Annotated in this window: 110 protein-coding genes and 3 rRNA genes (2 of these 113 cut by a window edge); 68 read left to right on the top strand and 45 right to left on the bottom strand. The window is 65.5% G+C overall.

Going from position 1 to position 112,348, the window contains the following annotated elements; all coding sequences use genetic code 11:
* Together NJQ44_RS04000 and NJQ44_RS03995 are read left to right on the top strand one after the other, a co-directional pair.
* Positions 1–1,118 carry the 3' portion of a PINc/VapC family ATPase gene (locus tag NJQ44_RS04000; RefSeq protein WP_254273392.1) on the top strand. 760 nt of this gene lie to the left of the window's left edge, so 1,118 of the gene's 1,878 nt are visible here — the last part of the coding sequence; its start codon lies beyond the left edge, outside the window; its stop codon occupies positions 1,116–1,118.
* Positions 1,119–1,396: 278 nt separating this feature from the next.
* Positions 1,397–1,672, top strand: a complete 276-nt coding sequence (locus tag NJQ44_RS03995; protein ID WP_254273391.1) for a ubiquitin-like small modifier protein 1 — start codon at positions 1,397–1,399, stop codon at positions 1,670–1,672.
* Here NJQ44_RS03995 and NJQ44_RS03990 read toward each other — a convergent pair.
* Positions 1,669–2,064, bottom strand: coding sequence for a pterin cluster protein (locus NJQ44_RS03990; protein ID WP_254273390.1), 396 nt, complete (start codon positions 2,062–2,064; stop codon positions 1,669–1,671). The genes NJQ44_RS03995 and NJQ44_RS03990 overlap by 4 nt on opposite strands.
* A gap of 91 nt (positions 2,065–2,155) precedes the next feature.
* Here NJQ44_RS03990 and NJQ44_RS03985 point away from each other — a divergent pair, with 91 nt between their 5' ends.
* From NJQ44_RS03985 to NJQ44_RS03975, 3 genes are read left to right on the top strand one after another with little or no spacing between them, the layout of a single operon-like run.
* Complete coding sequence (locus NJQ44_RS03985) at positions 2,156–2,524, top strand: DUF7971 family protein (RefSeq protein WP_254273389.1); 369 nt, start codon at positions 2,156–2,158, stop codon at positions 2,522–2,524.
* Positions 2,521–2,778, top strand: a complete 258-nt coding sequence (locus tag NJQ44_RS03980; protein WP_254273388.1) for a MoaD-like domain-containing protein — start codon at positions 2,521–2,523, stop codon at positions 2,776–2,778. The genes NJQ44_RS03985 and NJQ44_RS03980 overlap by 4 nt, the downstream gene beginning before the upstream one ends.
* 2 nt (positions 2,779–2,780) lie before the next feature.
* The gene (locus NJQ44_RS03975; protein ID WP_254273387.1) at positions 2,781–3,143 is read left to right on the top strand and encodes a DUF8048 family protein; all 363 of its coding nucleotides are present in this window, start codon (positions 2,781–2,783) and stop codon (positions 3,141–3,143) included.
* Here the strand turns inward: NJQ44_RS03975 and NJQ44_RS03970 are convergent.
* From NJQ44_RS03970 to NJQ44_RS03950, 5 genes are all read right to left on the bottom strand, one after another.
* The gene (locus tag NJQ44_RS03970; protein WP_254273386.1) at positions 3,133–3,495 is read right to left on the bottom strand and encodes a DUF8159 domain-containing protein; all 363 of its coding nucleotides are present in this window, start codon (positions 3,493–3,495) and stop codon (positions 3,133–3,135) included. The genes NJQ44_RS03975 and NJQ44_RS03970 overlap by 11 nt on opposite strands.
* Before the next feature lie 23 nt (positions 3,496–3,518).
* Positions 3,519–5,462, bottom strand: a complete 1,944-nt coding sequence (locus NJQ44_RS03965; protein ID WP_254273385.1) for an aldehyde ferredoxin oxidoreductase family protein — start codon at positions 5,460–5,462, stop codon at positions 3,519–3,521.
* A 110-nt stretch (positions 5,463–5,572) separates the two neighbouring features.
* A complete protein-coding gene (locus NJQ44_RS03960; RefSeq protein WP_254273384.1) occupies positions 5,573–6,550 on the bottom strand; it encodes an ABC transporter ATP-binding protein in 978 nt (325 codons plus the stop codon).
* Positions 6,550–7,527 (bottom strand): ABC transporter permease, encoded by a 978-nt coding sequence (locus NJQ44_RS03955; protein WP_254273383.1) that lies wholly within the window; start codon positions 7,525–7,527, stop codon positions 6,550–6,552. Before NJQ44_RS03955 ends, NJQ44_RS03960 begins: the two co-directional genes overlap by 1 nt.
* A 45-nt stretch (positions 7,528–7,572) precedes the next feature.
* The gene (locus NJQ44_RS03950) at positions 7,573–8,649 is read right to left on the bottom strand and encodes an extracellular solute-binding protein (protein ID WP_254273382.1); all 1,077 of its coding nucleotides are present in this window, start codon (positions 8,647–8,649) and stop codon (positions 7,573–7,575) included.
* A gap of 65 nt (positions 8,650–8,714) precedes the next feature.
* Here NJQ44_RS03950 and NJQ44_RS03945 point away from each other — a divergent pair, with 65 nt between their 5' ends.
* Together NJQ44_RS03945 and moaA are read left to right on the top strand one after the other, a co-directional pair.
* Complete coding sequence (locus tag NJQ44_RS03945; protein ID WP_254273381.1) at positions 8,715–9,422, top strand: TOBE domain-containing protein; 708 nt, start codon at positions 8,715–8,717, stop codon at positions 9,420–9,422.
* Positions 9,423–9,580: 158 nt separating this feature from the next.
* A complete protein-coding gene (gene moaA / locus NJQ44_RS03940) occupies positions 9,581–10,642 on the top strand; it encodes a GTP 3',8-cyclase MoaA (RefSeq protein ID WP_254273380.1) in 1,062 nt (353 codons plus the stop codon).
* On the opposite strand, the gene NJQ44_RS03935 is transcribed toward moaA, so the two are convergent.
* Together NJQ44_RS03935 and NJQ44_RS03930 are read right to left on the bottom strand one after the other, a co-directional pair.
* Positions 10,643–12,490 (bottom strand): molybdopterin biosynthesis protein, encoded by a 1,848-nt coding sequence (locus NJQ44_RS03935; protein ID WP_254273379.1) that lies wholly within the window; start codon positions 12,488–12,490, stop codon positions 10,643–10,645.
* The gene (locus NJQ44_RS03930) at positions 12,487–13,704 is read right to left on the bottom strand and encodes a molybdopterin molybdotransferase MoeA (RefSeq protein WP_254273378.1); all 1,218 of its coding nucleotides are present in this window, start codon (positions 13,702–13,704) and stop codon (positions 12,487–12,489) included. Before NJQ44_RS03930 ends, NJQ44_RS03935 begins: the two co-directional genes overlap by 4 nt.
* A gap of 265 nt (positions 13,705–13,969) precedes the next feature.
* On the opposite strand from NJQ44_RS03930, the gene NJQ44_RS03925 reads away from it, so the two are divergent.
* The gene (locus NJQ44_RS03925) at positions 13,970–14,131 is read left to right on the top strand and encodes a hypothetical protein (protein WP_254273377.1); all 162 of its coding nucleotides are present in this window, start codon (positions 13,970–13,972) and stop codon (positions 14,129–14,131) included.
* A 157-nt stretch (positions 14,132–14,288) separates the two neighbouring features.
* On the opposite strand, the gene NJQ44_RS03920 is transcribed toward NJQ44_RS03925, so the two are convergent.
* Positions 14,289–14,555, bottom strand: coding sequence for a winged helix-turn-helix domain-containing protein (locus NJQ44_RS03920; protein ID WP_254273376.1), 267 nt, complete (start codon positions 14,553–14,555; stop codon positions 14,289–14,291).
* Positions 14,556–14,731: 176 nt separating this feature from the next.
* Between NJQ44_RS03920 and NJQ44_RS03915 the strand changes: the two genes are divergently transcribed.
* The 3 genes from NJQ44_RS03915 to NJQ44_RS03905 all read left to right on the top strand — a co-directional run bounded on the left by NJQ44_RS03915 (position 14,732) and on the right by NJQ44_RS03905 (position 17,162).
* Positions 14,732–15,028, top strand: a complete 297-nt coding sequence (locus NJQ44_RS03915; protein WP_254273375.1) for an EMC6-like membrane protein — start codon at positions 14,732–14,734, stop codon at positions 15,026–15,028.
* A 2-nt stretch (positions 15,029–15,030) separates the two neighbouring features.
* A complete protein-coding gene (locus NJQ44_RS03910) occupies positions 15,031–16,866 on the top strand; it encodes a ribosome biogenesis/translation initiation ATPase RLI (protein WP_254273374.1) in 1,836 nt (611 codons plus the stop codon).
* Positions 16,867–16,937: 71 nt separating this feature from the next.
* On the top strand, positions 16,938–17,162 hold the full coding sequence (locus tag NJQ44_RS03905) for a hypothetical protein (protein WP_254273373.1): 225 nt from the start codon (positions 16,938–16,940) through the stop codon (positions 17,160–17,162).
* Positions 17,163–17,231: 69 nt separating this feature from the next.
* Here NJQ44_RS03905 and NJQ44_RS03900 read toward each other — a convergent pair whose 3' ends face one another.
* Positions 17,232–17,447 carry a hypothetical protein gene (locus NJQ44_RS03900; RefSeq protein ID WP_254273372.1) on the bottom strand — a complete coding sequence of 72 codons (216 nt, stop codon included), beginning with the start codon at positions 17,445–17,447 and terminating at the stop codon, positions 17,232–17,234.
* 81 nt (positions 17,448–17,528) lie between these two features.
* Entirely contained in the window at positions 17,529–18,050 is a 522-nt protein-coding gene (locus NJQ44_RS03895; protein ID WP_254273371.1) for an archaemetzincin family Zn-dependent metalloprotease, read from the bottom strand.
* A gap of 39 nt (positions 18,051–18,089) precedes the next feature.
* On the opposite strand from NJQ44_RS03895, the gene NJQ44_RS03890 reads away from it, so the two are divergent.
* Genes NJQ44_RS03890 through fer form a run of 5 tightly spaced genes read left to right on the top strand, consistent with a single transcriptional unit; the run spans position 18,090 to position 21,297 of the window.
* The gene (locus NJQ44_RS03890) at positions 18,090–18,488 is read left to right on the top strand and encodes a UPF0146 family protein (RefSeq protein WP_254273370.1); all 399 of its coding nucleotides are present in this window, start codon (positions 18,090–18,092) and stop codon (positions 18,486–18,488) included.
* Between the two features lie 45 nt (positions 18,489–18,533).
* Complete coding sequence (locus NJQ44_RS03885; RefSeq protein ID WP_254273369.1) at positions 18,534–19,400, top strand: TIGR01548 family HAD-type hydrolase; 867 nt, start codon at positions 18,534–18,536, stop codon at positions 19,398–19,400.
* 48 nt (positions 19,401–19,448) lie between these two features.
* Complete coding sequence (locus NJQ44_RS03880; protein ID WP_254273368.1) at positions 19,449–19,838, top strand: hypothetical protein; 390 nt, start codon at positions 19,449–19,451, stop codon at positions 19,836–19,838.
* A gap of 54 nt (positions 19,839–19,892) precedes the next feature.
* On the top strand, positions 19,893–20,558 hold the full coding sequence (gene npdG / locus NJQ44_RS03875; RefSeq protein ID WP_254273367.1) for an NADPH-dependent F420 reductase: 666 nt from the start codon (positions 19,893–19,895) through the stop codon (positions 20,556–20,558).
* A 46-nt stretch (positions 20,559–20,604) separates the two neighbouring features.
* Positions 20,605–21,297, top strand: coding sequence for a ferredoxin Fer (gene fer, locus NJQ44_RS03870; protein WP_254273366.1), 693 nt, complete (start codon positions 20,605–20,607; stop codon positions 21,295–21,297).
* A gap of 277 nt (positions 21,298–21,574) precedes the next feature.
* Here the strand turns inward: fer and NJQ44_RS03865 are convergent, their stop codons facing one another.
* Complete coding sequence (locus tag NJQ44_RS03865) at positions 21,575–21,841, bottom strand: thioredoxin family protein (protein ID WP_254273365.1); 267 nt, start codon at positions 21,839–21,841, stop codon at positions 21,575–21,577.
* Positions 21,842–21,958: 117 nt separating this feature from the next.
* Between NJQ44_RS03865 and NJQ44_RS03860 the strand changes: the two genes are divergently transcribed.
* Genes NJQ44_RS03860 through NJQ44_RS03850 form a run of 3 tightly spaced genes read left to right on the top strand, consistent with a single transcriptional unit; the run spans position 21,959 to position 23,926 of the window.
* Positions 21,959–22,114, top strand: coding sequence for a preprotein translocase subunit Sec61beta (locus NJQ44_RS03860; protein ID WP_254273364.1), 156 nt, complete (start codon positions 21,959–21,961; stop codon positions 22,112–22,114).
* Between the two features lie 43 nt (positions 22,115–22,157).
* Entirely contained in the window at positions 22,158–22,532 is a 375-nt protein-coding gene (locus NJQ44_RS03855; protein WP_254273363.1) for a DUF7532 family protein, read from the top strand.
* A complete protein-coding gene (locus NJQ44_RS03850; RefSeq protein ID WP_254273362.1) occupies positions 22,529–23,926 on the top strand; it encodes a ribonuclease FAU-1 family protein in 1,398 nt (465 codons plus the stop codon). The genes NJQ44_RS03855 and NJQ44_RS03850 overlap by 4 nt, the downstream gene beginning before the upstream one ends.
* Here NJQ44_RS03850 and NJQ44_RS03845 read toward each other — a convergent pair.
* A complete protein-coding gene (locus NJQ44_RS03845) occupies positions 23,923–25,308 on the bottom strand; it encodes an LVIVD repeat-containing protein (RefSeq protein ID WP_254273361.1) in 1,386 nt (461 codons plus the stop codon). The genes NJQ44_RS03850 and NJQ44_RS03845 overlap by 4 nt on opposite strands.
* Before the next feature lie 43 nt (positions 25,309–25,351).
* Positions 25,352–25,933 (bottom strand): LURP-one-related/scramblase family protein, encoded by a 582-nt coding sequence (locus NJQ44_RS03840; RefSeq protein WP_254273360.1) that lies wholly within the window; start codon positions 25,931–25,933, stop codon positions 25,352–25,354.
* 113 nt (positions 25,934–26,046) lie between these two features.
* Between NJQ44_RS03840 and uvrA the strand changes: the two genes are divergently transcribed.
* The 4 genes from uvrA to NJQ44_RS03820 all read left to right on the top strand — a co-directional run bounded on the left by uvrA (position 26,047) and on the right by NJQ44_RS03820 (position 33,147).
* Positions 26,047–29,010, top strand: coding sequence for an excinuclease ABC subunit UvrA (uvrA, locus tag NJQ44_RS03835; protein ID WP_254273359.1), 2,964 nt, complete (start codon positions 26,047–26,049; stop codon positions 29,008–29,010).
* A 51-nt stretch (positions 29,011–29,061) separates the two neighbouring features.
* Positions 29,062–30,954, top strand: a complete 1,893-nt coding sequence (locus NJQ44_RS03830) for a S9 family peptidase (protein ID WP_254273358.1) — start codon at positions 29,062–29,064, stop codon at positions 30,952–30,954.
* A gap of 43 nt (positions 30,955–30,997) precedes the next feature.
* Positions 30,998–31,966 (top strand): WD40/YVTN/BNR-like repeat-containing protein, encoded by a 969-nt coding sequence (locus NJQ44_RS03825; protein WP_254273357.1) that lies wholly within the window; start codon positions 30,998–31,000, stop codon positions 31,964–31,966.
* 131 nt (positions 31,967–32,097) lie between these two features.
* Entirely contained in the window at positions 32,098–33,147 is a 1,050-nt protein-coding gene (locus NJQ44_RS03820; protein ID WP_254273356.1) for a zinc-binding dehydrogenase, read from the top strand.
* Between the two features lie 81 nt (positions 33,148–33,228).
* Here the strand turns inward: NJQ44_RS03820 and NJQ44_RS03815 are convergent, their stop codons facing one another.
* On the bottom strand, positions 33,229–33,615 hold the full coding sequence (locus NJQ44_RS03815) for a hypothetical protein (RefSeq protein WP_254273355.1): 387 nt from the start codon (positions 33,613–33,615) through the stop codon (positions 33,229–33,231).
* 114 nt (positions 33,616–33,729) lie between these two features.
* On the opposite strand from NJQ44_RS03815, the gene NJQ44_RS03810 reads away from it, so the two are divergent.
* Together NJQ44_RS03810 and NJQ44_RS03805 are read left to right on the top strand one after the other, a co-directional pair.
* Entirely contained in the window at positions 33,730–34,182 is a 453-nt protein-coding gene (locus NJQ44_RS03810) for a DUF5518 domain-containing protein (protein WP_254273354.1), read from the top strand.
* Positions 34,183–34,231: 49 nt separating this feature from the next.
* Positions 34,232–35,314, top strand: coding sequence for a geranylgeranyl reductase family protein (locus NJQ44_RS03805; RefSeq protein WP_254273353.1), 1,083 nt, complete (start codon positions 34,232–34,234; stop codon positions 35,312–35,314).
* A 1-nt stretch (position 35,315) separates the two neighbouring features.
* On the opposite strand, the gene NJQ44_RS03800 is transcribed toward NJQ44_RS03805, so the two are convergent.
* On the bottom strand, positions 35,316–35,567 hold the full coding sequence (locus NJQ44_RS03800) for a DUF8151 family protein (RefSeq protein WP_254273352.1): 252 nt from the start codon (positions 35,565–35,567) through the stop codon (positions 35,316–35,318).
* Between the two features lie 83 nt (positions 35,568–35,650).
* Here NJQ44_RS03800 and NJQ44_RS03795 point away from each other — a divergent pair, with 83 nt between their 5' ends.
* Positions 35,651–35,878, top strand: a complete 228-nt coding sequence (locus tag NJQ44_RS03795; protein ID WP_254273351.1) for a DUF7860 family protein — start codon at positions 35,651–35,653, stop codon at positions 35,876–35,878.
* A 72-nt stretch (positions 35,879–35,950) separates the two neighbouring features.
* Positions 35,951–37,612: a histidine kinase N-terminal 7TM domain-containing protein gene (locus NJQ44_RS03790; RefSeq protein ID WP_254273350.1), complete on the top strand. Its 1,662-nt coding sequence runs from the start codon at positions 35,951–35,953 to the stop codon at positions 37,610–37,612.
* 33 nt (positions 37,613–37,645) lie between these two features.
* Here the strand turns inward: NJQ44_RS03790 and NJQ44_RS03785 are convergent, their stop codons facing one another.
* From NJQ44_RS03785 to mutL, 5 genes are all read right to left on the bottom strand, one after another.
* The gene (locus NJQ44_RS03785; protein WP_254273349.1) at positions 37,646–38,680 is read right to left on the bottom strand and encodes a sensor histidine kinase; all 1,035 of its coding nucleotides are present in this window, start codon (positions 38,678–38,680) and stop codon (positions 37,646–37,648) included.
* A gap of 55 nt (positions 38,681–38,735) precedes the next feature.
* Positions 38,736–39,818 (bottom strand): CAF17-like 4Fe-4S cluster assembly/insertion protein YgfZ, encoded by a 1,083-nt coding sequence (gene ygfZ, locus NJQ44_RS03780; protein ID WP_254273348.1) that lies wholly within the window; start codon positions 39,816–39,818, stop codon positions 38,736–38,738.
* A gap of 38 nt (positions 39,819–39,856) precedes the next feature.
* On the bottom strand, positions 39,857–41,113 hold the full coding sequence (locus NJQ44_RS03775; protein ID WP_254273347.1) for a carboxypeptidase-like regulatory domain-containing protein: 1,257 nt from the start codon (positions 41,111–41,113) through the stop codon (positions 39,857–39,859).
* 72 nt (positions 41,114–41,185) lie between these two features.
* Complete coding sequence (locus tag NJQ44_RS03770; protein ID WP_254273346.1) at positions 41,186–42,133, bottom strand: PfkB family carbohydrate kinase; 948 nt, start codon at positions 42,131–42,133, stop codon at positions 41,186–41,188.
* A 60-nt stretch (positions 42,134–42,193) separates the two neighbouring features.
* A complete protein-coding gene (gene mutL / locus NJQ44_RS03765) occupies positions 42,194–44,290 on the bottom strand; it encodes a DNA mismatch repair endonuclease MutL (RefSeq protein ID WP_254273345.1) in 2,097 nt (698 codons plus the stop codon).
* Between the two features lie 112 nt (positions 44,291–44,402).
* On the opposite strand from mutL, the gene NJQ44_RS03760 reads away from it, so the two are divergent.
* Together NJQ44_RS03760 and NJQ44_RS03755 are read left to right on the top strand one after the other, a co-directional pair.
* Positions 44,403–44,585 carry a hypothetical protein gene (locus NJQ44_RS03760; RefSeq protein WP_254273344.1) on the top strand — a complete coding sequence of 61 codons (183 nt, stop codon included), beginning with the start codon at positions 44,403–44,405 and terminating at the stop codon, positions 44,583–44,585.
* Positions 44,586–44,670: 85 nt separating this feature from the next.
* Positions 44,671–45,927, top strand: a complete 1,257-nt coding sequence (locus NJQ44_RS03755; protein WP_254273343.1) for an HAD family hydrolase — start codon at positions 44,671–44,673, stop codon at positions 45,925–45,927.
* 15 nt (positions 45,928–45,942) lie between these two features.
* Here the strand turns inward: NJQ44_RS03755 and NJQ44_RS03750 are convergent, their stop codons facing one another.
* Positions 45,943–46,548 (bottom strand): DUF4397 domain-containing protein, encoded by a 606-nt coding sequence (locus NJQ44_RS03750; RefSeq protein ID WP_254273342.1) that lies wholly within the window; start codon positions 46,546–46,548, stop codon positions 45,943–45,945.
* A 139-nt stretch (positions 46,549–46,687) separates the two neighbouring features.
* Here NJQ44_RS03750 and NJQ44_RS03745 point away from each other — a divergent pair, with 139 nt between their 5' ends.
* The 7 genes from NJQ44_RS03745 to NJQ44_RS03715 all read left to right on the top strand — a co-directional run bounded on the left by NJQ44_RS03745 (position 46,688) and on the right by NJQ44_RS03715 (position 49,686).
* A complete protein-coding gene (locus NJQ44_RS03745) occupies positions 46,688–47,194 on the top strand; it encodes a hypothetical protein (RefSeq protein WP_254273341.1) in 507 nt (168 codons plus the stop codon).
* Positions 47,195–47,271: 77 nt separating this feature from the next.
* Positions 47,272–47,868, top strand: a complete 597-nt coding sequence (locus tag NJQ44_RS03740) for a class I SAM-dependent methyltransferase (protein ID WP_254273340.1) — start codon at positions 47,272–47,274, stop codon at positions 47,866–47,868.
* Positions 47,869–47,909: 41 nt separating this feature from the next.
* Positions 47,910–48,098, top strand: a complete 189-nt coding sequence (locus NJQ44_RS03735; protein ID WP_254273339.1) for a hypothetical protein — start codon at positions 47,910–47,912, stop codon at positions 48,096–48,098.
* Between the two features lie 42 nt (positions 48,099–48,140).
* The gene (locus NJQ44_RS03730; RefSeq protein WP_254273338.1) at positions 48,141–48,311 is read left to right on the top strand and encodes a hypothetical protein; all 171 of its coding nucleotides are present in this window, start codon (positions 48,141–48,143) and stop codon (positions 48,309–48,311) included.
* An 89-nt stretch (positions 48,312–48,400) separates the two neighbouring features.
* Positions 48,401–48,874 (top strand): DUF7992 family protein, encoded by a 474-nt coding sequence (locus NJQ44_RS03725; RefSeq protein ID WP_254273337.1) that lies wholly within the window; start codon positions 48,401–48,403, stop codon positions 48,872–48,874.
* 39 nt (positions 48,875–48,913) lie between these two features.
* Entirely contained in the window at positions 48,914–49,333 is a 420-nt protein-coding gene (locus NJQ44_RS03720; protein ID WP_254273336.1) for a hypothetical protein, read from the top strand.
* Between the two features lie 56 nt (positions 49,334–49,389).
* Positions 49,390–49,686 carry an SUI1 family translation initiation factor gene (locus NJQ44_RS03715; protein WP_431357782.1) on the top strand — a complete coding sequence of 99 codons (297 nt, stop codon included), beginning with the start codon at positions 49,390–49,392 and terminating at the stop codon, positions 49,684–49,686.
* Between the two features lie 4 nt (positions 49,687–49,690).
* On the opposite strand, the gene mutS (NJQ44_RS03710) is transcribed toward NJQ44_RS03715, so the two are convergent.
* The gene (gene mutS, locus NJQ44_RS03710; RefSeq protein WP_254273335.1) at positions 49,691–52,375 is read right to left on the bottom strand and encodes a DNA mismatch repair protein MutS; all 2,685 of its coding nucleotides are present in this window, start codon (positions 52,373–52,375) and stop codon (positions 49,691–49,693) included.
* A 204-nt stretch (positions 52,376–52,579) separates the two neighbouring features.
* On the opposite strand from mutS (NJQ44_RS03710), the gene NJQ44_RS03705 reads away from it, so the two are divergent.
* From NJQ44_RS03705 to NJQ44_RS03695, 3 genes are all read left to right on the top strand, one after another.
* The gene (locus NJQ44_RS03705; RefSeq protein ID WP_254273334.1) at positions 52,580–53,008 is read left to right on the top strand and encodes an arsenate-mycothiol transferase ArsC; all 429 of its coding nucleotides are present in this window, start codon (positions 52,580–52,582) and stop codon (positions 53,006–53,008) included.
* Between the two features lie 40 nt (positions 53,009–53,048).
* Positions 53,049–55,250, top strand: a complete 2,202-nt coding sequence (locus NJQ44_RS03700; RefSeq protein WP_254273333.1) for a hypothetical protein — start codon at positions 53,049–53,051, stop codon at positions 55,248–55,250.
* Between the two features lie 64 nt (positions 55,251–55,314).
* Entirely contained in the window at positions 55,315–56,337 is a 1,023-nt protein-coding gene (locus NJQ44_RS03695) for an AIR synthase family protein (RefSeq protein ID WP_254273332.1), read from the top strand.
* A 1-nt stretch (position 56,338) separates the two neighbouring features.
* Here the strand turns inward: NJQ44_RS03695 and NJQ44_RS03690 are convergent, their stop codons facing one another.
* Positions 56,339–56,503: a DUF7331 family protein gene (locus tag NJQ44_RS03690; RefSeq protein ID WP_254273331.1), complete on the bottom strand. Its 165-nt coding sequence runs from the start codon at positions 56,501–56,503 to the stop codon at positions 56,339–56,341.
* 204 nt (positions 56,504–56,707) lie between these two features.
* On the opposite strand from NJQ44_RS03690, the gene thiD reads away from it, so the two are divergent.
* A complete protein-coding gene (gene thiD, locus NJQ44_RS03685) occupies positions 56,708–58,057 on the top strand; it encodes a bifunctional hydroxymethylpyrimidine kinase/phosphomethylpyrimidine kinase (protein ID WP_254273330.1) in 1,350 nt (449 codons plus the stop codon).
* Here thiD and NJQ44_RS03680 read toward each other — a convergent pair whose 3' ends face one another.
* The 3 genes from NJQ44_RS03680 to NJQ44_RS03670 all read right to left on the bottom strand — a co-directional run bounded on the left by NJQ44_RS03680 (position 58,058) and on the right by NJQ44_RS03670 (position 61,077).
* On the bottom strand, positions 58,058–59,986 hold the full coding sequence (locus NJQ44_RS03680) for an ABC transporter ATP-binding protein (protein WP_254273329.1): 1,929 nt from the start codon (positions 59,984–59,986) through the stop codon (positions 58,058–58,060).
* 217 nt (positions 59,987–60,203) lie between these two features.
* On the bottom strand, positions 60,204–60,449 hold the full coding sequence (locus NJQ44_RS03675; protein ID WP_254273328.1) for a DUF8593 domain-containing protein: 246 nt from the start codon (positions 60,447–60,449) through the stop codon (positions 60,204–60,206).
* Positions 60,450–60,621: 172 nt separating this feature from the next.
* Positions 60,622–61,077: a ferritin-like domain-containing protein gene (locus NJQ44_RS03670; protein ID WP_254273327.1), complete on the bottom strand. Its 456-nt coding sequence runs from the start codon at positions 61,075–61,077 to the stop codon at positions 60,622–60,624.
* Positions 61,078–61,230: 153 nt separating this feature from the next.
* Between NJQ44_RS03670 and NJQ44_RS03665 the strand changes: the two genes are divergently transcribed.
* Together NJQ44_RS03665 and NJQ44_RS03660 are read left to right on the top strand one after the other, a co-directional pair.
* Positions 61,231–61,962, top strand: coding sequence for a TraB/GumN family protein (locus tag NJQ44_RS03665; protein WP_254273326.1), 732 nt, complete (start codon positions 61,231–61,233; stop codon positions 61,960–61,962).
* A 76-nt stretch (positions 61,963–62,038) separates the two neighbouring features.
* Entirely contained in the window at positions 62,039–62,674 is a 636-nt protein-coding gene (locus NJQ44_RS03660) for a DsbA family oxidoreductase (RefSeq protein WP_254273325.1), read from the top strand.
* Position 62,675: 1 nt separating this feature from the next.
* Here the strand turns inward: NJQ44_RS03660 and ddh are convergent, their stop codons facing one another.
* On the bottom strand, positions 62,676–63,602 hold the full coding sequence (gene ddh / locus NJQ44_RS03655) for a D-2-hydroxyacid dehydrogenase (RefSeq protein WP_254273324.1): 927 nt from the start codon (positions 63,600–63,602) through the stop codon (positions 62,676–62,678).
* A gap of 96 nt (positions 63,603–63,698) precedes the next feature.
* A complete protein-coding gene (locus NJQ44_RS03650) occupies positions 63,699–63,884 on the bottom strand; it encodes a hypothetical protein (protein ID WP_254273323.1) in 186 nt (61 codons plus the stop codon).
* A gap of 184 nt (positions 63,885–64,068) precedes the next feature.
* Here NJQ44_RS03650 and NJQ44_RS03645 point away from each other — a divergent pair, with 184 nt between their 5' ends.
* Both NJQ44_RS03645 and NJQ44_RS03640 read left to right on the top strand, forming a co-directional pair.
* Positions 64,069–65,169, top strand: coding sequence for a sulfite exporter TauE/SafE family protein (locus NJQ44_RS03645; protein WP_254273322.1), 1,101 nt, complete (start codon positions 64,069–64,071; stop codon positions 65,167–65,169).
* Positions 65,170–65,193: 24 nt separating this feature from the next.
* Positions 65,194–65,628, top strand: a complete 435-nt coding sequence (locus NJQ44_RS03640; RefSeq protein ID WP_254273321.1) for a universal stress protein — start codon at positions 65,194–65,196, stop codon at positions 65,626–65,628.
* A gap of 96 nt (positions 65,629–65,724) precedes the next feature.
* On the opposite strand, the gene NJQ44_RS03635 is transcribed toward NJQ44_RS03640, so the two are convergent.
* Together NJQ44_RS03635 and NJQ44_RS03630 are read right to left on the bottom strand one after the other, a co-directional pair.
* On the bottom strand, positions 65,725–66,492 hold the full coding sequence (locus NJQ44_RS03635) for a DUF7847 domain-containing protein (RefSeq protein ID WP_254273320.1): 768 nt from the start codon (positions 66,490–66,492) through the stop codon (positions 65,725–65,727).
* A 56-nt stretch (positions 66,493–66,548) separates the two neighbouring features.
* The gene (locus NJQ44_RS03630) at positions 66,549–66,887 is read right to left on the bottom strand and encodes a thioredoxin family protein (RefSeq protein ID WP_254273319.1); all 339 of its coding nucleotides are present in this window, start codon (positions 66,885–66,887) and stop codon (positions 66,549–66,551) included.
* A gap of 99 nt (positions 66,888–66,986) precedes the next feature.
* On the opposite strand from NJQ44_RS03630, the gene mutS (NJQ44_RS03625) reads away from it, so the two are divergent.
* Both mutS (NJQ44_RS03625) and NJQ44_RS03620 read left to right on the top strand, forming a co-directional pair.
* Positions 66,987–69,692: a DNA mismatch repair protein MutS gene (gene mutS / locus NJQ44_RS03625; protein ID WP_254273318.1), complete on the top strand. Its 2,706-nt coding sequence runs from the start codon at positions 66,987–66,989 to the stop codon at positions 69,690–69,692.
* A gap of 89 nt (positions 69,693–69,781) precedes the next feature.
* The gene (locus NJQ44_RS03620) at positions 69,782–70,057 is read left to right on the top strand and encodes a HalOD1 output domain-containing protein (protein WP_254273317.1); all 276 of its coding nucleotides are present in this window, start codon (positions 69,782–69,784) and stop codon (positions 70,055–70,057) included.
* A gap of 16 nt (positions 70,058–70,073) precedes the next feature.
* Here NJQ44_RS03620 and nucS read toward each other — a convergent pair whose 3' ends face one another.
* The gene (gene nucS, locus NJQ44_RS03615; RefSeq protein WP_254273316.1) at positions 70,074–70,802 is read right to left on the bottom strand and encodes an endonuclease NucS; all 729 of its coding nucleotides are present in this window, start codon (positions 70,800–70,802) and stop codon (positions 70,074–70,076) included.
* Positions 70,803–70,811: 9 nt separating this feature from the next.
* The gene (locus NJQ44_RS03610) at positions 70,812–71,246 is read right to left on the bottom strand and encodes an immunoglobulin domain-containing protein (RefSeq protein WP_254273315.1); all 435 of its coding nucleotides are present in this window, start codon (positions 71,244–71,246) and stop codon (positions 70,812–70,814) included.
* A gap of 147 nt (positions 71,247–71,393) precedes the next feature.
* Here NJQ44_RS03610 and NJQ44_RS03605 point away from each other — a divergent pair, with 147 nt between their 5' ends.
* From NJQ44_RS03605 to NJQ44_RS03585, 5 genes are all read left to right on the top strand, one after another.
* Positions 71,394–71,696 carry a DUF7577 domain-containing protein gene (locus NJQ44_RS03605; RefSeq protein WP_254273314.1) on the top strand — a complete coding sequence of 101 codons (303 nt, stop codon included), beginning with the start codon at positions 71,394–71,396 and terminating at the stop codon, positions 71,694–71,696.
* Between the two features lie 62 nt (positions 71,697–71,758).
* On the top strand, positions 71,759–72,742 hold the full coding sequence (locus NJQ44_RS03600) for a Gfo/Idh/MocA family protein (protein ID WP_254273313.1): 984 nt from the start codon (positions 71,759–71,761) through the stop codon (positions 72,740–72,742).
* A gap of 67 nt (positions 72,743–72,809) precedes the next feature.
* On the top strand, positions 72,810–73,649 hold the full coding sequence (locus tag NJQ44_RS03595; RefSeq protein ID WP_254273312.1) for an aldo/keto reductase: 840 nt from the start codon (positions 72,810–72,812) through the stop codon (positions 73,647–73,649).
* A gap of 9 nt (positions 73,650–73,658) precedes the next feature.
* The gene (locus NJQ44_RS03590; protein ID WP_254273311.1) at positions 73,659–73,841 is read left to right on the top strand and encodes a hypothetical protein; all 183 of its coding nucleotides are present in this window, start codon (positions 73,659–73,661) and stop codon (positions 73,839–73,841) included.
* Between the two features lie 98 nt (positions 73,842–73,939).
* Positions 73,940–74,077: a hypothetical protein gene (locus NJQ44_RS03585; protein ID WP_254273310.1), complete on the top strand. Its 138-nt coding sequence runs from the start codon at positions 73,940–73,942 to the stop codon at positions 74,075–74,077.
* Between the two features lie 122 nt (positions 74,078–74,199).
* On the opposite strand, the gene NJQ44_RS03580 is transcribed toward NJQ44_RS03585, so the two are convergent.
* The 5 genes from NJQ44_RS03580 to NJQ44_RS03560 all read right to left on the bottom strand — a co-directional run bounded on the left by NJQ44_RS03580 (position 74,200) and on the right by NJQ44_RS03560 (position 79,871).
* Positions 74,200–74,364, bottom strand: a complete 165-nt coding sequence (locus NJQ44_RS03580; protein WP_254273309.1) for a DUF1059 domain-containing protein — start codon at positions 74,362–74,364, stop codon at positions 74,200–74,202.
* 117 nt (positions 74,365–74,481) lie between these two features.
* A complete protein-coding gene (locus NJQ44_RS03575; protein WP_254273308.1) occupies positions 74,482–74,709 on the bottom strand; it encodes a DUF1059 domain-containing protein in 228 nt (75 codons plus the stop codon).
* Positions 74,710–74,881: 172 nt separating this feature from the next.
* Positions 74,882–75,004 (bottom strand): 5S ribosomal RNA (gene rrf / locus NJQ44_RS03570).
* Between the two features lie 129 nt (positions 75,005–75,133).
* Positions 75,134–78,060: ribosomal RNA gene (locus tag NJQ44_RS03565) — 23S ribosomal RNA — on the bottom strand.
* Between the two features lie 340 nt (positions 78,061–78,400).
* Positions 78,401–79,871: ribosomal RNA gene (locus NJQ44_RS03560) — 16S ribosomal RNA — on the bottom strand.
* The 16S, 23S and 5S rRNA genes sit together here, the layout of an rRNA operon.
* Before the next feature lie 599 nt (positions 79,872–80,470).
* On the opposite strand from NJQ44_RS03560, the gene NJQ44_RS03555 reads away from it, so the two are divergent.
* Genes NJQ44_RS03555 through NJQ44_RS03545 form a run of 3 tightly spaced genes read left to right on the top strand, consistent with a single transcriptional unit; the run spans position 80,471 to position 82,189 of the window.
* On the top strand, positions 80,471–81,460 hold the full coding sequence (locus NJQ44_RS03555; RefSeq protein ID WP_254273307.1) for a ring-cleaving dioxygenase: 990 nt from the start codon (positions 80,471–80,473) through the stop codon (positions 81,458–81,460).
* A gap of 55 nt (positions 81,461–81,515) precedes the next feature.
* On the top strand, positions 81,516–81,719 hold the full coding sequence (locus NJQ44_RS03550; RefSeq protein ID WP_254273306.1) for a hypothetical protein: 204 nt from the start codon (positions 81,516–81,518) through the stop codon (positions 81,717–81,719).
* Entirely contained in the window at positions 81,698–82,189 is a 492-nt protein-coding gene (locus NJQ44_RS03545) for a hypothetical protein (RefSeq protein ID WP_254273305.1), read from the top strand. Before NJQ44_RS03550 ends, NJQ44_RS03545 begins: the two co-directional genes overlap by 22 nt.
* 176 nt (positions 82,190–82,365) lie before the next feature.
* Here NJQ44_RS03545 and NJQ44_RS03540 read toward each other — a convergent pair whose 3' ends face one another.
* The 3 genes from NJQ44_RS03540 to NJQ44_RS03530 all read right to left on the bottom strand — a co-directional run bounded on the left by NJQ44_RS03540 (position 82,366) and on the right by NJQ44_RS03530 (position 92,962).
* Positions 82,366–84,843, bottom strand: coding sequence for an efflux RND transporter permease subunit (locus tag NJQ44_RS03540; RefSeq protein ID WP_254273304.1), 2,478 nt, complete (start codon positions 84,841–84,843; stop codon positions 82,366–82,368).
* Between the two features lie 3 nt (positions 84,844–84,846).
* On the bottom strand, positions 84,847–88,857 hold the full coding sequence (locus tag NJQ44_RS03535; protein ID WP_254273303.1) for a COG1361 S-layer family protein: 4,011 nt from the start codon (positions 88,855–88,857) through the stop codon (positions 84,847–84,849).
* Between the two features lie 283 nt (positions 88,858–89,140).
* Positions 89,141–92,962: a PAS domain S-box protein gene (locus NJQ44_RS03530; protein WP_254273302.1), complete on the bottom strand. Its 3,822-nt coding sequence runs from the start codon at positions 92,960–92,962 to the stop codon at positions 89,141–89,143.
* A 239-nt stretch (positions 92,963–93,201) separates the two neighbouring features.
* Here NJQ44_RS03530 and NJQ44_RS03525 point away from each other — a divergent pair, with 239 nt between their 5' ends.
* Positions 93,202–93,546, top strand: a complete 345-nt coding sequence (locus NJQ44_RS03525) for a DUF7344 domain-containing protein (RefSeq protein ID WP_254273301.1) — start codon at positions 93,202–93,204, stop codon at positions 93,544–93,546.
* 632 nt (positions 93,547–94,178) lie between these two features.
* Here the strand turns inward: NJQ44_RS03525 and NJQ44_RS03520 are convergent.
* Together NJQ44_RS03520 and NJQ44_RS03515 are read right to left on the bottom strand one after the other, a co-directional pair.
* Positions 94,179–94,994, bottom strand: a complete 816-nt coding sequence (locus NJQ44_RS03520; RefSeq protein WP_254273300.1) for an IclR family transcriptional regulator — start codon at positions 94,992–94,994, stop codon at positions 94,179–94,181.
* Between the two features lie 275 nt (positions 94,995–95,269).
* Positions 95,270–96,517 (bottom strand): Zn-dependent hydrolase, encoded by a 1,248-nt coding sequence (locus NJQ44_RS03515; protein ID WP_254273299.1) that lies wholly within the window; start codon positions 96,515–96,517, stop codon positions 95,270–95,272.
* A gap of 127 nt (positions 96,518–96,644) precedes the next feature.
* On the opposite strand from NJQ44_RS03515, the gene NJQ44_RS03510 reads away from it, so the two are divergent.
* Genes NJQ44_RS03510 through NJQ44_RS03495 form a run of 4 tightly spaced genes read left to right on the top strand, consistent with a single transcriptional unit; the run spans position 96,645 to position 102,321 of the window.
* Entirely contained in the window at positions 96,645–98,309 is a 1,665-nt protein-coding gene (locus NJQ44_RS03510; RefSeq protein WP_254273298.1) for an ABC transporter substrate-binding protein, read from the top strand.
* A 9-nt stretch (positions 98,310–98,318) separates the two neighbouring features.
* Positions 98,319–99,278, top strand: a complete 960-nt coding sequence (locus NJQ44_RS03505; RefSeq protein ID WP_348533095.1) for an ABC transporter permease — start codon at positions 98,319–98,321, stop codon at positions 99,276–99,278.
* Positions 99,278–100,186, top strand: a complete 909-nt coding sequence (locus tag NJQ44_RS03500; protein WP_254273296.1) for an ABC transporter permease — start codon at positions 99,278–99,280, stop codon at positions 100,184–100,186. Before NJQ44_RS03505 ends, NJQ44_RS03500 begins: the two co-directional genes overlap by 1 nt.
* A complete protein-coding gene (locus NJQ44_RS03495; RefSeq protein WP_254273295.1) occupies positions 100,183–102,321 on the top strand; it encodes an ABC transporter ATP-binding protein in 2,139 nt (712 codons plus the stop codon). Before NJQ44_RS03500 ends, NJQ44_RS03495 begins: the two co-directional genes overlap by 4 nt.
* A gap of 38 nt (positions 102,322–102,359) precedes the next feature.
* Here NJQ44_RS03495 and NJQ44_RS03490 read toward each other — a convergent pair whose 3' ends face one another.
* Complete coding sequence (locus NJQ44_RS03490) at positions 102,360–103,049, bottom strand: DUF1028 domain-containing protein (protein ID WP_254273294.1); 690 nt, start codon at positions 103,047–103,049, stop codon at positions 102,360–102,362.
* 510 nt (positions 103,050–103,559) lie between these two features.
* Here NJQ44_RS03490 and NJQ44_RS03485 point away from each other — a divergent pair.
* Together NJQ44_RS03485 and NJQ44_RS03480 are read left to right on the top strand one after the other, a co-directional pair.
* A complete protein-coding gene (locus NJQ44_RS03485; RefSeq protein WP_254273293.1) occupies positions 103,560–103,802 on the top strand; it encodes a hypothetical protein in 243 nt (80 codons plus the stop codon).
* 316 nt (positions 103,803–104,118) lie between these two features.
* Positions 104,119–105,102 carry a tyrosine-type recombinase/integrase gene (locus NJQ44_RS03480; RefSeq protein WP_254273292.1) on the top strand — a complete coding sequence of 328 codons (984 nt, stop codon included), beginning with the start codon at positions 104,119–104,121 and terminating at the stop codon, positions 105,100–105,102.
* 10 nt (positions 105,103–105,112) lie between these two features.
* Here the strand turns inward: NJQ44_RS03480 and NJQ44_RS03475 are convergent, their stop codons facing one another.
* Positions 105,113–105,613 carry a hypothetical protein gene (locus tag NJQ44_RS03475; RefSeq protein WP_254273291.1) on the bottom strand — a complete coding sequence of 167 codons (501 nt, stop codon included), beginning with the start codon at positions 105,611–105,613 and terminating at the stop codon, positions 105,113–105,115.
* Positions 105,614–105,707: 94 nt separating this feature from the next.
* Here NJQ44_RS03475 and NJQ44_RS03470 point away from each other — a divergent pair, with 94 nt between their 5' ends.
* The 7 genes from NJQ44_RS03470 to NJQ44_RS03440 form a co-directional block, all read left to right on the top strand.
* Positions 105,708–105,971, top strand: coding sequence for a PadR family transcriptional regulator (locus tag NJQ44_RS03470; RefSeq protein WP_254273290.1), 264 nt, complete (start codon positions 105,708–105,710; stop codon positions 105,969–105,971).
* A 121-nt stretch (positions 105,972–106,092) separates the two neighbouring features.
* A complete protein-coding gene (locus NJQ44_RS03465) occupies positions 106,093–106,899 on the top strand; it encodes a hypothetical protein (RefSeq protein WP_254273289.1) in 807 nt (268 codons plus the stop codon).
* Between the two features lie 653 nt (positions 106,900–107,552).
* A complete protein-coding gene (locus NJQ44_RS03460) occupies positions 107,553–107,693 on the top strand; it encodes a hypothetical protein (protein ID WP_254273288.1) in 141 nt (46 codons plus the stop codon).
* 237 nt (positions 107,694–107,930) lie between these two features.
* Positions 107,931–109,445, top strand: a complete 1,515-nt coding sequence (locus tag NJQ44_RS03455; RefSeq protein WP_254273287.1) for a hypothetical protein — start codon at positions 107,931–107,933, stop codon at positions 109,443–109,445.
* Between the two features lie 545 nt (positions 109,446–109,990).
* Positions 109,991–111,382, top strand: a complete 1,392-nt coding sequence (locus tag NJQ44_RS03450; RefSeq protein WP_254273286.1) for a DNA-methyltransferase — start codon at positions 109,991–109,993, stop codon at positions 111,380–111,382.
* 86 nt (positions 111,383–111,468) lie between these two features.
* Positions 111,469–112,191, top strand: coding sequence for a hypothetical protein (locus tag NJQ44_RS03445; RefSeq protein WP_254273285.1), 723 nt, complete (start codon positions 111,469–111,471; stop codon positions 112,189–112,191).
* A protein-coding gene (locus tag NJQ44_RS03440; RefSeq protein WP_254273284.1) for an McrB family protein crosses the window boundary here: on the top strand, positions 112,188–112,348 show its beginning. 766 nt of this gene lie beyond the right edge of the window; the window shows 161 of its 927 coding nt (coding positions 1–161); the start codon lies at positions 112,188–112,190; the stop codon falls past the right edge of the window. Before NJQ44_RS03445 ends, NJQ44_RS03440 begins: the two co-directional genes overlap by 4 nt.

The following is a 112,348-nucleotide window of genomic DNA, read 5'->3' as shown; positions in this document are numbered from 1 at the left end:
ACGACTACGACCACGCCGACGAACTCCGCGAGCGATTCACCGAACACCAGCGCGGCGTCCTCATCTCCGGGTCGCCCGGGGCCGGGAAGTCGACGTTCGCACAGGCCGTCGGGGAGTTCCTCGTCGACGCCGACTACTCGGTGAAGACGATGGAGAAACCGCGGGACCTGCAGGTCGGCCCGAACATCACCCAGTACACCGCGCTGGGCGGGTCGATGGAGAAGACGGCCGACTCGCTGCTGATGGTCCGGCCGGACTACACCATCTACGACGAGGTTCGCAAGACCGACGACTTCGAGGTGTTCGCCGACATGCGGATGGCGGGCGTCGGAATGGTCGGCGTCGTCCACGCAACGCGGGCCGTCGACGCCCTCCAGCGACTCATCGGCCGCGTCGAGTTGGGCCTCATCCCGCAAATCGTCGACACCGTCGTCTACATCGAGGCCGGTGAGGTCCACACGGTGTACGACGTTTCGACGGAGGTGAAGGTCCCGCAGGGCCTCATGGAGGAGGACCTCGCGCGCCCGGTCATCGTCGTCAAGGACTTCGAGACCGGCCGCCCCGAGTACGAAATCTACACGTTCAACCGGCAGGTCGTCACCGTCCCGCTGAACGAGGACGAGGACGAACCGGATTCGGGCGTCGACCGCCTCGCGAAACAGGAGGTCGAACGCGAGATTCGCTCCATCGCCCGCGGCCACGTCGAAGTCGAACTCCGCGGCCCCAACACCGCCGTCGTGTGGGTCGATGACGACGATATCTCGCAGGTTATCGGGAAGGGCGGCGGCCGTATCTCCGACGTGGAGAACCGCCTCGGTATCGACATCGACGTGCGGACCTTCGCCGACCGACCGACCGGCCCCTCCGGCGGCCCGGAGACCGACAGCGGCGGCAAGCCGGGCGAAATCGTCACGCCCGAAGTGACCTCGCGGCACGTCATCGTCCCGCTCGACGGCCATGCGGGCGACACCGTCGAGGTGCAGGCCGACGGCGAGTACCTCTTTACCGCCACCGTCTCCCGCGGCGGCGAGATTCAGGTCTCCCGCGGGTCGGGCATCGCCGAGGAACTGGAGCGAGCAATCGACCGCGGAATGACGATTACCGTCGTCCCGTCGTAGACCGTACGGTTCGGTTAGCGGAAACCGAGGTCCTACCGAACTCGCGGCCGCGCCGCGAGTTCGGTCTTTTTCGCCCACGTTGTTGCCGTGAGCGGTGGCCGTAGGCCACCCGAGCGGGAAAAAGGTGGAGGGGCTGGAGCGAGCAATCGACCGCGGAATGACGATTACCGTCGTTCCGTCGTAGGTTGAACCGGGACTTCCCTCGTCGGCCCTCGAGTGACGGCTCCACCGCCAGTCCGCCACAAACGTCTATACGCCGCTGGCCCTAGGCTCCCGGTATGGAAATCGAGTTGCGCTTCTTCGCGAACTTCCGTGCGGCCGTCGGGCAGAAGATTCTCCACCGGGAGTTCGACGACGACGCGCGGGCGGGCGACATCCTGCGGTCGCTGCCCGAGGAATTCCCCGAGATGGACCTCTTCGAGTCCGACGACGAACTACGGCAGTACCTGACCATCCTGCGCAACGGGCAGGACATCGAGCATCTGGACGGACTGGAGACGACGCTCGAAGACGGCGACGAACTCAGCGTGTTCCCGCCCGTCGCTGGCGGCTAACAGCAGAAGATGAACGGGTACAGGAGGCCGATTCGCTCGCCGCCGTCGAGTTCGGTGTCGAGGCCGGCCAGACACTCGTTGAACTGCCCGTCGACGGTGACGCGGGCGTAACAGCGGGTCTGGTCACCCTCGGGGTTCTTCTCCCACGTCCCGGGTAGCGACTCCAGTTCCGGGGCCCACCCCGTCGTCGCGGCGTCGGACTCAGTCTCGGCGATGAGGAGGTCGGCGACGTCGTAGCGCGCACAGAACGCGTCGAGGAACGCTCTGAGCGTCGTGCCTTCGAAGGTGAATTCGACGTACGGTTCTCCGACCACGCCCCTGACGTGGCCCGTGCAGTGCACCTCGACGGTCGTCTGCGTTCGCTCGGCGGCCGTTTGAGTCGTCCCACTCATGCGGAGGACTACGGCAAGCGTGGCTAAGACGGTGGGTGCGAACACGTTCGGGCGGGACCGATTTTAATTGCCCGCGGCCCCAGTAGCGGGTATGGAAGACATCGAACTGGGCATTCCGTCGGCCATCGTCGACGCTCTGCCCGCCGACGGCGAGGACGCGAAACAGGACATCCAACGGGCCGTCGCCGGGTGGGAGACCGACGTGAACGCGGCGCTCGACAGTGACGACCCCGCGAGCGCCGTCGTGGACCTCGTCGAGTACTTCGAACAGCGCTGGGAGGCATACGACGAATACGTCGTCGAACTGCGCGCGTGGGGCCAATCGCCCATCTACGCGATGGCGTGGCGGGACCTGCTGGCGTCGATTATCCAGCAGATATACGACCACGCCGACCTCGCCGACCGCATCGGCCGCGAGCGAAACGCCCGCATCGTCGACGACGGCATCCGCCCGGGATGAGCCGACGCGAGCGGCGCTTTCGTGGCATCTCGATGCGACTGGCCCGTCACTACCTGACGGGCCTGGGTGGCGAGGAACGCGACGAAACCACCGTCGTCGCCGACGACTGGCGGGCGGACCTCTCCGCCGAGAAGGTCGGCATCGGCCCGACCATCGAACTGACCGAGGTGACTGTCGTCTTCGAGGGCGAGGCGGAGACGCTGGACTCGGTGGTCGAGCGGTTCGCCCAGAAGGCGATGCGTGCCGGCGGGTAGCGATGGGCGACCATCCCATCGAGGCCCAACTCGTTCTGCTGGCCGGGACGCAGGCCAGCGTCCCGCTGGACCGCCTCCCCGACCTACTGGAGCGCGCTCAGACACATATCGAGACCCGCCGCGAAGAGTTCGAGCGCCGCTACGAGCGCATCTCGGGGGCGCGAGACGCCGACTACTACTGCGTCGGCCCGGAGTACTGGGAAGCGGCGGGCGAGACGCTGGGCTTCAACCGCCGGGAGTGGGAGGCGGTTCGCCGCGCCCACGAGGCGCAGTTCAGCAGAGACGGCCGCCGCCTCGACCGCGAGGGGGAGTTCGAATCGACCCTCGAAATCCGCTCGGTGGTCGCCGTCGGCGCTACACGCTGAGCGTCTCCAGCACCTTCTGCGAGAAGTCGGTCTCCGAGAGGTCGCCGTTGTGGAGGCGGTCGAACCACTCGGCGTCGACGTACCAGTAGCCGCGGACCTCCTCCTCTAAGTCGAGGACCGTCGCCTCCACGTCCGCGCCCGACCAGTCGTCGGCGTGGAGGTCACGCAGAACGTTGATGACCCGTCCGATTTCGCGGTGCGGGACCGACCCCGGTTCCGCGGCGATAGACTCGTAGGTGACCGCGTAGGTGTTCTCCTCGGTGCGCTCTTCGAACGTCTGTACGTAGACGCCGTGACTCGTCAGCCGCGACTCGACCTGGAACTCGAAGTCCTCGAACTCGTCTCTGTGCATCAGTCAGTGAAAACGTGTCTCGCTCAGTCGTCGCTCGGTGCGGCCGCGCCGCCGGAACTGACGCCCGTCCCGGGGCCGATGTCGATGTCCAGTTCCGCGAGTTTCTCGTCGGGGACGACGCCGTCCTCCCAGCCACGGACCTCGTAGTACTCCGCCTTCAGTTTGTCCAGTTCCGCCAGTTCGCCCTCCGAACCGCCCTGTGCGGGGATGGCGTCCTCGTGGCCCTCGACGAAGCGGTCCGGGAGGCTGTCGTCGTCGCCGTCGAAGCCCGCGAGGTTGTTGTAGTACCGTTCGAGGTTGTAGACGCGCTCGCCAGCCTCCATCAGTTCCTCCTCGCTCACGTCCAGTCCGGTCATACCGTTGTACTGGAGCACGTACTCCTCGATGCCCTCCGCGAAGGCGTTGAACTTGCAGATGTCGAACGAGTCGCTGATGGCGTGGAGGTCCTGGAAGAGCGCGCACAGTTCGCCTTTCCCCTCCCACTCGCGGGGGTCGACCTTCTCCGGGACGCCGAGAATCTCGGCGGCCGGGGTGTACCCGCGCAGGTGGCAGGCCCCGCGGTTGGAGGTCGCGTAGCCGATAGCCATCCCCTTCATGCAGCGCGGGTCGTAGGCGGCCATCGTCTGGCCCTTCACGGCCAGCGAATTCCCGGCGGCGTCGAACTCCGCGGCGAGGTGGGACGGCCCCTCGGCGAGGTGGTCCGCGAGTTCCGTCTCGCGGTCGCCGATGGCGTCTATCATGTCTATCATGGTGTCGGCGTCCCCCCAGTCGATGCCGTCGCCGAGTCCGTCCAGTTTGCCCTGTTCGGTCATCTCCATCGTCATCGCCATCGTGTTGCCCGCGTCGATGGTGTCGATGCCCACGTCGTTACACCGTTCGAGCATCACCGCTATCTTGTCGCGTTCGACGTGGCCGGAGTTCGGGCCGAGCGCCCACGCCGACTCGTACTCGTAGGACTCGGTGCGGACGTTCATCTCCTCGCCCTTGTGCATCGCCTGCACCTCGACTTCCTTCTTGCAGGCGACCGGACAGGAGTGACACGTCGGTTCGTCGACGAGGATGTTCTCTCGGACGTTCTCTCCGGAGACGTCCTCGGAGTCGAGGATTCGCTCGCCGTCGCCCTCGGCGTCGGACATCGACCGGGTCGAAGAGTACTTCGCGTTCTTCGTCGGCAGGCCGTCCATCTCCTCCGTGAGATTCATCAGGACGTTGGTGCCGTACAGCGAGAGGCCGCCTTCGTTCGGCCCGGTGATGTCTGACTCCTGAATGACCTGCATCGCCTGCTTGTGTCCCTTCTGGAACGTCTCCTTGTCTTCTGGCTTCGGCATCCGAGTGGACGACTTGACCACGACGGCCTTCAGGTTCTTGTTGCCCATCACACAGCCGGTACCGCCCCGCCCCGAGGCCCGGTCGTCCTCGTTCATGATACAGGCGTACTTCACCTCGTTCTCGCCACCCGGGCCGATAGCCATCGTCGAGAGGTTCTTCCCGTAGGACCCCTCTACCTCGTCTTCGAGTTCCTCGACGGTGTCGTGGACGCCCCAGCCCCAGAGATGCGAGGCGTCGCGGAGTTCGACCTCGCCGTCTTCGACGACGGCGTACACCGGGTGGTCGGCCTGCCCCTCGAAGAGGAGGCCGTCGAATCCGGCCCACTTGAGGCGCGCGCCCGACCAGCCACCGTGGTGGGAATCTGTCACTGTCCCGGTCAGCGGCGACTTCGTGCAGACGGCGATACGGCCGCTCATCGTCACTTGCGTCCCCGTCAGCGGACCGGTCATGAACGCCAGCAGGTTGTCCGGGCCGAGCGGGTCGACGTCCGGACCTTGCTCGAAGACGTACTTCACCCCGAGTCCGCGCGCACCGATGTACTTCCTCGCGTCCGCGTCGTTGATACCCTCGTAGGATACATCACCCTCGCCGAGGTCGATTCTCGCCACGTGATCTTGGAAGCCGCCGAGTTCAGTCATGAATATCTGTGTAAAATAGAGGAGCGTACTCACTTAACGATTTGTGCTAGCGTCCCCCAGAGTCACCACTGATTCCCCGTTTTCATCCGTCTCGCGGGGTTTTACCCGCTTCAGTCCGCTGTGGTCCCCGCCGAGCAGGGATGGACTCTGTCGCTGTCGACGGCCACCCCCACGTCGGTTCCGACGGCGGGCGGGTCGTCGGTGAAAGCGTCGAGGCGGTGGCCCGCCAGCGAGAGGACGACGCGGGTGGCGGCGTCCTCACGGACGACGCGTTCGACCGTCGCCTCGAACGCCCCGCCCGTCTCGACCAGTCGGACCGCGTCGGGACGGAACGAGACGTACTCCGGCGAACCGTCCACGGCGTCTCGCAGGGACGGAACCGCCGAGAGCGGGAGGGCGTTCGCACCGGTGAACGACGCGACGACGGGCGTGGCCGGGCGCTCGAACACCGCCTCGGGCGTGCCTGACTGAATCACCTGCCCGTCTCGCATCACCGCGATACGGTCCGCGACGGCGCGAGCGGTCGTGCGGTTGTGCGTGACGTAGACGGCCGTCACGTCCGCGAGCACGTCCGCCAAGTCGTCCCGAAGCGCCTGCCGCGTCGGCACGTCGAGCGCCGCGAGCGGTTCGTCGAGCAACAGCACCGACGGCTTCACCGCGAGCGCCCGGGCGAGGGCGACTCGCTGTTTCTCTCCGCCGGACAGCGTCGGCGGGTAGCGCTCGGCCAGTTCTTCGACGCCGAGTTCTTCGAGGAGCGAATCGGCCTCGCGCGTCTCCTCGTGGTAGCGCACACCGTACTCGACGTTCTCCCGCACCGAGAGGTGCGGAAACAGCGCGTAGTCCTGAAAGACGAACCCGAAATCGCGTTCCTCAGGAGGGACGCCGTCGAGTCGGCGGCCGTCGAAGCGCACGTGCCCGTCGTGAGGGTGAAAGCCCGCCACGCTCTCCAGCAAGAGCGTCTTGCCGCTCCCGCTGGGACCGAGGACGACGAGCGTCTCGCCCGCCGCCACGTCGAGGGTCGCCTCGACGGTGAACGCGTCCGCGCCCTCGGCGGTGAACGTCGCGCTCACGTCCGCGTCGAGCGTCATCAGGGCATCCCTCCCACGCCGCCGTCGTCGGTCAGGTACCGGACGGCGAGGAAGATGACCGCCGAGACGGCCAGCAGGAGGAAGGCCACGGCCCCGCTCTCGTCCAGTCCGCCCTGCAGGTACGTGTTGTAGACGAACACCGGCGCGTGCTGTGCGGTCACGCGCTGCCCGGCGGGCGGATAGAAGAACTGGACGCTGTAGGCGACGACGGCGACGGCCCCGAACTCCGAGACGGCCCGCGCCCAGGCGAGGACGCCGCCGGTAATCATCCCCCGGACCGCCAGCGGTCCGGTGACCCGGCGGAACGTCTCCCACCGGTTCGCGCCGTGGATGCGCGAGGCGTACGAGAGCCTGTCGTCGATTGTCTCGAACGACTCGCGGGTGGTGTTGACGGCGTAGGGCGCGGCGACGAACGTCATCGCCAGCACCATCCCGACCATCGACCCGAGGACGGAGACGCTCGGGAACGCCCCGCCCCGCCCGAAGCCGAAGAGGACGATGATGCCCGCCACGGAGTGGGGAACCACCAGCGGCAGGTCCACGAGACTCTCGACGAACTGCTGTCCCGGAAAGCCCTCCGCGAGCAGGTGCGCGAGGGGGACTCCCAGCACGAGACTCACCACCGCGGCCAGCAGCGGCCCGTAGACGCCCAGATACAGCACCCGATGGACCTCCGAGGAAAGCGCCTTCTCGACGATTAGCGAGGGCGACTGCCGGGCGACGAACATGAACAGCGGCAGGCCCAGTGCGACCACGAGGAGACTCCCGACGGTGGCCGTCGCCACGGTGAACGGCGACCCGTCGAGCGCGTAGGCGGTGACGGCGACGCTCCCAACGAGGAAGTAGGCGTACCACGTCGGCCGGTCCAGCGAGTACGCGGCGACGAACGCCGTCGCCTGCAGGAGGCCGAACGTCGCCACGAGCGAGCGACGGCTGACCGCCGCCAGCGTGAGTCGCGTGTCAGTACCTGTCGCCATGTGTGGAGAAGTGGCCGCCGTCGGTGACCGCGGACGCGTCGAACACTACAACTCCAGCGGCCCGAGGGAAGACTGGGCACTGGCGACGTTCATGACGTTGTCGGGGACCGCGTCGGACCCGCTGTCGGGGACGACGACGGGGTCGACCGGCACCAGCCCCTGTTCTTCGAGGATGGTCCGACCGGGGTCGGTGGCGAAGTACTCGACCCACTGCGCGCCCCCGCCGGACGCCTGTGCCACGTCCGGGACGGTGATACCGTAGGCGATGGGCGCGCCGGTGAACGTCCCGCTGTTCGTCTCCACCTCGGCCTTCGCGTAGTGTTGGGCGTACTCGCTGGTGGCCTGCGAGAGGTCGACTTCGGGTTGCAGGTCGATGAAGGGCTTGCCCGAGGTGCTGGAGATGGACTGGTAGTACATCACGTAGTCCAGTTCGCCGCTCTCCAGTTGGCCCTCCAGATTCGTCTCCGTGCCCGTCGGGGCCACGGAGTTGTCACGGAGCGCCTGATAGGTCGACTCGTCGTACAGTCGCTCGCCGTCGAACGTCTCTTTGCCGAGTTGCTGGGTCATCACCGCTCGGTAGCCGCCCGGGTCGACCGCCGGGTCCGAGTGCCCGATGGTGACGCCGTCGCGGGTCAACACCTCCCACCAGTTGTCCGCCGAGATATCGTCGGCCCCCGGCGAGTCCTCGCGGTACTGGATGGACATCGAGTTGGTCGTGAAGATGGCGTACCAACCGCCGAAGTCGGGGAGAATCCGGTTCCGGATGAGTCGGAAGTCCGAGACGCCCAGCACGTCGGCCCGGCGACCCTGCTGGGTTATCTTCTGCGTGGAGGCGACCGACCCCTTCGCCTCGCGGGTCACGTCGACGCCGTACTCCGCCTCGAACCCCGGTTCGGCCTCGCTGAACGGTGGGGCCAGCGACCCGGCGTGGAAGATGGTCATCGAATCACCGAGTTGCCCCCCCGACGTAGTGTCGGTTGTCCCGCCACTGTCGCCGTCGTCACTCCCGCCGCTACCGGTCCCGCCGCCACCGCCGCCGCCGCGACAGCCAGCGAGTCCGAGCGCGGCCGTCGCACCGACGCTCCCGAGGAACGCGCGTCGTCTGAGCCGGTGTTCCGACATGGATACATCGCTGTTGGGCCCCGGTAGTTCATAACGATTTTCCCTTCAGGACCGGCAGTGGTCGTATGGACGCCAGCGTCACGGTGCAGTTACAGGCCGACGGCGTCGCCTTCACCGCGGCGGACGCCGACCTCCTCCGTGCGGTCCGTGCCGAGGGGTCTGTCAGCGGCGCGACGGCGGCCCTCGGTCGGTCCAGAGCGCGCGCACTCGACCGCATCGAGACGCTCGACGGCGCGTTCGGACCGCTCGTCGACCGACAGCGCGGCGGCGCGAGCGGCGGCGGGAGCGAACTCACCCCGGCGGCCGAGGACCTGCTACGCCGCTTCGCGCGGTTGCAGGCGACCGTCGCCAGCACCGCCAGCGTCGAGGAGTGCGTGCTGTCCGGCCGCGTGACCGGCCGGGACGGCGAACTCGGGGTGGTGGCGACCGACGCCGGTGACGTGCGGGCGCGACTGGTGGCCGGGCCCTCGGGTGAGACGCCGACCGTCGGGACGGCCGTGCAAGTGAGCGTCCGGTCGGACGCGGTGACGCTACACGCGCCCACGGACGCGCCAGCGGGAGAGAGCACGAGCGCCCGGAACCGCTTCGAGGGGGAGGTGCTGGCCGTCGACGAGGGGGCGACCATCGTCGTCGCACGCATCGACATCGGCACTTCGGACCCGCTGTCGGCGCTGCTCACTCGGGACAGCCTCGACCGACTGGGCCTGCGCCCGGGGAGTCGCGTCGTCGCCTCGTTCAAGGCGACCGCGACCCGAGCGATTCCGACCGAGTGAGCCGCGGCGACCGACACGAGGTCCGCTGTCGTTCCCATGTCGGTATCGAGTCCGCGAGAATATTCGCACCGAGACGGGGCCACACGACGGCGAAGCGCTCCGTGAGTTCGTACAAAACGACCCTTTAAATTCGCGGAGTGTGAACACCCGGCAAGCAAATGCTGGAGGACGAGTTCGGTCGAGAAGTGTCCGGGGTCCGCGTCTCGCTGACCGACCGGTGTAACTTCGACTGCGTCTACTGCCACAACGAGGGACTGGGGGATACGCGCGGCCCAATGGACCCGCAGGACGACGAACTCTCGACCGACACCGTCGTTCGATTTCTGGAGGTCGCTCGGGAGTACGGCGTCGAGGCCGTGAAGTTCACGGGCGGCGAACCGATGCTCCGCGACGACCTCGAAGAAATCGTCCGGCGCGCGCCCGATGACATGGCGGTGTCGATGACGACCAACGGGACCTTTCTGCCCGGTCGCGCCGAGGCCCTCGTCGACGCGGGCCTCGAACGCGTCAACGTCTCCCAGGACGCCCTCGACGCCGACGCCTTCGCCGAACTGACCCAGAGCGGCGCGTACGAGCGAGTGCTGGAGGGCGTCGAGGCGGCGCTGGACGCCGGTCTCGCCCCGGTGAAACTGAACATGGTCGTCTTCGAACCGACGGCGGGGTACGTACCGGGGATGGTCGACCACGTCGCCGCGAACGACGGCCTCCAACTGCAACTCATCGAGTACATGCCGGAACTGGCGGGCCATCCCGAGTGGGCCATCGACATCCAGCGGGTCCACGACTGGCTGGAGGACCGCGCGGACCACGTCGAGACGCGCGAGATGCACGACCGCAAGCGCTACTTCGTCAGCAGCGACGCCGAGACGGCCGAAGCGGCACAGACCGCGGCGACCGACGGCGGCGTCCGCGCGGGGGACGGCCTCGGCATGGTCGAAATCGTCGACCCCGTCGGCAACGCCGAGTTCTGCGCGAACTGCCACCGGGTTCGGCTAGCTCACGACGGCTACCTGAAGGGGTGTCTCAACCGCAACGACGACCTCGTCGCCATCGGCGAGACGAAGGCAGCGATGCGCGATGCCTTCGAGAAGACCGTCGCCGAGCGAGTGCCCTACTACGGCGAGTATCTGGTCGAAGACGACGAGGGCGGCTGGACGATGAACGAGGCGTATCTCGACAGCAAGGGGGACCGAACCCCCTACGAGTACGCCGACGAGTAACTACAGGCCGTCCAGCGCGCGCTCGAACGCCCGGACGCCCGGCTTTTCCGTTCGGTCCGGGTTGGCGAGTACGCGGACGCGTTGGCTCCCGAGCGAGACGTACTCCAGCCCGAGTTTCTCGGCGGTCGACCGGAGGGCGAGTCCGGCGTCGGCCCGCCCACCGAGGACCTTGCGCGCGGGACTCTCGTGGGCCTTCGTCGTCAGGTCGTAGCCGTCGACGGCGTCCGAGAGCGCCGTTCGGTCGGTGTCGCGTTCGGTCGCGAGAGCGTCGAGGGCGTCGTCGAAACTCCGTCGCAGGCCCGACCCGGTGTCGCGGTTGACGAACCGGTAGTCCCCGTCCACGAGAGCCGCCAGCGAATCCACGTCGGCGTCGGGCGCGACGACGAGGCCCCAGTCGCGGTCCCACCCACCGAGTTCGACGGCGTTCTCGGGCGGGTCCGACGGTCCGGCGACGACGGCGAGGTCCGGCGTTCCGGCCGCCAGTCGTCGGACTCCTTCGACGGTCCCGAGGGGGAGGTAGCGCGGACGGTCGACGGTATCGAGCAGTTCCGAGAGCGTCGGGTCGTCCTCACCCACACCAAGGAGTGTCGGCGGGCGCACGTCGGGCGAGAACAGGTCCACTTCGACCGCCTCGCCCTCGGCGATGTAGTCAGTGTCTGCGGGGACGGTGACCGTGCCGTCGGCGTCGACGAGCGTGGTGGTCGCGCCGCTCCCCTTGTCCACCGGATAGACGAGCAGCGCGCCGTCGCCGTCTTCCACGAGACCGACCGGCATGAACCGCTGGCGACCCTCCGCGTAGCGTTCGGTGACGGCCATCTCCCCGGTGACCGTCGCCGTCGACGGTTCCTCGCGCCCAGCGGCCTCGCGGACGAGGGGCGCGACGAACACGCGGAAGATAGTCAGCGCCGAGATGGGGTAGCCCGGGAGGCCGACGTACGCCGATTCGCCGACGGTCCCGACGAGCATCGGCTTGCCCGGTTTGACGGCGACGCCGTGGAGCAGGAGTTCGCCGCGGTCCTCGATGACCCGATAGATGACGTCGACGGCGCTGGCGCTCGTGGACCCGGAGGAGAGGACGAGGTCACACTCGTCGGCGGCCTCGTGGAGCAACCGCTCCATCTCCGCGTAGTCGTCGCCCGCGTGCGGGTACAGGACCGGGTCGCCACCGGCCTCCGCGACGGCGGCCGCGAGCGTGTAGCTGTTCACGTCGTATATCTCGCCCGCGCCGCTGTCGAGGGAGTCGCCCGGTCTGACCAGTTCGTCGCCCGTCGAGACGATACCGACCGTCGGCGTCCCGCGGACGGGCACCTCGTCGACGCCGAGCGCCGAGAGGAGACCGATTTCGCGGGCGGTGAGCGGCGTCCCGGGGCCGAGCGCCCGCGCGCCAGCGGCGATGTCCGCCCCCGCGAGCATCACGCTGTCGCCGGGCGCGACGGCGGTGCGAACCTCGACGGCGTCGCCGCCGTCGACCTCTGTCGTGCGTTCGACGACGACGACGGCGTCCGCACCTTCCGGCATGACCGCGCCCGTCGAGACTTCGACGGCCGTGCCCGATTCGACTGCCACCGCGGGTTCCTCGCCAGCGTGGACTGCCCCGGCGAGCGACAGCGTCGTCGGGTCGGCCTCGTCCGCGCCGAAGGTGTCGGCGGCCCGCACCGCGTAGCCGTCCATGCTCGCCCGGTCGAACCCCGGCACGTCGAGTTCGGCGTCGATTCGCTCGGCGAGGACGCGGTCGCGGGCCTCGGCCAACGGGACCCGTTCGGGGTCGGGCGCGAGGTCCAATCCCGCCAGAATCTCGCGGGCCTCGGCGGGCGAGGCGAGGTCGCGGAACTCCCGGCGGTCGCTCATCGGGACCACTCCCAGTTCTCGACGGCCACCGTCTCGCCCGCGTCGTACCCCTCCAGTCCCTCGGGAACGACGACCCACCCATCGGCGAGGGCGACGCTGGAGAGGACCCCCGAACCGCTGGCGCGGGTCGGGGTCGCCGCGGGCCCCTCGTCGTCCGCGTCGAGTCGGACCCGGGCGAACGTCCGCGTACCGGGGTCGCTCGCTATCTTGCGGGTCAGTCGGGCCTCGGTCGTCGGCGGCGTCGTCCGTGGAAGGTGGCCCGCGCGTTCGAGCGCCGGGCGGAGGAACTGGACCGCGTTGACGATACAGGCGACGGGATAGCCCGGCAGCATCACCACCGGCGTCTCGGCGACCCGACCGAGTGCGACCGGATGCCCGGGTTTCAGCGCGACGCCGTGGACCAACACCTCGCCCAACTCCTCGACGACTTCGGGAATCAGGTCGCGCTCCCCGACCGACGACCCGCCCGTGGTGACCACGATGTCGTGGTCCAGGTCGCGCTCGACGGCCGCTCGGAGGGCGTCCTCGTCGTCGGTGACCACGTCGCGGTAAGTAGCCTCGCCGCCCCACCGCTCGACGTACTGCGTGACGGTCTGCCCGTTCGTCTCGACGACTTCGCCCGGGTCGGGGTCGTCTTGGACGAGTTCCTCGCCGGTCGGAACGACGGCGACGCGCGGCCGTTCGTACACGGAGACGGCGTCCAACCCGACGGCTTTCAGCAGGCCGAGGTCCGACGGCCTGAGTCGGTGACCGGCCTCGTACAGCGTCTGTCCCGCCTCCACATCCTCGCCGATGGGAGCGACGTTCTCGCCGCCCGCCACCGCGTCGAAGACGCTCAGGGCGTCACCGCGCCGGTCGGCGTCCTCGACCATCACGACGGCGTCTGCGCCGCTCGGGAGTTCGCTCCCGGTGTGGACGCGAACCGCCGTGCCCGGTCCCACGTCCTCGCCGACTCGCAACTGCTCGGGCGAGCGACCGGTCGCGCCGAACGTGTCCTCGGCGCGGACCGCGTAGCCGTCCATCGCCGCCCGGCGGTAGTGCGGAACCGGGCGGTCGGCCGCGACGGGCGAGGCGACGACGCGTTCGTCGGCCGCCCGGAGCGGGACCCGTTCCGTTCGGTCGTGGGGCGTCACCGCGTCCAACAGCGTCTCGCGGGCCTCGTCGAGCCGCGTTCGCCGTTTGAATCCCTCGGTCCGGCGTGCCTCGTCACTCATACCCAGACCTACTCGTCGCCCCACAAAAACATCTGTGTGGTCGGCCGGAGAACTGTCTCGGCGGAGCGTGCTTTCGCCCGGCGTCGGCCGGAGTGGACAGCGCAGACGGGAGACCGATTTCGAAGTTCGCATCTCCCACAATTCCGAGATTCGTGCTACGTTTCTACGATAGTACCACACAGAGTGCTCCAAATGGTGCAGTGTATAAGGTATATCCAGACGTATGCGCAGAATCCTTTAGTACGAGTCCGTGCTGGTAGTTGACATGGCGACGAACTCACGCGTCACCGTCTCGTCCGTCGACGCCGACGCCCACCCCCTACACAGCACCGACGACCGCTACTGCAAGCACTGCCACGAAATCGCGCTGGCGTTCGACCCCGGGGCCGAACGACCCCGCTGTCGGACCTGCGGCGAACTCGCCTGAGCGATGCGCCTCCAGCAACAACTCAGAGACCGGTTCCGGGACCGGTTCGACCGAGGAACAGTCTACGAGTGTGCGCTCTGCGGTCTGCGGTTCGACGACGAACGGCAGGACTGTCCGGCCTGCGGGTATATCGTGAGAGAAGCGAAGTAGCCCCGGGTCAGTCGGAGACGGGGGCGTCGGCCTGTTCGGCCGGTTGTTCGGTTATCTCGTAGAGGTTCTGTCGCGCGTCGGCGAAGTACACGTCTTCTTCGATGACACCGACCTCGTCGAGTCGTTCGAGCGCGTAGCGGACGGTACGTGCAGAGAGCATCGACTCCTCCACGATACCTTTCTGGGTCAGCGGACCGTCGTACTCCAACACCTTGTAAACGAGCTTCGCGCTCGGTGGAAGGTCTGCGATTGCCTCCCCGTCGGATTCCGTCATTACTCCCACCGAGTGTCGCCGGATGCATAAAGATTGAGGAGTTGGGTCGACAGACGGGCGCTCGCGGCGGCACACGGGGGCTGTCGGGTGGGTTTCGGCGCCTGCAGACGATGGCCAGTCCCCGAGGGACGTACTGAACCGCGCCCCTTTTGGTGGAGGGTGGACGAACACAGGGTATGGCTACGGATACGGCGGACGGCATGAGCTCTCACATGCGGGGGCTCACTGTCACGACCATCACGGCTGTCGCGGGCATCGCGGCGGCGTTCGTGTCGAATGCCGTCGCATCGGGTGCGGCGGACGTCACGGGCGTCCTCGTCGTGGCGGCCGCCGTCCTCGCACAGTTCCCGATTCTTCGCGTCATCGGCATCGGGCCCGACGACCTCTCCACGAAAGACGTGCTCTACATCGCGTTCATGACCTTCGCGCTCTGGTTCGTCTCGTGGGGCATCCTCCTGACGGCAGGGGTCTAATCATGGCCGAGGACAGTATCGCAGTCGTCGACTTAGAGCGGTGCCAACCCGACCGCTGTAACTACGAGTGTATGAACTACTGCCCGCCCAACCGGAGCGGGAAAGAGTGCATCGTCAAGCGCGGCGACGCCTACGAGGAAGACGAGGAGTTCGAGGGGAAACCCGACCAGGTCCGCATCTCCGAGGAGATATGTCTGGGCGAGTCCTGCGGCATCTGCGTCAACAAGTGCCCCTTCGACGCCATCGAAATCATCAACCTCCCACAGGAGTTGACCGAGGAACCGGTCCACCGCTACGGGGAGAACGCCTTCGCGCTGTACGGCCTCCCCACCCCCCAAGAGGGGCAGGTCACGGGGATTCTCGGGCCGAACGGCATCGGGAAGACCACCGCCGTCCGCATCCTCGCCGACGAGATGGCCCCGAACCTCGGCCGGTACGGCGAGCAACCGGGCTGGGACGAGATTCTCGACGAGTACCGCGGGACCGCCCTGCAGGACTACCTCGAACAGATGCGCGACGGCGACGTGACCGTCGCCCGCAAGCCGCAGTACGTCGACCGCATCCCCGACCAGTTCGACGGGAAGGCCCGCGAACTGCTCGAACGGACCGACGAGCGCGGCGAACTCGACTACCTCATCGAGCGGACGGGCATCCGCCCGGTCGTCGACAATCACATCGACGACCTCTCGGGCGGCGAACTCCAGCGTGTCGCGCTGGTGGCGACGCTGGCACGGGACGCGGACTTCTACTTCCTCGACGAGATTACGCCGTATCTGGACATCGGTCAGCGGATGACCGCCGCCCGCCTCATCCGCGAACTCGCCGAGGAGGGCGACCGCTCGATGCTGGTCGTCGAACACGACCTCGCCATCCTCGACTTGCTCGCGGACAACATCAACGTCGCCTACGGGTCGCCCGGCGCGTTCGGTATTATCACCTCGCCGAAGTCCACGAAGAACGGCATCAACGAGTACCTCTCCGGGTACTTGGAGAACGAGAACATGCGCATCCGGCAGACCGAAATCGAGTTCGAGGAACACGCGCCCCGGACCGAGTCGACCGGCGACGTGGTCATCGAGTACCCCGACCTCGCCAAGAGCTACGGCGAGGGCGAGTTCTCGCTGGAAGTCGAGGCCGGGACCATCCGCGAGAGCGAAGTCCTCGGCGTAGTCGGCCCGAACGGTATCGGGAAGTCGACGTTCGCGAAGATGCTGGCCGGGCGTCTGGAACCCACCGCGGGTAGCGTCGAGGCGGACCTCGACATCGCCTACAAGCCCCAGTACATCGACATCGACCAGCAGATGCGCGTCGACGCGTTCCTCTCGACGATTACCGACGACTTCGGTTCCTCGTACTGGAACACCGAAATCGCCCAACCGCTCCAACTCGACGCCGTGATGGAGCAGCAACTGACCGACCTCTCGGGCGGGGAGCGCCAGCGCGTCGCCATCGCGGCCTGCCTCTCGAAGGAGGCCGACCTTTACCTGCTCGACGAACCGTCGGCCCACCTCGACGTCGAACAGCGTGTGCTCGCCACGTCGGCGATTCGCCGCTACGCCGAGAACCACGACGCCACGGCGATGGTCATCGACCACGACATCTACATGATCGACCTGCTGGCAGACCGCTTGCTCGTCTTCGACGGCGAACCCGCCAAGAGCGGCCACGCCGCGCCGCCACAGGGGATGCGCGAGGGGATGAACGAGTTCCTCTCGAACCTCGACATCACGTTCCGTCGCGACGAGCGCACGTCCCGGCCGCGCATCAACAAGCCCGGGTCCCAACTCGACCGCAAGCAGAAGAACGCGGGCGAGTACTACTACAGTCCGAACCAGTAGACGAGGCGGTGGACCGGCACGACGACGTGAGAAAGCCTATTCGCTGTGCCGTCACAAGCACGACCACCTCCATGCGCAGTTTCCTCCGGTCGAGCTATCTGTTCAGCGTGCGGCGGTTGCTGGTCTGTCTCGTCCTCACGACTGTCGTCGTGGGCACCGACGCGCTGTTCATCCACTTCAAGGACATCCAGACCGTCGCCGACTTCGCTACCGAGGTGGGGATTCACACGCTCGGCTTCTACGGTGGCTACACGCTCGCGGCCGCGTTCAATCGTTCCGGAATCGACAGCAGTTGAGCGACGCGAGACGTGCGGCGACGCGCGCTGAAAACTGAAACGGTGGACGATAACGATTGCCGCAGGACCTTACGCAGCGGGGTCGGACGTGTCGCCGGTCTCGGACCCGGCGACGGCGTCGTCGAGTCCGTCCGCGACCTCCGCCGGGTCGAACTCCTCGTCCGGGCGGAGTTCGCGGTCGGGGGAGTCGCCGTCTTGCTGTTCGGTGACCGATTCGTCGCCGGTGACCGAGACGAAGATGTCACCTAACTCCGCAACTCGGTCGCTGGACTGACTCTTACTCATCGCACTCGGAGGTATGCGATAGTGCGTGTTAGATACTCTACCTAACTAAGTTGGGGGCCGGTCCTCGGGGAGGTGCGGCCGTTAGAGGACGTGGCGCTGGCAGGACCCACACAGGGACGCTTCCTTCACGTCGACCTGTCGGACCGTCGGCGAGAAGTTCATCACGCAGCGCTTGTTGTCGCAGTGTTCCAGTCCGAGCGTGTGGCCGATTTCGTGGACGACTTCCTTGCGGACGCGGGCGGCGAAAATCTCCCCGGCCGAGCGGTTCGAAAAGCCGCCGTCGGAGGACGTCTGGAGGCGGTACGTGGAGATGACGCTACCGGACCCGCCGAGGTAGGCGAGTCCGAAGACGTAGTTGCGGCGGCGGTAGAAGAGGTCTTTCGGCGTGATGGCGATGTTCTTCTCGCCGGACCCGACGCGCCTCGCGAGGTCGATGAACTCCTCGGCGCGGTACTGGTCCCGGTCGCCATCGTACGCACCGGCGGGAATCGACTGGGGTTCGTGCATCGTGACCTCACAGTCGTAGGTCCCGCGGAGGCCGTCCGACGCCTCGCGTTTCACTTGGGCGGAGACTTCGCCCACCGGTACGATGTCGACGTGCATGGCGAAACGTATGAGACGGTGGCGCATAAATATCCCGCCGTGAACGACGCCGACCGTGCCCTCGTCGGTCGGTTGTCTGACGCCGACGGCGTCGTGGAAGTCGGGGTCGGCAACCGTCCGTCGGTGGCCGCCGAACTCGCCGCCCGCGGGGTCAGCGTGACCGCGACGGACATCCACGAACGGCCGGTTCCGGACGGCGTCACCTTCGTCGTCGACGACGTGACCGACCCGACCCTCTCGGTGTACGAGGACGCCGACATCGTGTTCGCGCGGAACCTCCCGCCGGAACTCCACCGGCCCCTTCGTGTTATCGCCCGCCGGGTCGACGCCGCCTGCTGGTTCACGACCCTCGGCGGCGACCAGCCAGCGGTTCCCGTCGACCGGGAGCAACTCGACGGCGGCGAGACGCTGTACCGGGCGCGCGAGGACGTGCGGTAGCGAGAGATAGCAAGGGGCTTGAACGGGCGCGCCGACGGGACGCGTATGCAAGTCGACGCGGTCGTACTGGACATCGACGGCGTCCTCGTGGACGTCGCCGACTCCTACCGACGGGCCGTCGTTGAGTCCGTCGACCGAGTGTACGGCGAGACCATCGAGAAGGATGACATCCAGCGGTTCAAGGACGCGGGCGGGTTCAACAACGACTGGGAAGTCACCGACGCGGCGGCCCTACTGGTGCTGGCCCGTCGAGAGGACGAGTCGTTCGACCTCGTGACCTTCACCGACGCTATCGCCGAACGGGGCGGCGGCCTCGACGCGGCGAAAGCCGTCGCCCAAGACCGACTCGCCGACGACGCGGCCGACCGCGTCCTCGACGCCTGGGACCCCGACCAGTTGCGCGACGTGTTCCAGACGCTGTACCTCGGCAGTGACCTGTACCGCGAACTCGAAGGCGGCGACCCGCCGTTCGACGCGCCGGGCTACATCAACGACGAACCCGTGCTGGTCGACAGCGAGACGCTGACGGCCCTGCACGAGCGCTACGCCGTCGGCGTCGTCACCGGCCGTCCCGCCGCGGAGGCCGACATCGCGATGGAGCGGGTCGGCCTCGAACTCCCCGCCGACCACCGTTTCACGATGGACGACTGGGAGCAGGGGAAACCCCACCCGCACGCGCTGACGGTGTTGGGCGAGCGCTTCGACGCCGAGCGAATCGCGTTCGCGGGCGACACCTTAGACGACGTGACGACGGCCGTCAACGCCGACGCCGAGGACGACGAGCGAGTGTACTACGGTATCGGCGTCCTCACCGGCGGCCTGACCGGCGAGGCAGGGCGAGAGAAGTTCGCCGCGGCGGGCGCGAGCGCAGTCGTCGAGTCGGTCAACGAACTGGTCGACCTGCTGGAGTGAGCCAGCGAGAACGGCAGGGATTTCCCGAGCGAGTCTGAACGAAGTGACATGGGACGTGCGTCGATGGTCGCGTGGGCGCTGTTGGTGAGTTTCTGGGCCGGGATGGTCGGCGGCGCGGCGGTCGCCCAACCCGCACTCGAATACATCCAGTTGTACACCGTCGGCTTCGCGGCCGTCGCGTTTCCGCTCGCCTACTGGACGATTTCGACCCATCCCGACGTGTTCGCGTCGGCCCACCGCCCCGGCCGCGTCGGTCTGTTCATCGTCACCATCTTCGTCGTCACCGTCGTCCTCGCGACGCTCTTCGAGTTCCTGCTCGGCTACACGAGTCCGCTGGGCATCGCCGCCCAACTGCTCGCCTACGTCGCGGGACTCGGGACCGCGCTGTACCTCGCCTACGGCGGCGGCTTCGACTACCTCTGGGACGAATACACGTAGGCAAACGCCACCGGTCGCACAACGCTTATTCGCGGTTCGGCCCACCGCGTAGACATGGACATCGCACTACTCGGTGGCACGGGCGACATCGGCGAAGGCCTCGCCCTCCGCTGGGCGTACGACACGAACCACACGGTCATCGTCGGGTCACGCGACGCCGGAAAGGCCGAGCAGAAAGCCGAGGAGTACGAGACGGAACTCGACAGTCGCGGCCAGGAAGTCGACATCGCCGGACTGAGTAACGAGGACGCCACGGCGCGCGCCGACGTCGTCGTCGCGGCCGTCCCGGCCTATCACCTCACGGATACCGTGGAAGCCGTCGCCGACCACCTGGACGACGCAATCCTCGTCTCGCCCGCCGTCGGCATGAAGCGCGACGAAGACGGGTTCCACTACAACCGTCCCGGCGTCGGCAGCGTCACCGAACTGGCGGCGCAGGCCGTCCCCGAAGACACGCCCGTCGTCGGCGCGTTCCACAACCTCGCGGCCGGTCGGCTGGCGAATCTGGACGCCGAACTCGACTGGGACACCATCGTCGTCGGCGACGACGGCGACGCCAAAGACACCGTGTCGGAACTCGCCGAAGGCATCGAAGGACTCCGCGCACTCGACGGCGGCCCGCTCTCGAACGCCGCCGAAGTCGAGGGGCTGACCCCGCTGCTCATCAACGTCGCCCGCCACAACGACGGCCTCCACGACCTGGGCGTTCGCTTCCAGTAACGGCCGGCAGAGAGGGGTTTTTCAACGCGCAGTCCTACCTCCGGATGTGGCGTCTCCATTCGAGATTCTCGGCGTCGACCCCGACGCGGACGAGGCCGAAATCGTCGACGCGTATCGCGAACGGGTCAAGGAGACCCATCCCGACCAAGGCGGGTCCGCCGAGGCGTTTCAAGCCGTCCAAGACGCCTACGAGCGCATCGAGGACGGGTGGCGACCCGGCGACCCCATCTCTCCAACCGGGCCGAGGGGCCATCGCGGCCCGAGACGACCCCGGCCTGAGCCAGAACCGGAGCCAGAACCCGAACCGGAACCCGAGGGCGTCGAAGTCGAGTACCTGAACTACGAAGTGCTGGCCGACGAGGGGTGGTCGCTCGACGACGAGGACCTGTTCGAGAAGGCCGCCGACGGCGGGTTCGACCCCGAGGACTACGGCCGGTTCCACGTCGCGGAAAACGAATCACTGCTGGAGGCCGCCGAGGACGAGGGGTACACGTGGCCGTTCGCCTGTCGGGGCGGGGCCTGTACGAACTGCGCCGTCGCCGTCGTCGAGGGCGAGATGCCTTCGCCGAAGAGCCACATCCTCCCGCAGGAACTCCACGATAAGGGCATCCGCCTCTCCTGTATCGTCGCACCCACGAGCGACGCCAAAATCGTCTACAACGTCAAGCACCTGCCCGAAGTCCACGACCTGCTCCTGCCCGCGAGTCGGTTCGAACAGGCCTCGTCGTCGACGGACTGAGCGGTCGCTGTGCCGGGCGGTAGCGACGGACATCCGGCGGGTTCGCCGCCGGTTCACGGGACGCGGTGTCGCCGCGTTCCGCGTTTTTCCTCACGTTCGGTAGAGCGAAGCGCTAACGCAGTGTGGAAGACGCGATGCGTCTTCCATGCACATCGGAAGTGCTGTGCACTCCCGAGGACAGCCCAGCAGCAATCTCCGATTTCTGAGGACGTTTTTGCGAGGAGCCTTCCCGCAGGCCACCGTCGGCGGCCGAGGAAAGGCGACGAAAAAGTGGTCCTCAGGCCCCGGCCTGCGAAAGCGCGTCCTCGATGTCGTCCGCCTGCGTGACGCCGACGAAGCGCTCGACGATGCCGTCGTCGTTCTCGACGATGAGGGTCGGAAGCGAGCGGACCTGATACTCGTTGGCGATGTCCTGTTCCTCGTCGACGTTGATTTTCTCGAACTCCACGTCGCCCCACTGTTCCTCCAGGTCTTCGAGGATGGGGTCTTGCGTCTTACAAGGGCCGCACCAGTCGGCGTAGAAATCCTTGAGCGTGACCGTCATGGTTCCTCTCCAGCTAATCTGTGGGGGCAGATAAGGATTGTCCATGTGGGTGCGGCGAGGACACGCGGGCCGGAAGAAAGGGAAAGGCTTACTCCCCGGCAGTCGCGACTGTCGAGTATGAGCAGCGACAGCGGTGGGCTGATGTCGAGCGCCGGACTGGTCCGGTACTTCGACGCCGAGGACACCAACACCATCCGTATCGACCCGCGAACCATCGTCGCTTTCGGCGTCCTGTTCGGCGGCCTCGTGTTGGTCCTGAACGCGATGGCCTGAACGAGTCCGCGACGTTTTCTATCCCCGGTCACCAAGACCGGCTATGCACTTCACACAGCGCGAGCAGCAGGCGCTCCGTGAGGCCGGGGTCGACCAAGCGACCATCGCGGCCGCCTCCGAAGCAGTCGTCGAGGCCACCGCAGACGCGGCCGCCGACCTCGAAGCGTTCTTCGCCGACCGCGAGACGGTGTACTCCGACATGGAGATGGCCCACAGCAGTTCGGACGTACAGACCCACACGGTCGAGTATCTGGACCTCTTTACCCACGCCGACGACATCCGCGGCTACCTCCGGTTCGACACGTGGGGCGTCCCCGTCGAGGGCGGGCGCGTCCTGAGCGACGGCGTGGTCGAACTGACGCTGGGGCCGACCGTCGACGCCCGGGTCCGCTTCGCGGGCGAGAAAGACGCGCTATGACGGTCCGCATCAGGGGCATCTACGCGACGGCGCTGACCCGACTGCTGACCGACGCCGGGATGGACGTGGTACAGGCGTCCGGCCCCATCGAGGACCGTTTCGAGTCCGAGTTCCGGGTCGAGCGCGCGGGGGCCACAGTCGCGACCACGGACGACCGGCAGGGCGTCGGCGTCAGCGGCGACAGCGACGCAGTCGAGGCGGTCGTCGACTGCCTCACGGACCTCGGCCGCGACACGCTCTCGTGGGCCGACCCCCTCCCCGAGGGTGCAGTGTACGACGGGGAAGTGACCGAGACGCTCGGGAGCGGCGCGGTGGTCGACTGCGGCGACGGCGAGGGGTTTCTCCCGTACCGCAACGCCGACGAGCGAGTCGAGACGGGTGACCGCGTGCGCGTACAGGTCGTCGAGGGGAGCGCGCCGTGGACCGACGGTCGGCCGGTCCTCGATACCACCCTCGCGGTCCGCGGCGAGGTGCTGACGCTGGAACGCGGCGGTTCGAACGCCGCGACGGCGGGCGGGCCGGCGATGCTCGACGTCATCGCGGCGGACCCGCGCGACGGGTGGGGCGTCTCGTGGGAGCGAGCGAGCGACGAGGCGGACTTCGACGCACTCGCGAACGCACTGGAAGCCGCCAACGACCGGGCCGCGGACCTCGACGCCGACCTCGACGGCGAACTGGGGGAGGAGACGCCCGCCCGACGCCACGACGGCGGTGCGACCGTGTGGGTCTGGTTCGGCCGCGAGAGTCGCTTCGCCCTCGACGGCCACCGCCGCGCGGTGACGGCGACGATGGAGGGCCACCATCGCGTCAAGGCCGGGTCGAACGCCGCCAGCGCGGCCGTCGACTACGTCGAGGCGCTGTGCGACGACCCGACGCCCTCGGGGGACGCCGACTTTCCCTTCGCCGTGACGGCCCGGCAGTTCGGGCCTGTGGAGGGCGGGTCGCTCACGCTCGGCCACGGGAAACCGGACGGCCGACTCATCACGCTGGGTCGGGCCGACGTGCAGTCCGTCGACGTCGACGGGAGCGTCACCGTCGAACGAGAGATGTCCGGCGGCGGCGAGTACGACGGCCTCGGCGTCCCGAAAGAGGCCGGTGACGTCGCCGAGACGAAACTGAAGGAAGGGCGCTGGTGGTACCCAACCGTCTACCGTGACCGCGACGGGAAGCGAAAGGGGACGTACGTCAACGTCTGTACGCCCGTCGAGATATTCCCCGACACCGCCCGCTACGTCGACTTACACGTCGACGTGCTGAAGTACGCCGACGGGACGGTCGAACGCGTCGACGACGACGAACTCGACGCGGCCGAGGCGCGCGGCGACGTGCCCGAAGCGCTGGCCGACCGCGCCCGGAGCGTCGCGGCGGCGGTGGCGAACGCGCTCGAACCCTAGTCGGCGTCCCGTCGCCACGCCGCGAGTCCGAGCGCCGCGAGCACCGCGGCCACTCCGAACCCGGGACCGGCCGCCCCGACGACGCTCTGTCCCCCATCGGCCGCCGAAGGCGACTCCGTTGCCGTCGGCGTCGCGATGTCCGGGTCCGGGAACGTGTAGACGCCCGGAGTCACGTCCGACCCGCGGTTGGCGTTCGTGTTCGCGCCGAGGAAACACCCGTTCCCGCGCTGGGCGGTCCAAAACGAGGTGGTCTCGGAGTCGCGCCACGCGAACACCTCTCGTGGGTTGGCGGGGTCCCGCACGTCGTGGACCTTCACGCCGCCGTTGTACCACGACGAGTAACAGCGCCCGTCGGTGAGTTCGAAGTTGTGCGCCGTCGTCAACACGCCGCCGGGCGTGGCGTCGCTGGTCGGCGGCGGGTCGATGGTCGCGACCGACTCGGGCGCGGCGGGGTCGCTGATGTCGAACAGTTCGACGCCGCTAGGGCCGCCCGACCCGTCGCCGCCGCGGTCCCACGACTCGCCGCCGACGCCCAGCAAGGTCGCGTCGTCGTTCACCGTGACGAAGTGGTCGTTCCCCGGCGGTTCGGTGCGTTCGAGGCTCACGTCTTCGACTGCGGCCAGGGTGTCCGGGTCTTGCCCGCGTACGCGCGAGACGAGCGAGATGTCCGCGGGGTCCGACACGTCGAGTATCCACGTTCCGCCGTCCCAGTAGGCCAGATAGGCGTAGCCGTCCTGAACCCACACGTCGTGGAGCGGTCTGAGCGCCGACGGGACATCGGCCCACGCGTCGTCGGCGTCGAGGACGGACCACGTGCCGACCTCCTGCGCTGTCTCCGTATCGACCACGAGGAGCGGGTTCCCCTCGCGGGCGTTGGCAGTGAGGTAGGCGTAGCGGCCGTCGAAGTCGCAGTTGTGAATCTGCGAGTCCGTCTCGTAGCCGACGATACGGTCGGGGTTCTGCCGGTCGCTCACGTCGAAGAGGACGAACCCCCGTGCGCCCTCGGTGGGGTGGGCCGGACCGGCGACGAGCAGTCGGTCCCCGACCACGGCGAGGTCCTGCACTATCTGCATCGGCCCCTCGTCGCTGTCGGCCAGTAAGCCGGTCCGGTGTTCGAGGAGTCGAGGGGCGGTCGGGTCGGTCACGTCCACGAACGCGACGCCCGCGCCCGTGGCGACGTAGGCCGTGTGGCCGTCCGGACTCGTGACGAGTTCGCGCGCCCCGGGGAGGTCCAGCGTTCCCAGCGGGTCCGTCCCAGTCGGCGTCTCGGCGGGCGTCGCGCCCGTACCGTCGCCGGTCGGCGTGGGATGTGCGGCGCTCGTGCCGACAGCACCGGCACTCGCACCGAGGCCGAGCGACCGGAGGAAGGTGCGACGGCGCATGCCGCACAGTCGGGACGCGACGGCCAGAAGCCTTCCGGTGGATTCAGTTGCCCTGAATCGCGTCGATGACCATGGCGGCGGCGACGATTGGCTCTTTGGGGACGGACCGGGCGTCGTCGATAGTTATCTCGTACCGGTCGCGCAGGGAGAACTGGCCGTCGACGCGGCCGACGTGGCCGCCCTCGGCGTCGGTGATTTCGTACTTGTGCGGGATGAGCGCGCCGAACGGGAGGACGTTGCGGGCGACGGTCACGAGTGCACCGCGGGAGTCGATGCGCGCGAGTTCCTCGCCGGTGTCGGGGTCACGGACCCGCCACGTGTCCTGCAACAGCGAGAAGTCGTTGTCGAGCACGACGACTTCCTCGTCGGTCCGGGAGTCGGTGAGGACGTAGTTCCCGGCCACGTCGATGATACCGCCCGCGTTGACTTCGAACACTTCCTCGCCGTCCCCGTCGACGAACGGGAACTGCTCTTTGAGTTTGAACAGCTTCTGTTTCCCGCGGAGGACCACGTCCCCGGTGGCGTCCATCGCCTTGTACTTGTTCCGGATGAGGCTCTGTTCGACGGTGTACTCGTCGTCCGTGAGTTCGATGCCGCGGATGTCGTAGGTGGAGGGCGTCGACATACACGGGTCTCCTGCCGAACGGAACTTCAACGTTGGTGCCACCTGTCAACTGAATGTCCGTACTGTGGCCAACCGACAGGGTTTCACCGACCGAATCCTTGGGGAACCCATACATGAGCAAGGACGTCATCGAGGTCACGGGTGCAGAGGAACACAACCTCAAGGACGTCGACGTGGAGATTCCCCGCGAGGAACTCACCGTCGTCACGGGGCTGTCGGGGTCGGGGAAGTCGTCGCTCGCCTTCGAGACGGTGTACGCGGAGGGACAACGGCGCTACATCGAGTCGCTGTCCGCCTACGCCCGCAACTTCCTCGGTCAGATGGACAAGCCCCAGGTCGAGAACGTCGAGGGCCTCTCCCCCGCTATCTCCATCGACCAGAAGAACGCCGCCAACAACCCCCGGTCGACGGTCGGGACCGTCACGGAACTCCACGACTACCTCCGCCTGCTGTACGCCCGGACCGGCGTCCCGCACTGTCCCGAATGTGGCCGCGAGGTGGGCGAGCAATCGGCTCAGAACATGGTGACGCGCCTGCTCGAACTCCCCGAGGGGACCCGCGCGAAACTGGCCGCGCCGGTCGTCCGCGACCAGAAAGGAGCCTTCGAGGACCTGTTCGACGACCTCGTCTCCGACGGGTACAGTCGCGTCGAAGTCGACGGCGAGGAGTTCGACCTGACGATGGACCGGCCGGAGTTAGACGAGAACTTCGACCACACCGTCGACGTGGTGGTCGACCGCGTGAAGGTGTCGACGGAAGCCCGGTCGCGCCTCACCGACTCGGTCGAGACGGCCTTGGAGGAGGCCGACGGCACGCTGAAGGTCATCCTCCCGGACCCGCCGGAGGGCGCGGCCGACGCGCTGGGCGGGTCGACGGCGCGGGCGACCGGTGACCTCGCGGAGGCCGACGAGGAAGACCGCCTCGTCGTCGAACTCTCGGAGGACCTCGCCTGCACGCACTGCGGCATCGACATCAGCGAGGTCGAGACCCGGTCGTTCTCGTTCAACTCGCCCCACGGCGCGTGTCCCGAGTGCGAGGGACTGGGCGAGACGAAGGAGGTCAGCGAGGACCTCGTGATTCAGGACCGCTCGAAGCCGCTGAAACACGTCTTCGAGCCGTGGAGCTACGACCGGACCTACTACTCCCGGCAACTGGACAACGTCGCCGAGCACTTCGGCGTCTCGCTGTCGACGCCGTTCGAGGAGTTAGACGAGGAGATACAGCGACAGTTCCTCTACGGCACGGACGGCCTCGTCCACTTCCAGTGGCGCACCAAGAACGGCACGCGCGAGAAGACCGAGCGCTTCGAGGGAGTCATCCCGAACCTCGAACGTCGCCACGTCGAGACGGACTCGGACCGCGCCCGCGAACACATCGAGGAGTTCATGGCGACGACCACCTGTCCCGCCTGTGAGGGGACGCGCCTGAAGGCCGAATCGCGGGCCGTCCTCGTCGACGGCACGGCCATCACCGAGGTCAACGAGATGTCCATCGGCGACGCTCTCGAACACTTCGAGGGACTCGAAGGGAACCTCTCGGCGCGCGACCGGAAGATAGCCGAGGAGATTCTCAAAGAGATTCGCGCCCGCCTCGGGTTCATGCAGGAGGTCGGACTGGAGTACCTGACGCTGGACCGCGAGGCGTCGACGCTCTCGGGCGGCGAGAGCCAGCGCATCCGCCTCGCCACCCAAATCGGGTCCGGGCTAGTGGGCGTCCTCTACGTCCTCGACGAACCCTCCATCGGCCTCCACCAGCGCGACAACGACCGCCTGCTGAACACCTTAGAGGAACTGCGTGACCTCGGGAACACCCTGCTGGTCGTCGAGCACGACACGGAGACGATGCGGCGGGCCGACCAGATAATCGACATGGGGCCGGGACCGGGCAAGCGCGGCGGCGAAGTCGTCGTCAACGGCCCCCAGGAGGAACTGATGGCCGCCGAGGCGTCGGTCACCGGCGACTACCTCGCTGGCGAGCGGACGATTCCGGTCCCCGAGGAGCGCCGCGAGGCCGACGGCCACCTCACGGTCAAAGGGGCACGTCAGCACAACCTCAAGGACCTCGACGTGCAGTTCCCGCTCAGCACGTTCACCGCCATCACGGGCGTCTCCGGGTCCGGGAAATCGACGCTGATGCACGACATCCTGTACAAGGGCCTCGTCCGCCGGATGAACGACACCGACGTGAACCCCGGCGAACACGACGACATCGAGGGCATCGACCAGATAGAGACGGTCCGTCTCATCGACCAGTCGCCTATCGGCCGCACGCCGCGGTCGAATCCGGCCACCTACACCAACGTCTTCGACCACATCCGCGAGTTGTTCGCCGAGACGAACCTCGCCAAACAGCGAGGCTACGAGAAGGGTCGGTTCTCCTTCAACGTCAAAGGCGGCCGCTGTGAGGCCTGCGGCGGCCAAGGCACTGTGACCATCGACATGAACTTCCTCTCGGACGTGGAGGTGCCCTGCGAGGAGTGCGACGGCGCGCGCTACAACGACGAGACGCTGGACGTGACCTACAAGGGCGCGACCATCGCGGACGTGCTGGAGATGAGCGTCGAGGAGGCCTACGACTTCTTCGAGAGCCACCCCGGCATCCGCCGCCGCCTCCAACTCCTGAAGGACGTGGGACTGGACTACATGACGCTCGGACAGCCCTCGACCACGCTCTCTGGCGGGGAGGCCCAGCGCATCAAACTCGCCGAAGAGTTGGGCAAGAAAGACTCCGGCGAGACGCTGTACCTGCTGGACGAACCGACGACGGGTCTCCACCCCGAGGACGAGCGCAAACTCATCGACGTGCTCCACCGCCTGACCGACGACGGCAACACCGTGGTCGTCATCGAGCACGAACTGGACCTCGTGAAGAACGCCGACCGCGTCCTCGACCTCGGGCCGGAGGGCGGCGAGAACGGCGGCGAACTCGTCGCCAGCGGCACGCCCGAAGAAGTCGCCCGCACGGAGGCGTCGTTCACGGGGCAGTACCTCCGCGACCTGCTCCCCGCGGTCGACCTCGAAGGGCCGCGAGCGGGGCGAGACGGCGACGAAGTAGCCGCGAAGGCCGACGACGACTGAGCTCGTCTGGCGGGAAAACTCTAAACCAATTGGCTGATTATACAGGCAGACATGGCCGACCCCGAGACGGACGACGTACTCGAATCGCTGGCCGGGCTACCGACGCTGGCCCACCCGACCGCCTCCCCGGACGGCCGGGAAGTCGCCTTCTACCACGACGGTAGCGGCCGCAACGAACTCCACGTCCTGAACGTCGAGACGGGCGAGACCGAGCAGTGGAGCGACGGCGAGGTCCCACGGAACGCCCGCTGGCACGTCGAGTGGAGCGCCGACGGCGAGCGCGTGTTCTTCCATCTGGACGACGACGGCGACGAGCAGAACGACGTGTACGCCATCGACCGCGACGGGACGGTCGAACCCGTCGTCGAGATGCCCGGACAGGTCCATCTCATGGACGTGGGCGAAGACGGCGAGACGCTGTTGCTCGGGTCGACCCGCGACGGGCAGATGAACCTCTACACCCACGACCTCGCGAGCGGCGAGACGACCAAGCGGACCGACTACGAGCGGGCGGTGTGGACCGGTCTGCTGTCGCCCGACGGCGAGCGCATGGCCTACGCCACCAACGAGGCCGACGATTTCGAGAACGTGGACGTGTACGTGGCGCCACGGGCCACGACAGACGGCTCGGACCCTCGCGTCCTCGACGTGGGCGAGACGGGCGCGGAGAACCTGCCCGTCGACTGGGGACCGGACGGCGAGCGCTTGCTCGTCTCGGACAACAGCACCGACCTGACTCGCAGCGGGGTCTACGACCTCGAAACCGACGCGGTGACGTGGTACGAGAGCGACTTCGAGGAGGACCCCCACGGCTTCACGCCCGACGGCGAGGGCATCGTCGTGACCCGGACCCGCGAGGCGGCCAAGGTGCCGGTCGTCTACGACCTCGAAACCGGCGAGTCGCGCGAACTCGCCCTCCCCGAGGGCGTGGCATCGCTCGCTGGCGACGCCGAACTGACCGGAGACCGACTCCTGCTCACCCACACGACGCCGACGCGGCGGCCCGACTTGCTGGCCTACGACCTCGCGGCCGACGAGACGGAGACGCTCCACGAGGCGGCGTACGGCCCGTTCTCGCCCGCGGACTTCGCCGACGCCGAGTACTTCACCGTCGAGTCCGACGGCGTCCCCGAGACGGCCCAAGAAGCCGTCGTCCACGACCCCTACGAGACGCTCGACATCGGCGCGTTGCTGTACGACTCGGGCGAGCGGCCGTCGCCGCTCGTCGTCAACCCCCACGGCGGGCCGCGGGCGATGGACACGAAGTCGTTCGACCTCTACACGCAGTTCCTCGTCCAGCGGGGCTTCTCGGTGTTGCAGGTGAACTACCGCGGGTCGACCGGGCGCGGCCACGCGTTCGTCCAGCAACTGTACGACGACTGGGGCGGGGCCGAACAGGGCGACGTGGCGACGGCCGCCGAACACGTCCTCGACACCCGCGAGTGGGTCGACGACGAGCGCGTGGCCGTCTTCGGTGGCTCCTACGGCGGCTACTCGGCGTACTGGCAGATGATCCAGTACCCCGCCCTCTACGACGCCGGGGTGGCGTGGATAGGGCTGACCGACCTCGAAGACCAGTACGAGAACACGATGCCCCACTACCGCACGGAACTGATGGAGAAGAACATCGGGACGCCCGCAGAGAACCCCGACCTCTATCGGGAGCGCTCGCCCATCGAGTACGTCGAGAATCTCGCGGCCCCGCTGTTCATGCTCCACGGGGTCAACGACCGCCGCGTCCCCGTCTCGCAGGCGCGCCTGTTCCGCGACGCGCTGGACGACTTCGGGTACACCGAGGGTCCCGAAGCGGACTACGAGTACGAGGAACTCGGCGCGGAGGGCCACGCCTCCTCGGACATCGACCAGAAGATTCGGCTGTTCGGCCTGCTGGACGACTTCCTCTCGCGGCGACTCGGGACGGCGGCCGTCGCGGCCGACGACTGAGGGCGAGGCGACAGTTTTCCCTCTCGCCGTCGTACTGTCAGTCATGCACACAGTCTACGCCGCGCTGTCGGACCGCCTGCTGGTCGGCGACGAGGAGCGAGAGTGGCAGTGGAGCGAGCGCCTGCGGGACCACACGCTCGAATGCGTCGCCGCCGACCCGCGTGCCCCCGACCGGGCGTTCGTCGGCACCGTCGACGCGGGCCTCCAGCGGACCGTCGACGGCGGCGAGACGTGGGGGCAGGTGCTGTCGGCAGGCGACCGCGTGACGAGCGTCACGGTCAGCCCGCACGACCCGAACGTGGTGTGGGCCGGGACCGAACCCAGCGCCGTCTATCGGTCGACCGACGGCGGGGAGTCCTGGACCGAGCGTGAAGGGCTGACAGACCTCGACTCGGCCTCGCGGTGGTCGTTCCCGCCGCGGCCCCACACCCACCACGTCCGGTGGCTGGCGGTTCACCCCGACGACCCCGAGGGGTTGTACGTCGCCATCGAGGCGGGCGCGTTGGTCCGGAGTCGCGACGGCGGCGAGACGTGGGTGGACCACCCGACCGGCGGCCGCCGAGACAATCACACGCTCGCGGTCCATCCCGACGCGCCGGACCGCGTCTACACCGCGGCGGGCGACGGGTACGCGCAGTCAGCGGACCGCGGGACGACGTGGACGTACCCACAAGACGGACTCGAACATCGATACGTCTGGGGCCTCGCAGTCCATCCCGACGACCCCGAGCGAATCGTCGTCTCGGCGGCCAGCGGACCGCGCTCGGCCCACTCGACGAGCGGCGAGAGCTACGTCTACCGGTGGACGGGAGAGAACTGGACGGCGGCGATGGACGGCCTGCCCGCACCCGACGGCCTCGCGCGGGCGGTGCTCGCGCCCGACCCCGACGGCGCGCTCTGTGCGCTGACGAACCGCGGCCTGTTCCGGTCGCCCACGGGCGAGACGTGGGACGGTGTCGGGCCGTGGACCGACGCCTACGACCAGGTGCCACGGGGACTGGCGGTCGTCTGACGGTCACCTCCGTCGGCTTTCGGTCGACAGGTCGACGACACCGCCGGACTGGCGTACGATGTCCGCCGCGTGACGACCCATCGAGTGTGGGGGCGGCTAACCTTTTTCGCACGTCCCCTCGCACACTCGATATGAAAGCCGTCCAGTTCTCGGACCACGGTCGCAGAGACGTCCTCGAATACGGCGAGTTCGACGACCCGGAAATCGAGCGCGACGAGGTGCTCGTCGACGTGAAAGCCGGTGCCCTGAACCACCTCGACGTGTTCACGCGGATGGGACTCGGCGCGCTCGAACGCCTCGAGTTGGAGATGCCACACATCCCCGGCAGTGACGCCGCTGGCGTCGTCGACGACGTCGGTACCGACGTCGAACGCTTCGAACCGGGCGACCGCGTCGCCGTCTCGGCGGGCCTCTCCTGCGGGCACTGCGAGTTCTGCCGCGACGGCGACCCGACGCTGTGTACCGACTTCCAGATTATCGGCGAACACGTCCGCGGCGTCCACAGCGAACAGGCGGCGGTCCCCGCCGAGAACCTCGTCCCCGTGCCCGAGGGCGTCGACTGGGAGACGGCGGCCGCGGCACCGCTGGTCTTCCAGACGGCCTGGCGGATGCTCGTCACCCGAGCGGACCTCCAACCGGGGGAGTCCATCCTCGTTCTCGGTGCCAGCGGCGGAGTCGGCCACGCCGCCGTCCAGATTGCCGACTACCTCGGTGCGGAGGTGTACGCGACGGCCAGCACCGAGGAGAAACTGGCCTACGCCGCCGACGTCGGCGCGGACCACACCATCAACTACGACGAGGAGAACTTCGCCGACGCCATCGCCGACGCGACCGGCGGGCGCGGCGTCGACGTCGTGGTCGACCACATCGGCAAGGCGACGTGGCAGGACTCGCTGGGGAGCCTCGCGAAGGGCGGCACCGTCGTCACGTGCGGTGCCACGACGGGGCGCAACCCCGAGACGGACCTCAACAGCATCTTCTGGAACCAACTGGAGGTCCACGGCTCGACGATGGGCACGCCCGGCGAAGTCGACGACGTCCTCGAACTCGTTTGGGAAGGGGCGTTCGAGCCCCGAATCCGGAAGACCCTACCGATGAGCGACATCCAGCGCGCACACGAAATCATCGAGGAACGCGAGGGGTTCGGGAAAGTCGTCGTCGTCCCGGACAGTGAACTGTAGGGCCGGTCGGGCAGGACGGCCACGCCCTCCCGCCCTCGCATCGGTGGCAGACCGACGCCCGAGACCCGCCGGAAGCGGCGGCTAGAACAGCGACCCGAGCGCGACTACCGCACCGGTGGTGACGGCCGTCCCGACGGCGGCGGCCGCGAGAATCTTCAGCGCGCGCTTGCGGTCGGCGCTGACCGCCGCCGGGTCGTCCACGGAGCCCACACCGCCGCCCGACCCGCCGAGGTCGTAGCGGGCCAACGCCCCGAACGCCACGCAGAAGCGGAAGTAATCCTGGAGGACGCCGACCCAGCCACCGAAGACGAACGGCGCGGTGGCCCACAGCGCGCTCCGCGGGAGTACCGACAGAACAACTGCCAGTACGATTGCCGCCGCGATGCCGAACGACCCGATACCGGAGAGCCGTCGGGCGCGTCGCTGCGTCGCCCCGATGTTGCAGACGCCGGGCTGATAGTCGGCCATACAGTCGGGAGGGAGCGAATCAACAAATACGGACGGAACGCCAGCACCGGCGCGGTCGGCGCTTCCGTCGTCAGCGAAGTGAAACTTATGTGTCGGGACTGCGACGATTCGACCGTGTCCCGAACTGGTCCCCTCCCCCGCGAACTGAGTCCGACGTGGCGGTACGCCCTGCTGGGCGGCCTCGTCTCTATCCCGTTCACCGTCGTGAGTTACTGGCAGACCGGCGACGAGATGTCGCTGTCCGCAGCGTTCTTTGCCGCGCTCCTCACGGGCTACCTCGCGAAGCGCCGCGGGTTGGAGAGCAGTCCCGTCGGCGCTCGAACCGGCCTCGTCGGCGCGCTCCCGGTCGTGTTGATACTGTACGACGTGCTCGCGTTCGCGGCCGCCGGACTGGGCGGCCCGGCGTGGTTCCGCGTGGTCGGCTTTCTCGGAGTCGTCCTCTTCGGGGTCGTGTTCCTCGCCCTCGGTGCTGGTATCTCGGTGCTCGCCGGATGGGCGGGCGGCCGAATCGGCGGTTGGGTCGCCGAGCGGACCGGCGGCCGTCGGCGGCCGAGCGTCGGTAGCTGAGGCGGGCGAATCGAGAAAGTACTTGTTTCGCGGCGCCGACAGGACGGATATGCACGATGTCGTCGTCGTCGGTGCCGGTCCCGCCGGGTCGCGGTACGCACGCCGCGCGGCCCAGCAGGGGCTCGACGTCGTCGCCTTCGAACAGGGGACAGTCGGCGAACCGCTGGCCTGTTCGGGCCACGTCAGCACCGACATCTGGGAGTACACCGAGGACGCCCGCGGCGAACTCCTCCAGAACGAAGTGTCCGGCGCGCGCTTTCACACCGGCGGCCCGGGCAGCGACGCCCACCCCTTCTACAAGGACGAGGTCATCTCGAACGTCATCGACCGGGTAGGACTGGACCGCCACCTCGCCGGGTTGGCCCGCGAGGCGGGCGCGGACGTGCGAGAGGAACACACCGTCGTCGGTGTCGAGGAGGGCCGGGATGGCGTCACCGTCGAGGCCCGCGGCCCCGACGGCGTCGAGACTCACCGAGCGAAGATGGTCGCCGGGTGCGACGGGCCAAAGAGCCGCGTCCGCCGCGAACTCGGGCTTCCCGAACCCGACGAACTGCTCCACGGCGTCCTCGGGTTCGACGAGACGGCCGACCACGGCGACTTCGTCGACGTGCACCTCACCGTCCCGCGCTTCTTCGCGTGGCGCATCCCTCGCGGCGAGGCGGGCGTCGAGTACGGACTGGCCGTGCCGCCGGGCGACGACGCCCGCGGGCGGTTCGAGGGATTCGTCGAGGGCTACGGTGCCGACGTGACCCGGCGCTGTTCGGGCCTCATCCCCGTCGGCCCGCCCAGACGCGTCACGGGTCGCCGGTCGTTCCTCGTCGGCGACGCCGCCGCCCAGACCAAGCCGTTCACCGGCGGCGGCATCCTCTACGGGATGACCGCCGCCGACCACGCGGCCCGCGAAATCGACCCCGACGACCCCGCCACGCTCGGCGACTACGAGCGCGCGTGGCGCGACGACTTACGGCAGGAGATACGTCTCGGCCACGCCGTTCGGGCGGGCTACTCCGTGCCGAAGGCCGTCCAGAAACTCGGGATGAGGGCCTTCGAGGGCGAAATCGGCGTCCATATGGACCGTCCGACGACGCTGTTCTCGCGGGAACAACTGAAGGCGTTGCTCTCGCGGTCGTAACTCAGTTCGTCGCCGCGGCCGACTGGCGCAGGCCGGTCCACACTCGCTTGTAGCCGAGCATGTACAGCCCCGCGTACAGCAGTATCGCGCCCATCCACAGTTCCCAGAGGCCGAACACCGACTGTCCCGCTTGCAGGTTCGCCATCCCGGCGCTCTCGGTGAGCACGCCGACGACGGTCAGCACGCCCGCCAGAAGGGCCGAGACGGCAAGCGCGAACAGTTCGCCCAGCGATTCCGTGAGGACTCCGTTCATCGCCCGAGCGTATGTGAACCGGCGTTATAGCCCTTTTGTCAGAAAGCGCAACGCGTTAGTTCGGCGACGGCGACTCGGGGAGTATGGCACAATACCGAAACATGGACCACGGAACACTCGCGAAGCGCGGCTTCCTCCTCGGTGTCGGCCTGTTCGCGCTGGGCGCACTCGGCGAACTCGCCGCCCACACCGTCCTCGGACCGGTGCCCGGGTGGACCGACATGCTGCTGACCGATATGGAAGCGCTCGGCATCCTGCTGGGCCTGTTCTCGCCCCTCGTCTTCGGTATCGTCCTGCCCCTGGTCGAGTGACGGCGGCAGACGGCGGGTAGTGGCCCCGTCAGAACAGACATCGTTTTGTTCGGGCGGAGTCGATGTTACCGAGTGTCGTGGCAGTTCACCGTCTACGCCGGCCCGACGCTCTTTGCGACGGTCGTCGCTCTCGCGCTCGCGGGCTACACCGCCCGCCTCATCTCGGACCGGACCGCCGACGCAACGGCAGTGCTGTTTCTCGGCATCACTCTCGCAGTGGCGGTCTGGACCGGCTTCTCGGCGCTCAAGCTCCTCCACACTGACCCGAGCACGAAACTGCTGTTCTATCGGCTCCTGCACGTCGGCGCGGCGGCACTGCCCCCGCTCTTTTTCCTGTTCGCCCTCGCGTACACCGACCGGCGTCGATGGCTCCGCGCCGAGGTGGTCGCGCTCGTGTGGGCCGCGCCGCTCGCCTTCGTCTGTCTCCTGTTCTTGAATCCCGACGGAGTCATCATAGGCGGCGTCGACGTCGCGACGGGTGCCCTCGTGACCCTCCGGGTCGAGGACGGCCCCGGATTCCTGCTGTTCGTCGCCTACAGTACCGTCCTCACGTTCGGTGCGCTCGGCGTCGTCGCGTACGAAGCGGCCCGCGTCGGCCGGTCGTACCTTCCGCAGGCGGCGTGGATGGCGTTCGGAGCGACGGTCCCCATCGTCTTTGTGTTCCTCAACGGTAGTTCGGTTCCCCCGTTCGATTCGGGCGTGAACCTCGTGCCGACTTCCGGGTCGGTCGCCGCGCTCGCGTTCGGGTTCGTCGTGTTCAGATACCGGCTGTTCGACTACCCGCCGCTCGCGTACACGACGGCGATGAAGTACTCCCCCGACGGGATGTTCGTCCTCGACGAAGCGGGCCGAATCGTCCACGCGAACCCGAGCGGGCAGGACGTTCTCGACGACGCCGGGACGGACATCGGCGAACCGATGACGGCGCTCGTCGCGGCGTTCGACCCCGAGATAACGTCCGAGGGGGTCTTCGAAGTCGGCCGGGACGGGGGGCCGACGAGGTACGTCAGCGTCCGCGTCGAGGAACTGCGCCGCGGAGGGCCGCGGGTCGGGTGGGTCGTCGTACTCCGGGACGTGACCGAACAGCAACGGCGGCAGCGGAAACTCGAACGGCAGGCGGAGCGACTGAACGCCTTCGCGTCGACGGTGTCCCACGACCTCCGGAACCCGTTGACCGTCGCACAGGGGTTCCTGGAGTTGGCACAGGCGGAGGGCGACGGCGATGTCGACCGCGAGGCGCTCGACCGGGTCGCCACCGCACACGAGCGGATGGCCGAGATAATCGAGGACCTGCTCCAGTTGGCGAAACAGGGCGAACAGATAGACGCGACGGCGGCCGTCCCGCTGGACGAACTGGCGGCCGAGACGTGGGCGAACGTCGACACCGCGTCGGCGACGCTGTCGGCCGACACCGGGATGACGGTACAGGCCGACCGGACGATGCTCCGGCACGTCTTCGAGAACCTGTTTCGCAACGCCGTCGAACACGGCGGGCCGGACGTGGCCGTCCGGGTCGGTCCCCTCGCCGACGGTTTCTTCGTCGAAGACACCGGCCCGGGTATCCCCGAGGCCGAGCGCGAGTCGGTGCTCGAATCCGGCTACACCACGGCCGAACACGGGACGGGCTACGGCCTGCAGATAGTCCACTCGATAGTCGCCGCCCACGGCTGGGACCTGCGCGTCACCGGGGCGAGCGGCGGCGGCGCTCGCTTCGAGATGGTTGGACTCCGATAGCGACCTGACGGACTCGTCGAATCGCCGGGGCGGTCACGGTGTCCGGAACCGCGCGATTGCGACGGTCCCGCCGTCGGCCGGGGTCTCGAACGAGAGGTCGCCGCCGCAACTGTCGAGCACCCACGTCACGAGCCACAGGCCCAGTCCGCTCCCGTGTGCCAGCGGCGTCTCGGTCTTCGTGAGGACCGCCTCGCGTTCGCTCGTCGGGATACCCGGGCCTTCGTCGGCGATGCGGAGCGTGACGCCGTCGTCGCCGTCAGCCACCGAAATCGTCACGGGCGGGCGGCCGTGGTCGACCGCGTTCTGGAGGAGTTCGCTGACGGCGAGCGCCACCGCGTCCGTCGCGAGTATCACGGCGCTGTCCGGGCAGTCGACTCGCACTGTCGTCTCGGGTTGCGTTCCCACTCGCGTCTCGACGGCCCGTTCGACGACGGCCACGAGGTCGTGGGTCGACAGCGATTCCTCCGGGCGAACGGATTCGTGGAGGTCGCGGACGCCCTCGGAGAGCGAGCGGATTCGCTCGGCGGCCGCGAGGGCGTCGGCGGCGTGTTCGGCCAGCGCCTCGTCGTCGAGTTCCTGTTGGAGATGGTCCGCGCGACCCGCGATGACAGTCAGTTCGTTTCGGAGGTTGTGCCGGAGGATGCGTTCGAGGACGGCGAGTTGCTGTTCGCTCCGGCGAACGTCGGTGATGTCCCGGACGATACCGACGGTCCCGCGATAGCCGTCGTCGCCGCCCCCGTCGCCCGATTCGGTCGGAAGGAGCGCGATGGTGACCTCGGCGTTGCGTCGGGTGCCGTCGCCGGGCGTCACCTGAATCTCGATGGTCTCGGCGTCGGCGTCGCCCGCGTGCAGCGAGTCGATTGCGTCGTAGCACCGTCGGACGGCGCGGTCGGTGAGCAAGCGGGCGACTGGGTCACCGAGGATGTCCGCCCGCGAGTAGGTCACCTGCTGGACGAGGGCGTCGTTGACGTAGTCGAAGCGCCCCGCCGCGTCGAGCGTGTACATCGGGTCACCCGCGGCCTCCACGATAGTCTCGAAGGGCGTGACGCGGCCGCTGGACTCACCCATACGCTGAGATGCCCGCTCAACCGTGTTAAACGTTGACGTACCTGACAATCGGCGGTCAGTACTTCGGGAGGCGGGCCGACCGGGCGGACCCCTCGACGAACGGGAGCGCCGTCCGCTCGGCCGCCACGTCGTCGCCGTCGATTCGCACCGCTAGCGCGGCCTCCGACAGGTCCCAGTCGACAGCGGCCATCGCGATAGGGGCGTCTCGCATCGGACTGTCGACGGCGCGGGTCACCTCGCCGACGTGTTCGTCACCGGCGACGACGGCCGCGCCCGCCTCGGGCAGGGCGTCGACGGTCAGGCCCACGAGTCGTCTCCGAGGGTGACCGCGGTTCTCGATGCGCGAGACGACCTCTTGGCCGACGAAACACCCCTTCTCGAAGTCGACGGCGTTGCGCAGGCCGAGGTCGTTCGGGAGCGCCCCCTCGATTTCGGTGTCGAACAGCGGCGACCCCGCTTCGAGCGTCAGCGCCTCCCACGTCCGGTAGCCGAAGGGGACGGCGTTCAGGCCGCGGTTGACCAGCGTATCGAAGACGCGTTCGGCGTCGGCGGCCGCACACACCACGTCGTAGCTCTCCTCGCCCCCGAGGTTGTCCGTCCGGATGACGGAGACGCCCACGTCGCCGAGTTCGCCGCGATTGAACGACAGCGGCGCCTCGGGCGAGGCGGCCTGATGGAGGACGCTCGCTATCTTCTCGGTCGCTTTCGGGCCGTGGACGCCGAAGGTGGCGAAGTCGTCGGTCGCCACCCGAATCGTCACGTCCTGAATGAACGTCTTCGCCTGCCACTCCTCGGCCAGCGGTTCGGCTTCTTGGGGCGGCGTGAACACCAGCAGGCGCTCGCCGGCGTTGTAGACGTACATGTCCGTCTCGACGCGACCCTGCGGGTCGAGCAAGAGGGCGTAACAGCCCTGGCCGTCGGCCGCGGGCACGTCGTTGGAGACGGCGTTGTCGACGTACTCGACGCGGTCCTCGCCGGTGACGACGAGGACGCCGTAGCCGAACTCGCAGACGCCGACGACGTTGCGCACCGCGCGGTGGGTCCGTTCGTGCCGACCGTAGTCCTCGACGACTCGGCGGCCGCCGACCTCCCGAAACGTCGCGCCGTGGGCGTCGTGGACGCCTTCGAGAACAGTCATTGCTCACCGGTGGGGGCCTCGCGCCCAAAAGCGTCCCGTTACCGACGCCGGAGCGCCAGCAACGCGAGCGCCGCCACCGCCAGCAGGACCGTCACCGTGGTAAAGCCCGGCCCGCCGCCGCCGGTCGTCGTGGTCGCCGTCGGCGTCGCGGTCGGACTCGCGGTGGCAGTGGCCGTCGGCGTCGCCGTCTCGGTCGGCGTCTCCTCGGCGGCCGGTTCGACGCCCTCGACGGTAGCCGTCGTCGAGAGACCGTCGCTCGCCGCTTCGAAGGTCACGTTCCCAGCGGACTCGACCGGCACGACGGCCATCCCGGATTCGTCGGTCGTGCCGACGACTGCGCCGTCCTGCGTGACGTTGACGTTCCCGACGGTATCGCCGTACTCGTCGGTCAGTCGGAGACGGACCGTCTCACCGACGACGACCCGCTGATTGTCCGGGACGAGCGAGAGCGACGGCGTCCGCCGGATGGTCACGTCGATGGAGCGGTTGTCCTCGCGGACGACGAGACGGCGGTCGGCCGTCTCGTACTCGTCTTTCGTCACCCTGAGGTCGTAGTCGTCGTTGACCGGGACGCTGATGGTCGCCTGCCCGTTCGAGAGGGTCTGGACCGTTCCGGCGCCCGAGACGGTGACCGAGGCGTTCCGGACCGCCTGTGGCTCTTCGAAGTGGTCGTCCGTGACCGTGACCGTGACGAGCGCCGACCCCTCTTCGAGCGTGGCCGTCGGCGTCGCACCGTTCCGGATAGTCACCTGCGTCCGGTTGCGGAAGAAGCCGTCTTTCGAGACGACGAGTCGGTACTCGCCGCTCTCGATTTCGGGCGTTCTGACCGTTCCGTTCTCGCGCGTTCGCTGGTCCGTGATGAATCGGCCGTCGCTGTACAGTTGAACGCGGGCGTCCGAGACAGCCTCACCGGCCGTGTCACGGACGGTAATGCGTGCTCTCGCGATGCGTGCCACGTCGATTTCGACGGTGCGGGCGGAGGCGTTCTCGACGGTGAACGGCTGATTTCGGATGTACTCGTCGTCGGTGACGCGGATGGTTACGTCCGCGCCCTCGGGCACGTCGACGAGGGCCTGCCCGTTCGAGCGCGTCGTCTCGTTGACCGGGCCGCCCTCGCCGCCGTCCCACGTCGCCGAGAGGTCCACGTCCCCGACCGGGTCACCGTTCTGGTCGACGACGGTGACGGTGAGCGTCGTCTGTTCTTGCTGGGCGGCCGCGCCGCCGGTGAAGGCGAGCGCGAGCGTTCCCGTGAGCGCGACGACACAGAGGGCTATCGACAACCGTGACCGGGCCATAGTGATCGTAAAGGCGTCGAGCGAGTAACAGTATGTTCGGCTTATTCGCGAAAAGGGACGCCTTCGCGGCGGTCAGCGTCCCCGGTCGGTGTTCGCCGCGACCAGTCGCTCGACTTCCGCCGGTTCGATAGGCGTCAGCGGGCCCGGCATGGTCCGGGCCAGCGCCGCCGCGGCGCTCCCGTGCGCCAGCGCCTCGTCGGTCGGCGCGCCGTCGATGAGTTGCTGGAGGACAGCGCCGACCAACACGTCGTGCTGTCGGGCGTCGTCGACCGGCGGGCCCGTCTCGATGGCGTCCTGTTCGTGGAGGACGTTGTCGTGATAGGCGACGACGCCGTGTTCGCTCCGGGTGAGGACGACCCGGGAGAAGTCGTAGTCGGCGGCGATGGTGTGGACGAGTTCGCGGGGCCGCCCCGTCCGGTCGAAGACGGCCTTCGCCTGCTCCTCGTTGGCAAAGAGGAGGTCGACGGCGTCGAAGAGGTCCGAGAGGGTGTCGTGGGCCTCCTCGGCGCTCCAGAGGCCGGGGTGGAAATCGAGGTCCAGCGCCCGGATACCTCCGGCCGCCCGGAGCAACGCGCCCGTCGTGTCCGCCGCCGTCTCCGAGAGTGCCGCCGTCGACCCGGCGGTAAACACCACGTCGGCCTCCTGAATCTGTCCCATCGGGAGTTCGCCGGGCCGCAGCGTCCCCATCGCCGTGTCGCCGCGGTCCTGAAGCAGTCGGTCTTCGCGTGGCGCGGCGGCCGCCTCGTGGAAGGTCAGCCCTTGTCGGCCGTCCTCGGGGTCCGCCCAGACCACGTCCGTTTCGAGTCCGTGTTCGTGGAGTTCGGCGACGACGCGCCGACCCAGCGGCGTGTCGGGGAGTTTCGAGAACCAGACGGCATCGCCGCCCAGGCGACTCGCCGTGGCCGCGACGGTACTGGCCGCGCCGTCCGCGCGGAGGCCGACGTTTCGGGCGGTCTCGAAGCGTTGTCCGTCCGGCGGCGAGAATCGGAGGGCCGTCTCACCGAAGGTCACCAGCGACATACGCCACCCATCGGGAGACTACGATTTAGTTCAACCGGCTCTCTCGTCGACATTTTCCCCTCAGTCCCGTCGGCCGCCGTGGCCGGGATAGTCCCGCTCGAACCGGTCTTCGAGTTCCGTGCGGTCGATTTCGATGACCGTCGGTCGACCGTGCGGGCAGGCGTAGGGGTTCTCGCAGTCGTCCAGCGCCGCGAGCAGGTCCCGCACGGACCCTTCGGTCAGCGAGGTGTTGCCCGTCACGGAAGGGTAGCACGCGAGGTCACCGAGCAGTTCGTCGGCCGCCTCCTCGACGGTACTCGCGGCCTCGCTCTCGCCCTCGACGAACGCGGCGAGAACGTCTCGGACGATGTCGGGACCGGCGGCGTCGGCGATGACGCCCGGCAGGGTCCGGACCTCGACGGTTCGCTCGCCCGTCCGGGCAGTGTGGAAACCGAGACTCGCCAGCGCGTCGCTCCGAGCCTCGAAGACGGCGGCTTCCCGGGCAGTGAGTTCCAGTTCGACCGGGTCCGCGAGCGCTTGGGTCGTCGTCTCGCCCGCGAACTCGGCCTGCAACCGCTCGTAGTTCACTCGTTCGTCCGCGGCGTGTTGGTCGACGAGGACGAGGCCGTCGGCCGTCTCCGCGACGACGTACGTCTCGTGTAACTGTCCGAGGACGCGCATCGACGGGAGGCGGTCGTGGCTGGTCGTCGGCGTCTCGCCGTCCTCGCCCAAGCGGGCCTGTTCGTGACCGCCAGAGAACTTTCGGTCCGGCGCTGTCGAATCCGTGTCGGGCGCGGGCGTCTCCCCGTCGCGTTCGCTCGGGCCACGGTCGTCCGTGTCGGCCGCCCCCTCGGTCGTCGCCGCGCCGTCGCTCGCGGTCCACTCGCTCCCGGTTCGACCCGAAGCGGTGGTGTCGTCCGGCGACGGCGTCTCGCTCTCTGTCACGGGCCGGGACGCGTCCGCCCGGTCGGTAGCCGTGGCGGCCGTCGCGCGGTCGTCACTCGACGACGCCGTACCGTCGTTGCTACCATGTGCCGCGTCCGCACCGCCCCGCGACGGCGAAATCTCCGTCTGTTCGGGCTGTGACCGCCCGCGCGGGGCCGACGAGCGGAGCAGTCCCTCCCGCAGGAGGGCATCCTCGACGGCGGTCCGAACCTGCTCGCGCACCCCGTCGGCGTCGGCGAATCGAACCTCCATCTTCCGGGGGTGAACGTTCACGTCCACGTCGCCCGCGGGCATCTCCAAGAACAGGACCGCGAAGGGGTAGCGGTCCGGCGCGATTTGGGTCCCGTAGGCGTCGATGACGGCGTCGTGGGCCGTCTTCGCGCGGACGTACCGGCCGTTGACGTACGTCGAGAGGTACTCCCGCCCGGCGCGGGTCGTCTCGGGGTGCGAGACGAGGCCGGAGACGCCCGATAGCGGGCCGTCGGGCAGGTCCTCCCCGTCGTTCCGCAGGTCGCTTCGCTCCCCGCTCCACCGGTCCCCGGGGCTAACGCCCGCGCGGACCGCGATCATGGATTGTGCCACCTCCCGGCCGTAGACGGACATGACCGTCCCCCGCAGGTCGCCCTGCCCCGTCGTCGCGAACGTCTCGCGGCCGTCGTGCGAGAGCGAGACGGCCACGTCGGGGTTCGCCAGCGCGTAACTCGTCGCGATGGTGTTGACGTGGGCGAACTCCGTCGAGTCCTGTTTCAGGTACTTCCGGCGGGCGGGGACGTTGTAGAACAGGTCGTCGACTTCGATGGTGGTCCCCTCGGGACATCCGGCAGGACCCACGCTGGTGACCTCGCCGCCCTCGACGACGAGTTCCGTGCCCACGTCGCCCCCTCGCGGTCGTGTCGTGACCGTCAGTCGCGAGACGGCCCCGATGGCGTGGAGGGCCTCGCCGCGGAATCCGAGGGTCCCGACGCCACCCTCTAAATCGTCGATGTCCCGAATCTTCGAGGTGGTGTGTTGCTCGACGGCGCGTTCGACCGACTCGCGGTCCATCCCGACGCCGTCGTCGGTGACGCGAATCCCCTCGCGGCCGCCGCTCTCGACGGCCACCGAGACGCGGTTCGCGTCGGCGTCGATGGCGTTCTCGACGAGTTCCTTCACGACCGAGGCCGGTCGCTCGACGACTTCGCCCGCCGCGATGCGCTCGACGGTGCGCTCGTCGAGTTGCTGGATGTCCGTCATGGCGTCCCCCGCATAGTCGTTGGCGGTAGTGGACGGGGCGACTTGAGACTGTCCACGCGACCGTGCAAATAGTTAACACGATACAGCACTCACAGTCGAGTGGTGGGACACCATGTGCTTCGAGCGCGGACGGACACCGAACTGGCGAGAAGCGCGCGACGAACGCGCGGAGCAGACGGAGCGAGCGGACGAGGCCGACGCGGAGCCCGAGGAATTACCGACGTTCCTCAACGAGAGAGGCGGTGACCTCTCCGTGCTGACCGACGGCGGTGACGGCGCGGCCGACGGCGGCTAGCGAGCCGTCGATTTTTCCGCGTACGGGCGCCTCCGAACCGTAGAATCAAGTGTTCGCGTAGCGACAGCCACGGCAACAGCAAGCCATGGAACAGTACGACCAACTCTATCGGCTCTACGAGACGGTAGACACGGAGACGCTCCGCGCGTATCAGGAGTTCGTCGACCTCTTTCCCCCGCTCAGTTCACCCATCGCGTTAGACCAGTGGGAGACGGCCCGCGACGAACTCGACGAGCGAAAGGCCGACATCGCCGAGGAGTTCCCGGCGACGGGCGAGACGTACGCCGAGATAGCGGCGCGACTGACCCGCGAGGAGGCGTTCGCGGCGCTGGACCTCTTCTCGAAGTACGACCGCGCGGTGAACGTTCTCGTCTTGGACGTGGACGAGACACTCCGGTCGGCCGGGGACACGGACAACGAGATTCCCCGTGACACGCTGTATCTCCTCACGGAGTTCCACGAGCGGGGTATCCCCATCGTCGTCTGCACCGGCCAGACCTTAGAGAACGTGAAGGGGTTTCTGATTCAGGGACTCGGCAACGAAGTCGTCTCCTCGGGGTCGGTAAGCATCGTCTACGAGTCGGGTAACGGCGTGTTCACGCCGAACCACGGCCCGGACACGAAGCGGTTGCTGTACGAGCGCTTGGACGGCGTCGTCGTCGACGTGTTCGACGCCGTTCGCGGGCGTGCTCTCTCCGAAGCGCCCGACGACGTGCGCCACGGCTGTCACCTCCAAGGCAACGAGTTCAACGTCACCCTGAAACCCAACGCCGAAGTCGGCAGCGAGACGGCCGTCGAAATCGTCGACGAGGCGCTGTGTTACCTCTGTGGACTCGTCGGCGAGAGCGTCGCCGAGGCCACCGGGGCGGACGTGACCGACCCAGCGGGCGTCGCCCAGACCTTCTTCGCGAAGGACCCCGAGATTCGGGCCGTCCTCGAGGAGGCGGGCCGTTCGACCGACGCCGATGTAGCGGGCGCGCCGTCGGCGATGCTGGACGTGCTCGAACGCATCGACATCGGCTACTACGAGGGGGACGCGGCCGAACTCGTCAGCCTTGAACTCGCCAAGCCGACCGGCGTCGAGGAGGCGTTCGACGTGTTGGGCATCGACGACCCGTTCGCGCTGGTGATGGGCGACAGCAAGAGCGACCTGCGGGTGATGGAATGGCTGGCCGAGACGGACGCGGGACTGGCCGCCGCGCCGGACCACGCCTCGAAGGCCGTCTTAGACCACGTCAGGGCGCGCGACGACCTCGTCTACGAGGCCGGGCAGTCCAGTTCCGTCCTCCACATCGTCTACGGACTGGAACTGCTCGCGCGACTGGACGAACGCCGGTCCTGAGCGAACCGCGACCGCTCACTCGGTCACCGTCGCCAACGCCGCCGCGTCCTCGGTGACGACGGCCGCGAGCGTCCCCGTCTCTATCTGTCCGACCGTGACCACGGAGTAGGCGCTCCCGCCGTCGAACTCGATGGCCGACAGTTCCAGTTCGAGTCGGCCGCGGTCGTCCGGCCGGAGGCCCACGTCGTGTGTGCCCGGCCGGACGGGTCGGTACTCGCTGGCCTCCCGGAACCCCACGCCGTCGACGACGGCGGTGTCCCCGACGGTGAGCGCCACCGGGGGCGCGTCCGGCGACGTGTGGACGAGGCGGACCTGAGCCATCTCGTCGGAGACGTCGCCGGGGTCGTCGGTCAGCACCGTCGCCTCGATGTCGGTTATCAGCCCCGTCGCGAGGACCGTGTACGCAGTATTTTCCTTCAGAGGAATTCGGGTCGAGACGACGGTCGCGGTACTCCCCGCCGGTGCAATCGTCAATTTCTGGTCGCCGGGGTCGAACGGTTCGTAGTCGGTCACCGCGGCGTACTCGACGTTCTCGAACCGCGTCGCCCCGTCCACGGCCACGTCGACGTTCGGCGCGTCCGGACAGCAGTGTCCGATTCGCAGGTGTGCAGTGTCTCCCATAGCGTGCGCTCCGCCTATCCCGTCGCCGACGCCGGGTTTCGTTATTGACACGGTAGGCCGCCGGTAAGCCCGGAGAACCCGAGAGCGGCGCGCCGCCGACACCCACAACAGTTAGACCGTCGCTCGCCCTAGTCCGGCTATGTCCCTCGACACCGTGTTCGGGCAGGTTCCGGACCCGCAGTCGTACTCCTTCCCGGAGTACGCGCTCAGTCAAGGCGACCCGGTCCGACCCGTGGCGCTGACCGCGGACGAGTTGACGACGCTGTTGGACCTCTACGAGACGTTCGTCCGCGTCGACCCCAGCGGCGTCGACTCGAACCCCTTCTTCCGGGCCACAAGCGACTTCCTCAAGCAGACGTTCGGCACACCCCTGCAACGGCCCGACGACCAGTTACACGACGACATCGCGGCGATGCTCAACGACTTCTCGGACGACCTCGGAGGCGCGGAGTTGGGCGTCGTCGACGCCACCCCGGCCCACCACCGGACGCTGTACTTCTTCCTGACCAGTTGCAAGGCCTACCACCTCGCGCCGCACCTCCGGTTCGACCCCGACGAAGCGGCGGTCCAGACGCTGTACGACGTGTACGAGCGAGTTACCGAACAGGAGTTCTACCTGAAGCGGCCCAAGTCGGTCCTCGAATAGCCGCCGACGCCACCGAGCGACGGTACGCCCGGATTACGCCGCCAACCACTCATACCGATTCGGCCCCAAGCGACCGTATGGATAGCAACGAGGTGCGCCGCGCGTGGGACGCCGTCGCCGAGACGTACGCACGCAAGCGGGACCCCGGCGGGTCCGACGCCGCCCTCATCGACGACTTGCTCGCGGAACTGCCCGCCGACCCGGTCGTCCTCGACGTGGGATGCGGCGACGGCGCGCGGACGCTCGCCAACCTCCCGCCCGGAAGCGTCGGCCTCGACTTCTCGCGCCGCGGGCTGGAACTGGCGGCCGACACCGTCCCCGACGCCCGCCTCGTGCAGGGCGACATGACCGCCCTGCCCGTCGCCGACGACAGCGTCCACGGCATCACGGCCTACCACGCCGTCTTCCACGTCCCGCGTGACCGCCATCCCGACGTGTACCGCGAGTTCGCCCGCGTCCTCAGGCCCGACGGCGTCGTCCTGCTGACGCTCCCCGGCGGCCGCTTCGAGACGGTTCGGCGCGGATGGATGGGCGGGTCGATGTTCTTCTCCGCGCCGGGTCGACAGGCGACGCTAGACCAGTTGCGTGACGCGGGGTTCGGTGAGGTGTGGACCGCGACGGCCGACGACCCACTGGGCACCTCGACGGAGTTCGCGTTCGCGCGTCTCGGCTGACGCCGACAAGACACTTACCGCGCCCCTCGCAAACGCCGGGCATGGTCCACTGCCCTGAATGCGACACCGGTCTCGAAACCGCGGACGACATCGAGTTCGCGGAGATGGACGCCACCACCGGCTTCCTCGAAGCGTCCAAGCGGTTCTACGTCGCCAACTGTGCCGACTGCGGCGCGACCCTCGGGAGCGGCGTCGCGGGCGCGAAAGCCGGTGGCGGCGGCGCGGTGTAGCACCGCGACAAGATATTTACCACATCCATCGCAACGCAAGGTATGGTCCACTGCCCTGAATGCGACGCGACCCTCGATGCGAAAGACGACGTGGAGTTCGTCGAGATGGACGCCACCACCGGCTTCTTCAAAGCCTCCAAGCGGTTCTATCTGGTCGCCTGCAACGACTGCGGCGCGGCCATCGGCAGCGGCGTCGCCGGTGCGAAGGCCTGACCAGTCCGTCGACGACTCACGCCGCCGATGCGTCCGCCAGCCCTCTCACGAGCGGTGCGTATTTCCGGTAGGGCATCCTACATTTCGCCATGGCGCTCGACGTTCCAGTTCCCGACCCGCCCTCGCTTCGCGGCCCGCAACCGCGGGGCGAGTACGAGAGCATCGACGTTCCGGCGACGGAACCGGACGACGACTACCGGCGCGAGGAAATCGCCGAGGTGCTCGCCAGCGGCGCGTGGGCCGACGGGTTCGAGGAGTGGACGACCGGAACCGGCCTGACCGACGCCGACTTCGCCGTCGTCCTCGACCACGGCCTCGTCGAGGAGTTCGACTTCTACTGGGAACCGGCGACCGACGACGTGGGCTACCGCGCGCCGACGCTCCCCGACGCCGCCCGCGCGGACCTCACGACGAGCGACGTTGACGAAATCGAGTCGGAGCTGGACTCGCTGGGCCGGGTCGTCTCGGAGACGCTGGAGAACGACTACCTCCAGCGCGACGACGAGACGTTCGGCTTCTTCGACGACGAGGCACCCGAAGACGCGTTCGACTACGAGGAGTGACGGCAAGGGCTACCCGCATCGGGCACCGAGAGACGAGAGATGGGGACACGGGACGGCGATACGGACGACGACACCTCCCGACGGAACCGCGCGTCCTTGGCCGTCGCCGTCGGCCTGACGGTGCTCGGTCTGGGGATGGTGGGCGGCATCACGTACGCGGCGCTCACGACCAGCGTCACGCCCGCCGACTACGAGGCCGCCGTCGGGAACTGTGCCGAACTGGCGGGCGAGACTCGCCTCGTCGACGGTGGCCTCGGGATGGAGCGCGTGACCCTGACCGACCGCCACGTCAGGGCCTGCGAGAACACCACCTTCGAGGAGTACCGCCGACAGCGGCGACAGTCGCTGCGAACGACGCCAATCGGGGCGGGACAGTTCTTCGCCTACGGCGGCGTCGGCGTCCTGCTGGCGGGCCTCGGCGCCGTTCTCGTCCGGCAGGAGGTCCGCGCTTCGCGGTGACGACGGTTCGGCCTCGGCCGAAGTAACACTCATCCGCGACGGTCGCCTATCGTTACGTGCAATTGACAGACAACGACCCATTCGACGACCTCGACATCCCCGAAGACCCCACCGCCGATTTAGACCGCGCGACACAGCGACTGACCGTCCGCACTGAGGAGCGGCGGTACGGCAAGAAGATGGTCGTCATCGAGGGATTCGAGGACGGCGTTGACAGCCAATCGCTCGCCTCGGAACTGAAGTCCGCGCTCGGGACCGGCGGGACAGTCAAGGAGGGACACATCGAGATTCAGGGCGACCACGCGAAGCGCGTCCGCGAACTGCTCGAAGCGAAGGGGTATCAGGTCGCCTGACCACTCATTCGCCGTCGAGTTCGGCCTGCCACTCCTGGACTTTCGCCAGCAACTCGACTGGCGGCGTCTCGTTCACGTCGAGGTCCCGCAACTCCTCGAGTACCGCTTCCGTCTCGGCATCCAGCGTTTCGCCGCGTTCCCCGTCCGTGCTGGCGTCGGGATTCCCGTCGGTCTCGACTCGCTCGCTTTGTCCGCCAGTCGCGAACTGACCCGACGAGAGGTCGAACACCGCTTGGGTAGTGCCGCCCTCGCCCGTACTGCCCCGCACCTCGATGGCTTTGTCGTCGCGCAGTCGGTCGAGGACCTCCTGTGAGCGCTCGACGACGGGTTCCGGAACGCCCGCCAGGTCGGCGACGTGAACCCCGTACGAGCGGTTCGTCGGCCCGTCTCTGACCGTCCGAAGGAAGGTGACATCGCCGTCGCTCTCGTCGGCGGCGACGTGGACGTTCTGAACGGTATCGAGCGAGTCGCCCAGGGAGGTGAGTTCGTGATAGTGGGTGGCGAACAGCGTTTTACACCGTATCCGCGTCGAGATGTACTCCACGGCGGCCCACGCAATCGAAATCCCGTCGAACGTCGCCGTCCCCCGGCCCACCTCGTCCAGAATCACGAGGGAGTCCTCGGTGGCCGAGTGCAGGATGTTCGACAGTTCCTGCATCTCGACCATGAACGTCGAGCGGCCCTGCGCGAGTTCGTCCAAGGCACCGACACGCGTGTAGATGCCGTCGACGACGCCCACCGTGGCCGCCCGGGCGGGGACGAAACTCCCCGTCTGCGCCAGCAACGTGATGAGCGCGGCCTGTCGCATGTAGGTGGACTTCCCGCTCATGTTCGGGCCGGTGACGACGAGGAACTGCCGGTCGCGGTCCATGTAGAGGTCGTTCGGGACGAACTCGGTGGTCTGTTCGACGACGGGGTGACGGCCCGCGTCGATGGCGAGTTCGTCGCCGTCCGTGACCTCGGGCCGGGACCAGTCGTTCTCGACGGCGTGGACGGCCAGCGAGGCCAGCGCGTCCACCTCCGCGAGCGTCCGCCCCACGTCCTGTAGGAGGGGCGCGTGCTCGGCGACGCGCGCCCGGAGGTCCTCGAACAGCTCGTACTCCATGTCGTGGCGGCGCTCTTCGAGTCGCAGGACGGCCCGCTCCTTCTCGTCGAGTTCCGGAATCGTGTAGCGCTTGGAGTTTTTCAGCGTCTTTATCTCCTCGTACTCGTCGGGGACGCTGTCCGTCTCGGACTTTCCGACCTGGATGTAGTAGCCGTCGGTCTTGTTGCGGTCGACCGAGAGGTGGGTGATTCCGGTCCGGTCTTTCTCGCGCCGTGGCAGGGTCTCCAGCCACTCCAAGGCGGCCTCGTGGTCGTCGATGACGGCGTCCAGCGAGTCGTCGTACCCGTATCGGAACAGGTCGCCCTGCGTGACGGTTCCCGGCGGGTCCGAGACGAGGGCGTCGTCGAGGTCGGCGGCCAGCGACGCGGCGGCCTCGCGGTCGGCCCCCGAGAGCGCGTCGGCCAGCGGCGAGTCGGCCAGTCGCTCGGTCTGGGCGACGGCGTCGGCGACCTGCGGGAGGAGCGCCAGCGTCTCCTGTGCGGCCCGCAAGTCTCGCCCGTCGGCGGTCCCGGAGGTCGCTCGGGAGGCGAGGCGTTCGAGGTCGTAGGCGTCCGAGAGCGTCTCGCGAATCGTCTCGCGGGCCATCGCCTCACGGGTCAGCGCCGCGACGGCGGCTTGACGGCGCTGGAGTTCGCCGCGGTCACGGCGGGGGCGCTGTAGCCAGCGGCGGAGGAGGCGGCCACCGGCGGCGGTGACCGTGTGGTCGACGGTGTCGAACAGCGACCCCGATTTGTCGCCCTGCATCGTCTCGGTGAGTTCGAGGTTCCGCTGTGTCGTCGCGTCCAGCGCGACGTGTTCGCGCGCGCCGTAGGCCTGCAGGCGGGTGACGGCGGCGAGCGTCCCGACGCCCGTCTCCTCGACGTACGCGAGGACGGCCCCCGCGGCGGCGATAGCGGCGTCGTCGTCGGCGATACCGACGCTGTCGAGCGTCTCCGCGCCGAAGTGCTGGCGCACGCGGTGGCGGGCGCGGCCCGGTTCGAACGACGCAGACGCGTGGAGGGTGACGGCCGCGTCAGAGCGCTCGGCGAGGCGGTCCAGGAAGTCGTCGTCGTTTCTGAGGTCCGGGCCGGGAAGCACCTCGGCGGGCGCGAACGTGTACAGTTCCGTCAACACCGCGCCCACGTCGGCGGCGTCCAGTTGCGTGACCTGAAACTGGCCCGTCGTCACGTCGGCGAACGCGAGGCCGTAGTCGTCGCCGTCCCGGCCCGAGTGGCGGACGACGGCCGCGAGGTACTGGGCGGATGCGTCACCCGTCTCTAAGTGCGTCCCCGGGGTGACGACGCGCGTAATCTCGCGTGCGTGGCCGTCCGCCGTCTCGTGTTGGTCGGCGACGGCGACCCGGTAGCCCCGTTCGACCAGCGCAGAGACGTACGGCGTCAGGTCGGCGACTGGGACGCCCGCCATCGGGTACGACGACCCGTGGGAGGACTTCTGGCTCACTTTCAGGTCCAACTCCTCGGCCACCAGTTCCGCGTCGTCGCCGAAAAACTCGTAGAAGTCCCCGCACTGCATCGTCAGAATGTCGGCGTCGGTCTCCTCTTTGAGCGAGAGGAACTCCCCGACGATACCCGTCGCCTCGGTCATATCCCCCAGTCTGTGTCTCCCCGGGGTAAGGATTGCGGGAGCGCCTGCGGGAAGAGGGCGGTGACCGTCGGCCGCCCGACCGAGGACGCAATAGCCCTCAGTAGCCGTATATAGACCGGAGCGCACCGAAAACACCATTTGGCGGGATACGGTACGGTCGCGTATCTTCCGGCGCGGTGGCTCGCCGCCCGGAACGTCCCAACCATGACCGACACATTCCGCGTCGCCTTCGTCTGTGTACAGAACGCCGGTCGCTCCCAGATGTCGACCGCATTCGCCGAGCGAGAGGTGGCCGAGCGCAGCCTCGACGGCCGCGTCGAAATCGTCACCGGCGGGACCGACCCCGCGGACCACGTCCACCCCGAAGTGGTCGAGATAATGCGGGAACTCGACATCGACCTCTCGGACCGAACTCCTCGCGAAGTCTCGACCGCCGAACTGGAGGCGTGCGACATCGTCGCGACGATGGGATGTTCGACGCTCTCGCTGGACGCCGACGTGGAGGTCCGCGACTGGGCGCTCTCGGACCCCGACGGCCGGGACACAGCGGCGGTGCGGGAGATTCGCGACGACATCCGCGAACGTGTCGCGACGGTCTTCGACGACATCGAAGCCCGGGTAGAGGCCGCATAGGCGGTCAGCTATATCAACCGGGGGCCGGTATGAAGTGATAATGCGCGTGGCGCACCGGGGGTGGGTCGCGGTGGCTGTCGCACTCTTGCTCGTGGGGACTGCCATCGGCCCGGCGATGGCCGTCGCCGACGCGACGCCGCCGACGCGGGACGCGGTTCGAGAGCCAGCGCCCGCTGCGGTTCGCTCGTCCGAGACCGCCGGTGCGACGGCACCGACCGCACAGATGGACGCCGCGGTTGCGACCGGAGAGATGACACGGCCAGCGACCGCCGTCTCCCGACGGCCGTCGGCGGCGACGTTCCAGCAACTCGACGAGAGCGACGTTATCCGACAGACCCAGACGTACGCGTTGACCCCCGAGCGACCGGGCGACGTGTCGGTAGCGCTGGCCTACGAGATACCCGACCGCGTGGTGGGACTGACCACTGCGATGCCCGAGAACGCGACGATTACCGGATGGGACGGGTTCACCCGCGTCAACGAAACCCACTTCCGGTGGGACGGGAACACCCCGACGGCGACCATCGACTTCCGCATCGACCCCAACCGCACCGTCGACCGAAGCGGCCTCGAAACCGCCGACGGGGAGTACGTCGCCGCCGACGCGGGCGAGTGGGCGCTCATCAGCCGGTCGCGGACACCGACGGGATGGCGCTACATCGGACAGGACCCCGTCGTCTTCGAGCAGAACGTGACGACCGACGGACCGGGGGCCGCGGGCGACCAACTCGTCTACCTCGGTCCCGTCCAGACGTACGAGCGGACGGCCAACGAGCAGACGTTCCGGTTGGCGGTGCCCGAACGGGCGACTCTCACGGAGTCACCCGACGAGATACTCGACTCGCTGACCAACGCCTCGGACGCCCTGCGGGTGGGCGACCGCGACGAGACGGTGTTCGTCGTCGCCGCGCCGACCGGCGAGGTGGCCTGGGGCGTCCGGGGCCTCGAAACCGGCGGCTCGGATTTCTGGGTGCGAGACGCCGAACGCCTCGACACCGCCGAGAACGTCTGGATTCACGAGTACGTCCACACGAGACAGACATTCGAGACGACCAGGGGCACGCGCTGGCTCACCGAGGGGACGGCCGTGTACTACGCGGCGATGCTCACGCTCGAACAGGAGCGCATCGACTTCGCGGCGTTCCGGGACACCCTCGCAGACGGCCAGCGAGACGTCTACGCCGACGTGGTGCTGGCGGACCCGGCGACGTGGACGGCCAACGCCAACTACGTCAAGGGACCGCTGGTGGCCGGGCGCATCGACGGCGAGATACGGACGACCACCGAGAGCGAGTCGACCTTTCAGGAGACGGTCAGGGTGCTGAACGGGGTGAACCAGCCGGTGACACAGGAGGTGTTGCTGGCGTCCGTCGAACGGTCGGGCGACGTCGAGTCCCGCGCCGAGGCGCGGGAGTACACCCAGACCACCTCGCCGGTGACGATGTGGAACGAGACGTACCACGCCCGCGTGTTCGGCCAGCTCCCGGCCCGCATCGGCTACTCGCTCCCCGACGCCGACGGGAGCGGCTACCACGTGAGCGGCCCCTACCGGACGACCAACGTGACCGACACCACGCCGATACGGCTGGCGACCGGCGAGACGCTGACCGTCGACGCGCTGGTGAGCAACGCCGGGGGGACCGAGGGCACCTACAACGCGACGCTCGACATCAACGGGACGGCCGTGACGACCGAACGGGGTCGCATCGCGCCCAGCACGCAACTCGTCGTACCGCTCTCCCAGACGTTCGTCACGCCCGGCACCTACACGCTGAGCGTCGACGGCGACAACGTCACCGTCGTCGTCGAACGGCCCGCTCGGGCGACGGTCACCGACATCGAGGTGAGTTCCACGACAGCGACCCAGGGCGGGTCGGTGGTCGTCACCGCGACGGTCGAAAACGACGCCGCGGTCCCCGCGACCGGCACCGTCGTCTTCACGCGGAACTACCAGCAGGTGAGCGAGCGGACCGTGTACCTCCCGCCGGAGAACACGACCCGGGTGTCGAGCGGTATCGACCTCCCGCAGGCGGGCGACGTGGTCGTCTCGGCGGGGACGGCGATGCCGGTGTCTATCACCGTCGCGCCGTCGAACACGAGCGACCCGACGCCGACGGCGACGACCACCACGACGCCCACGGAATCCGGAACCACCGACGCCGACGGTCCCGGATTCACCGCCGCCACCGCCGCTCTCGCGGTCGTTCTCGCATTGGTCGGCCTCCTCGCACGGCGGCGGTGACACTCGTTCCTCACCCGCCGACCCGAGGGCCACGTCTTAGTACCACCGAGTAGTATCGTCGGCTATGCCAGAACTGGGCAAAGTCGACCGCGAGTTCTTCGACGAGTACATCTACCCGAACCTGGGGGCCGAACGCGACGACGTGACGCTCGGCCCGCAACACGGCGTCGACTTCGGCGTCGTCGACATCGGTGGGCAGGCCGTAGCGATGGCGAGCGACCCGGTGTTCGTGATGCCGTCGCTCGGGTTCGAGCGAGCGGCGTGGTTCGCGTTCCACATCCTGATGAGCGACGTGGCCGTCTCGGGCCTCCCGCCGACGCACCTCTCCGTCGACTTCAACCTGCCGCCCGAAATCACGAACGAGGAGTTCCGGACGGTGTGGGAGACGTTCGACGCGGAGGCCCGCGACCTCGGCGTCTCCGTCGTCACGGGCCACACGGGCCGCTACGCCGGGTGTAACTACCCGATGGTCGGCGGCGCGACGGCCCTCTCCGTCGGAGAGTTCGACGACATCGTCCGGCCCGACGGCGCGCAGGTCGGCGACCGCGTCGTCATCACGAAGGGGCCTGCAATCGAGGCGACGGGCCTCCTCTCCATCCAGTTCGAGTCGCTGATGGCCGACGCGATGGACGCCGAGGCTATCGACGCCGCCACCGGCCGCTTCTACGACATGAGTCCCGTGAAAGACGCGCTGACCGCCGCCGCGGCCGGGCCGGTGACGGCGATGCACGACGCCACCGAGTGTGGCATCTACGGCGGCCTCTACGAAATCGCCCGGGCGGCGGGCGTCGGCATCGAACTGGAGACCGACCGCGTGCCGATGCAACCCGGGGTCGCCGAGGCCTGTGACTTCTTCGGTATCGACCCGTGGATATCCATCAGCGAGGGGACCCTGCTGGCGACGGTGTCGCCCGAGGGCGTCGACGACGTACTCGCGGCCCTCGACGCGGAGGACATCCCCGCCGCCGACGCGGGACGAGTCACCGATGGCTCTGGACTGGTGGTGGACGGTGAACCCACAGACCACCCCGGGGTCGACCCGTTCTGGGGGACCTTCGAGGAGTATCTGGGAAAACTACAGGGGTAATTCAGGCGCTTGTTCGTTCCGACGAGGGGCCTACTTCGACCGCATAACTGGACTGAAGCCACGCTTCGGGGTTGTCCGTGTCGTAGACGACGACGTCGCCGCCGCCGGTCGTGAAACTGCCGTACTGCTCATCTGCCTCGCCGGTGTCGTTCGGAGCCGGTTCCATTGTCGTGCATCGATGTGTGGGGGGTTCTCACACATAAGCGTTTCCCGGGTATGATAACAAGTATTATTAGCATACTAGGATGGTGTTTAGATTGCCGGATTCTGTCACCGTACGGGTATTCTCACTCAGTCGTCACTCCCGGGTTACCGACCGACGGACGTGACACATCAGCACCGCTTTGGGGCCACCGGTCGACCAACGGGTATGCCACGAGCACCTGCACCGGTCACGCCACCGGTCGTCTTGACCATCGCCGGAAGCGACTCCGGCGGCGGGGCGGGGATTCAGGCCGACCTGAAGACCATCGAGGCCGGTGGTGCGTTCGGGACCAGCGCCATCACCAGCGTCACGGCACAGAACACGACGGGGGTCCGAGGGAGTCACCTCCTCCCCGTCGACGACATCGAGGCCCAGATTCGGGCGGTCCGCGAGGACTTCGACGTGGCGGCGGTAAAGACGGGGATGCTCGCGACGAGCGACGTAATCGACCTCGTCGCCGCGGAGACGCCCCTGCCGAATCTCGTCGTCGACCCGGTGATGGTCGCCACGTCGGGCGACCGACTGCTGGAACCCGAGGCGGAGGCCGCCTACGAGCGACTGCTCGCCGACGCGGCCCTCGTCACGCCCAACGCCGACGAGGCCGAAGTCCTGACCGGCCGCGACATCGACGACCCGAGCGACACCGAGGCGGCGGGCCGGGACATCGTCGAGATGGGCGCCGACGCCGCCCTCGTGAAGGGCGGGCACGTCCCCGGCGACGAGGTCGTCGACGTACTGGTGACCGACGACTCGGTGACGACGTTCCGCCACGAGCGAGTCGACACCGAGGCGACCCACGGGTCCGGGTGCACGCTCTCGTCGGCCATCGCGACCAGACTCGCCCACGGCGACGACCTGCGGGACGCCGTCGCGGCCGGTATCGACCTGTTGGCCCGCGCGGTGCGGTACAACCTCGACGTGGGCGAGGGACCGGGCGCGGTCCACCACGCCGTCGAGACGCGCAACGAGGCCGCCCGCCACGAGACGAGCGAGGCCGTCGAACGCGTCGTCTCGGCGCTCGTCGACCGCGACGTGTCGACCCTGGTCCCCGAAGTCGGGATGACCGTCGCCGGGGCGACGCCCTACGCCGAGACGCCCACCGAGGTGGCCGCCGTCGAGGGACGCATCACCCGCACGCTGGACGGCGTCCGTCCCAACAGGGGCGTCCGCTTCGGCGCGGGCGGGCCCGTCGCGCAGTTCCTGCTCGCCGCCCGCGAACACGACCCGGCGCTCCGCTACGCCGTCAACTGCCGCCTGACCGACGGCGTCGAGGACGCACTGAGGGACCTCGCTGGGTCCGTCTCGGGGTACGACCCGAGCGAGCGACCCGACGACGTGACGCGCGAGGCGACGACGGCGTGGGGCGTCGACGCGGCCTTCGAGTCGAGCGGCGAGACGCCCGTCGCCATCGTCGACCACGGCGAGGTGGGCGTCGCCGGGAGCGTCGTCTTGCTCGCCGCCGACGCGGCGACGCTGCTGGGACACGTCGAAACGGTGCTGGCGGTCGTCGAGTAGTCAGTCCGTCTCGCCGCCGCCCTCGATGGCCGCCCGTCGAGCGATGGCCGCCTCGAAGAAACTCTCGGGCAGGTCCTCGATGTCGCCCGCCTGCACCCGCCAGAGGTTCGCGTAGAGGCCCTCCTCGGTCAGTAACTCGTCGTGGGTCCCCGACTCGACGATACGCCCGCCTTCGAGGACGAGGATAGTGTCGGCGTCTTTCACCGTCGAGAGGCGATGAGCGATGGCGACGGTAGTCCGGTCGGCCGCTAACCCGCGGAGGCTCCGCTGAATGATGGCCTCCGTCTCCGTATCGACGTGGCTGGTCGCCTCGTCCAAGACGAGGATAGCGGGGTTCTTCAGGAAGGTGCGGGCGAGGGCGATGCGCTGACGCTGCCCGCCCGAGAGTCTGACGCCGCGTTCGCCCACCGTCGTCTCGTAGCCGTCCGGGAGGTTCTCGACGAACTCGTGGGCGGCCGCTCGGCGGGCCGCCGCCTCGATTTCGGCGTCGGTGGCCTCGAAGGTGCCGTAGGCGATGTTCTCCCGGACGGTGCCGTAGAACAGGAACGGTTCCTGTGCGACGTAGCCGACGGCGCGCCGCAGGTCTGCGATGGCCAGGTCACGCACGTCGTGACCGTCGAGACGGACGACGCCCGCCTCGGGGTCGTACAGTCTGACGAGCAGTTTCACCAGCGTCGACTTCCCGCTCCCGGTCGGACCGACGATACCGACCGTCTCGCCCGGTTCGACGGCGAAGGACACGTCGCGGAGAACCGGCGGCGCGTCGTCCTCGCCGTCCCCGGAGTCGTACCGGAACGTGACGCCGTCGTACTCCACGCGACCCTCGACGGTCGGGAGCGCGACGGGGGATTCGGGGTCGCTCACGCCGGGTTCGGCCTCCAAGAGGGCGTACACCCGGTCGCTGGAGGCCCGGGCGCGCTGGTAGTTGTTGACGATTTGGCCGAACTGAGCCAGCGGCCAGATGAACTGCTGGGTGTACAGCATGAACGTGACGAACGCGCCGGGCGAGACGGTCCGGGCGAACGGCGTCGGCGGCCCGTTCAGCACCCAGAACGCGCCGGCGGCGAACGTCAGCGCGAAGCTCAGTCCAGAGATGACCGACAGGCCGGGGAAGAACGTGATGCGGGTGCGGATGGCGTCCCAGTTGGTGTCGTAGTACGACTGGGAGGCCTCCCGAACCCGGTCGGCCTCGTAGGCCTCGGCGTGTTCGGTCTTGATGACCTCGATGCCGCCGACGTTGTTCTCCAGTCGGGCGTTCAGGTCGCCGACGCTCGCTCGCATCTTCGCGTACTTGGGCTGGATGCGGCGGACGAACAGCGCCGTGAAGACGGCCAAGACGGGCACCGCGGTCAGCGAGACGAGCGCCAGCCACGGGTTCAGCGAGAGCATCACGAGGCCGACGCCGACCACCAGCGCGACCAGTCGGAGGAACGAACTCACGCCGTCGGTGAGAAACGACTCCAGTTGGTTCACGTCGTTGTTCAGTACCGAGAGGAGTTCGCCGGTGCGCGACTGGTCGAAGAAGGCGCGGTCTTGGGCCTGCAGTCGCTCGTAGGCGTCCGTCCGGAGGTGGTGTTGGATGTTCTGGGCGAAGCGGTTCCACCCGTAGTTCTGGAGCCACGAGGCCACCGCTCCCGCGAGTGTGGCGGCGACGAGTACCGCGACAGCGAACCAGAGTTGGGCCGCTGGCGTCGTCGGCAGGAGCGACGCGGGAACCAACGGGAGTTCGAACGGGCGGGCCCCGAGGAGGACGGCGTCGATAGCCAACCCCAACACGAGCGCCGGGAGCAGTCCGGTCGCCCGCGAGAACAGGGCCATTACCGTCCCGAGGACGGCGCTCCACACGTTCTCGCGCCCATAGGCCACGTACAGCCGCCACATCGACCCGCCGTCGGCGGGCGGCAGCCCCGTCGACGCCTCGCTACTCATCGACACCCCCGGCGTGCGTGGCCCGCCTCATTCACACCTCGTGGCGTCGGGCGTGAGACGGTCGGCAGTCGGTGGAGAAGTCACATTGAGGATAGGTGTCCCGGAGCTATGACGGTAGCGGTGCGCTCGGCCGGTTCCAGCACTGTCGCTGTCGAAATCGTCGCAAATCGTGATAGAAATGACGCAGTGGCCGCCGGTCACGGCGGCCCGGCGCGCGTTACAGGTTCGGCTTGAGTCGGATTTCGTCGTCTGTGATCGTCTCGACCTTCCGAGACTCCAGTACGTAGTCGTCGTCGTCCACGTCGGCCCACCCGAGGCGGGACATAATCTTGTCCGTGATGCCCGGGTCCGGGTCGACGTAGGCGTTCCCGCCGCGGAACCCCGAGATGACGCCGATTGCTTCGCCTTTGTGATTCACGACTCGCTTCCCTTCGTCAGTTTCGGTCAGTTTTGGTCTCGCCATCGCACCAGACCATGCCCGGACTGCGGGTATTGTTATACTGAGAGAACCGCCCGGACCCGAATCGCACCGTCGTCCTTACCGAAACTAAGCAGACGTTAGCGCTGTCGGGCGGTCCGTTCGAAAAACGAATCGTCGTTCGGGCGGCGCCTCGGCGACGGCTTCGGGCGGGTCGTCAGTCGTTCCGGTACTCCTTCCGGAAGCCGCGGAACTCCGTTCGGTGGGCCTCCTCGTCGGCCAGAATCGTGACCGCGAGGTCTTCCGTGACGGGGTCGTCGCCCGCTTCGGCGGCGTCGATGAGGTCACGGTATGTCTGGATAGCGTCGTTCTCCGCGTCGAGGACGCCTTCGATGACCGAGAGCACGTCCGTCGAGTCCTCGGGCGGTTGGAGCGAGTCCTGTCGCGCGACGAACTCGGCAGAACCCGGCGGTTGGGCGTCGAGTTGCTTGAGGCGCTGACCCAACTGCTCGGCGTGGCTCAGTTCCTCCTGAATGTCCTGCTGGAGGCTCTCCTTTATTTCCTCTGCACGGACGCCGTCTAAGACGATGGCGTTCGTCTGGTAGTTCATCACCGTCTCTATCTCGTCGCTGTACGCCTTCTGGAGTAGTTCGATGACGCGGTCGTCTGCCATGTTGACAGCTTCGGGTGGACCCCTTAAACAACCCCGGGTCGGCGACCCATCGACTGGATTTCGAAGGGAGATAGCGAGCGAGGTGATGTCAATAAGCCAGACGGTAGCGCAACAGTAATACCGACGTTTCGCCTGCTAGCCGACTACTACTCCGTGCAGTCGAACGAAGGGGGGTCGACCGACCCCCGCCTCCACGATGCGTACGTCGAGCGACACCCCGGCGCGGACGGCGACGTCGTCCTCGTCGGCGCGCTTCACGACCATCCCGCGAGCAAGTACCGCGTCCGGACTATCGTCGAGCGAGAGCGACCCGCAGTTCTCGCGCTGGAACTCCCGCCGCTCACACTGCCGCTCTACGAACACTACGCGGCCGACGACGGGACGCCGCCCCTGTTCGGCGGCGAGATGAGCGCGGCGATTCAGGCGGCCACCACCGACCACGTCGCGGGCATCGACGGTCCCACGCCCGCCTTTCTCCGACGCGTCCTCGCCCGTCTCTACCGCGAGCGGGCGTCGTTCGAGACGGTTCGCGACACTGCCAAGCGGTTCCTCTCGGTGAGCAAGAAGGCGGTGACGGCGCGGTTAGCCGCGACGCTCGCGACGCTTACCACCGTCCAGGTGGCCGTCGACGCGCCGACGGCGTACGGGACCGGGTGGCGCGACGACCCGGCGGACCAGGCCGACGACGAGCGAGAGCGCGTGCGGACCGCGAACGCGATGCTGTCGGCGTTCGAACCGCCGCCCGCCGCCGCCATCCAGACGACGGCCCGCGAGCGACACATGGCCGAGCGACTCCGTGCCCTCCGGCGACACGGCGACGTGGTCGCCGTCGTCGGCATCGCTCACCTCGACGGGGTGGCGGCACACCTCGCAGAGCGCCAGTGAGGCCGACCCACGGTCGTGCGCCGCTCGGACACGACCGGACGGCGCTCTTACTCGGTGAGACGGTACATCTCTCAGCATGAGCGAGACACAGTCCAGCGAGCGGATTACGGTCTACTCCGACTACGTCTGCCCGTTCTGCTACCTCGGACGCGAGTCGCTGCGACAGTATCAAGACAGCCGCGACACCCACCTCCAAATCGACTGGCAGCCGTTCGACCTGCGGAGCCAGAAACGCAACCCCGACGGGAGCATCGACCACGCCGTCGACGACGGCAAAGACGAAGAGTACTACGAACAGGCCAAGCAGGGGGTCCGCCGCCTGCAAGAGAGGTACGGCGTCGAGATGGACCTCGACATCGCCACGGACATCGACTCACTCCCGGCGCAGGTCCTCTCGTACTACCTCAAAGAGCACTCCGACTACGAGACGTGGCTGACGTTCGACGTGGCCGTCTTCGACGCGCTCTGGCAGGAGGGGCGAGACATCGGCGACCGGGACGTGCTGGCCGAACTGGCCGTCGAGGCAGGTGTCGACGAGAGCGAAGTCCGGTCGGCGCTGGACGACGAGACGCTCCGCGAGACGGTGCGCGAGCAGTTCACGGCCGCCCGGCAACAGGGCGTCACCGGCGTCCCGACGTTCGCCTACGACGGCTACGCCGCCCGCGGCGCGGTCCCGCCCGAACAGCTCGAACGGCTGGTCGAAGGAACGTAGCTCAGGCGACCCGATTGTGCAGTGAATCGCCGCGGGCGACGCGCTCGACGTTCTCGCGGACGAGTGCGGCGATGTCCTCGTGGTAGCGATTCGTGGCGGCCGCGCAGTGCGGCGTCATGACCACCTCGTCCGTGTCCCAGAGCGGGTGGTCCGACGGGAGCGGTTCTTCCCAGTAGGCGTCGATAGCCGCTCCCGCGATGCGCTCGTCGTCGAGCGCAGAGAGGAGGGCGTCCTCGACCACCACGTCCCCGCGAGCGACGTTCACCAGATAGCCGTCCTCGGGCATCGCCCCGAAGACGGCGGCGTCGACCATCCCCGCGGTGTCCTCGGTCAGCGGGACGGCGAGGGCGACGAAGCGGGCGTCGGCGACGGCGGTTTCGAGTTCGTCTGGCGCGTAGACGGTGTCGACGCCGGGGACCGATTCGCCGGACCGTCGGACGCCGACCACGTCCATCCCCAGCGCGTCGGCACGGGCGGCGATACCGCGCCCGATTGTTCCAAGGCCGACGACGCAGATTCGCTCGCCGGTCAGCGTGAAGTGGGCGTCGTACGGTTCGTGCCGCCACTCGCGTTCACGTTGCTGGTCGCGGTAGACGTGGAGGCGGCGGGCGAACATGGCGAGGTAGCCGACGACCATCTCGGGAACCGTCTCACCGTGGATGCCGGTGCTGTTGGTCAGCGCGGTGCCCGCCTCGGCGTACGCCGCCGTGTCGAACTCGTCGTAGCCCGCCCGGACCCCGTGCACCCAGTCGGCGTCGAGAAACGCCGCTCGGGGCGAGAACGTCACGACGCAGTCACCGGGGCCGTACGTCTCACCGTCGGCAGTCACCTCGACGGGAACGGCCAGCGACGACAGCGACTCAACGAGCGCCGGGACCGGAAACGCCTGCCCCGTCGACTCGTGGACCGCGATTCGCTGAATGTCCATAGCGAATCGTCGAGGAGCGGGGAGTTAGTCGTTCGGTCGCGAGCGCCGCCGCTGTCGACGGTCACACGAACGGAAGAATTCGGTTCGAACGCGGTGTCAGTCCCGACGGCCGGTTCGAGCGCCGACACGCATCTCGACGTAGCGCGCCGCCCAGGTCTCACGGTGGGTGCGGAACGCGCGTCGTACCGTCGCGATGAGTCCGTCCGTCGGGGCCGGGTCGACCGCGTCGTGACTGTCGTCGATGGACTGCTCTGACTCGAGGGGCCCCTCTGGAAAACTCATTACGTTACTTACTATCACAGCCGGTACAATAAACATTAGGGATACGTAAGCGCGTACGCGGCCGCAGGCGAGATGAACAGTTCATGGGCGCTGAAGGCGAATTTTGCACGAATCATCGGGAGAGATACCGACGGAGACGATAACGCACTTAAGGCCAGATTCACTACACTGGCTTCACGCTTCAATGACCACGTCGTCATCGTCCGGTAGCATCCAGAAGGCATTCCTGAAGTACCAACACGTCTTCGTGTTCCTCGCACCGCTGGCATTCGTGGTGTCGGTGTACTTTTTCGCACCCACGCCCGCCGACGCCGGAACGGGGTACTGGTTGCAGTACTGGTGGCTGTTCCTCGCGTTCATCGTCGGTGCGACCATCGTCAACACCGTCGGCATCAGCGGGTCGGCCCTGTTCGTGCCGTTCCTCATCTTCATCTTCCCGCTGGTGGCCTACGAACTGGAACCCGAGACGCTCGTGAAAATCGGCCTCATCAGCGAGTCCTTCGGCCTCTCCAGTTCCGCGCTGGCGTTCATCCAGTACGGCCTCGTCGACCGCCGACTGGCGCTGACGCTCGTCCTCGGCGGCATCCCCTTCGTCGTCGCCGGCGCACTGCTGTCGTTCGTCATCCCGGCCCCGGTGTTCCACGCGCTGCTCGGCGTCGCGCTCATCGCCGCGTCCTATCTGCTGTTCAAAGCCGACCTCGGCCACGAGGAACCCGGTGCGAGCGGCGACGAGGCCGGTGTCTCCGCCGACGGCGGCCCGGAGGCCGACGGCGGCACCGCCCTCCCGGACGACGACGAGAAACTCGGTCCCGCGGGCGTCGAGAAAGACGACGAGGGCGTCGTCACCCGCGTCGACCGGGACGGCAACGACTACACCTACTCCCACGGCGGCTACCTCGAACGGTTCGCCAACTACAGCATCGGCGGCGTCTTTCAGGGACTCGCTGGCTTCGGTATCGGCGAACTCGGCATCATCTCGATGCTCCGAACCGACGTGCCGGTCCGGGTCGCCATCGGCACGAACCACATCGTGGTCGCGCTGACGGCCGTGCTGGCGTCGCTCGTCCACGTCTTCGGCGGCGGCCTCGTCGGCGGCCACAGCATGAATCTGGCGTCGACGCCGTGGAACATGGTCGTCTGGACCGTCCCGGCGACGGTCACCGGCGGCCAAATCGCGCCGTACGTCTCCGCGAACCTCGACACGGAAATCATCAAGAAGGGCGTCGGCGCGCTGTTCGCGGTCATCTCCGTCGCGCTGTTCCTGATGGCAGCCGGTGCTTTCTAGTTCGGGGCGACCCCACCTTCACGTATGTACGACGACATCCTGTTACCGACCGACGGCAGCGACGGCATCGCCGCGGCCGCCGACCACGCCGCGAACTTCGCCGAGAAGTTCGACGCGACGATACACGTCCTGTCGGTGGTCGACACGCGCAACCGATTCGAAAGTCCGACGAGCGGCCTCTCACAGGAGGCGTGGGACGACGCCGAAGCGGAGCGCGCCGAACGCGCCGTCGCCGACACTGTCGCGCGCCTCCCCGACGACATCGACGTGGAGACGAGCGTCGTAGACGGCGTGCCGCGCGCGGAGATTCTGGACTACATCGACGAGACGGGGATGGACCTCGTCGTGATGGGGACCCACGGCCGGACCGGACTGGACCACTACCTCATCGGGAGCGTCGCCGAGAACGTGGTTCGCCGGTCACCCGTGCCGGTGGTGACGGTTCGGCTGGACGGATAGCGAGAGCCTGAGCGGTGGCGAAACCGCTGATACCGCGAGCGGGGACCGAACTGATTCGCGAGTAGCCGAGTCGAGCGAAAAGGAGTTTTTCGTGACTCAGAGCGCCGTCGACGCCGCGTCGGTTCCGCTCTCAGCGGACGGCGACTGCGTCTCGCCGTCGCGGAGTTGGCGGAACGCGGCGGCGATGACGGCGAGCGAGAACAGCGACGCGGGGGCTTGTAACACCGTAATCGCCAGTTGCGACAGTCCCTGCGGGAGCAACAGCGTCCCGAGGACGCCAGCGACGGCCCCGACGAAGCCGAACACCGCGACGAGGAGCACCATGAGGCCGAACAGCGCGAGCCAGTTCCCCTTGCTGAGGCCGTAACTCGACCGGAGCGCGTCGACGAAGTTGCGGTCCTCGACGGCGACGTACGGGACCATGAACAGGAACGCGATGTACGCGATGATGCCGGGGACGACGAGCAGGAGCGACCCGACGAACACGAGGGCGCTGTAGACGAAGCCGCCGACGAACAGGTTCACCAATGCCAGCGGGACGTTCCGCGTGAACGCGCCGGTCGGGAAGTCGTCGCGAGCGTCCGCGACGAACGTCCGCGTGGCGACCAGCGAGAGGTACGACCCGAGAATCGCCCCGACGGCGACGAGTGCGCCAGCGACCGAGAGCGGGACGTCGAGGACGAACGGGAGCGCCGCGGTGACCTCCTCGAAGCCCATCCGGGTGTACACCACGGCGAACACCGTGTTCATCGCGCTCTGGATACCGAGCATCAGGACGAGATAGAGTGCGAACAGTATCGCGCCAGTACGACTGACTAACTGCAGCCCCGCATCTCGCAGGGCGGCACCGATTTGGAGGGACATCGTCCCCCGATTCCCAGAGCGGACACAAAAGCGTTTTTCTGGGGTGAGAGCCGCTCTCAAGCAGTCGTTCGCTCGACGAACGCGGTGAGGTCGGCAGTCGGAACGAATCCGTCGGCCCGCCGGTCGACGAGTTCGCCGTCTTCGAACAGCAGGAAGGTGGGGACGCTCCGCACGTCGAAGGCGGCGACGGCGTCTAAGTCCGCTTTCGGGTTGAACACGACGACGGCGGCGTCGGTCGAACGGGCGACGCCGTCCAGAATCGGTTCCATCGACTGGCAGATGGCACAGCCCTCGGTGCGGACCATCACCAGCACGCGGTCGGCGTCGGCGAGAACGTCGTCGAGTTCCGCGCGGGTTCGGACCGTCACCGGGCGTTCGTAGTTTGACGTGGGCATACCGACCCTACGCGGTCGAGCGGCAAAACGGCGTGGACGGTGGCGGGCGGGCAGGCGGGGAGCGGAGCGCATATGCGTCCCGAGATGCTGGACTCGCGCATGGACACAGCGCTTGGCCCGCCCGCACAGATGGCCGAGCAAGCGGACGACCTGACGCCGATGATGGCGCAGTACTTCGAGTTGTGCGACCGGTACGACGACGCCCTCGTGCTGTTTCAGGTCGGGGACTTCTACGAGGCGTTTTGCGGGGCCGCGGAGCGAGTGGCCCGACTCTGTGAGATAACGCTCACCCAACGGACCGACTCCACCGGCGAGTACCCGATGGCGGGCATCCCTATCGACAACGCCGAGTCGTACATCGAGACGCTCTTGGACGCGGGCTATCGCGTCGCCGTCGCCGACCAGGTCGAGGACCCCGACGAGGTCAGCGGCGTGGTCGAACGCGCAGTCACCCGAATCGTCACGCCGGGGACGCTCACCGAGGCGGAACTGCTCGGCGGGGCCGACAACAACTACGTCGCCGCCCTCGCCGCAGGTGAGCGCTACGGCCTCGCGCTGGTCGACATCTCGACGGGCGACTGCTACGCGACCAGCGTCGGCAGCGAAACCGCAGTAGCGGACGAACTGAGTCGGTTCGGCCCCGCCGAAGCCATCGTCGGACCCGACGTCGACGTGGACGAAGAATCGGTGTTCGGGGCGGCGTGTCTCGTTACCGGCTACGACGCCGCCGCATTCGAGCGTGAGCGGGCCGAGGGACGAATCCAGCGATACTTCGGGCCGCCAGAGCGGTTGCTCGCTGGCGACGCCGAGAGACGGGCGTGTGGCGCGCTCTTAGCGTACGCCGAGTACACCCGCGGGAGTTCGGGTGCGGTCGGTCCCGACGGCGAACCGGTCGACCCGGACGTGGACCCCGAGGGGACGCTGGACTACCTCAACCACCTCACGCGGTACGACCCCCGCGAGTACATGTTGCTGGACGCGGTGGCCGTCGAGAGCCTCGAACTGTTCGAGCGCCGCTCCGTCCGAGGCCACGAGAACCGCACGCTGGTGGATACGCTGGACGAGACGGCCTGCGCGCTCGGCCGCCGCGAATTGACCGACTGGCTCCGCCGCCCGCTGTTGGACGAGGCCCGCATCGACGCCCGTCACGAAGCGGTCGACGCGCTCACCCGCGACCCGGCGACCCGCGAGCGACTGCACGACCTGTTGACCGAGGTGTACGACCTCGAACGCCTCATCTCGCGCGTCTCCCGCGGTCGGGCGAACGCGCGTGACCTGCGCTCGCTGGCCTCGACGCTCGCCGTCGTACCGGACGTACGCGAGACGCTGGCGGACGCCGATGTCGACGCGCGCCTGCTGGCTGACTTACACGCGACGCTCGACCCGCTGACCGAAACTCGCGAGGAAATCGAGGCCGCCATCCGCCCCGACCCGCCACAGCAGGTGACCGAGGGCGGGGTCATCCGCGAGGGGTACGACGGCGAACTCGACGACCTGCGGTCGACTGAGCGCTCGGGCAAAGAGTGGATAGCCGACCTCGAAGCGAGCGAACGCGAGCGCACCGGCATCGATTCGCTGAAAGTCGGCCACAACTCCGTCCACGGTTACTACATCGAGGTGACGAACGCGAACCTCGATTTGGTGCCGGAGGACTACCAGCGGCGACAGACCCTGAAGAACTCGGAGCGGTTCTACACGCCCGAGTTGAAGGAGCGTGAGGAGGAGATTCTGCGGGCCGAGACCGCGGCCGACGACGTGGAGTACGACATCTTCTGTGCGGTCCGGGACGACGTGGCCGCCGAGGCCGAACGTGTCCAAGCGCTCGCGGACCGCCTCGCCCGACTCGACGTGCTCGTGGCCTTCGCCGAGGTGGCCGCACGGCACGACTACTGCCGACCGACCGTGGGCGGGGAGGGCATCGACATCGAGCGCGGCCGTCACCCCGTCGTCGAGCGCACCGAAGCCGCCTTCGTCCCCAACGACACGCACCTCGGGAGCGGCCCAATGGGGGACGCCGACGGAGGCGAAACTGACCCCTTCTTCGCCGTCATCACCGGCCCGAACATGAGCGGGAAGTCTACCTACATGCGACAGGTGGCGCTCGTCTGTCTGCTGGCACAGGCCGGGAGTTTCGTCCCGGCGGCGTCGGCCGACCTCCCCGTCTTGGACCGCGTGTTCACCCGCGTCGGTGCGAGCGACGACATCGCCGGCGGGCGCTCGACGTTCATGATAGAGATGAGCGAACTGTCGACCATCCTCTCGGCGGCCACCGAGGACTCGCTGGTCCTCTTAGACGAGGTGGGCCGGGGCACGTCGACGGCGGACGGACTGGCTATCGCCCGCGCCGTCACGGAATTCCTCCACGACGACGTGGGTGCGTACACCCTGTTCGCGACCCACCACCACGACCTGACGGACGCGGCCGCCGACCTCGCGGGCGTCGCGAACCGCCACTTCGAGACCTCCCGTGAGGACGGACGAGTCGTCTTCGACCACGAACTCGCGCCCGGCGCGGCCGCGGCCTCCTACGGCGTCGAGGTGGCCGAGATGGCCGGTGTCCCCGACGCCGTCGTCGACCGGTCGCGCGACCTGTTGGAGCGGACGGGCGATGCGGACACGGGCGAGACGAGCGACCGCGAGACGGTGGCCGGCGCGACGCGGACGAACGGCCACGTCGAGGGTGCGGCGGTCGAGCGTGCGGTCGAACGCGATATCGCCCGCACCCTCCGGGAGACGGACGTTGCGACCATGACGCCAATCGAGGCGCTGAACACGCTCGCCGCCCTCGCCGACCGGGTCGACTGAGCGGACCCGGGCGCCGAATTCCGCAGCAGAAACGAGTTGCCAACTAGTAAGGTACCGTTATTTTACAAAAGTGGTTCTTTCGTAGAGGTATGGCATTGGCAGACCACCACATCGGGTCCGAGTCCTCCGAACCTCCCCTCGTGACGCAGACGCCCGAGTCCACGGAAACTATCTCGGCTACCGTCGTCCGTGCCGTCGCGGCGGTCGACGGTAGACCGGTCGAAACCCTCCCACCACTCATGGACGCCGTCGACCCGGACGCCCTCGACGCCCTGTTCGAGAACACGGAATTCGGCGAAATGGCGTTCGTCTACGCCGACCACCGCATCGTCGTCTCGGCAGACCCCGTCGTCGCCGTCTACTGACGGCGCATGCGCCGTCTCAGGGCGGTTCCAGCGAAACGAACTCCAACCCCTTCTCCGCCAGCAGTTGTCGCGCGCGGTCGGTCACCGACGGCGCGACGAGGATGCCACGGACTTCGGTGTCGGCGTGTAGGTCACGCCGGAGGGCGTCCACGTACCGGTCCAGTTGGCCGACGGCGTCTGGCCCTACCCGTCGGCGCTTGAGTTCGACGACGACGGTCCGCCCGGCCGCGTCCTCCCCGTAAACGTCGACAGCGCCCGCGGGCGTCTCCCGTTCGGTCGCCAGGGGCGTGAAGCCCGATTCGACGAGGTCCGGCGAGTCCAGCACGCGCTCTTTCAGGTCCGCTTCGGTCCCGGTGACCGCCAGTTCCTCCGGGTCAGTCACGTCGAACGCCGCGGCGTGGGCCACCGTCTCGAAGACGATTTCCAGTTCCTCTTCCGGCGTGGTTCGCTCGGAGCGGACCACCAGCGACTCGTCTGCCACCGCGACGCTGTGGTCACATCCCGGCGGTTGCCAGTTCACCGGTTGCTGGCCCTCGTCGGTGTGGACCAGCGCGGCCCCGTCGGGTTTCAGCGTCACGTGTCGGTCGCCCGGAGCGAGCGAACTGGCCGCCCGACCCTCGTACTCGACGCTACAGCGGCCGAACAGCGTCACCATCGCCCCGCGGTCGAACGCCCGCGCGACGAGGTCCCGCGCGGTGTCGGGGGCGGGATAACTCAACGTCTCGACGGCGCTGTCGGCTGTCACGTCTCGCGGTTAGCCGTCGGCGCGTAAAAAGGGCGCGTCGTCGGGCCAGTACCACGCGTCGGCCCGTGCGTCCAGCGCCGCGCGGAGGTCGTCGCGAACCACCTGTGGGTCCACGCCACGGGCGACGGCGTCGGCGGCGCGCGATTTGCGGACGACCCACCACGCCCGGAACGACTCGGGGTCGTCGGTGCGGGCGACCGCCACGTCGTCGGCGTCCCGAAGCGTCGGGTCGAGCCAACAGACGCAGTAGCGCTGGACCCTCCCGTCACAGACGACGACCGCCTCGTACCGCGCGTCGAGCGTCGCGCCGACCGTGCTCGCCGACCACCCCGTTCCCAGGGGGCGTGACTGTGCGATCGGGTCGCCGTCGACGCCCCAGTGGGCCACGCGGCAGTCGTACCGCCCGTCCGACTGCGGAACGACGACCAGCGTCCGCCGACCCATCAGGGTATCCCCGCTTTCGGCAGTGTCATAGCGTCGCTGGCCGCGCCTCGACACTTGAACGCTCGGCCGTCGTCTCGCTAACAGGCATCCCGAGACACGTGTGAACTATGCACAATGCTCAAGTATTCCGTTGTCGTATTGTCACGTATGATGGGGAGCGAATGGTTGTTCGGCGCCATCGCCCTGCTCGTCGGGCTTCACGTCCTGACCATGTTGTACGCCTACCGGCGGCAGGGAGAGCCCGCCGCCCCCACGCAGGCCGAGGGCGACGAGCGACCGCCGCTCGGGACCGACGGAGAGAGCAGGACCGACGGAGAGAGTAGGACCGTCGCCTGTGCGCACTGTGGCGCCACCAACGAGCGGGGCTACCAGTTCTGCCGCGAGTGCATCGCGGACCTCTCGACCGGCGCGCCGCAACGTCACCCACCGGAACACAGTCAGCCCTACTGACGCCCGGCCGTCGCCGACCGTCGTGGCGTGGCTTTAGGTAGTCTCCCCCAGTCCACCCACCTATGCGATTCGGCGTACTCTCGACGGCGAAGATAGGACGAGAATCTGTTATCCCGGCGATTCAGGCGACGAGCCACGACGTCGTCGCCATCGCGTCACGTGACGGCGACCGCGCCCGAGCGGTCGCGGACGACCTCGGCATCGACGAGGCCTACGGCGACTACGAGTCGATGCTCGACGACGCGAACATCGACGCCGTCTACAATCCCCTTCCCAACGCACTCCACGCCGAGTGGACCGAAGCGGCCGCCGATGCGGGCCTCCACATCCTCTGTGAGAAACCGCTGACCGTCGACGCCGCCGAGGCCGCGGACCTCTTCGAGTACTGCGCCGACCGCGACGTGACACTGATGGAGGCGTTCATGTACCAGTTCCACCCGCGAACCCAGCGCGCGCGGGAAATCGTCCGCGAGGAACTCGGCGAGATACGGTCGGTCGACGCCTCCTTCACCTTCCGACTCGACGACACCGACGACATCCGCATGGACCCCAAACTCGCCGGTGGCAGTCTCATGGACGTGGGCTGTTACGCCGTCAGCGGCGTCCGCGGGTTCCTCGGCGAACCCGACCGCGCGTACGGCCACCGCGTCGACTCTCGGTCTACGGGCGTCGATACGACGTTCTCGGGCGTCCTCGAATACGACGACGGACGGACCGCCCGAATCGGCTGTGGGTTCGACACGCCGAACGCCGAACGCTACCGCGTCGAGACCACCGACGGATGGCTCGAAGCCCGGAACTGCTTCGGCCCGGAACCCGACGAGTCGGTGTCGCTCTCATACGCCGTCGACGGTCGCGAAGTGACCGAGACGTTCGGCGCCGTCGACCACTACTCGCTCCAAGTCGACGCGTTCGCGGCGGCTATCGAGGCCGGTGAGACGCCGCGCGTCGACCGCGCCGAGACGATGGGGAACATGCGGACTATCGACGCCCTCGCGCGGAGCGCCGAACTCGGTGACCCCGTCGACATCGTCGGAACGAACTGACCGGCAGACGGGCGAACACCCCCACTTCGGCCAAACGGTTTTGCCGACGGCGGGCCACCAGCGGAGTATGGCGACACCAACAACGGCGCTTCCGAGCGGCGACGAACTCCCGATGGTCGGCGTCGGGACGTGGAACTTAGACGACGAGACGGTCGGCGACTCGGTTCGGGCCGGTCTCGACGCCGGATACGGCCACGTCGACACCGCCGAGGGGTACCATAACGAAGCGGCCATCGGCGACGCGTTGGCCGACTACGAACGCGAGGACGTGTTCCTCACCTCGAAGGTCTTGCCGAAACATCTCGGCTACGAGTCCGTCATCGCCTCCTGTGAGGCCTCGCTCGATCGACTGGGGACCGACTACCTCGACCTGTACCTCGTCCACTGGCCCAACCCAGCCATCTCGCTCCGGGAGACGCTGAACGCGATGGCGACGCTCGTCGACCGCGGCATGGTGCGGAACGTCGGCGTCTCGAACTTCAGCGCCTACCAACTCAGCGCCGCCCACCACATCAGCGACGTGCCCATCGCCGTCAACCAAATCGAGTACCACCCGTGGAACACCCAACACGACGTGGTCGAGTACTGTCGCGAGACGAATACGGTGGTCGAGGCCGCCGCACCACTCGGCCGAACCGAGGTATTCGAAGACCCGACGATACAGGCCATCGCCGACGAGTACGACCGCTCGCCCGCGCAGGTAATCCTCAAGTGGGCCGTCGAGAACGACGTCGTCGTCCTCCCGAAATCCACCTCGCCCGACCACGTCCGGGCGAACGCCGACCTCTTCGGCTGGGACCTCGACCCCGAGGACCACCAACGCATCGACGATATCGGACGCCACCAACCGGTGTACGACCATCCCGCACGCGACTGGTCCAGCGACACCTACGGCATCTCCCAGTAACTCGCGACCGTGGGGCTGCCAACGCTGAACCGATACGACATCGCCGCCCTCGCGAGCGTCGCGGGCCTCCTCGCACTCGCGTACGTCGTCGTGCCCGACTCGACGGTGCAGTACGGCGCGTGGCTCCTCGTCTTCTGCATCTGGATGGCGTGGTTCGTCGCCTTCGGCGCTCGCTGGCTCTACGGCGAGTAAGTCAATACAACTCACTTATGAAAAACACCCGACTCGAAGGGTTTACTCGATTCCGTGTCAGCGAGATTTTATTTACTCCCGGTCGGTATAGACAGGTGATGCCTCGCATCGAAGTCTCGGAGAACCTGTACCGGCAACTCGAGGACGAAGCCAACGGCGACACAATCGACGACACGCTCTGGAAGATGGTCGGCACGTACCGCCGCAAGCACAACCCTGAATCAGACCGACGATAGTACCGCTGCGCAGTCAGCTTCTTTGCCAGAGCGAACGCTGGTTAGCGTCGCGTCCCGTACCAGCGTGAGCGCCGTCCGTGCGCCCAGTCCAATCACTCGAAATAAAAATACGTCGGGTGCGTTCAGACCGTCTTCCAAGCCCCTCTGATGTCCTCTTGGGACATCTCTGTGTCATGCGTCTCTTGTGCGTGTTGTTGGACGACTTCGATGAGTTCCTCCTCGTTTTCGGAACGAATCATGAAGTCACAGTCGTACCCTGCGTCTCGACAGACGATTTCTTTCGCCATCTTCGTGTACCTCCACTAGACCGGACGCAGGCGAGATATTTCGTTACAACACCACTATTGCTCGTCGAACAGACCGTCCGTCGAGAAAGGCCGCCTTGCGTGGCGGGCTAGTTGCGGTTAGTCCTCATCGTGACCTTCCCGCTGGATTTCGCCTGCCTCCTCAACAGACACCGTAATCCAATCCCCGTCGTCGTCGAATTTCAGTTGGACCATTCCCTCGGGAATGTCCGCCTCCACCGTCGTCGAGTGAGTCTCTACGAGATGCTGTGCATACTCCGGCCACGCCGCCTCTTCCGAGGGGGCGATTGCGCGCCACGAACACTGGGGGTGTGAACACCGTAACATGTCGTTACCGCGCGTTGGATAGCAGCCGCTATCAGCGTTACCCATACCTGACAACGGCTAAGACACAATTACGGACACCTTCAAAACCATTGGTCAGTGCCACCGCTCGTCATATATGCAAAAAGCCCGCGAGAGCGATTACTCTCGCGGGCCTCGAATGAATAGGTATGAATGGTGGCGGCGAACCAACGTTCCCAGAGGCTCGCGCACTCCAGTACTTACTGGAACGCTGGCGGGCTTATCTTCCGTGTTCGGGATGGGTACGGGAGGCAACCCCGCCGCTATGGCCGCCTAACGCCGAGTCACGGAGTCGAACCGTGATGCTCCAACTCGGTCAGTCGATGAATTCGTACGTGCGATCCAGTTTGCGCCTGGACTCGTTCAGCCGACGAGTAATCGTCGGTGAAAGGAGTCACAGTGCGTATGAATGATGGCTTTGGTCTGTTAGTGCTCGCGGGCTCAACACTTCGTTACCTCAGTGCTTACACCCCGAGTCTATCTACCGCGTCTTCTACGCGGGACCTCGACGGTGTCTCTTTTCCAAGTGGGTTTCGAGCTTAGATGCGTTCAGCTCTTACCCCGTGTGGCGTGGCTGCCCGGCATTGCCTTCTCAGACAACCGGTACACCAGTGGCCACCAATCGTAGTTCCTCTCGTACTATACGATCGTTCTCGTCAGACACCATAACACACCCAGTAGATAGCAGCCGACCTGTCTCACGACGGTCTAAACCCAGCTCACGACCTCCTTTAATAGGCGAACAACCTCACCCTTGCCCGCTTCTGCACGGGCAGGATGGAGGGAACCGACATCGAGGTAGCAAGCCACTCGGTCGATATGTGCTCTTGCGAGTGACGACTCTGTTATCCCTAGGGTAGCTTTTCTGTCATCAATTGCCCGCATCAAGCAGGCTAATTGGTTCGCTAGACCACGCTTTCGCGTCAGCGTTCCTCGTTAGGAAGAACACTGTCAAGCTATCTTTTGCTCTTGCACTCTTCGCCGGGTCTCTGTCCCGGCTGAGATAGCCTTAGGGCGCGCTCGATATCTTTTCGAGCGCGTACCGCCCCAGTCAAACTGCCCGGCTACCGGTGTCCTCCTCCCGGAGTGAGAGTCGCAGTCACCGACGGGTAGTATTTCACTGATGCCTCGGTGGCCTGCTAGCGCAGGTACCTGTGTAGCGGCTCCTACCTATGCTGCACATCGGCGACCACGTCTCAGCGACAGCCTGCAGTAAAGCTCCATAGGGTCTTCGCTTCCCCCTGGGTGTCTCCAGACTCCGCACTGGAATGTACAGTTCACCGGGCCCAACGTTGGGACAGTGAAGCTCTGGTTAATCCATTCATGCAAGCCGCTACTGATGCGGCAAGGTACTACGCTACCTTAAGAGGGTCATAGTTACCCCCGCCGTTGACGGGTCCTTCGTCCTCTTGTAAGAGGTGTTCAGATACCCGCACTGGGCAGGATTCAGTGACCGTACGAGTCCTTGCGGATTTGCGGTCACCTATGTTGTTACTAGACAGTCCGAGCTTCCGAGTCACTGCGACCTGCTCCGTTCCGGAGCAGGCATCCCTTATCGCGAACTTACGGGACTAACTTGCCGAATTCCCTAACGTCGGTTGCTCCCGACAGGCCTTGGCTTTCGCCGCCATGGACACCTGTGTCGGTTCTCGGTACGGACATTATGCTCGTCTTTTCACGGGCCCCAGGTTGAATCACGTTTCCCTATCTCGCCGTTCGTCCGCTTCCTGCCGTTATGGCTTCCACGGAGTTTGACGATTCGACCGGGCGAAAGCCCGGCGTGATCGACCCCAGGGCGTCGACTTTCAATGCATAATGGCACGGGAATATTAACCCGTTTCCCATGTCGTCATAGTCGAGTTACGGTATGACTTAGGACCGGCTAACCCTCAGCTGATCAGCAGTGCTGAGGAACCCTTATCCATTAGGCCGTCGGGGTTCTCACCCGACTATCGCTGCTACTATGGCCAGGATTTTCGTCACTTATCGGTCCACAGGAGTTCTCACCCCTGCTTCCATCCAATAAGAGCGCCAACCTACTCGGTCACCTTGTGACAGGTGCGGGTGGGTCTCGGTGGTGGATTTGAGTCCCGATCATTTTGGGCGCCTCAAACCTCGGCCGGTAAGCTGTTACGCTTTTCTTAGAGGGTAGCTGCTTCTAAGCTCACCTCCCGGCTGTCTAGGGCTCGAGACCACCTTCAGAGGATTACACTTAATCCACACTTGGGGACCTTAACCTACCTCTGGGTTGTTCCCCTCCTGGTGCACAGGCTTACCCCGCACACCGGAATCCTCACGTCAACGGCGTTCGTAGGTTTGGAGTTTGACAGGTGTGCCGACTCCTCTCGGAGGCGGTCACACCAATCGGTCGCTCTACCCCACGAACTACCTCGGTGAAGGTCATGCTTCGACATGTTTCGGTTGGAACCAGCTGTTGCCGGACTCGATGGGCCTTTCACCCCTACACATAGATCACGAGAGGGTATTGTAGGACACCAACTCTAACAGGCCTCCACGTGCCTTTCGGCACGCTTCGCCTTGTCCATGCGTAGATCGTCCGGATTCGGGTCGTGTCCGTCTGGCTCCCCGCCCTTGAAGACGGCGGCCCTCGCCGTGAGGCTGCGGCCATGTCGGTTTCCCTGTGCCTCCCCCGATGCTCGGGTTAGACTTGCCATACAGACACACTCCCTGGCTCGTTTTTCAAAACGTACGACGGAACACCGGCTTCCCGTGAGTCTTACTGTATCTTCGCAGATATGTCATTTCTCAGGGGACCTTGTGTGCCCCGTCGCTCCATCGCCAACTGAGTTCAAGCTCTATTTCACCTCCCTTCTGAGGGTACTTTGCAGCGTTCGTTCACACTACTTGTGCACTATCGGTCTCGAGGAGTGTTTAGCCTTCGCAGTCGATGCCTGCGTTGTTCGCGAGGGATTTCCAACCCCCGCTACTCCGGAACTGACGCACGCCGTACTGGCCTTCATTACGGGATTGTCACCCTGTTTCATACCCTGTTCCAAGGGATTTCATGAAGACGGTCAAGCGATGAGAGTCAGTCCAAACACCACATTGGTCGTGAAACCTTCGGTTTGGGCTGTATCGCGTTCACTCGCGGTTACTGACGACATCACGTTGCGTTTTCTTTTCCTCCCGATACTGAGATGTTTCAGTTCTCGGGGTTCCTCATTGCGCGAAGCAATTGCTGAGGAGATTCTCATTCGGAAATCCTGAGTTCTTAGCCTCCGTGCGGCTCCCTCAGGCTTATCGCAGCTTGGCACGTCCTTCTTCAGCTCTCGAGCCGAGCTATCCACCAGCTGGCATAGTAGCCAACGTCGTTGTGACTCGTTAAACTGAACGAGTCCAGTGGACGCCTGGATCGCACGTACACACGGTTTCATACTCGCCCCCAAGGTGGTAGATGGTAGGCGAATCGACCCTTCCCAGCCGCGGTTTCACCCGGGTTGGTGCATCAGTCGTCGCACCCATACCCGAAGGCATGAGTGCGAGATACGGACCCGTCGGGAGTTGCACCCGACATCCCCGTGAGGGGATTCCGTCTCGGAGCGGTCTTGTGAGCCCAAGGGCCCATACAGTGGTCAGCGTACGCTCTGACAGTGCGGGTGGCAAAAGCCACCAGTGTAAGGTGGGTCGAGGCAGAGCCTCGATCCCGGTCTGTAGGAGGTGATCCAGCCGCAGATTCCTCTACGGCTACCTTGTTACGACTTAAGCCCCCTTGCGGAGCCCAGATTTGACCTGGGTATCCAGGCCTCATCCGGACCCCACTCGGGTGCTTTGACGGGCGGTGTGTGCAAGGAGCAGGGACGTATTCACCGCGCGCTTCTGACACGCGATTACTACCGAATCCAGCTTCATGCGGGCGAGTTTCAGCCCGCAATCCGAACTACGACCACGTTTGGAGATTAGCGCCGCCTCTCGGCGTAGCATCCCACTGTCGTGGCCATTGTAGCCCGCGTGTTGCCCGGTCCATTCGGGGCATACTGACCTACCGTTGCCCGTTCCTTCCTCCGCTTTAGCAGCGGCAGTCTCCGTAGTGTACCCAACTACCACGTGGGTATTGCTGGCAACTACGGATGCGGGTCTCGCTCGTTGCCTGACTTAACAGGACGCCTCACGGTACGAGCTGACGGCGGCCATGCACCTCCTCTCAACAGCTCGAGTAAGTTCGTCAAACTGACTGTCGTTACTGTTGTCGGGACCGGTGAGATGTCCGGCGTTGAGTCCAATTAAACCGCAGGCTCCTCCGGTTGTGGTGCTCCCCCGCCAATTCCTTTAAGTTTCATCCTTGCGGACGTACTTCCCAGGCGGCTCGCTTATCGTCTTCACTACGGCACATCACGCACTCATGGTGCGTGACATACCTAGCGAGCATTGTTTACAGCCAGGACTACCCGGGTATCTAATCCGGTTCGAGACCCTGGCTTTCGTCCCTCACCGTCGGGTCCGGTCTCTCGACGTGCTTTCGCCATTGGTGGTCCGTCTAGGATTACAGGATTTCACTCCTACCCCAGACGTACCCGTCGAGTCTCTCGGCCCCAAGCTGTGTAGTTTCCACCGGACGCCCGCCAGTTGAGCTGGCGGATTTCCCAATGGACTTACACAGCAGGCTACGGACGCTTTAGGCCCAATAAAATCGGCCATCACTCGGACTGCCGGTATTACCGCGGCGGCTGGCACCGGTCTTGCCCAGTCCTTGTTCCTGAACCACCTTACGGTTCAGAAAAGCGAGGACTATATGCCCTCGCACTCGGAGTCCCCCTATCGCACTGGCGTGCAGTGTAAAGGTTTCGCGCCTGCTGCGCCCCGTAGGGCCCGGTATCTTGTCTCAGATACCGTCTCCAGGCTCTTGCTGTCACAACCTGTACCGATTATCGGCATGGTGGGCCGTTACCCCACCATCTACCTAATCGGCCGCAGCCACATCCTACAGCGCCTGAGCGTTTCCAACTCTCGGCACTCCAGCATGAGAGTTGTATCCGCTATTGGCCTCAGTTTCCCGAGGTTATCGCGGTCTGTAGGGTAGTTTGGCCACGTGTTACTGAGCTATATGCCACGAATCTGAATTCGTGCGACTAGCATGGCTAAATCGGACTCCGATAGCAATGGCCTCCGGCAGGATCAACCGGAATGTGCTGACTAAGTCAGCGGCGGAAGTGGTTGCACTCCGTCGGAAGCGTAACCCATCGACTCCTACGTCGATGGTGACTACTGTATGGGTCCGTGGGCTCACATCAGATTCCATCTTGACGGCGGACCGCAGGGGTGGAATCCTCATACTCTCGAAGTCCCGCGAGGGACTTCTGCGAGAGACACCTCGCATAGGTCACGAGGCGTCGCGTCGTCCCGGTCCGTTGCGGCCCGGGGCGACCTTCGCATCATATCCGATGGGAGGGGTATACATAAATGACTCGTCTCGCGGCCGCCCTGTGCAAGCCACACATAGCCCACACGTGAGGCGGTTACACGGTCATCGAGACGGCGGTACACTGCATGGAACATCTATATAAACCATCCAGCACGCACCCAATCGAGCCAGTTCTTTCACCGACCGTCGCGGATACTTCGACGTACGTAGGATTCCCCGACGCTATGGAGTCGACTACCCACAAACGCACACACAGGGGACGGCGGTGCGGTTGTCACCACCGACGGCCCGACGACACCGCCGATACCCGGTAACACTCACGTCAGCACGCACTGAAGTAGCCGCGGCGCGTACAGGTCGGCAATGGCAGACCCGACACCCACACCCGGTATTCACCACGTGACCTGTATCGCGGGCGACCCACAGCAGAACATGGACTTCTGGGTCGAGACGCTCGGCCTCCGGTTGGTCAAGCGGTCCATCAATCAGGACGACCCCGGGACATACCACTTCTTCTTCGCGGACGCGGAGGGGACCCCCGGAACGAGCATGACGTTCTTCCCGTGGGAGGACCTCTCGCAGGGGAAGGTCGGTTCGGGACAGGTCTCTCGAACGGCCTTCCGCGTCCCCGAAGGGAGCCTCGACTACTGGGAACAGCGGTTCGACGAGTACGGCGTCGACTACGACGACAGGGTCGAGCGCTTCGGCGAGACGGTCCTCCCCTTCCGCGACCCTGACGGCCTCCCGGTCGAACTGGTCGAAGTCGAGATTCCGGAGGACGACCCGACGGTTCCGTGGACGGAGTTCGTCCCCGAGGAGTACGCGATTCGCGGATTCCACTCGGTGACGCTGTGGCTGGCCGACCCGGAACCGACGAAAGACCTGCTGGAGACGATGGGCTTCGAGGAAGTGGGCACCGAACAGGCGCAAGGCGACACGCCCGGCGACGAGCGAACGCGCTTCGCGGCGGCCGGTCCCGTCGGCGCGTACGTCGACGTGCTCCCCACCATCGAAGGCGGGCGACAGGGCCACGGCACGGTCCACCACGTCGCGTTCCAGACGCCGACGGACGAGGACCAGGCGGCGATGCGCCAAGCCGTCCAGTCCGAAGGACTGCGTCCGACCCAGCAGATAAACCGCCACTGGTTCCGCTCGGTGTACTTCCGGGAACACGGCGGCGTCTTGTTCGAACTCGCGACGAGCGAGCCGGGCTACACGAGCGACGAACCGCTCGAGGACTTGGGCGGCCGCCTCGTCCTCCCCGGAAAGTTCGAGAACCGGCGCGACGAAATCGAGGCGGGACTGACCGACGTGACGGTTCCGCGGGCCGAACAGGCCGAAGCGGACGACTGAGACGCGCGGCACACCAGCAGTATTTTGCGGCGTGCTACCGATTGACGGCTAACGGATGGACCGAAGCAGGGGGGACGACCGACCTGGAGAGCACTCGAACCCGACCAGACGGCGATGGCTCGCGTCGCTCGCAGCGGCCAGCGTCGGCGGCCTCGCTGGCTGTAACTTTCTCGATGGTGACGGGACGACGCCCGCGGAGGAGCCTTCACTGTCGTCGACCTCACCGGCGACGACGCCGTGGTCGCCGACAACGAACTGATGGCGGTCCGTGAGTTCCTCGACGACCGCACCGTGCGCGTCTACGCGGGGTTCGGCACGCGCGTCGGCGCGGGCGACCGACTCGTCGCCGCGAGCGACCGACTCGAACGCAAAGGGATGCTCCCGGCGGTCGAAGCAGTAGACGAACGCGGCGGCGGCGTCACCGGCGACCCCGTCAACCCGGAGTCGATTACGTTCACCGAACCCGTTCGGGACCGACTCGCCACCGGCGACGCACTCACCGGGGCCCGGATGCAGAACGCCGAGACGGTGGTGCGAGACACGAGGGTCCGGTCGACGCGGGCGCGGTTCGTTCGCCTCGGCGGCGTGGCCGGCGGTCTCGTCGAGGACAACACCTTCGTGGGGACCAACAGTGACGGCGTCGAAATCGCCGACGCCGAGTCCGTCACGGTGACCGAAACGACCGTCACTGCGCCGGGACTGCTCCGCGGACCGGACATCGGTCAGTAGGGCATCGGACTGCGTAACGTCCACACGGCTGGCATCGAACGGACCCGCGTCGAGACAGACGAGCAAGAGACGCCCGGGTACGGATGGCGTATCGAGGTACAGGGGCTGACGACGGCGGACAACGAGTTCGTGGTCGCGGACGAGTCACGGGCCGCCACCGTCGAGCACCTGTGATGTCACCCGGCGAGGCGCGCCCACACCACGAGGACGCTCGGCGTGACGACCATCGAAGTGAGGTAGGAGTACAGAATCGACAGTGCCGTCAGTATCCCGAACTGGCCGAGGATTGGCGTAATCGCGAGCACGAGGACGCCGATACCGCTGACCGTCGTGAGCATACTGCCCGTGAGCGCGCCGCCGGTTCCGGTGACGGTGGCGGTCAGCGCCGGAACCACGGCGTCCATGGGCATCTCGCCGTCGAGGTCCTCGCCGGGAATCCGCTCGTCGTACTCGTCGGCGAAGCGGTGGACGAAGTGCGCCGAGTAGTCGATGCCGAGACCGAGCGAGATTGAGAGGATGGTCGCGGTGAGCGCGTTGAACGGCAGTCCGAACAGTCGCATCGTCCCAGCGAGGAGCGTGATGGTCACGAGAATCGGGACCAGATTGGCGATGCCGAGCGAGGCGCGCCCGACGAGGACGCGGTAGATGACCACGAGGAAGACGGCCGTCGCGGCCAGCGCGACGAGGAGGCTCTGGACCGCGGAGGCGAGGATGGTGTCGGCCACGTCCTGAAAGACGACGACGGACCCGGTCGCGGTGGCTTCGAAACGATACCGGTCGGCGACGGTCCGCGCGTCGACCGTTATCTCGCCCTGGTCGGCGCCGCCTTCCGTCGTGTAAACGACCCGCGCACTCCGGAGGTCTTCGGTGATGAACGACAGGGCTTGGTCGCGGAGCGGCGAGGCGAGGAGGCGGTCGTAGATGGCTTCGAGGTTGTCGTCGGGAACCCCGTCGGCGTCCACGTCGCTCCGTTCGACGAGACGGGCGAACGACCGCGACTGGTTCGCGTACGCGCGAATCACCCCGATGATGCTCTGGAACTCCGCGCGGCGGTTCGACGCGACGAACGTCTCCGGTGGGTTTCGACTCACCCGCTGAATCGACTCCAGAGCGTCGTCCTGCCGAAGTGGGGCTTGGACGTAGACGACGACGGTGTCGTCCTGTGCGGATTCGAAGTTCTCCTCTAAGAAGTTCGTCCGCTCCGTGACGGTGTACTCGCCCGGTCGGAACGGTTCGGGGAGTTCTTCGAGGTACGCGGGGTTGTCCTCCGGCGGGAGGAAGTCGTCCTGCGAGAAGGCCGTGTCGACACCGGTGCCGTAGTAGCCCGCGCCGATCGACCCGAGCAAGACGAGGGCGACGAAGACGGTGGGCGCTCGCCGTGCGATTTCGACGCCGACGGGAAGGACTCGACCGAGGAGCGTCTCCTCCCGACCGAGGGGACGCTGGAACGGCATCGGGATGCCGAGCGAGTCGAACAGTTCGTCGATGGCGACTTTCGCCGCCGGGAGGAAGATGCCGAAGATGAGGAACGTGAAGACGATGCCGACGGCGGCGATGATGCCGAAGTCACGAATCGGCCCGAGGTCGCTGACCGCGTTGGCGCTGAAGCCGATGACCGTCGTCCCGGTGACGATGAAGAACGCGACGAGCAACTGGCGGTTCGCCACGGCCATCGACTCCCGGATGTCGTACCCGCCCGCCCGTTCCTCGCGGTAGCGGTTGATAGCGTGGAGGCCGAAGTCGATGCCGACGGCCAGCAAGAGCGGCGGCACCGCGATGAGCAGTTGCGTGAACGGGATGCCCGCGAGGCCGAGAAACCCCAGCGTCCAGACGAGCGTCATGACCAGCGAGAACAGGCCCAGAACGAGGTCGACGGGGTTGCGGTAGGCGTACACCAGAAAGAGGACGATGAGCGCGACGGCGGCGGGAACGACGATGAACAGCGAGTCGAAGATGATGGTCGAGAACTCCTGCGAGACGAGGCCCGACCCGAACACGACGATGTCGCCGCCGACGGTGTCGACGACGCGTTCGGTGCGGAGTTGGATGGCCGTCAGCGGACTCGTTCCGCCCATCCCGGCGGCCGCGTCGACGCCGCCCGGAATGCGGTGTTGGACGACGGCGATGGTCGCCGAGGCGGTGGCCGACTCGCGGTTGAAGTCCTCGCTCAGTTGGCTTCGGAACCCCGGACTGTCGGCAGCCTCGTCGACCGCGCGGTCTATCTCGCCCGGCGAGGCGCCCTCGATAGCTCGCCGCTGGGCGTCGAGCGTCGTCGCCGACGGGTCGAGAGTCCGGGCGACGGTACTGGCCGCACTGCTCGTCGACGCGACGCGGATGTCCTCGCGTTCGTCGAGTCGCGAGAGCGCCCGGAGCATCCGCAATAGCTCGGGTTTCGAGAGGACGTTTCGCCCGCGTTGAATCAACTGCGTGCTCCCGCTGTCGGGTTCGAACGTCGGCCCGAAGTCCTCGTTGACCCGCTCGAAGGCGGTCTGTGCGGGGCTGTCCTGCGTGAACTGTTCGGTTCCGGCCTCCGTCGAGACGCTCGCCAACCCCGGGACGAACAGGAGGGTCACGACGAGGAACGCGGCGACGACGGTGGTCGGTCGACCGACGACCACGTCGTTGACCCGCCCGAGGAGGTCCGTTCCGGCCACGCTTCACCCTCCCGAGGAGTCGGTTTCTGACGGGGGCGCGTCCGTCGTTTCCCCCGCCCGCCGGCGACGGCGACGGTAGAGCACCACCGCCGCCACGACGGCGGCGAGGACGAGGAGGCCGACGAGGAGGAGCAGTATCGGCAGGCCGTCACCGCTCGGTTCCTGTACCGCGACCGGAACGCGGTACGTCTCGGAGAGTTTCGTCTCGCCGTCCGGTTCCTCGTACTGGAAGTCGACCGACAGCGGGTAGTCTTTCGTCGTCGCACCGCCCGACGCACTCACCGAAAACGCCAACTCGACCGTCTGCCCGGGCCGGAGGCGCGAGACGAACGCCTGGTCGTCGTCCGCGTTCAGCGGGTCGTTGACGAACACCTTGGCGTCGACGTTCGAGAGCACCGCGTCGCCGTTGTTGGTGACTTCCAGCGTGATGACCTCGCTCCCGCCGGCGTCGACGGTGGTGTTGCCGGGACGGACCACGAACACCGGGCGTCGCTCGGCGACGGCGACGCCGCGCGGAAGCGGGTCGCTCCGTCGGGACTCGTCCTCGACGTTCTGGTACTGAACGACGAAGGAGACGCGCCTGTCGCCGGGTTCCGTCTCGTCCAGTACCTCGACGGGGAACGAGACGCCCGCGCGCTCGCCGGGTTCGAGACGGCCGAGGCGCGACTCGTTTTCCTGGACGACGAGGTTCTCACTGCCGACCGCCAGACTGGCGAACGCTTCGGTGACGGGATTCGGCCCCCGATTCCGAATCGTCGCCCGAACCGTTCCCTCCGCGCCGACCCGGAGCGTCCCCGAGACGTTCTCGACGGCGAACGACTGGTCGCCAGCCGCCACCACGCCGATGGTCTGTGTCTCGGATGGTTGGCTGTCGCCGCTGGCGTCCTCGTAGCCCACCCGGAGTCGGAGCGGATACCGCTGGCCGCCCGCGTCCTCGGGGGCCGACACCCGGAACGTGACGGTCCGGCGCTCACCGGGACGAAGCGACGCGACGAATCGCGTGGCGTTGACGCCCTCGCCGACCCGCAGTTCGCCGCTCTGTGAGCGCAGGGAGACGAGCGTCCGCCCGACTCGCTCCTCGCCCGCGTTCTCCAGCGTGACCGTGACGTTCCCGTCGTCGCCCGCCTGCACCGACTGCGCCACGTCGACGACGCGGAACGTGTCGCGCTCGGCCGCCACCGGAAGCGTCGCCGGGAGGACCCGACTCTCGCGGCGGTCCCCGTCCGCGTTGCTGTACCGGACGACGAACTGGACCTGTCGCGGAATCGCCTCGGCGTCGGTGGGAACCACGACTGGAAGCCGGAACCGCGCGGAGTCGTTCCGCCCGAGGTCGCCGATGGCGTACTCGCGCTCCTGCGGCGAGAGCGAGTCGCTCGTCGACGTGAGTTCGACGACCACGTCCCCGACGGGTCGCGGCCCGTCGTTGACGACCCGGCCCGTCAGGTCGCGTTCGGCCCCGACTTCGAGGTCACCGGCGACGTTCCCGAGCGAGAACTCCTGTTCGGGCGCGGGCACGATTGCGAGCGCGATTGGCTCGGACTGCTGTGCGTCGCCGTCCTCGTCCTCGTAGGCGACGCGCACGTCGAACGGATACGCCTGCGGGGCCGCGTTCTCCGGGGCCGACACCCGGAACGTGACGGTCCGGCGCTCGCCGGGGTCCCACTCGCCGACCGCACGGCTCCCGTTCGGACGGTCGACCGCGCCGACGGTCAACTCGCCGCCGACCGACTGCAACTGGACGACGGCGTTCGTGAGTTCCTCGTCCCCGGTGTACCGCAGGGTGAGCGCGGCGGTGCCGTCTTCGCCGACCTGCACGTCGCTGTCGAGGTCGGTGACGCGGAACTGCCCCGCTTCGGCGAACACCTCGTACTCCGCGGCCAGTCGCCTGCTCTCGATAACGTCGCCCTCGTCGTTGCGGTACTCGACGACGAACTCGAACTGCTTCGCGCCGGGCCGGGCGCTGTCGAGGACCCGAACCGGGAACTCGAACGACCGCCGGTCGCCCTCGTCGAAGTCCCCGAGGACGTACTCCGATTCGAGGGCGACGACGTCGTCGTTCGGGGTGATGACCCGTAGCACCGCCGAGGAGGTGTCCTGCGGGCCGGTGTTCTCGATGTCGCCTTCGACAGTCCCGTCCCGCCCGACCTGGAGTTGCCCCTCGGGGTTGTCGATGTCGAACTGCTGTTCCTCGACGGGCGTCACCCCGAACCGCACGTCGTCGGCGACCCGTTCGTCGCCGTCCGCGTCCGTGTAGTCGACGCGGACGAACACGGGGTACTCGTCGGTCACCGCGTCGGCCGAGAACCGCGTCGGTAGCTCGAAGGTCACTTCTTCGCCCGCGTCCCACTCCGCGACGTACCGCGTGGTGTTGAGCGACCCGCCGAGTCTGAAACTCGGGTCGCGCGAGGAGAAACTCACTCCGGCGTCGGTCAGGTCCTCGTCCCCGTCGTTTCGCAGCGTCACGGTGACGGTCCCGCGGTCACCGACCTGCGAGTCGGTCGTCACGTCTTCGACCACGAACACCTCCGCTTCCTCGCGAATCTCGACCGTCGCGAACAGCGGGTCGCTGGTCAGTCGCTCCCCGTCGTCGTTCGTGTACTGCACCGCGAACTCGAACTGGCGCTCGGTCGGTTCGGCGTCGTCGGCCACCCGAACCGGGAGCGAGAAGTCCTCGCCCTCGCCGTCGTCGAACTCGCGCAACGGAATCCGTTGCTGGAGCGCCGTCACGCCCTCCGGCGTCGACTGGACGACCAACACGGCGTCGGAGACGTCGTCCGGCCCGTCGTTGGTCACCGTCCCCTCGACGGTTCCGTCCGCCCCGACCCGTAAGTCACCCTCCACGTCGTCGAGGTCGAACTCCTGTGCGTCGTCGGGTTCGACCCCGAACTGTACGTCGTCCGCGACCTGCGGATTCCCGTCCTCGTCGAGATACCGGACCCGGACGGCGATGGGGTACTCGTCGGTCGACGCATCCGCCGAGAACCGCGTCGGTAACTCGAACGTCTCCTCGTCGCCCCCCTCCCACTCGTCGACGAACCGCGAGGTGTTCCGCGCCTCGCCGAAGCGAACGGCCGAATCGAGCGACGAGAACGTCACCCGCGCGTCCCGCAAGTCATCGTCCCCCTCGTTTTCGAGCGTGACGCGGACCGTTCCCCGCTCACCGATTCGCGCGTCGACGTCGACGTCTTCGACGCTCACGATGTCTTCCCGGTCCCGTATCTTCACCTTCCCGAACAGCGGCCCGCCCTCCCGGCGGACGCCGTCCTCGGTGGTGTAGCCGACCGCGAACTCGAACTGGCGTTTACTCGCCGGAACCGACCGGTCGACCCGGAACGGGAGTTCGACGGTCTCTTTCTCCCCGTCCTCGAACTCCCCGAGCGCCACCTCGGACTTCAGCGGCGTCACGCCGTCGGCCGTCTCGCGGACCAACAGGACCGCGTCCTCGACGTCACGCGGCCCCTTGTTCTTCACCGTGACGTCTATCTCGCCGTCCGCCCCCGCTCGAAGCGACCCGTCGACGTCCGTCAGTTTGAACCGCTGTCGCCGGTCCGGTTCGATACCGAACGTAATCGGGGCCGACTGCGTGGCGTTCCCGTTCGGGTCGGTGTACCGCACGACCGCTGTGAGTGGGTACTCCTGTTCGCGGGCGGCCTCGCTCGCCGAGACGGCGAACTCGACGGTCTCCGTGTCGTTGTTCTCCCAGTCGCCGACGAACCGACTCCCGTTCCGCGTCCCGACGCTGATTTCGGGGTTCGTCGACCGGAGGACCACCGTCGCGTCCGTGAGGTTGCCCAGATTGTAATTCTCGATGTCCAGCGAGAGGGTGCCGTCCTCGCCGACCTGCAGGTCCGTGTCGACGTCTTCCAGTTCGAACCCCGGCGTCCCGCCGGACGTGAGGGACGCCGAAGTGTCCCACCGCTGCTCGCGCGCGTGCGAAACGAACCCGTCGCTCCCGGCCGCAACCGGAGAGCAGAGCAGGAGGGCCGCCAACGCGAGCGCGAGCGACCGATTCATCGTCTCGGGGCCGGATTCACTCGCGTTGCCACGGACCTGTCGCGGCAGTTATGTCTGCTGGCCATCAGCCGAGCGAATCAGGGGGTAGAACGTACTTTGTATTGCGTCCGATTATCTCGCGCTAGAACCACACTATGTGGCCTCATCGTGCAATCGGACCAGAACGCCGAGGGTCAGACGACCCGTCTCGGACGGAATCTGCCGACTGAAACGGGCCGACGGGGCGGAGGAAGCGGTTACTGCCGGTAACAGACGACTACCGGAACCGCAGTCGCGCCCCCGGTCACTCGGTCAGCGACGACCGCAGAAGTGCGGCCAGAACCTTTCGCTGAGCCTTCCGGAGGTGTTGGTGGAAGGTCGGGGCGCTGACGCCGAGGGAGTCGGCGACATCCTCCCCGGAGGCGTCTCGGGGCCACTCGAAGAACCCCGAGTGGAACGCCGCTTCGAGCGTCGTCCGCTGTCGGTCCGTGAGGTCGTCCGTCAGCGCGCTCTGAACCCGTTGGGCGGTGTCCTCCTCCCGCGTCACCTGCTGGCTCTTCAGGAGGTCCGCCGCCGGATACGCCGCCTGGACGACGTCGGTGACCTCCCGGACGTTCGCGCCCGGCGGTAAGTGAATCACCATCTGGTAGTCCCCTGCTTCGATGCGGGCGGCGTCGACGTACCCGCCCCGTGACGCGACGTTCGACAGGACTGGGGGCTCCACCAGCGTGAGTTCGTAGCGCACCACCCCCTCGGCCTCCGCTCGAATGGTGAGGTCGGTCCAGTGTGACAGTCCCGCCACGAGGGCTTCGAGCGTCTCCACGGCCTCGGCGTCGGCCTGTCCGAAGACGAGAAACTCGTCGCCTCCGGTCGGTATCGCGTGTTCGATGCGTATCGTTCCGGTCGGGGAGGCGTCGACGTCGACCGCGTCGAACACGTCTCGGATTTGGAACGTGAGTTCGACGACTTCGTCGCTGGTCAGCGCCCGCTTCCGTTCGGTCGCGGCGATGGCGTGGCCGACGATTTCGCCGAGTTGCCCGACGACCGTTCGAACCGTGTCGTCGAACGTGTTCGGTCTGCTCGCGTAGAGCCCCAGCATCCCGTACATAGAGCCGTCGTTCGTCAGCGGGATGGCCGCCACCGAGCGGTAGCCGAAGCGGTCGGCCGCGTCGGCCCATGGCTCGAAGTCGGGGTCGTTGAGTACGTCTTGCGTGACCTGCATCTCACCAGTCCGGAGGGCCGTTCCCGCCGGACCCCGACCGGTCGGCTCGTCCGGGTCCGTCGAGACAGTGACCTCGTCGAGGTATCCCTCGACGCCCGACTCGGCGCGGACGTTCAGCGTCTGTGACGCCGGGTCGACGTCGCCGACCCACGCGAACTCGAAGGTATCCGACTCGACCAGTCGGGAACAGACCGTCTGCTCTATCTCCGCACGAGTGGATTGAGAGATGACCGCATCGGTGATACCGCGGACGGTGTCGTGGAGGTTGTTGAGCGCGGCGAGTGATTCCCGCTGGCGTTCCAGTCGCCGTTCGTGCTCACGGAGTCGGGCCTCACGTTCGACGCGGTCGTACGCCGTCGCCGCGTTCGTGCCGAGCAACTCGAGGAGCTGTCGGGTGTCGTCGTCGATAGCCGCTACCTCCGGGGCCCCCGCGACGAGAACGCCGTGGTCGCCGACGGGGACGAAGACCCCGCTGCGCATCGCCGTCTCCGTCGCCTGGAGGTACGGCGAGGTGGTGATGTCGTCGAAGGCGTGGACCTCGCGACTGTCGTAGGCGTGGCCCGTGAGACTGCTGTCGTCGGGCGCGACCGGCGGCAGTCGACCCCCGCGCATGAACCCGTCGGCCACCGAGCTAGCGACCGGGGACAGTTCGTCGGCCGTCGCGTCGTACCGATACACCGCGACGCCGGGTAAGTCGAGCACCTCCGCGACGCCCTCGACGACCAGTTCGTCGACGTCGGTCACCGACTCAGCGTCGAACAACCGCTTCGAGAACTCGTACAGTGCGACCAGCGTCTCCTCGAAGCGCTTTCGCTCGGTCACGTCGCGAGCGACGCCACAGCGACCGAGTCGCCCATGGTCGTACTCGAAGGGACCGAAGCGGGCCTCGACCGGGACGCTGTCGCCGTCGGCAGTCTCGACCACTGTCTCGAGGGCGCTCTCCGTCTGTCTCTCGTCGACCGTACACGAGACGAGGTCGGTGACCGATTCACCCACGACCTGTTCGGGCCGGTTGCCCAGCAGCGACGACCGCTCGTACCCGACGAGGTCACAGAACGCCTCGTTGACGAGCACCAGTCGGCCGTCCTCGTCCAGCGCGTAGACGCCGTCCCAGACCGTCTCCACGAGTTGTTCGTACCGCTCCAGTTCCCGCTCCCGTCGTCGCCGTTCGGTGACGTCACGGAAGTACACCGACAACCCATCATCGTCCGGGTAGATGAACAGTTCGAGCCAGCGTTCGGTCGGGTCGTGGAACGCCTCCACAGAGGTGGCCGTCTGCGTCTCGCGGGCCGTCTCGAAGGCCGATACCGCGTCCTCCCCGAGTTCGAGGACGTCGAAGAGGTGTTCGTCGACGAGTTGGCTCGCCGGGCGACCCAGGAAGTCGCTCGCCCGGTCGTTGACGTACGTGAGTCGGAGGTCCTCCGTGAGCGCGAAGAACCCGTCGTCGACCCGGTCCAGCACCGATTCGAGTTCGCTCTCCAGGTCGTCCCGCTGGCGCTCGAGACGGTCTGACTGCTCTTTCAGTCTCGTCACGTCGGTCATCGTGGCGACGACGCCGCCCCGCTCCCCGCCCAGCGGTTTCGCGTTCACCGATATCCAACGGTCGCGACCGTCGGAACACTCGACGTACAGTCGCTGGTCGAAGACCGACTCACCCGTCGAGAGGGCTTTCTGGGCTGGCCGCTCGGACGGAGGTACCACGTCGCCATCGGCGTCCAGCACACGCTGGTCGCCGAGTTGGTACTCCAGCGACTCCTCGTCTCGCCCGAGCAAGTCGCCGAACCGCTCGTTGGACCGTTGTAACGCGCCGTCTTCGTCGAAGATGCCGATTCCGATCGGGCTGACCTCCTGTACCCGCTCGAGCAGTGCGTGTTCCCGCTGGCGCGCCCGTTCGTTCTCGCGTCGAGTCGTCATGTCGCGCGTGACCTTCGCGTATCCTTGGAGTTCGCCCCTGTCGTCTCGAATCGGCGTAATCGTGACGTGCGCCCAGAAACGGGACCCGTCGGCGCGAACCCGCCACCCCTCCTCTTCGAGTACGCCCGCTTCGGCCGCGGCGTCGAGGTTGCGCCCCGGACGGTTCGCGTCCCGGTCCGCTTCGGTGTAGAACGTCGAGAAGTGTTCGCCGAGAATCTCCTCGGCGTCGTATCCTTTGATTTCGGCCGCCCCAGCGTTCCACGTTTGGACGGACCCGTCCGTATCGACTTGGAAGATGGCGTACTCCTCGACTGCGTTGACGAGCGATTCGAACTGTTCTACGTTCTCCCGGAGTGACTCCTCCGTTCGCTTCCGGTCGGTGATGTCGTAGTACACCTCCACGCGACCACCTTCGTACACACCCTCCTCGATGGGGCTGCTCCGATGTTCGAGCCATCGTTCGTCGCGGCCAGGCCCCGCGGTCACGCGGCACTCGAACCCCTCGATGTACGTGTTGTCGTCGTACGCCTCGAGGACGGCCTCGGGGAACGGTCCGTCCTCGACGCGCGACGCGAGGTGCTCTTCGACGAGTGTGCGCTTGTCCCGACCGAGGACTGCCGCTCGTTCGAGGCCGAAGTAGCGTGTCGTCGCCTCGTTTATCCACGCGACTTCGAAGTCTGCATCGAGGACGAACACGCCCACCTCGGCGTCGTCGAGGACGTGCCCGACGAGCGAGTCCGCGGCGAGCGGCCGGTCCAGCACCGAGGCAGGACCCGTCGATATCGGTGGCCGCCACCAGACGCGACCGTTCGCACCGACCGCCTTCGTCTCGAGTCGGTCGCGGTCGACGAGTCGGTCCAAACGCTCGTAGGTGCTCCGTCGACCGAGGTCCAGTTTCGTTGCGACCTCGGTGGTCGTCTGCGGCATCCCGGATTCCTCGAAGAGCGAGAGCGTCTCTCGGAGCGCCGCTGTGAGCGATGCGTCGGACATTGTACACGAGTAGTCCCCGTGCTACATGAACCCTCCGTCGACGGAGTGCCAATCCACGTTTGGCGCCCGCCCTCCACGGGTTCCCGAACACTTTAGCGGTCAAGGTGTCGTGAATTCAGGAGGAAGCCCCGCCGACAAAATCGCCTTTCTGCTACCTAAACAGATTTAGGTAGCGCTTAGATGTTACGGGGTCGAATACTCGCCCGAGACAGTCGAAACGACTGCTGTAGCCCCCAATTATGACAGACACCACCGAATATTATGGCGAAGGCGAATCAGTCCCGTCGAAAGCGCTGCCGTCACACCTCACGGAGAGTGAACGGCACCGAGTCCTCACTTCCGAACGACGACGGACGACCATCGACATCCTCCACGGGATGGACTGTCCCATCGACCTTCAGGAACTGTCTCGGCAGGTAGCGGTTCGGGAGACTGGCGACAGTGACAGCGAACAGGTCGCTCTCACGCTCCATCACCTGCACCTGCCGCTGTTGGACGACCTCGACCTCCTCGAGTACGAACCGAAATCCACGACCGTCGATTGGGTCCAGGAGGCCGAAGTGGCGGCACACAGCACCAAATAGTCCAGCGTGGGGGGGTTCCCGTCGACTTCGGTATCGACGGCGTGACGCGAGCGAACGTGCTGTGGAACGCATCGTGAAAGATAGCGTTATTCCCGCCGTTCTCGGTCGATTTCGACGACGGCTGAAAGCGAAAGATAGCCGCCGATTACACGTAGAAAATCGAAATGGCTGATTGGGTTCTGAAACGGTGTTGGATACAGGACACATCTCGCCAACCGGCCCGAGAAGGGGAATTTAGAGAGGCTACGTGATTGGCCTTCCGAAATCATACCCCAAGACACATGCAATTATCGTGGTTTTACCCACAGAAGCAGAAAGTTACTAATGAAATCCCACATATAATTCCCTAAAGTCCATATTAGACACACCATCCCATATACAACCCCATATATGGTGTGTGACAAGGCTTTTCTACGTACTTAGGAACAAAATAGACCTCGATTGTGCTATTTTGTACTCGATTCTCTCGAATCGCGCCCAGAAAGAGAGAGCTGAGATTCAGGGGCCGCCAACCACAGCCTGCTCGGGCCTCCACCGTCGCAGTGCAACGTGGCTGGTCCCGGATAAGTTGCCGGTTGGAATATCAAATGTACAGTCGTTATTCTAACGTCATGACAGCCCGCTTTGGTCGATTAGCTGAACTTCGGGAATTCGTTGTCGGTCTCCTCCATATTGATGTTCACTTCGATGATATTTGCGGTGTTGACCACGTCGTCGATAAGCTGTTCGTGATAGCCGGACTGTTGTATCCGCCGGACCGGACCCGAGACGCTTATCGAGCCGAGCACTCTACCGTGTTGATTCTGTACAGGTGCGCCGATCGCTTGCAATCCGGTGATCTCCTCCTCCTCGTTGAACGAGTACCCGCGTTCACGTATCGTGTCCAGTTCGTCGAACAGGGATTCCTTGTCCGTTATCGTCGCCTCGGTCTTCGACGGGAGTCCGTACGTGTCGACGATCCACTCGACCCGCTCCCGCGGTAGGTGTGCGAGTATCGCCTTCCCCGTCGCGGAGTAGTGCATGTAATCGGCGCGCTGGAGCTTGCTCACCTGGTACTCGCTCCCGACGGCTTTCTCCCCGCTTACCTTGTAGAGGTTGACGCCGAGGCCATGCTCTTCGGCCGAGAGGTGCGCGAACTCCCCGGTCTTCTCCGCGAGGTCGTCGAGTGCGGGCTTGCCGATCTGGTAGAGGACGTTCTGATAGCGTACGTACTCGCCAACGAGCAGGAACTGCAGCGAGAGTTCGTACGTGTCGCCTCGCTTGACCACGAACTTTTCTTCGCGGAGCGTACTGAGGTAGTTGTAGACGACGCTTTTCGAGAGACCGAGGTGCTCGGTCAATTCGGTGACGCCAGCGCCGTCTAGTTCCTCGAGCGCGCGAACGATGTCGAACGCGCGCGAGACCGTTTTGAGGGTCCGCGGCGAACCGTCCGTCGGTCTGGTCGTCATGGTGAACCTCGAACCTACGTCGACATAGATGTTTGTATTTCACAAACTGTTTCTATCGGTATTGGCACTCTCAAGCGTTATTTCCCGGGAAATAGAAAACGGCAACACACGTATCGCCTGGAAAAAAGCACCTGTCGAGTACAGACGCCCGCTACCGACAGTAACAGTCTATGTTCACATTTGATGGAACACGCTCACCGAGGAATCGGACGCAGGGGACGGCCCATAGAGTAGGCGAACAAAGTGCCCGGCGAGAACGAAGCGTGGACGGAGTGTTACGACTGTGTGAGTTCGGCGAGTGCACCGGCGAGTACCCGTGTCGCGTCGGCACAGTCCTCCCAGTCGGTCCACTCGAGGGGGTTGTGCGAGATTCCGCCTCGAGAGGGGGCAAAGAGGAGTGCGGCATCGGTTACCCCCGCGATGTGCATCGTATCGTGACCGGCCCCGGAGTGTAGGTCGAGGGTCTCGAGACCGGCGTCCTGGCCGGCGGCGTGAAGCGCATCGCGACAGCGCTTGCTCATCTCGACTGGGGACCGGTCCCAGGGGCGTTCCATCGCCGTCCCGACGGGCCGCTCCGTTTCGATTTCCCGGAGACTCCCGTCGGCTTCGTCGATGATATGCTCGATAGAGTCGTACGCGACGTCACGGACGTCCACAGTGAGCGTGACCTGCCCGGGAATCACGTTCGGAGCGTTCGGAGAGACGTCGAGTTTCCCGACCGTCGCGACGGCCGCTTCGGAGACGGTCTGGCGCTCAGTTGCCGCCGCTTCCACGTCGAGGACGAACTCACTGGCCGCCGCCAGCGCGTCGGCGCGTTCTTCCATCAGCGTCGCGCCAGCGTGGTCCGTCTCACCAGTGAACTCGACGTGACACCGAACGAGACCGACGATGCTCGTGACGACGCCCGCAGTTGCGTTCTCATTCTCCAGTCGCTCGGCCTGCTCGATGTGGAGTTCGATCCAGGCGTCCCACGCGCTGGCGTCGACCCGACCGTCGCCGCAGTAGCCAATATCCACGAGGGCGTCGCCGAGAGGGATTCCGTCCGCGTCTTCGATAGCCAGCGCCTCGTCGACGCTCATATCACCAGCCGCGACCGCCGAGCCGATGAGTCCGCCGCCGAAGCGCTGCCCTTCCTCTTCGGTGAAGCAGACGACCTCGACCGGCCGAGCGGGTTCGATGCCAGCGTCCTGCATCGCGCGGACACTCTCGAGCCCCGCGTAGACGCCCAAGGGACCGTCGAAGATGCCGCCTTCCGGGACAGAATCTAGGTGGCTCCCCGTCGCAACGGCGGGGGCGTCCGGGTCGGCGCTGTCGGGCGTCCACCGGCCGACGATATTCCCCACCTCGTCTATCGTGGTCGTGAGGTCGGCGTCGCGGAGTCGTTCACAGAGAAACTCTCGCGCTCGTCTGTCCGCCTCGGTCCCGGTGAGGACTGTCCGGCCGTGGCCCTGGTCCGTGGGAACGGCCCCGAATTCCGCGTTCGATTCGAGATCACTGCGCAGTCGGTGTTGGTTGATCTCCATGAGGCGTAGCTACCGATTCGAATTTTCGTGTATATAATCTTTGGGGAAATTTGAAGTGGGATTCGGATTCGTATTGGTACTGCCCTCACCCAAATACTTATACTTAGGCATTTCCTCGGTCTGAGACATGCGAGACGATACCGAAGAGGTAGAACCGAATCCACACAGTAGAACCCGGCGAATCCAGAACCGGGTTGGGCGACGGACGTTCCTCAGTGCAGCGCTGTCGACGGGAGCCGTAGCAATTGCTGGCTGTTCCGGTGGCGGCGATGGCGGTTCGGGTGACAGTGACGGCGGCGACGGCGGAAGCGGTGGCAATGACGCGACCGAAGCGAGCGGCGGTTCCAAGATGGGCGGAACGCTTCAGTGGGGCGGCGCGGTGCCGGTGCAGGGACTGGACCCGCACATCGACACCTCAGCGGCGTCGAAGCGAGTCCTCGAGAACATCTACGAAGAGGTCGTCGCACTGCAGGACGACTACTCCATCGAGCCCCACCTCGCGACGTCCTTCGAGCAGTCCGACGACAATACCCTCCTGACCTTCGAGTTGCGCGAGGACGTCACGTTCCACAACGGGAAGGAGATGACGTCCGCAGACGTTCTCGCGAGCTACGAACGCGTCCAGAACGGGGACTTCCTCGCGACGGGCTTTTTCGACTTCGTCGATGAGCTCCGAGCGCCAGACGATTACACCTTCGAGATCCAGCTCACGCAGCCCTTTGCACCGTTCCTCGCGAAGATGGCGACGGCGGAGCTGTCGGTGATGCCCGCAGAAAACGCCGAAAAGGAGATGGTCGAGGAACCGATCGGCACGGGCCCCTACAAATTCGAGAGCAGAGAGATCGAGACATCGTTCACGATGATCCGCAACGAGGACTACTGGGGCGCGTCCGAAGAAGACGGACCGTTCATCGACACCATCGTCAAACAAGAGGTCCCCGACCCCAGCGTCCGCCTGCAGTCGTTCCTCTCGAACGAGTACGACTTCATCAACGGCATCGCACCACGGGACGTCTCACGGGTCGAACAGGCCTCCGGCGTCCGCCTCGAACAGCAGTTCCCCAAGTCACTGGTCTATCTGGGGATGAACTGCGACGTAGAGCCGTTCGACAACAAAGACGCCCGACTCGCGCTGGACTTCGCCATCGACAAAGAGGAAGTCACCGAAGCCGCACTGTACGGCACCGGTCAGACGACGGCATCTCCGGCCGCGCCCGGCAGCCCGTGGGTGAACCCAGACATCGAACCGCGAGAGCGGAACCTGGACCGCGTCCAGGAGCACTTAGACGCCGCGGGGATGTCAGACGGCTTCTCGGCGACGTTCAAGATTCCGCAGTCGTATCCGACGCAGGTGCAGGCGGCGGAGGTCATCGCGAACAACGCGGCCGAGGCGGGCATCGACCTCGACATCCAGCAGATAACGTGGAACACGTGGCTCTCGGACGTGTACAGCGACCGGAACTTCCAGGCGACGACCAGCTCTTACCTCGCGCTGTGGTACCCCGACGTGTCGTTCTACAAGTTCCTGCACCCCGACGGCGCCTTCTTCTTCACCAACTGGGTCAACGAGGAGTACAACTCACTGGTCGAGGAGGCCCGAACTATCTACGACGACGACGCACGCGCCGACCTCTACCACCAGGCGACCGAGATTCTCCACGAAGAACGTGCCGGCCACCTCATGCTGTGGTGGCAGCCCAGTCTCTACGGGGCCGCCTCGCAGTACAAGGGCGACATCGGCGCACCGGACGGCTCGACACTCCAGTTCGCCGACAACTGGCTCGACCGCTAACGCAACACCATATCGATGTACAACTACGTACTTCGGCGCATCGGGTTCATGACGGTGACGCTGTTCCTAGTGACGCTCATCGCGTTTGCAGTCACCAACATCCTCCCGGGAAACGTCGCGCTCGTCATCCTCGGTCCGAACGCGAACGCTGAGTCGATTCAGGCGCTCGAAGCACAGTTGGGCCTCAACCGACCGCTGTACGTCCAGTACATCGACTGGGTCCTCGGCCTCCTGCAGGGCGACATGGGTGAGTCGCTTCGGTTCGGTGACCCCGTCGCGGGACTCATCGCGGAACGACTGCCGCGGTCGCTCCTGCTCGCGGTCAGTGCGACGCTCGTCGCGGTCGCGCTCTCGATTCCACTGGGCGTCTACGCCGCTGTCAACCAGAACGAGACCCCGGACGTGGCCGCCTCGATGTTCGCCTTTGTCGGCATCTCGCTGCCCATATTCCTGTGGGGGCTCGTGTTCATCCTGGTGTTCGCGGTGTGGTTGAACCTGTTCCCGACGAGTGGCTACGTCCCGCTCGGAGAGGACCCGGTCGCAGCGCTGCAGCGGCTCGTGTTGCCCGCCAGTGCGATGGGCTTCGCGCTCACCGCGTATATCATGCGGATGACGCGTTCGTCGATGCTCGAGGTCCTCAGCGAGGAGTACATCAACCTCGCACGGGCCAAGGGAATGAGCCAGCGAGTCGTCGTGCTCAGGCACGCGCTCCGTAACGCGGTCATCCCCGTCATCACCGTCATCGCGTTCCAGTTCAGCTACGCCTTCGGCGGCGTCGTCGTGCTCGAGGAAGTGTTCCTCTGGCCGGGTATCGGGCGATTGACGCTCACCGCCATCCAGAGCCGCGACATCCCGCTCATCCAAGGGTGTATCATCGTCGTCGCGATGATATACATGCTGTCGAACTTCGCGGCGGACCTGCTGTACGCCTACTTCGATCCGCGCATCCGGTACGGAGGTGACAACTGATGGCGACTGAGCAACCGACCGAGCGGTCCGTCATCGACCGCTTCACGCCGTCGGATTCACAGATAGAGCGCGTCCGCGCGTTCGCCAGACAGTTCCGGCGCAACACGAAAGCGATGATCGGGCTGTCGATCGTCCTGGCGCTGTTCCTGGTCGCGGCCTTCGCACCGTTCATCGCACCGTACGGGATGAACGAGACGAACATCCAGGAGCGGACACAGGGGCCGTCGGTCGACCATCCGTTTGGGACCGACGACCTAGGTCGCGACATCTTCAGCCGCGTCGTCCTGGGGAGTCGCATCTCGCTGTACGTCGGCCTCGGATCCATCTCGGCCGCGCTTGCCCTCGGCGCCATCACCGGCGTCGTCGCTGGGTACGCTGGCGGATTGATCGACGAGATACTGATGCGCGTGATGGACGCTGCGATGGCGTTCCCCCCGGTGCTTCTCGCGCTGACGCTACTCGTCGTGCTGGGTCCGGAGCTACGAAACGTCATCATCGCACTCGCGTTCGTCTACACGCCGTATATCGCCCGCGTCTCGCGGAGCGCCGCGCTGTCCGAACGCAACGAGGCGTACGTCGAATCAGCCGTCGCTCGCGGCGAGAGCGATACCCGCATCGTCTTCAGCGAGGTGTTCCCGAACTGCATGGCTCCGATACTGGTCCAGGGGTCGCTGAACGTCTCCTTCGCGATTCTCGCGGAGGCGAGCCTCTCGTTCCTCGGACTGGGCGCGCAACCGCCCCGTCCGTCGTGGGGGCTGATGATAGACACCGGCCGCGGGTTCATGCAGACCGCACCGTGGATGTTGCTCTTTCCCGCGCTGGCCATCGGCATCGCCGTCGTCGGGTTCAACATGCTCGGTGACGGCCTCCGCGACGTCCTCGACCCCAAAGTGGAGGCGATAGAATGAGCGCTGAATCGGGGGCGAACGGCGACGCGCCGCTCCTCGACGTGCGAGACCTCCGCACCGAGTTCCGGACCGAATCCGGCTCGGTCGTCGCCAGCAACGACGTGTCGTTCTCGCTTGAACGCGGCGAGACACTCGGCATCGTCGGCGAGTCCGGCGCAGGGAAGTCCGTCACGGCGCGCTCGATCATGCGTCTCATCGACTCGCCCGGTGAGATAACCGGCGGCGAGGTCGTCTTCGACGGCGAGGACCTACTGAAGAAGACCGAACGGGAGATGCGCGACGTCCGCGGGAACCGTATCGCGATGATTCCCCAGGACCCGATGTCCGCACTGAACCCCGTGATGACCGTCGGCGAGCAGATCGTCGAGACTGTTCGACGCCATCAGGACGTCTCGAAGTCCGAAGCCCGTCGCATCGCCATCGAGTCGATGGACGACGTCGGCATTCCGGATGCGAGCGAGCGCATCGACGACTATCCCCACGAGTTCTCCGGCGGGATGCGACAACGAGTCCTCGTGGCCATCGGATTCTCCTGCGAACCTGACCTCATCATCGCGGACGAGCCCACGACCGCGCTCGACGTGACGACGCAGGCGAAGATTCTCGACCTGCTCAACGAGCTACAGGAGCGCGAGAATACGGCTGTCCTGATGATTACGCACAATCTCGGCGTCGTCGCACAGACCTGTGACGACGTCGGCGTGATGTACGCCGGGAACCTCGTCGAGACGGCAGCGCTCGGGGACCTGTTCGACCGGCCCCGACATCCCTACACGCGCGCACTCATCGACTCGATTCCAGAGGTCGAGACCGAATACGACGACCTCCCGACGCTCGCCGGTTCGATGCCAGACCTCACGGACCTGCCGACCGGCTGTAACTTCGCCCCTCGGTGTCCACACGCGACCGACGCGTGTCGGACAGGGAACGACCCGTCGCTGGAAGCGGTCGGCGAGGGGTCCTCGCGCGCCGCGTGTATCCATGCTGACGACCTCGACCTGTCCGAGAGTACGGCCGCGGCGACCGGTCACGGCCGGAGCGACATCGACCGGTCGGGCGACCCACTGTTCGAGGTCCAGAACCTGAAAAAGCACTTCAGCGCCGGCGAGGGCGTCCTCGGCAACATCCGCCTCGTCCGAGACGGCGGCGGGCTCCCGACGCTCGAACGCCGATACGTCAAGGCCGTCGACGGCGTCAGCTTCGACATCTATCCCGGCGAGACCGTCGGTCTCGTCGGCGAGTCCGGCTGCGGGAAATCCACCGTCGCTCGGACTGTGTTGCGACTGCTCGAGCCGACCGAAGGTGCGGTGTACTTCGAAGGCGAGCCGATCACCGAGCTCGGATCTCGGGAGATACGGAGTCTGCGCCGTGAGATGCAGATTATCTTCCAGGACCCCCACAGTTCGCTGAATCCGAGAAAGCCCGTCGGGCGAATCATCGGCCGCGCGATGGAGCGCCACGACATCGCGACCGGCGAAGAGAAGCGCGAGCGGGTCAGAGACCTCCTCGAACGGGTTGGACTCTCCGGCGATGCCGCGGAGAAGTATCCCCACGAGTTTTCGGGCGGCCAGCAACAGCGCGTCGCTATCGCCCACGCGCTGGCCGTCGAGCCGAAGCTTATCGTGTGCGACGAGCCGGTGTCCGCGCTCGACGTGAGCGTGCAGGCCCAGATTCTCAACCTCCTCAACGAGATTCAGACCGAAGAGAACATCTCGTATCTATTCATCTCCCACAACATCGGCGTCGTCCGGCACATCTGCGACCGCGTGGCCGTGATGTACCTCGGGAAGATCGCCGAATTCGGCCGCATCGGTGACGTCTTCTCGGCGCCGTTCCACCCCTACACCGAAAGCCTGCTCTCTGCGGTCCCGCACGCGAACCCGGACCGGAAGACCGACCGGATACTCCTCGAAGGGAGCGTCCCGAGCCCCATCGACCCTCCGTCCGGCTGTCCGTTCCAGACCCGCTGCCCGAAGAAGATCGGCGACGTCTGTGAGCAAGAAATCCCGACACTGGAGGCAGTCAACGGCTCGGACCACCGTATCTCGTGTCACCTCTCGAAAGAAGAGATGAGCGAGCACGACTCGTTCATCGCTCCGCAACACCGGGAACCGGGTCCGACGGAATCAGACTGAACGCACTCACCACCGGACCCACACTGTCTCCAACGGTCTCAGTACTTCACGCCGAAGTCGAGGAGTTGCTCGGGGTAGTGCTCGAACAGTTTGTCGGTCTCGGCTTTGACGCGGGCTTTCGCCTCCCGGGCCGCTTCGAGGAGCGTCCGGAGGTCCGCGACGGGCGTCTCGGAGAGATCGACCCGGAGATTGTGGTAGAACTCTGGCTCGGGTGCGTGCACCAGAATTGCCGCGCTCATCTCGCCGCGGTCGTCGCCACCGGCAGCCACGCCGCCCTCGAGCGCCGAGACGAGACGGGTTGCCATGTCGCCGTCCCCGTCGAGGTACGCCGCTTCGACGGCGTCGATGGTTTCGGGACCCGCGAGGATGTTGCCGGCGACGGTATACTGTTCGCCGATGCGGTGGCCGGCCCACTCGCTGCAGTGCTCGCCGGTGAAGGCGAACTCGCTGTCCGAGCCGACGCCGTGGACCTGCCTGAAGTCGGCGTGTTCGTCTGCTGCAAGCAGTGCCTCGAACGCGTCGTCGATTCGGTCGCCGGCATCTGCGCGCTCGATCGCGTCGCGCCCGTGCTCTGTCTTCGTAAACGCCTGTGTCAACGCCGCGCCGTTGCTACTCACGTACGGACACGTCGCGCCGACGGCGACGGTCCCCGTCGTCACTGCCGCTCCGAACGTATCGGTCGCTGGGTCGCGTGCGGCTATGGAGAAGGTCCCGGGTGTGTGTCGCATACTGTACCATACCTCAGGGGAGGGTGTATATGTTCCCCGTTTCGTCGGACCGTCGAGGCCGCCATCCATCCACAGTATCCATAGTTTCGGTGTTTTGTACATCTAGAGGACAAATATCAGGACTGTATTGAGACTTTAAATCCCAATAACCGGAATTTAGCACTCGATGATTTACAAATCCCCGATAATGGTGCCAAATAGTGAAATACATATCTGAGTTTGGCCATTTAAAGCGTACTCGAATTTTTCTCAGCAGTAGCTATTTGCCAGTGATGTAGGGAAGGACGCATCTTCGCCCTCTACACCCTGGCGAAGCGTGTGCCAAACGAAAACTGCATCCAGTTCTTCCTTTTCGAGATACAGCGCTACTCTCGGGTCGGTGTTTTCGGCCAAGAGAAATACCCACGAAGACATCGTGGACCGTGTCGGATTCGCTATCCTCGGGGCGGGCAATCGACTCGCGGAACGACTCGATAGCGAATTCTCGCTCCGCTTCGATGTTTATCTTTCGTGGATTGCGGGGTAGTCTCCGAGGGCGTGATAGCCATCAACCACGTCAAGGTCGCACCGGTCGGCGACTGGTTCAGAATCGACATCTCGTTCTTCGACGAGCGCGTACACCTGACGGACACTGATACGTCGACCAGTGATGTGCGGTTCGCCCAGCAGTTCGTTGACGAACCGCCGCGACGCGTGCTCGGCGATATCGGTTTCTCTGCCCGCTCTCGCAAACACGTTCGCATGACGGGCTAGTACAGCAGTCTATGGTGGTCAGTTTAAACCGGATTCGTCACACATCGTGAGTAGTTCTACCCGAGTTCATCACGACCCTCGGAAAACGGCGGTGGAAGGGTTATGACGAGGATACAACCAGAGATGGACTCGCCGGGATTTGAACCCGGGGCCTCTTCCAAGCCTCACGCCAACGGCGTTCGGCTGGGAATCTGACACCGGGCCACCCGGCTTCGTCCACTCAGGCTCCCTCGCTTCGCTCAGTCACCTACCTGTTAGCAGATGCGCGTCGGTTCTGGCTCGATTGATGCGATTACACGGAGCAAAAATGGAATCAATGACACCAGAAAACGCGGTCGATGCATACCTTGCCGACCGCAAGCACGACTTGGCAGAATCGTCCCACCAGAACCACAAAAGCAGGCTTCAGCGGTTCTTGGAATGGAGCGAAGTGAACGGACTTAATGATATGAACGATGTGAGTGGTAAACATCTCCACCAGTTCAAGCAGTGGCGAGCCGAGGATGTAGCGCCAGTAACCTTGAACTATCACTTGGGAACCCTTCGTCAGTTCCTCCAGTTCTGCGAGCGTCTCGAAGTAGCCCCACGGGGAGTCCATGAACGAGTCTCGATGCCCGAAGTATCCGAAGAGGACTACGTCTCTGACCAAATCATCCTGAGAGACGAAGCAGAAGCCGTGCTTGAGTACGCCGATAAGTTTGAGTACGCATCACTCCGTCACGTCAGCTTCTATCTGCTGTGGGAAACCGGGATGCGAACCGGGGCGGCTCGGGCACTGGATGTTGACGATTTCTACCCCGAAGATGGGTATCTCGACTTGGTGAACAGACCGACGACGAAGCTCAAGAATCGAGAGCGTGGCGAGCGACAGGTGAACATCAGCGACGACCTCTGTACGGTGATACAGGACTACATCGATTCGGAGCATCCAAAAGCGCCTGACGACGAGGGCCGGATGCCACTTCTCGGAACCGGTAGTGGTCGGCCCCACTATACCACGATACAGTCACAGGTCTACACGCTCACGCGACCCTGTGCAATCGGGAAGGAGTGTCCCCACGACCGGGACCCCGTCGCATGTGAGGCGGCTACCTACCACGGGGCCAGCAAGTGTCCCGACTCTGTTGCTCCCCACGCTGTCCGTCGAGGGTCAATCACTGCTCACCGGATGGCTGACGTACCCAAAGATATCGCGTCAGACCGGATGGACGTGAGCCGAGAGGTGTTGGAAAAGCACTACGACGGACGGACTAAAGAGGAGAGGCGACGACAGCGCGAGAACTATCTGAACGGAATTTAGAATCGATTCTCTACGTGTTTGCTCGAAATTTTTCGAGTGGACCTCCAAGCTCTGCTTCACACTCCGGACACTGGTCCGCATTGTAATCCACTTTCTCGCCACACTCCTGGCACTCAAACGGATTCTCACCGCTACCAGAGCCACCTTTGACGGTTATAACCATTCCAATGATTATCATAGGTATCCCGATAATGGCTCCTACAAGGGTCAGACTCACCAAAATCCCACCCACTATCAGAAACATTCCAAGATTCTGAAAGAGCTTCTCTTGGGGAGTTCTATTGGGACCAGAGTCGGATGACTCTGTAGGCTTCTCTGTGTTCTTTGGTTCTGACCTTCCCCTACCTGCGTGCATCTTCTTCGCGTTCTCTGTATTCCCACACTCCTGGCAGACAACATCAGCAACAAGTCCAATCTTCCATTTGTCCTTTTTTACATTCTGGCTCCCGCACTCGGGACAAGGTTTCCACTTCCCGTTCTTTGAATCGACTTCATCGGAGTTCTCGGCCATGGTTTTGGATGTAGTAGCGAAGATATATTGTCTTTTCCAACCGGTTAGTTATAGAAACCGGATTTTTACACGTTTATCTTGCTGTTAACACCCGGTGCCGAAAATCTGGGCGATGGCCATTATCAACGAGAAGGTACTGGACATCATGCTCTATCTCCATGATGAACCTGCTCACGGCTACCAATTGTATGATGATATTGATGACATCTCCAAGGGACACGTTTACCAGCATCTCAAGGAACTCCGGGAAGCCGGACTGATTAAGGTGCATGAGGAGGAAACCGAGGGCCTCCAGCGCAAGACCTACAGACTGACCGAAAACGGCGAGAAGCTCCTTGAGGCGCTCGGTGAAATCTAAGTTCCATCCCGTCGCTGTTGTGCGATTTCCGAAGAATCTAACCCAATTCGAGCAGTAGTTACTATTGTGATATGATATGACGGATAGTGGAAACGCTAACCAGCAAACGCTAGACGGAGAAGTGATTGAGGACGACGATGATGAGAACAGCAAAACAAAGGACGATGGGACTGATAAAGCGTGGTTCGAAACGTGCGGGGGGTTCAATCGCTATGAGGTGATGAGTGCCTTCCAGAAGGGAGTGCGTAGGTCAGACGTGGAGGTAAGCATGTTCTGTGCTTGGGAGTTGTGCCGCTCGGGGTTCGGTTCGGTCTACTGGAGTCGCGCTAAAACCACACTCGTTGAAGACCTGATGCTCGGATACGATTCGGCCCACGTCCCGGCGGCCATCTACAATCTCGAACAGCTGGCGAAGAACAAGTTCGAGATGGATTCTCGGATGGGGTGTGGGGCGGCCATGAAGGCGGCTCGGATAATGGCCGAGGCCCCTTCGTCACATGAGGTGCTTCACATGGCCGAATATTGGGAGGGGATTGCACCAGAGCGACTGGAGGCCATCAACAACGATGAAGAGCCAGAACACGATTTTCCCGTGAACCACGACGAGTGGGGCGACAAGAGCTACCAGATTCTCGACTTACACACGAGAAGGGGGAAGGCAAAATACGGGCGGGACCTCGCTCATTTCTGGGTTGAGTCCTCCCGGACCTCAGAGATGACTCCAATAGAAAGAACCTATAAAGAGCGGTTGATGCGGAACAACGAAGCTGGTTACCCCTGGCGAGATGTAGAAGACAACGATGCGATGGACGGACCGTATGAGTTCAGCGAAGCCGAAATCGAACACGCCCTGACCTCGACCGACCGTGACGACCCGTGGAAAGGCGACGGCGACCCCGAGCAGACCCGCTTGAATGACGCTGGTTAGGACTAACCCCATTAGACGCCCCTCCTAAGGCGATTCTGGACGACGGCATCTACGGGTCCCATTAATTCTCAGTGCCAACCCGACTTGGAGGTGAGCAATGTATCTCTCTGTCAGAGCCGAACGCGGCTCTACCCCATCCATCCTCTCCCTACAGACGAGCATTGGAGTGATACTGGAGTGCCGTAGGCCGTCGTGCCTGTTGGGAGGTGCGCTGGTTCGCCCGTCGTGAGTCTCCTGCTCTACTCAGGCGGCCTCTGAGGATGGACAGAACACCTCAAAACGGTGATTTCTGGCACTCTCATCCGTAGATATAGTCCAATCGCCGTTGCCGGCATCTCCCGACTCCAACCCAGCCCCTGAGCCGAAAGATACAGTAGCCGAACCTACCTGCTGGTTGCTGTGTAGTATATAAACAAAGTCTTTGTCGCTAACCTTAGGTAAACTGACTCGTTCCACAGACATGTTTCGCCAAGATAGACCGACTCATGTCATGCGATTATACTCCAGCAGGCAGTTGAGGAATGGTTGAAACCCGGATTAGTGATTGGTAGAAATCAACCTCATAGAAACTATTAATAGGAATCGCGTTGCACTTCAGTAGATTGTCAGGACGAAAACTCATATAAGGGCCAGCTATCGTATTGATAGTTGTAATGGCATCAAACCATACGACCATCCCCGTTTCCAAGCGCACCCACGAGTTGGTGCGTAAACAAAAGCGGGCGGGCGAGTCCTACGACGACTTGCTGAAGAAGATGGTCCACCAGTACGAACCCGAGGAGGTGTCTCACTAACTGGCTTCTTGGCGGAAGGAAGGCCGACACACCGGACCACCCAGGTACCAACTGATTAGTCCGGTAGTCGTCTGGTCGCCTTCGTTGCCGGAAGCTCTGATAGCTCCCGTATGTCACAATTAGTACCACATCCGTATGAGCGTTGCGGAGACTGTGTCGCTCCTGTTGACGACCGAGTAGACCAGCGTATCGACCAGAAAAGAGCCGCAGGTAGATGTAGCAATAGAGGTGATGATAATGGCTGTTGATGATGACTCCACTGATGACGAGAGCGTTGTCAAAGCAGACCAGTTGGCTGAGGAACTCAACTACCCGACGGTCACTGAGTTGGTCGAACAAAAGGGCGAGGACGCCTTGTTCGACAGCGAAGTCATCAGATGGGCCGCCCTCGAAAAGCAAGAGCGGTCATCAGAGTGGGTTCGGTTTGCCTCTGACTTGTCTGATTACAGCGTCAACGCAAACGAGTACCAAGGGATGGTAAACAATGAGGTTGAGAGGCTTGCCGAATCAGAAGACGACGGACCAGAAGAGACGACTCCCGACGCGCCACCCGAGCCTGACACCGAATACAGGTGGGAGGTAGTAGCCGAGCGTATCCGTGACCTCTACGACGGGTACGTTCTCAGGCTGGCCGAAGCATTTGCCACCGTTCCCATCCGGATGATGATGGCTGACGTAACCGACTGCCCGATGGTGATTGCAATCGGCAATGCTTCAACCCGGAAGTCCACCGTAGCCGGCTTCTTTGGCGACATCGACCACACCAGCACTCACGACGACATCACACCGAAAGCGTTCGTCAGCCACAATGCCGATGGAGAGAAAGGAGAGTTCGACCTTCTGCCCCGCATCAAACAACGGATTATTGTCACGCCCGAGATGGGGACGTGGTTCCGGGGGGATAACGTAGATGAGTACATGGCGTTTCTGGCACGGGTTGCTGACGGCGACGGATTGATTCGGAGTACCGGTGCCCAGGGAACCCACGGGTACGAGGCCGACTATCCTGGTGAATACCGGTTCGGACTCATCGGTTGTACGACCCCGCCCGGGAAGCAGGCTTGGAACGAGATGGCCCACGTCGGGTCACGATTTCTGTTTCACGAGATGCCCAAAATCGACAACCGGGCGACATACGTGGAGAAGATGAAACGCGAGGACTACAAGCAAAAACGGGAAGAGATGACCCGGGTCGTTACCGAGTGGTGGCGAACCATCTGGCATGAATACGACGGAGAAATTGAAGATGTTCCTGAGCTGACCGACGACCAGCATGAAGCGATGGTGGTGCTGGCTGAAATCCTTGGCCACGCACGCGCTATCGACTACGGTAGCGACGGCGGCAAGAGCGGGACCGATACGTCCGAAGGCCCACTCCGAGCGACTGCCATGCTCACTCGCATGGCTCAGTCGAGGGGTATCATGTATGGGCTCGACTCCCTGAACGACGGAGACCTGGAACTGTGTGCCCGAGTCGTATTCAGTTCGATGCCCCAATATCGACGCCCACTCGTAAAGATGCTATGCGACCCTACTCACAGTGGTCCCTACGATAAAAACGATGTGACCGACCGATTGGATGTGTCGCCACCAACCGCACTCGACCAGATGAAAGAGATGGGACGACTGGGGATTGCAAGCTATAGTAGCGAACCGGTCCAAGGCGGTGAGAAGGCAGTCATCAAGCTGGCACAGAAATCTTTCCGTGGCGTCTTCGAGTCCGGGACGGTTCCGTGGCCGTTCGAGACGTAGTAGCATCCAAACAAAGCGTTAAACAGTCTCGAGTGACTGGGGGCACCCCCCTATGAAGCATTAAACAGATTCGGGGGTGCGGGGGACACCCACCTACCCCCGTAACGAGCGTTAGGGTAACTACCCCTTCATACTCCCACCTTTTTCAAAACAGACAAATAGTTGTCACTATAGGGGTTAGGGGGTGGGGTACCCGGGGTTGAATTTTTTTATTGCTTTGAACTCCGATTGGTGGAAGTGTCTGATATATTGGGGGAGAGCGCATCTGCTAACAGGCAGGTCGGTAAGGAGGGGCGCCAGATTCCAATCGATGCCGACATAGATGTTTTTATTATCCAACACGTTTTATGTTCTAATAGAGGGCACAGAATAAATGCCTCTACCCAGATACTGTTAGAGGCCGGTGATTAGGCACCGACTTGTGTTCTCTGGAGGTTAGAGAACGATGGACAATACCATCCGAGGACTGGAAAGACTGCCGGAGCAAAGAAGCGCAACCAAAAGTGATTCTATCCCGACCCCGAAAAAGGAGGTAACATCTAATAATGACTGACGACGAAATTCAACGGGAAATAAAACCACACTCTCCAATTCCTGCCAGTAGGGAAGAAATTATCAGTGACCTCCCGGACCGGAGTGTCGACTCAGAAATTGCCGCGAATTTGGTCGGGATGCGAAGGGCACATCTGAAGAAGGTGATTCGGGAAGGTCTGGATGAAACGGCAGCATCCACCATCTCTCTACAGCAATTAGCGGAGGTTTATGCGCGGATGAGGCCCCAGCCTGCGGTTCTCTGCGACAGTCACTTTACCACTGACGATGGCTTAGCTGGTCTTACTGACCTGATTGATTACTTGGAGAACCCGAATGGAAACCGATGGGACGAGAACAAATTTGGCCCGAATAAGGTCCATCAAGGGTCAGCCGTGGACCATATTGAAATGTTTCCTGAAGAGAGTGTGCAAACTGTAATTACATCTCCCCCGTACTGGGGAATGCGGGTATATTCTGAAGCATTCAACGTCTCGTGGTCAGACGGTACTGACATCGCATTTGGAGGGGAGTCAACCCCAGAAGAGTACATTCGACACACGCTTGAGTTCCTACTTCGGATGCGTCCTATTCTGAAGGAAACCGGGACAATCTGGTGGAATGTTGGGGATGTCTATAACACCCGGACAGAGATTCGTGAGACTTCTCTGGAACGGATGACAGCGATGGCGACGAACGAGGAGAGGACCTGGGCAGACCTGAATGCCAAACGTCACTCCGCAGGACATGAATATCTGAAGGATAAGGACCTAACGCTCATTCCCTATCAAATCGGCAAAGGTCTTCAGAGATGTGGATTCTATGTTCGCTCAGTAATAGTCTGGCGGAAGCAGAATGTTGTACCCGAGACAGTTGGAGACCGTCCCACTGTCGGCCACGAGGTTATTCTTCTAATTTCGAAATCGAAGCGGTACAAATTCAACGAATCCCGATGGCGTGACTTCCGAGACAAACGACTGGGTGCCCGCTCTCAATTCGAGAACGAGAATCTCCGTACCGTTTGGGACTTCGAATCGCAAGAAAGCGAAGAGACATCTGAGGTGAATAACGGAGAAATCACTGACGAACCGGACACTCGACCAATCTGGGAGATGCCACCGGCAAAGGGGGAATACCAACACGCAGCTCCCTTCCCAGTGGAACTGCCTGGCAGGTGTATCATGTTAAGTACAGAGGCAAAGTCATCGGACCTTGTCTATGACCCATTCTTAGGGTCAGGGACGACTGCTGTGGCTGCTACAAAAACGAATCGACCATGGGTCGGTTCTGAAATCTCCGAGGAGTATAAGAAGATAATCGAAAACCGTCTCGATTCGCAAACTGACGAGGACTGGGACACCTACACATCGTTCGAAGACCAGAAATTAGAAGATTTCACTGAATAAGGGATTCAGTTTTCAGTTGACTCACTACCAGGACTTCTCATAGCAAGATTTATCCATATTTTCTGTGTCTGGATAACCATATTCCCATGTCCTCGAGTGAGGGAGATGATGAGTTAACGGACGGTGGTGTGGAAGAGGCAGAAGTTCGGACTTACGGGATAAAGGAAGAGGTAGTTCGAGAATGTGTGGGTATCTTAGAGAGTGAGTCATATAACACGTTTCTTCTCCCTTATCTCATCTATCGAAAACTGACATACGAAGAGGCAGGATGTTGCGAGTCCTACTGTATCCCTGACGATTATCCTACAGTTGGGCCAACTGAGAATGAACTCTTAGAACTTTTCAACCAATTCATTAATGTTCCCGGGAATGAGGAGGGCGATGAGTACTATCGCCCCTGGGCAGTCCAAAGCCGGAATATGTGGACAGGAGACCATGTAGCTGGACGACTCGCCCACTCTACCACGAGCGGAACAATGCCCTCTACGAGTGGTCCCTTTGTGGCTGTAGCTCCAGACCAACCGTCAAGTCCTTATGACTACATTTTAGAGGAGGACCACGCTTCGAACGCGGTAGAAGAATTCAACAAGGGCGATAAGTTCGCGTTCTATCCACTGGCTGGTTATCTTCTCCGAAATTTCGTTATCGACCGCGAAGAGGAGCCGGATAGAGATACGGTGGTAGCCACATTTCGGTCAGTTTTCTGTTTCCCAAAGCAAGAAGATGGGTCTGAGCATTCAGAATTCGAGACCCTGTTTGATACCGAAAACCACCAGTTAGATGAACATCCATACGAGGTAATCTCATGAGTGGCTCATCAAGTGGACCGAGATACCATCCGCGGAATCTCGATGTCTACCAATTAGGCATCCGGCAGGTACCCAGCATCGAAAACATTAATGACGAAATTGGATTCGAAGAAGACAAAATTCGTCTCTGGCGGCGGTCGACTGAACGAAAAGGCCA

It is taken from the genome of Haloarcula marina (assembly GCF_024218775.1).
GTDB lineage: Archaea > Halobacteriota > Halobacteria > Halobacteriales > Haloarculaceae > Haloarcula > Haloarcula marina.
Note: the sequence above shows the minus strand (reverse complement) of the source record. Positions and strands in the feature narration are given on the sequence as shown.

Excerpts from the sequence above, each read along its gene's own strand:
- NJQ44_RS03995 (WP_254273391.1), top strand. The coding sequence starts at position 1,397 with ATGGAAATCGAGTTGCGCTTCTTCGCGAACTTCCGTGCGGCCGTCGGG.
- NJQ44_RS03990 (WP_254273390.1), bottom strand. The coding sequence starts at position 2,064 with ATGAGTGGGACGACTCAAACGGCCGCCGAGCGAACGCAGACGACCGTC.
- NJQ44_RS03985 (WP_254273389.1), top strand. The coding sequence starts at position 2,156 with ATGGAAGACATCGAACTGGGCATTCCGTCGGCCATCGTCGACGCTCTG.
- NJQ44_RS03980 (WP_254273388.1), top strand. The coding sequence starts at position 2,521 with ATGAGCCGACGCGAGCGGCGCTTTCGTGGCATCTCGATGCGACTGGCC.
- NJQ44_RS03975 (WP_254273387.1), top strand. The coding sequence starts at position 2,781 with ATGGGCGACCATCCCATCGAGGCCCAACTCGTTCTGCTGGCCGGGACG.
- NJQ44_RS03970 (WP_254273386.1), bottom strand. The coding sequence starts at position 3,495 with ATGCACAGAGACGAGTTCGAGGACTTCGAGTTCCAGGTCGAGTCGCGG.
- NJQ44_RS03965 (WP_254273385.1), bottom strand. The coding sequence starts at position 5,462 with ATGACTGAACTCGGCGGCTTCCAAGATCACGTGGCGAGAATCGACCTC.
- NJQ44_RS03960 (WP_254273384.1), bottom strand. The coding sequence starts at position 6,550 with ATGACGCTCGACGCGGACGTGAGCGCGACGTTCACCGCCGAGGGCGCG.
- NJQ44_RS03955 (WP_254273383.1), bottom strand. The coding sequence starts at position 7,527 with ATGGCGACAGGTACTGACACGCGACTCACGCTGGCGGCGGTCAGCCGT.
- NJQ44_RS03950 (WP_254273382.1), bottom strand. The coding sequence starts at position 8,649 with ATGTCGGAACACCGGCTCAGACGACGCGCGTTCCTCGGGAGCGTCGGT.
- NJQ44_RS03945 (WP_254273381.1), top strand. The coding sequence starts at position 8,715 with ATGGACGCCAGCGTCACGGTGCAGTTACAGGCCGACGGCGTCGCCTTC.
- moaA (WP_254273380.1), top strand. The coding sequence starts at position 9,581 with ATGCTGGAGGACGAGTTCGGTCGAGAAGTGTCCGGGGTCCGCGTCTCG.
- NJQ44_RS03935 (WP_254273379.1), bottom strand. The coding sequence starts at position 12,490 with ATGAGCGACCGCCGGGAGTTCCGCGACCTCGCCTCGCCCGCCGAGGCC.
- NJQ44_RS03930 (WP_254273378.1), bottom strand. The coding sequence starts at position 13,704 with ATGAGTGACGAGGCACGCCGGACCGAGGGATTCAAACGGCGAACGCGG.
- NJQ44_RS03925 (WP_254273377.1), top strand. The coding sequence starts at position 13,970 with ATGGCGACGAACTCACGCGTCACCGTCTCGTCCGTCGACGCCGACGCC.
- NJQ44_RS03920 (WP_254273376.1), bottom strand. The coding sequence starts at position 14,555 with ATGACGGAATCCGACGGGGAGGCAATCGCAGACCTTCCACCGAGCGCG.
- NJQ44_RS03915 (WP_254273375.1), top strand. The coding sequence starts at position 14,732 with ATGGCTACGGATACGGCGGACGGCATGAGCTCTCACATGCGGGGGCTC.
- NJQ44_RS03910 (WP_254273374.1), top strand. The coding sequence starts at position 15,031 with ATGGCCGAGGACAGTATCGCAGTCGTCGACTTAGAGCGGTGCCAACCC.
- NJQ44_RS03905 (WP_254273373.1), top strand. The coding sequence starts at position 16,938 with ATGCGCAGTTTCCTCCGGTCGAGCTATCTGTTCAGCGTGCGGCGGTTG.
- NJQ44_RS03900 (WP_254273372.1), bottom strand. The coding sequence starts at position 17,447 with ATGAGTAAGAGTCAGTCCAGCGACCGAGTTGCGGAGTTAGGTGACATC.
- NJQ44_RS03895 (WP_254273371.1), bottom strand. The coding sequence starts at position 18,050 with ATGCACGTCGACATCGTACCGGTGGGCGAAGTCTCCGCCCAAGTGAAA.
- NJQ44_RS03885 (WP_254273369.1), top strand. The coding sequence starts at position 18,534 with ATGCAAGTCGACGCGGTCGTACTGGACATCGACGGCGTCCTCGTGGAC.
- NJQ44_RS03880 (WP_254273368.1), top strand. The coding sequence starts at position 19,449 with ATGGGACGTGCGTCGATGGTCGCGTGGGCGCTGTTGGTGAGTTTCTGG.
- npdG (WP_254273367.1), top strand. The coding sequence starts at position 19,893 with ATGGACATCGCACTACTCGGTGGCACGGGCGACATCGGCGAAGGCCTC.
- NJQ44_RS03865 (WP_254273365.1), bottom strand. The coding sequence starts at position 21,841 with ATGACGGTCACGCTCAAGGATTTCTACGCCGACTGGTGCGGCCCTTGT.
- NJQ44_RS03860 (WP_254273364.1), top strand. The coding sequence starts at position 21,959 with ATGAGCAGCGACAGCGGTGGGCTGATGTCGAGCGCCGGACTGGTCCGG.
- NJQ44_RS03855 (WP_254273363.1), top strand. The coding sequence starts at position 22,158 with ATGCACTTCACACAGCGCGAGCAGCAGGCGCTCCGTGAGGCCGGGGTC.
- NJQ44_RS03850 (WP_254273362.1), top strand. The coding sequence starts at position 22,529 with ATGACGGTCCGCATCAGGGGCATCTACGCGACGGCGCTGACCCGACTG.
- NJQ44_RS03845 (WP_254273361.1), bottom strand. The coding sequence starts at position 25,308 with ATGCGCCGTCGCACCTTCCTCCGGTCGCTCGGCCTCGGTGCGAGTGCC.
- NJQ44_RS03840 (WP_254273360.1), bottom strand. The coding sequence starts at position 25,933 with ATGTCGACGCCCTCCACCTACGACATCCGCGGCATCGAACTCACGGAC.
- uvrA (WP_254273359.1), top strand. The coding sequence starts at position 26,047 with ATGAGCAAGGACGTCATCGAGGTCACGGGTGCAGAGGAACACAACCTC.
- NJQ44_RS03830 (WP_254273358.1), top strand. The coding sequence starts at position 29,062 with ATGGCCGACCCCGAGACGGACGACGTACTCGAATCGCTGGCCGGGCTA.
- NJQ44_RS03825 (WP_254273357.1), top strand. The coding sequence starts at position 30,998 with ATGCACACAGTCTACGCCGCGCTGTCGGACCGCCTGCTGGTCGGCGAC.
- NJQ44_RS03820 (WP_254273356.1), top strand. The coding sequence starts at position 32,098 with ATGAAAGCCGTCCAGTTCTCGGACCACGGTCGCAGAGACGTCCTCGAA.
- NJQ44_RS03815 (WP_254273355.1), bottom strand. The coding sequence starts at position 33,615 with ATGGCCGACTATCAGCCCGGCGTCTGCAACATCGGGGCGACGCAGCGA.
- NJQ44_RS03805 (WP_254273353.1), top strand. The coding sequence starts at position 34,232 with ATGCACGATGTCGTCGTCGTCGGTGCCGGTCCCGCCGGGTCGCGGTAC.
- NJQ44_RS03800 (WP_254273352.1), bottom strand. The coding sequence starts at position 35,567 with ATGAACGGAGTCCTCACGGAATCGCTGGGCGAACTGTTCGCGCTTGCC.
- NJQ44_RS03795 (WP_254273351.1), top strand. The coding sequence starts at position 35,651 with ATGGCACAATACCGAAACATGGACCACGGAACACTCGCGAAGCGCGGC.
- NJQ44_RS03785 (WP_254273349.1), bottom strand. The coding sequence starts at position 38,680 with ATGGGTGAGTCCAGCGGCCGCGTCACGCCCTTCGAGACTATCGTGGAG.
- ygfZ (WP_254273348.1), bottom strand. The coding sequence starts at position 39,818 with ATGACTGTTCTCGAAGGCGTCCACGACGCCCACGGCGCGACGTTTCGG.
- NJQ44_RS03775 (WP_254273347.1), bottom strand. The coding sequence starts at position 41,113 with ATGGCCCGGTCACGGTTGTCGATAGCCCTCTGTGTCGTCGCGCTCACG.
- NJQ44_RS03770 (WP_254273346.1), bottom strand. The coding sequence starts at position 42,133 with ATGTCGCTGGTGACCTTCGGTGAGACGGCCCTCCGATTCTCGCCGCCG.
- mutL (WP_254273345.1), bottom strand. The coding sequence starts at position 44,290 with ATGACGGACATCCAGCAACTCGACGAGCGCACCGTCGAGCGCATCGCG.
- NJQ44_RS03760 (WP_254273344.1), top strand. The coding sequence starts at position 44,403 with ATGTGCTTCGAGCGCGGACGGACACCGAACTGGCGAGAAGCGCGCGAC.
- NJQ44_RS03755 (WP_254273343.1), top strand. The coding sequence starts at position 44,671 with ATGGAACAGTACGACCAACTCTATCGGCTCTACGAGACGGTAGACACG.
- NJQ44_RS03750 (WP_254273342.1), bottom strand. The coding sequence starts at position 46,548 with ATGGGAGACACTGCACACCTGCGAATCGGACACTGCTGTCCGGACGCG.
- NJQ44_RS03745 (WP_254273341.1), top strand. The coding sequence starts at position 46,688 with ATGTCCCTCGACACCGTGTTCGGGCAGGTTCCGGACCCGCAGTCGTAC.
- NJQ44_RS03740 (WP_254273340.1), top strand. The coding sequence starts at position 47,272 with ATGGATAGCAACGAGGTGCGCCGCGCGTGGGACGCCGTCGCCGAGACG.
- NJQ44_RS03735 (WP_254273339.1), top strand. The coding sequence starts at position 47,910 with ATGGTCCACTGCCCTGAATGCGACACCGGTCTCGAAACCGCGGACGAC.
- NJQ44_RS03730 (WP_254273338.1), top strand. The coding sequence starts at position 48,141 with ATGGTCCACTGCCCTGAATGCGACGCGACCCTCGATGCGAAAGACGAC.
- NJQ44_RS03725 (WP_254273337.1), top strand. The coding sequence starts at position 48,401 with ATGGCGCTCGACGTTCCAGTTCCCGACCCGCCCTCGCTTCGCGGCCCG.
- NJQ44_RS03720 (WP_254273336.1), top strand. The coding sequence starts at position 48,914 with ATGGGGACACGGGACGGCGATACGGACGACGACACCTCCCGACGGAAC.
- mutS (WP_254273335.1), bottom strand. The coding sequence starts at position 52,375 with ATGACCGAGGCGACGGGTATCGTCGGGGAGTTCCTCTCGCTCAAAGAG.
- NJQ44_RS03705 (WP_254273334.1), top strand. The coding sequence starts at position 52,580 with ATGACCGACACATTCCGCGTCGCCTTCGTCTGTGTACAGAACGCCGGT.
- NJQ44_RS03700 (WP_254273333.1), top strand. The coding sequence starts at position 53,049 with ATGCGCGTGGCGCACCGGGGGTGGGTCGCGGTGGCTGTCGCACTCTTG.
- NJQ44_RS03695 (WP_254273332.1), top strand. The coding sequence starts at position 55,315 with ATGCCAGAACTGGGCAAAGTCGACCGCGAGTTCTTCGACGAGTACATC.
- NJQ44_RS03690 (WP_254273331.1), bottom strand. The coding sequence starts at position 56,503 with ATGGAACCGGCTCCGAACGACACCGGCGAGGCAGATGAGCAGTACGGC.
- thiD (WP_254273330.1), top strand. The coding sequence starts at position 56,708 with ATGCCACGAGCACCTGCACCGGTCACGCCACCGGTCGTCTTGACCATC.
- NJQ44_RS03680 (WP_254273329.1), bottom strand. The coding sequence starts at position 59,986 with ATGAGTAGCGAGGCGTCGACGGGGCTGCCGCCCGCCGACGGCGGGTCG.
- NJQ44_RS03675 (WP_254273328.1), bottom strand. The coding sequence starts at position 60,449 with ATGGCGAGACCAAAACTGACCGAAACTGACGAAGGGAAGCGAGTCGTG.
- NJQ44_RS03670 (WP_254273327.1), bottom strand. The coding sequence starts at position 61,077 with ATGGCAGACGACCGCGTCATCGAACTACTCCAGAAGGCGTACAGCGAC.
- NJQ44_RS03660 (WP_254273325.1), top strand. The coding sequence starts at position 62,039 with ATGAGCGAGACACAGTCCAGCGAGCGGATTACGGTCTACTCCGACTAC.
- ddh (WP_254273324.1), bottom strand. The coding sequence starts at position 63,602 with ATGGACATTCAGCGAATCGCGGTCCACGAGTCGACGGGGCAGGCGTTT.
- NJQ44_RS03650 (WP_254273323.1), bottom strand. The coding sequence starts at position 63,884 with ATGAGTTTTCCAGAGGGGCCCCTCGAGTCAGAGCAGTCCATCGACGAC.
- NJQ44_RS03645 (WP_254273322.1), top strand. The coding sequence starts at position 64,069 with ATGACCACGTCGTCATCGTCCGGTAGCATCCAGAAGGCATTCCTGAAG.
- NJQ44_RS03640 (WP_254273321.1), top strand. The coding sequence starts at position 65,194 with ATGTACGACGACATCCTGTTACCGACCGACGGCAGCGACGGCATCGCC.
- NJQ44_RS03635 (WP_254273320.1), bottom strand. The coding sequence starts at position 66,492 with ATGTCCCTCCAAATCGGTGCCGCCCTGCGAGATGCGGGGCTGCAGTTA.
- NJQ44_RS03630 (WP_254273319.1), bottom strand. The coding sequence starts at position 66,887 with ATGCCCACGTCAAACTACGAACGCCCGGTGACGGTCCGAACCCGCGCG.
- mutS (WP_254273318.1), top strand. The coding sequence starts at position 66,987 with ATGGACACAGCGCTTGGCCCGCCCGCACAGATGGCCGAGCAAGCGGAC.
- NJQ44_RS03620 (WP_254273317.1), top strand. The coding sequence starts at position 69,782 with ATGGCATTGGCAGACCACCACATCGGGTCCGAGTCCTCCGAACCTCCC.
- NJQ44_RS03610 (WP_254273315.1), bottom strand. The coding sequence starts at position 71,246 with ATGGGTCGGCGGACGCTGGTCGTCGTTCCGCAGTCGGACGGGCGGTAC.
- NJQ44_RS03605 (WP_254273314.1), top strand. The coding sequence starts at position 71,394 with ATGATGGGGAGCGAATGGTTGTTCGGCGCCATCGCCCTGCTCGTCGGG.
- NJQ44_RS03600 (WP_254273313.1), top strand. The coding sequence starts at position 71,759 with ATGCGATTCGGCGTACTCTCGACGGCGAAGATAGGACGAGAATCTGTT.
- NJQ44_RS03595 (WP_254273312.1), top strand. The coding sequence starts at position 72,810 with ATGGCGACACCAACAACGGCGCTTCCGAGCGGCGACGAACTCCCGATG.
- NJQ44_RS03585 (WP_254273310.1), top strand. The coding sequence starts at position 73,940 with ATGCCTCGCATCGAAGTCTCGGAGAACCTGTACCGGCAACTCGAGGAC.
- NJQ44_RS03580 (WP_254273309.1), bottom strand. The coding sequence starts at position 74,364 with ATGGCGAAAGAAATCGTCTGTCGAGACGCAGGGTACGACTGTGACTTC.
- NJQ44_RS03575 (WP_254273308.1), bottom strand. The coding sequence starts at position 74,709 with ATGTTACGGTGTTCACACCCCCAGTGTTCGTGGCGCGCAATCGCCCCC.
- NJQ44_RS03555 (WP_254273307.1), top strand. The coding sequence starts at position 80,471 with ATGGCAGACCCGACACCCACACCCGGTATTCACCACGTGACCTGTATC.
- NJQ44_RS03550 (WP_254273306.1), top strand. The coding sequence starts at position 81,516 with ATGGACCGAAGCAGGGGGGACGACCGACCTGGAGAGCACTCGAACCCG.
- NJQ44_RS03535 (WP_254273303.1), bottom strand. The coding sequence starts at position 88,857 with ATGAATCGGTCGCTCGCGCTCGCGTTGGCGGCCCTCCTGCTCTGCTCT.
- NJQ44_RS03530 (WP_254273302.1), bottom strand. The coding sequence starts at position 92,962 with ATGTCCGACGCATCGCTCACAGCGGCGCTCCGAGAGACGCTCTCGCTC.
- NJQ44_RS03525 (WP_254273301.1), top strand. The coding sequence starts at position 93,202 with ATGACAGACACCACCGAATATTATGGCGAAGGCGAATCAGTCCCGTCG.
- NJQ44_RS03520 (WP_254273300.1), bottom strand. The coding sequence starts at position 94,994 with ATGACGACCAGACCGACGGACGGTTCGCCGCGGACCCTCAAAACGGTC.
- NJQ44_RS03515 (WP_254273299.1), bottom strand. The coding sequence starts at position 96,517 with ATGGAGATCAACCAACACCGACTGCGCAGTGATCTCGAATCGAACGCG.
- NJQ44_RS03510 (WP_254273298.1), top strand. The coding sequence starts at position 96,645 with ATGCGAGACGATACCGAAGAGGTAGAACCGAATCCACACAGTAGAACC.
- NJQ44_RS03500 (WP_254273296.1), top strand. The coding sequence starts at position 99,278 with ATGGCGACTGAGCAACCGACCGAGCGGTCCGTCATCGACCGCTTCACG.
- NJQ44_RS03495 (WP_254273295.1), top strand. The coding sequence starts at position 100,183 with ATGAGCGCTGAATCGGGGGCGAACGGCGACGCGCCGCTCCTCGACGTG.
- NJQ44_RS03490 (WP_254273294.1), bottom strand. The coding sequence starts at position 103,049 with ATGCGACACACACCCGGGACCTTCTCCATAGCCGCACGCGACCCAGCG.
- NJQ44_RS03480 (WP_254273292.1), top strand. The coding sequence starts at position 104,119 with ATGACACCAGAAAACGCGGTCGATGCATACCTTGCCGACCGCAAGCAC.
- NJQ44_RS03475 (WP_254273291.1), bottom strand. The coding sequence starts at position 105,613 with ATGGCCGAGAACTCCGATGAAGTCGATTCAAAGAACGGGAAGTGGAAA.
- NJQ44_RS03460 (WP_254273288.1), top strand. The coding sequence starts at position 107,553 with ATGGCATCAAACCATACGACCATCCCCGTTTCCAAGCGCACCCACGAG.
- NJQ44_RS03455 (WP_254273287.1), top strand. The coding sequence starts at position 107,931 with ATGGCTGTTGATGATGACTCCACTGATGACGAGAGCGTTGTCAAAGCA.
- NJQ44_RS03450 (WP_254273286.1), top strand. The coding sequence starts at position 109,991 with ATGACTGACGACGAAATTCAACGGGAAATAAAACCACACTCTCCAATT.
- NJQ44_RS03445 (WP_254273285.1), top strand. The coding sequence starts at position 111,469 with ATGTCCTCGAGTGAGGGAGATGATGAGTTAACGGACGGTGGTGTGGAA.